Source organism: Pseudomonas entomophila (assembly GCF_018417595.1).
GTDB lineage: Bacteria > Pseudomonadota > Gammaproteobacteria > Pseudomonadales > Pseudomonadaceae > Aquipseudomonas > Aquipseudomonas entomophila_C.
The window spans coordinates 3038264-3153606 of record NZ_CP070982.1; the positions used below are offsets into that span (position 1 = coordinate 3038264).

The 115343-nt window shown below is 65.5% G+C and carries 99 protein-coding genes and 3 pseudogenes (2 of these 102 running past the window's edge); 37 read left to right on the forward strand and 65 right to left on the reverse strand.

Annotation, left to right across the window (positions count from 1 at the left end; all coding sequences use genetic code 11):
- Positions 1-705 carry the 5' portion of a sigma-54-dependent Fis family transcriptional regulator gene (locus JYG34_RS13485; protein ID WP_213656912.1) on the reverse strand. 1209 nt of this gene lie to the left of the window's left edge, so only the first 705 of its 1914 coding nucleotides appear in the window; the start codon lies at positions 703-705; the stop codon falls past the left edge of the window.
- Between the two features lie 617 nt (positions 706-1322).
- On the opposite strand from JYG34_RS13485, the gene JYG34_RS13490 reads away from it, so the two are divergent.
- The 5 genes from JYG34_RS13490 (at position 1323) to alkB (ending at position 7715) form a co-directional block, all read left to right on the forward strand.
- The gene (locus tag JYG34_RS13490; RefSeq protein ID WP_213656913.1) at positions 1323-2669 is read left to right on the forward strand and encodes a hypothetical protein; all 1347 of its coding nucleotides are present in this window, start codon (positions 1323-1325) and stop codon (positions 2667-2669) included.
- 20 nt (positions 2670-2689) lie between these two features.
- On the forward strand, positions 2690-4930 hold the full coding sequence (locus tag JYG34_RS13495) for an Ig-like domain-containing protein (protein ID WP_213661183.1): 2241 nt from the start codon (positions 2690-2692) through the stop codon (positions 4928-4930).
- A 15-nt stretch (positions 4931-4945) separates the two neighbouring features.
- Entirely contained in the window at positions 4946-5416 is a 471-nt protein-coding gene (locus JYG34_RS13500; RefSeq protein ID WP_213656914.1) for a curlin, read from the forward strand.
- A gap of 19 nt (positions 5417-5435) precedes the next feature.
- Entirely contained in the window at positions 5436-6881 is a 1446-nt protein-coding gene (locus JYG34_RS13505; RefSeq protein WP_213656915.1) for a curlin, read from the forward strand.
- Positions 6882-7070: 189 nt separating this feature from the next.
- Positions 7071-7715, forward strand: a complete 645-nt coding sequence (alkB, locus tag JYG34_RS13510) for a DNA oxidative demethylase AlkB (RefSeq protein ID WP_213656916.1) — start codon at positions 7071-7073, stop codon at positions 7713-7715.
- A gap of 59 nt (positions 7716-7774) precedes the next feature.
- On the opposite strand, the gene JYG34_RS13515 is transcribed toward alkB, so the two are convergent.
- The 32 genes and pseudogenes from JYG34_RS13515 to JYG34_RS13670 form a co-directional block, all read right to left on the reverse strand.
- Positions 7775-8740 carry a LysR family transcriptional regulator gene (locus tag JYG34_RS13515; protein WP_213656917.1) on the reverse strand — a complete coding sequence of 322 codons (966 nt, stop codon included), beginning with the start codon at positions 8738-8740 and terminating at the stop codon, positions 7775-7777.
- Positions 8741-8791: 51 nt separating this feature from the next.
- The gene (locus JYG34_RS13520; RefSeq protein WP_213656918.1) at positions 8792-9748 is read right to left on the reverse strand and encodes a peptidylprolyl isomerase; all 957 of its coding nucleotides are present in this window, start codon (positions 9746-9748) and stop codon (positions 8792-8794) included.
- A complete protein-coding gene (locus JYG34_RS13525; RefSeq protein WP_213656919.1) occupies positions 9745-10209 on the reverse strand; it encodes a YbjN domain-containing protein in 465 nt (154 codons plus the stop codon). Before JYG34_RS13525 ends, JYG34_RS13520 begins: the two co-directional genes overlap by 4 nt.
- A 29-nt stretch (positions 10210-10238) precedes the next feature.
- Positions 10239-10886: a DNA repair protein gene (locus JYG34_RS13530; protein WP_434011117.1), complete on the reverse strand. Its 648-nt coding sequence runs from the start codon at positions 10884-10886 to the stop codon at positions 10239-10241.
- A gap of 15 nt (positions 10887-10901) precedes the next feature.
- Positions 10902-12602 carry a putative porin gene (locus JYG34_RS13535; protein WP_213656920.1) on the reverse strand — a complete coding sequence of 567 codons (1701 nt, stop codon included), beginning with the start codon at positions 12600-12602 and terminating at the stop codon, positions 10902-10904.
- A gap of 38 nt (positions 12603-12640) precedes the next feature.
- Complete coding sequence (locus tag JYG34_RS13540; RefSeq protein WP_213656921.1) at positions 12641-13315, reverse strand: energy transducer TonB family protein; 675 nt, start codon at positions 13313-13315, stop codon at positions 12641-12643.
- 8 nt (positions 13316-13323) lie between these two features.
- Entirely contained in the window at positions 13324-13749 is a 426-nt protein-coding gene (locus tag JYG34_RS13545) for an ExbD/TolR family protein (protein WP_011534002.1), read from the reverse strand.
- A 10-nt stretch (positions 13750-13759) separates the two neighbouring features.
- Positions 13760-15565 carry a DUF2341 domain-containing protein gene (locus JYG34_RS13550; protein ID WP_213656922.1) on the reverse strand — a complete coding sequence of 602 codons (1806 nt, stop codon included), beginning with the start codon at positions 15563-15565 and terminating at the stop codon, positions 13760-13762.
- A gap of 32 nt (positions 15566-15597) precedes the next feature.
- Positions 15598-17148 (reverse strand): ShlB/FhaC/HecB family hemolysin secretion/activation protein, encoded by a 1551-nt coding sequence (locus JYG34_RS13555; protein WP_249746164.1) that lies wholly within the window; start codon positions 17146-17148, stop codon positions 15598-15600.
- A gap of 280 nt (positions 17149-17428) precedes the next feature.
- Positions 17429-17528, reverse strand: a pseudogene (locus JYG34_RS26670) (transposase); the annotation flags it as partial.
- Between the two features lie 644 nt (positions 17529-18172).
- On the reverse strand, positions 18173-19015 hold the full coding sequence (locus JYG34_RS13565; RefSeq protein WP_213656924.1) for a CsgG/HfaB family protein: 843 nt from the start codon (positions 19013-19015) through the stop codon (positions 18173-18175).
- 33 nt (positions 19016-19048) lie between these two features.
- Complete coding sequence (locus tag JYG34_RS13570) at positions 19049-19468, reverse strand: curli assembly protein CsgF (RefSeq protein WP_213656925.1); 420 nt, start codon at positions 19466-19468, stop codon at positions 19049-19051.
- Positions 19465-19857 (reverse strand): curli production assembly/transport protein CsgE, encoded by a 393-nt coding sequence (gene csgE / locus JYG34_RS13575; protein WP_213656926.1) that lies wholly within the window; start codon positions 19855-19857, stop codon positions 19465-19467. Before csgE ends, JYG34_RS13570 begins: the two co-directional genes overlap by 4 nt.
- Complete coding sequence (locus tag JYG34_RS13580) at positions 19854-20375, reverse strand: type II secretion system GspH family protein (RefSeq protein WP_213656927.1); 522 nt, start codon at positions 20373-20375, stop codon at positions 19854-19856. Before JYG34_RS13580 ends, csgE begins: the two co-directional genes overlap by 4 nt.
- Positions 20350-20724: a type II secretion system protein gene (locus JYG34_RS13585; protein WP_213656928.1), complete on the reverse strand. Its 375-nt coding sequence runs from the start codon at positions 20722-20724 to the stop codon at positions 20350-20352. The genes JYG34_RS13580 and JYG34_RS13585 overlap by 26 nt, the downstream gene beginning before the upstream one ends.
- 5 nt (positions 20725-20729) lie before the next feature.
- On the reverse strand, positions 20730-21200 hold the full coding sequence (locus JYG34_RS13590) for a type II secretion system protein (RefSeq protein WP_213656929.1): 471 nt from the start codon (positions 21198-21200) through the stop codon (positions 20730-20732).
- The gene (locus tag JYG34_RS13595) at positions 21197-23044 is read right to left on the reverse strand and encodes a secretin N-terminal domain-containing protein (protein ID WP_213656930.1); all 1848 of its coding nucleotides are present in this window, start codon (positions 23042-23044) and stop codon (positions 21197-21199) included. Before JYG34_RS13595 ends, JYG34_RS13590 begins: the two co-directional genes overlap by 4 nt.
- On the reverse strand, positions 23041-23535 hold the full coding sequence (locus tag JYG34_RS13600) for a hypothetical protein (RefSeq protein ID WP_213656931.1): 495 nt from the start codon (positions 23533-23535) through the stop codon (positions 23041-23043). Before JYG34_RS13600 ends, JYG34_RS13595 begins: the two co-directional genes overlap by 4 nt.
- Positions 23535-24086 (reverse strand): type 4a pilus biogenesis protein PilO, encoded by a 552-nt coding sequence (gene pilO / locus JYG34_RS13605; protein WP_213656932.1) that lies wholly within the window; start codon positions 24084-24086, stop codon positions 23535-23537. The genes JYG34_RS13600 and pilO overlap by 1 nt, the downstream gene beginning before the upstream one ends.
- Positions 24073-24615, reverse strand: a complete 543-nt coding sequence (locus JYG34_RS13610; RefSeq protein ID WP_213656933.1) for a PilN domain-containing protein — start codon at positions 24613-24615, stop codon at positions 24073-24075. Before JYG34_RS13610 ends, pilO begins: the two co-directional genes overlap by 14 nt.
- Position 24616: 1 nt before the next feature.
- Positions 24617-25399, reverse strand: a complete 783-nt coding sequence (locus JYG34_RS13615) for a hypothetical protein (protein WP_213656934.1) — start codon at positions 25397-25399, stop codon at positions 24617-24619.
- Complete coding sequence (locus JYG34_RS13620; protein ID WP_213656935.1) at positions 25380-27065, reverse strand: GspE/PulE family protein; 1686 nt, start codon at positions 27063-27065, stop codon at positions 25380-25382. Before JYG34_RS13620 ends, JYG34_RS13615 begins: the two co-directional genes overlap by 20 nt.
- Before the next feature lie 57 nt (positions 27066-27122).
- Entirely contained in the window at positions 27123-27656 is a 534-nt protein-coding gene (locus tag JYG34_RS13625; protein ID WP_213656936.1) for a response regulator, read from the reverse strand.
- Between the two features lie 239 nt (positions 27657-27895).
- Positions 27896-28537 carry a SurA N-terminal domain-containing protein gene (locus JYG34_RS13630; protein WP_213656937.1) on the reverse strand — a complete coding sequence of 214 codons (642 nt, stop codon included), beginning with the start codon at positions 28535-28537 and terminating at the stop codon, positions 27896-27898.
- 120 nt (positions 28538-28657) lie between these two features.
- Positions 28658-30148, reverse strand: a complete 1491-nt coding sequence (locus tag JYG34_RS13635; protein WP_249746165.1) for an ABC transporter substrate-binding protein — start codon at positions 30146-30148, stop codon at positions 28658-28660.
- Positions 30149-30231: 83 nt separating this feature from the next.
- Positions 30232-30888, reverse strand: coding sequence for an SCO family protein (locus tag JYG34_RS13640; RefSeq protein ID WP_213656938.1), 657 nt, complete (start codon positions 30886-30888; stop codon positions 30232-30234).
- A complete protein-coding gene (locus JYG34_RS13645; RefSeq protein WP_213656939.1) occupies positions 30885-31538 on the reverse strand; it encodes an SCO family protein in 654 nt (217 codons plus the stop codon). The genes JYG34_RS13640 and JYG34_RS13645 overlap by 4 nt, the downstream gene beginning before the upstream one ends.
- Entirely contained in the window at positions 31535-33514 is a 1980-nt protein-coding gene (locus tag JYG34_RS13650) for a cytochrome D1 domain-containing protein (RefSeq protein WP_213656940.1), read from the reverse strand. Before JYG34_RS13650 ends, JYG34_RS13645 begins: the two co-directional genes overlap by 4 nt.
- 440 nt (positions 33515-33954) lie before the next feature.
- The gene (locus JYG34_RS13655; protein WP_213656941.1) at positions 33955-34218 is read right to left on the reverse strand and encodes a DUF3077 domain-containing protein; all 264 of its coding nucleotides are present in this window, start codon (positions 34216-34218) and stop codon (positions 33955-33957) included.
- Between the two features lie 31 nt (positions 34219-34249).
- Positions 34250-34468, reverse strand: a complete 219-nt coding sequence (locus tag JYG34_RS13660) for a hypothetical protein (protein ID WP_213656942.1) — start codon at positions 34466-34468, stop codon at positions 34250-34252.
- Positions 34469-35153: 685 nt separating this feature from the next.
- The gene (gene mnxG / locus JYG34_RS13665) at positions 35154-40994 is read right to left on the reverse strand and encodes a manganese-oxidizing multicopper oxidase MnxG (RefSeq protein ID WP_213656943.1); all 5841 of its coding nucleotides are present in this window, start codon (positions 40992-40994) and stop codon (positions 35154-35156) included.
- A gap of 148 nt (positions 40995-41142) precedes the next feature.
- On the reverse strand, positions 41143-43233 hold the full coding sequence (locus JYG34_RS13670) for a putative bifunctional diguanylate cyclase/phosphodiesterase (RefSeq protein WP_213656944.1): 2091 nt from the start codon (positions 43231-43233) through the stop codon (positions 41143-41145).
- Between the two features lie 310 nt (positions 43234-43543).
- Between JYG34_RS13670 and JYG34_RS13675 the strand changes: the two genes are divergently transcribed.
- The 4 genes and pseudogenes from JYG34_RS13675 to JYG34_RS13690 all read left to right on the forward strand — a co-directional run bounded on the left by JYG34_RS13675 (position 43544) and on the right by JYG34_RS13690 (position 46288).
- Positions 43544-44011: a hypothetical protein gene (locus tag JYG34_RS13675; protein WP_213656945.1), complete on the forward strand. Its 468-nt coding sequence runs from the start codon at positions 43544-43546 to the stop codon at positions 44009-44011.
- 514 nt (positions 44012-44525) lie between these two features.
- Complete coding sequence (locus JYG34_RS13680; RefSeq protein WP_213656946.1) at positions 44526-44681, forward strand: hypothetical protein; 156 nt, start codon at positions 44526-44528, stop codon at positions 44679-44681.
- Between the two features lie 141 nt (positions 44682-44822).
- Positions 44823-45101, forward strand: a pseudogene (locus JYG34_RS13685) (transposase); the annotation flags it as partial.
- Positions 45102-45790: 689 nt separating this feature from the next.
- A complete protein-coding gene (locus tag JYG34_RS13690) occupies positions 45791-46288 on the forward strand; it encodes a hypothetical protein (RefSeq protein WP_213656947.1) in 498 nt (165 codons plus the stop codon).
- 365 nt (positions 46289-46653) lie between these two features.
- Here the strand turns inward: JYG34_RS13690 and JYG34_RS13695 are convergent, their stop codons facing one another.
- Positions 46654-49146 (reverse strand): hypothetical protein, encoded by a 2493-nt coding sequence (locus tag JYG34_RS13695; protein ID WP_213656948.1) that lies wholly within the window; start codon positions 49144-49146, stop codon positions 46654-46656.
- A gap of 162 nt (positions 49147-49308) precedes the next feature.
- A complete protein-coding gene (locus JYG34_RS13700; protein WP_213656949.1) occupies positions 49309-50178 on the reverse strand; it encodes a LysR family transcriptional regulator in 870 nt (289 codons plus the stop codon).
- A 249-nt stretch (positions 50179-50427) separates the two neighbouring features.
- Here JYG34_RS13700 and JYG34_RS13705 point away from each other — a divergent pair, with 249 nt between their 5' ends.
- The gene (locus JYG34_RS13705) at positions 50428-51420 is read left to right on the forward strand and encodes an NAD(P)H-quinone oxidoreductase (protein WP_213661187.1); all 993 of its coding nucleotides are present in this window, start codon (positions 50428-50430) and stop codon (positions 51418-51420) included.
- 5 nt (positions 51421-51425) lie between these two features.
- Here JYG34_RS13705 and JYG34_RS13710 read toward each other — a convergent pair whose 3' ends face one another.
- The 10 genes from JYG34_RS13710 to JYG34_RS13755 form a co-directional block, all read right to left on the reverse strand.
- The gene (locus JYG34_RS13710) at positions 51426-52133 is read right to left on the reverse strand and encodes a PA1136 family autoinducer-binding transcriptional regulator (RefSeq protein ID WP_213656950.1); all 708 of its coding nucleotides are present in this window, start codon (positions 52131-52133) and stop codon (positions 51426-51428) included.
- Positions 52134-52138: 5 nt separating this feature from the next.
- Entirely contained in the window at positions 52139-52993 is an 855-nt protein-coding gene (hchA, locus tag JYG34_RS13715) for a glyoxalase III HchA (protein ID WP_213656951.1), read from the reverse strand.
- A gap of 195 nt (positions 52994-53188) precedes the next feature.
- Positions 53189-53764 (reverse strand): nucleotidyltransferase family protein, encoded by a 576-nt coding sequence (locus tag JYG34_RS13720; RefSeq protein WP_213656952.1) that lies wholly within the window; start codon positions 53762-53764, stop codon positions 53189-53191.
- Positions 53761-54732, reverse strand: a complete 972-nt coding sequence (locus tag JYG34_RS13725; protein ID WP_213656953.1) for an XdhC family protein — start codon at positions 54730-54732, stop codon at positions 53761-53763. Before JYG34_RS13725 ends, JYG34_RS13720 begins: the two co-directional genes overlap by 4 nt.
- A gap of 3 nt (positions 54733-54735) precedes the next feature.
- Positions 54736-55947: a c-type cytochrome gene (locus JYG34_RS13730; RefSeq protein ID WP_213656954.1), complete on the reverse strand. Its 1212-nt coding sequence runs from the start codon at positions 55945-55947 to the stop codon at positions 54736-54738.
- A 2-nt stretch (positions 55948-55949) separates the two neighbouring features.
- Positions 55950-56489 (reverse strand): (2Fe-2S)-binding protein, encoded by a 540-nt coding sequence (locus tag JYG34_RS13735; RefSeq protein WP_213656955.1) that lies wholly within the window; start codon positions 56487-56489, stop codon positions 55950-55952.
- Positions 56482-59313, reverse strand: a complete 2832-nt coding sequence (locus JYG34_RS13740) for a xanthine dehydrogenase family protein molybdopterin-binding subunit (protein ID WP_213656956.1) — start codon at positions 59311-59313, stop codon at positions 56482-56484. The genes JYG34_RS13735 and JYG34_RS13740 overlap by 8 nt, the downstream gene beginning before the upstream one ends.
- A 1077-nt stretch (positions 59314-60390) precedes the next feature.
- Positions 60391-61527, reverse strand: a complete 1137-nt coding sequence (locus JYG34_RS13745; protein WP_213656957.1) for a glycerate kinase — start codon at positions 61525-61527, stop codon at positions 60391-60393.
- A 138-nt stretch (positions 61528-61665) separates the two neighbouring features.
- A complete protein-coding gene (locus JYG34_RS13750; protein ID WP_213656958.1) occupies positions 61666-63486 on the reverse strand; it encodes a di-heme-cytochrome C peroxidase in 1821 nt (606 codons plus the stop codon).
- A 135-nt stretch (positions 63487-63621) separates the two neighbouring features.
- On the reverse strand, positions 63622-64716 hold the full coding sequence (locus JYG34_RS13755) for a sugar diacid recognition domain-containing protein (RefSeq protein WP_213656959.1): 1095 nt from the start codon (positions 64714-64716) through the stop codon (positions 63622-63624).
- Between the two features lie 162 nt (positions 64717-64878).
- On the opposite strand from JYG34_RS13755, the gene JYG34_RS13760 reads away from it, so the two are divergent.
- On the forward strand, positions 64879-66207 hold the full coding sequence (locus JYG34_RS13760; protein ID WP_213656960.1) for an MFS transporter: 1329 nt from the start codon (positions 64879-64881) through the stop codon (positions 66205-66207).
- Positions 66208-66341: 134 nt separating this feature from the next.
- Here the strand turns inward: JYG34_RS13760 and JYG34_RS13765 are convergent, their stop codons facing one another.
- Both JYG34_RS13765 and JYG34_RS13770 read right to left on the reverse strand, forming a co-directional pair.
- Positions 66342-67448: a P1 family peptidase gene (locus tag JYG34_RS13765; protein WP_213656961.1), complete on the reverse strand. Its 1107-nt coding sequence runs from the start codon at positions 67446-67448 to the stop codon at positions 66342-66344.
- A gap of 17 nt (positions 67449-67465) precedes the next feature.
- A complete protein-coding gene (locus JYG34_RS13770; protein WP_213656962.1) occupies positions 67466-68830 on the reverse strand; it encodes an APC family permease in 1365 nt (454 codons plus the stop codon).
- A 297-nt stretch (positions 68831-69127) separates the two neighbouring features.
- Between JYG34_RS13770 and JYG34_RS13775 the strand changes: the two genes are divergently transcribed.
- Positions 69128-69919 carry a helix-turn-helix transcriptional regulator gene (locus JYG34_RS13775; RefSeq protein WP_213661188.1) on the forward strand — a complete coding sequence of 264 codons (792 nt, stop codon included), beginning with the start codon at positions 69128-69130 and terminating at the stop codon, positions 69917-69919.
- A gap of 193 nt (positions 69920-70112) precedes the next feature.
- On the opposite strand, the gene JYG34_RS13780 is transcribed toward JYG34_RS13775, so the two are convergent.
- The 3 genes from JYG34_RS13780 to JYG34_RS13790 all read right to left on the reverse strand — a co-directional run bounded on the left by JYG34_RS13780 (position 70113) and on the right by JYG34_RS13790 (position 73925).
- Positions 70113-71495, reverse strand: coding sequence for an aspartate aminotransferase family protein (locus JYG34_RS13780; protein WP_213656963.1), 1383 nt, complete (start codon positions 71493-71495; stop codon positions 70113-70115).
- A gap of 22 nt (positions 71496-71517) precedes the next feature.
- Positions 71518-73008 (reverse strand): aldehyde dehydrogenase, encoded by a 1491-nt coding sequence (locus JYG34_RS13785; protein WP_213656964.1) that lies wholly within the window; start codon positions 73006-73008, stop codon positions 71518-71520.
- Between the two features lie 68 nt (positions 73009-73076).
- Positions 73077-73925 (reverse strand): helix-turn-helix transcriptional regulator, encoded by an 849-nt coding sequence (locus tag JYG34_RS13790; RefSeq protein ID WP_213656965.1) that lies wholly within the window; start codon positions 73923-73925, stop codon positions 73077-73079.
- 419 nt (positions 73926-74344) lie between these two features.
- Between JYG34_RS13790 and JYG34_RS13795 the strand changes: the two genes are divergently transcribed.
- The 3 genes from JYG34_RS13795 (at position 74345) to JYG34_RS13805 (ending at position 77633) form a co-directional block, all read left to right on the forward strand.
- The gene (locus JYG34_RS13795) at positions 74345-75415 is read left to right on the forward strand and encodes an enoyl-CoA hydratase/isomerase family protein (protein WP_213656966.1); all 1071 of its coding nucleotides are present in this window, start codon (positions 74345-74347) and stop codon (positions 75413-75415) included.
- Between the two features lie 16 nt (positions 75416-75431).
- A complete protein-coding gene (locus JYG34_RS13800) occupies positions 75432-76583 on the forward strand; it encodes an acyl-CoA dehydrogenase family protein (protein ID WP_213656967.1) in 1152 nt (383 codons plus the stop codon).
- Positions 76584-76742: 159 nt separating this feature from the next.
- Positions 76743-77633, forward strand: a complete 891-nt coding sequence (locus tag JYG34_RS13805; RefSeq protein ID WP_213656968.1) for a universal stress protein — start codon at positions 76743-76745, stop codon at positions 77631-77633.
- A 59-nt stretch (positions 77634-77692) separates the two neighbouring features.
- Here JYG34_RS13805 and JYG34_RS13810 read toward each other — a convergent pair whose 3' ends face one another.
- The 4 genes from JYG34_RS13810 to ptrR all read right to left on the reverse strand — a co-directional run bounded on the left by JYG34_RS13810 (position 77693) and on the right by ptrR (position 80690).
- Positions 77693-78214 carry an acyloxyacyl hydrolase gene (locus JYG34_RS13810; protein ID WP_213656969.1) on the reverse strand — a complete coding sequence of 174 codons (522 nt, stop codon included), beginning with the start codon at positions 78212-78214 and terminating at the stop codon, positions 77693-77695.
- Positions 78215-78423: 209 nt separating this feature from the next.
- Positions 78424-79170, reverse strand: a complete 747-nt coding sequence (locus JYG34_RS13815) for a phytanoyl-CoA dioxygenase family protein (RefSeq protein ID WP_213656970.1) — start codon at positions 79168-79170, stop codon at positions 78424-78426.
- A gap of 80 nt (positions 79171-79250) precedes the next feature.
- Positions 79251-79694, reverse strand: coding sequence for a carboxypeptidase regulatory-like domain-containing protein (locus tag JYG34_RS13820; RefSeq protein ID WP_213656971.1), 444 nt, complete (start codon positions 79692-79694; stop codon positions 79251-79253).
- Positions 79695-79817: 123 nt separating this feature from the next.
- Positions 79818-80690 (reverse strand): putrescine utilization regulator PtrR, encoded by an 873-nt coding sequence (gene ptrR, locus JYG34_RS13825; RefSeq protein WP_213661189.1) that lies wholly within the window; start codon positions 80688-80690, stop codon positions 79818-79820.
- Positions 80691-80795: 105 nt separating this feature from the next.
- Between ptrR and JYG34_RS13830 the strand changes: the two genes are divergently transcribed.
- Both JYG34_RS13830 and panB read left to right on the forward strand, forming a co-directional pair.
- Positions 80796-82181 (forward strand): aldehyde dehydrogenase family protein, encoded by a 1386-nt coding sequence (locus JYG34_RS13830; protein WP_213656972.1) that lies wholly within the window; start codon positions 80796-80798, stop codon positions 82179-82181.
- A gap of 172 nt (positions 82182-82353) precedes the next feature.
- Positions 82354-83163, forward strand: coding sequence for a 3-methyl-2-oxobutanoate hydroxymethyltransferase (panB, locus tag JYG34_RS13835; protein WP_213656973.1), 810 nt, complete (start codon positions 82354-82356; stop codon positions 83161-83163).
- Here the strand turns inward: panB and JYG34_RS13840 are convergent.
- Positions 83151-84545, reverse strand: coding sequence for a PLP-dependent aminotransferase family protein (locus JYG34_RS13840; protein ID WP_213656974.1), 1395 nt, complete (start codon positions 84543-84545; stop codon positions 83151-83153). The two genes, panB and JYG34_RS13840, sit on opposite strands and share 13 nt — an antisense overlap.
- 58 nt (positions 84546-84603) lie before the next feature.
- Positions 84604-85503, reverse strand: coding sequence for a helix-turn-helix domain-containing protein (locus JYG34_RS13845; RefSeq protein WP_213656975.1), 900 nt, complete (start codon positions 85501-85503; stop codon positions 84604-84606).
- 150 nt (positions 85504-85653) lie between these two features.
- Between JYG34_RS13845 and JYG34_RS13850 the strand changes: the two genes are divergently transcribed.
- The 3 genes from JYG34_RS13850 to JYG34_RS13860 all read left to right on the forward strand — a co-directional run bounded on the left by JYG34_RS13850 (position 85654) and on the right by JYG34_RS13860 (position 89575).
- Positions 85654-87012, forward strand: coding sequence for a glutamine synthetase family protein (locus JYG34_RS13850; protein ID WP_011534065.1), 1359 nt, complete (start codon positions 85654-85656; stop codon positions 87010-87012).
- Between the two features lie 165 nt (positions 87013-87177).
- Positions 87178-88266, forward strand: a complete 1089-nt coding sequence (locus JYG34_RS13855; protein WP_213656976.1) for a polyamine ABC transporter substrate-binding protein — start codon at positions 87178-87180, stop codon at positions 88264-88266.
- 13 nt (positions 88267-88279) lie between these two features.
- Positions 88280-89575 carry an NAD(P)/FAD-dependent oxidoreductase gene (locus JYG34_RS13860; protein WP_213656977.1) on the forward strand — a complete coding sequence of 432 codons (1296 nt, stop codon included), beginning with the start codon at positions 88280-88282 and terminating at the stop codon, positions 89573-89575.
- A gap of 4 nt (positions 89576-89579) precedes the next feature.
- Here the strand turns inward: JYG34_RS13860 and JYG34_RS13865 are convergent, their stop codons facing one another.
- Both JYG34_RS13865 and JYG34_RS13870 read right to left on the reverse strand, forming a co-directional pair.
- Positions 89580-89885 (reverse strand): helix-turn-helix domain-containing protein, encoded by a 306-nt coding sequence (locus JYG34_RS13865; protein WP_213656978.1) that lies wholly within the window; start codon positions 89883-89885, stop codon positions 89580-89582.
- Complete coding sequence (locus tag JYG34_RS13870; protein ID WP_213656979.1) at positions 89866-90249, reverse strand: type II toxin-antitoxin system RelE/ParE family toxin; 384 nt, start codon at positions 90247-90249, stop codon at positions 89866-89868. The genes JYG34_RS13865 and JYG34_RS13870 overlap by 20 nt, the downstream gene beginning before the upstream one ends.
- 178 nt (positions 90250-90427) lie before the next feature.
- On the opposite strand from JYG34_RS13870, the gene JYG34_RS13875 reads away from it, so the two are divergent.
- The 6 genes from JYG34_RS13875 (at position 90428) to JYG34_RS13900 (ending at position 95180) form a co-directional block, all read left to right on the forward strand.
- Positions 90428-91105: a DUF3313 domain-containing protein gene (locus JYG34_RS13875; protein WP_213656980.1), complete on the forward strand. Its 678-nt coding sequence runs from the start codon at positions 90428-90430 to the stop codon at positions 91103-91105.
- A gap of 262 nt (positions 91106-91367) precedes the next feature.
- Positions 91368-91961 carry a DUF1842 domain-containing protein gene (locus tag JYG34_RS13880; RefSeq protein WP_213656981.1) on the forward strand — a complete coding sequence of 198 codons (594 nt, stop codon included), beginning with the start codon at positions 91368-91370 and terminating at the stop codon, positions 91959-91961.
- Positions 91962-91980: 19 nt separating this feature from the next.
- Positions 91981-92430 carry a DUF1842 domain-containing protein gene (locus JYG34_RS13885; RefSeq protein ID WP_213656982.1) on the forward strand — a complete coding sequence of 150 codons (450 nt, stop codon included), beginning with the start codon at positions 91981-91983 and terminating at the stop codon, positions 92428-92430.
- Between the two features lie 151 nt (positions 92431-92581).
- The gene (locus tag JYG34_RS13890; protein ID WP_213656983.1) at positions 92582-93499 is read left to right on the forward strand and encodes an AEC family transporter; all 918 of its coding nucleotides are present in this window, start codon (positions 92582-92584) and stop codon (positions 93497-93499) included.
- Positions 93500-93547: 48 nt separating this feature from the next.
- Entirely contained in the window at positions 93548-94159 is a 612-nt protein-coding gene (locus JYG34_RS13895; RefSeq protein WP_213656984.1) for a cell wall hydrolase, read from the forward strand.
- Positions 94160-94325: 166 nt separating this feature from the next.
- Positions 94326-95180, forward strand: a complete 855-nt coding sequence (locus JYG34_RS13900) for a CAP domain-containing protein (RefSeq protein ID WP_213656985.1) — start codon at positions 94326-94328, stop codon at positions 95178-95180.
- Positions 95181-95256: 76 nt separating this feature from the next.
- Here the strand turns inward: JYG34_RS13900 and JYG34_RS13905 are convergent, their stop codons facing one another.
- Positions 95257-96222, reverse strand: a complete 966-nt coding sequence (locus JYG34_RS13905) for a GlxA family transcriptional regulator (RefSeq protein WP_213656986.1) — start codon at positions 96220-96222, stop codon at positions 95257-95259.
- Between the two features lie 99 nt (positions 96223-96321).
- On the opposite strand from JYG34_RS13905, the gene JYG34_RS13910 reads away from it, so the two are divergent.
- Positions 96322-96933 (forward strand): LysE family translocator, encoded by a 612-nt coding sequence (locus JYG34_RS13910; RefSeq protein ID WP_213656987.1) that lies wholly within the window; start codon positions 96322-96324, stop codon positions 96931-96933.
- Here JYG34_RS13910 and JYG34_RS13915 read toward each other — a convergent pair whose 3' ends face one another.
- Together JYG34_RS13915 and JYG34_RS13920 are read right to left on the reverse strand one after the other, a co-directional pair.
- The gene (locus tag JYG34_RS13915) at positions 96934-98133 is read right to left on the reverse strand and encodes an MFS transporter (protein WP_213656988.1); all 1200 of its coding nucleotides are present in this window, start codon (positions 98131-98133) and stop codon (positions 96934-96936) included. It lies immediately after the preceding gene.
- 305 nt (positions 98134-98438) lie between these two features.
- The gene (locus JYG34_RS13920; protein WP_213656989.1) at positions 98439-99359 is read right to left on the reverse strand and encodes a LysR family transcriptional regulator; all 921 of its coding nucleotides are present in this window, start codon (positions 99357-99359) and stop codon (positions 98439-98441) included.
- Positions 99360-99434: 75 nt separating this feature from the next.
- Between JYG34_RS13920 and JYG34_RS13925 the strand changes: the two genes are divergently transcribed.
- Positions 99435-99764: a cupin domain-containing protein gene (locus JYG34_RS13925; RefSeq protein ID WP_213656990.1), complete on the forward strand. Its 330-nt coding sequence runs from the start codon at positions 99435-99437 to the stop codon at positions 99762-99764.
- Here JYG34_RS13925 and JYG34_RS13930 read toward each other — a convergent pair.
- The gene (locus tag JYG34_RS13930; protein ID WP_213656991.1) at positions 99741-101123 is read right to left on the reverse strand and encodes an MATE family efflux transporter; all 1383 of its coding nucleotides are present in this window, start codon (positions 101121-101123) and stop codon (positions 99741-99743) included. The genes JYG34_RS13925 and JYG34_RS13930 overlap by 24 nt on opposite strands.
- Positions 101124-101227: 104 nt before the next feature.
- Between JYG34_RS13930 and JYG34_RS13935 the strand changes: the two genes are divergently transcribed.
- From JYG34_RS13935 to JYG34_RS13950, 4 genes are all read left to right on the forward strand, one after another.
- On the forward strand, positions 101228-101821 hold the full coding sequence (locus JYG34_RS13935; RefSeq protein WP_213656992.1) for a TetR/AcrR family transcriptional regulator: 594 nt from the start codon (positions 101228-101230) through the stop codon (positions 101819-101821).
- Between the two features lie 380 nt (positions 101822-102201).
- Entirely contained in the window at positions 102202-104607 is a 2406-nt protein-coding gene (locus tag JYG34_RS13940; protein ID WP_213656993.1) for a glucose/quinate/shikimate family membrane-bound PQQ-dependent dehydrogenase, read from the forward strand.
- Between the two features lie 75 nt (positions 104608-104682).
- Complete coding sequence (locus JYG34_RS13945) at positions 104683-105948, forward strand: carbohydrate porin (RefSeq protein WP_213656994.1); 1266 nt, start codon at positions 104683-104685, stop codon at positions 105946-105948.
- A 203-nt stretch (positions 105949-106151) separates the two neighbouring features.
- Positions 106152-107543, forward strand: a complete 1392-nt coding sequence (locus JYG34_RS13950; protein ID WP_213656995.1) for an APC family permease — start codon at positions 106152-106154, stop codon at positions 107541-107543.
- Between the two features lie 4 nt (positions 107544-107547).
- Here JYG34_RS13950 and JYG34_RS13955 read toward each other — a convergent pair whose 3' ends face one another.
- Complete coding sequence (locus JYG34_RS13955; protein WP_213656996.1) at positions 107548-108300, reverse strand: methyltransferase domain-containing protein; 753 nt, start codon at positions 108298-108300, stop codon at positions 107548-107550.
- 105 nt (positions 108301-108405) lie between these two features.
- On the opposite strand from JYG34_RS13955, the gene JYG34_RS13960 reads away from it, so the two are divergent.
- Complete coding sequence (locus JYG34_RS13960) at positions 108406-109077, forward strand: class I SAM-dependent methyltransferase (RefSeq protein WP_213656997.1); 672 nt, start codon at positions 108406-108408, stop codon at positions 109075-109077.
- A gap of 58 nt (positions 109078-109135) precedes the next feature.
- On the opposite strand, the gene JYG34_RS13965 is transcribed toward JYG34_RS13960, so the two are convergent.
- Positions 109136-110044, reverse strand: coding sequence for a hypothetical protein (locus JYG34_RS13965; protein WP_213656998.1), 909 nt, complete (start codon positions 110042-110044; stop codon positions 109136-109138).
- Between the two features lie 1474 nt (positions 110045-111518).
- On the opposite strand from JYG34_RS13965, the gene JYG34_RS13970 reads away from it, so the two are divergent.
- Positions 111519-113171 (forward strand): RHS repeat-associated core domain-containing protein, encoded by a 1653-nt coding sequence (locus JYG34_RS13970; RefSeq protein WP_213656999.1) that lies wholly within the window; start codon positions 111519-111521, stop codon positions 113169-113171.
- 93 nt (positions 113172-113264) lie between these two features.
- Here the strand turns inward: JYG34_RS13970 and JYG34_RS13975 are convergent.
- Positions 113265-113358: pseudogene (locus tag JYG34_RS13975) on the reverse strand (IS5/IS1182 family transposase); the annotation flags it as partial.
- Positions 113359-113509: 151 nt separating this feature from the next.
- Between JYG34_RS13975 and JYG34_RS13980 the strand changes: the two are divergent.
- From JYG34_RS13980 to JYG34_RS13990, 3 genes are all read left to right on the forward strand, one after another.
- A complete protein-coding gene (locus JYG34_RS13980; protein WP_011534088.1) occupies positions 113510-114346 on the forward strand; it encodes a bifunctional allantoicase/(S)-ureidoglycine aminohydrolase in 837 nt (278 codons plus the stop codon).
- 123 nt (positions 114347-114469) lie between these two features.
- Entirely contained in the window at positions 114470-115069 is a 600-nt protein-coding gene (locus JYG34_RS13985; protein ID WP_213657000.1) for an START domain-containing protein, read from the forward strand.
- 207 nt (positions 115070-115276) lie between these two features.
- Positions 115277-115343, forward strand: the 5' end (the start) of a protein-coding gene (locus JYG34_RS13990) for an MFS transporter (RefSeq protein ID WP_213657001.1). The gene runs 1103 nt beyond the window's last position; only the first 67 of its 1170 coding nucleotides appear in the window; the start codon lies at positions 115277-115279; the stop codon falls past the right edge of the window.

Here is a 115343-nt window from a genome sequence, read left to right on the forward strand (position 1 = left end):
CAGGTACTGGGGGCGGCAATGGAAGGCCAGCACCAGGTGTTCGGGGTGACACAGCCCGAACAGCCGGCTCTCGATATTGCCGGCGGCCAGCAGCAAGGTGGACAGGTTGTCCTGGGGTTGCGCCATCACCCCTTCACGGGTCACGTCGAGCACGCCGATCACCTCGCCGTGCGGGTCGCGCAGCGGCACCGAGGTGCAGGAAAACGGGCTGAGGCGGTCGAGGTAGTGCTCGCCGCAGTTGATCAGGGTCGGCTGGCCTTCGACCACTGCCGTGCCGATGGCGTTGGTGCCGCGCAGTGCCTCGCTCCAGCAACTGCCGGGGTGCAGGTCGCGCAGGCCCTCGCGCTGCAGCACGTGTTTCTGCCCCTCGATGGCCAGCACGTTGGCCTGGGCGTCGCCGAGGATGACGATGCCGCTCTTGCCCTGGCGCTTGACCAGGTAGTCCAGTTCGGGGGTGACCGCGTCGATCAGCAGGCGGTTGTGTTCGAGCAGCGCGCCCAGGTCCAGGCCATGGCGAATGCCCAGGCCCACCTGCTCGCCCTGCAGGCAGTCCAGGCCATGGCCCAGGCTGCGGCGCCAGGAGGCGTCGATTTCGTCGCGCAGCACGCCCGAGGGCAATTCGCCCTCGCTGGCCAGCCGCAGGCGGGCCAGGCGGGATTCGTGCAGCGGGTCATGGGCGGTTGTTATTGGTGTTTGTCGCGCCATTGCGTGCTCCAGTTGTGCCCTGGTCAGGCAGGGCAACGGGCATCGGATTTTTTGGCAGTGTGCGTCAGAAATGGTCGAGAGTCATCAGGTGCATGCCGAGAGAGATGCAGCGCCTATCAGACCGAGCGCCGCCCGCGCGGCGCATCGCGGATGAATCCGCTCCTACATTTGTTGCAACGTGGCCATGACCGATAGGCCATGGTTGTTCGCCTTGTTGGTTCGACGCGGTCTTTCGGCTGGCGCTACCGACTCCCCACCTGACTCACGCCTTGCGCCAGGGCTGACAACCATGGCCTCACAGGTGCGGTACGTTGCAACCGATGTAGGAGCGGATTCATCCGCGATGCGCCGCGCGGGCGGCGCTCGATCTCACAGCCGCAAAAAATCTATCGACGGACCCTTGCCGCCATCACGCAATCTCCCCAAGTACGCCTGGCACCATTCCCCAATCCTGGGTCTACTTGCCCACCTGCAATACCTTGCCGGGCGATCCAGCACAACGCTGAAACCATTGCCCCAGAGCCTCGAAACCGCCCCCAAGAAAACCTGGCACAACTGTTGCCGACTCCTCCCCAGACGCCCCATCCCCTGGGCCCGTTCGCAGGAGGAAGCGAGTCATGCATCGACCCAAACCCCATCCGCTGGCCGTGGCGATCTTCGCCGGCCTGCTCCAGCTCCCGGCCCAGGCTGCGCTGTACGCGGTCGACAGCGGGCCCTACACCCTGCCCAACGGCAAGTTCCCGGCCTGGTTCCAGGACAGCCATGGCCGCACCCTCGACCTGTGCCTGTCCAAGGCCGTGAGCTCACGGGTGGCCGGTGCCCCCGGCGCGCCGTCGTACATGTGCACGCTGCTGCCCACCCCCGGGGTGTTCGACGACACCCAGCCCATCGTCTTCCCCAGCAACTTCCCCGACGAAGCGTTCTGGTTCACCGCCGACGCCGCGCTCGTCGACGCCGCCCGCGGCATCGACCTGGGCTACGTCTCGGCCATCGAGGCGGCGTTCAGCGCCGAGGAGCCGGTGGATGGCGACCAGGTCAGCTTCGCCCGGGTGCGCATCCGCGTCGATGTGCCGGTGGCCGGCACCTACGTGATCACCCACCCCTATGGCGTGGAGGTGTTCGACGTGCAAACCCCGGGGCGCCGGGCAATCAACATGACCCGCGATATCGGCATTGGCTCGCCGGGTGACCATACCGGTGCGCTCAAAGGCGATATCGGGCCGTTCCTGCGCAGCGTCAACGGCCCCTACACCGAGACCAACCCCAGCAACGGCGCCAGCGAGCGCTTCGTCGGCGACCCGAACCTGTCGGAGCCGGTCACCGGCAGCCCGTTCAACACCAACTTCGTGCGCATCGAAGGCCCCAACGGCCTCGACCTGCGCACCGAGCTGTTCGCAGTGTCCGGCAAGCTGTCCACGGTCACCCGCCCCACCCCGTTGATCCCGCAGCGCAGCACCTATTCGCGGCACACCGAGAACGGCGACCTGCGCGCCCAGCAGGACGTGTTCGTGATGGCGCCCCCCGCGCCGGCCACGGTGACGCTGTCCAGCCAGAACCCGGCGCTGCCACTCGGTGAAGCCAACGGCACCGGCGCCTGGTACGGCCAGTCAGTGCTCAACCCGACCCTGCCGCTGACCCTGCAGGTGACCGCCGACAACAGCCTGGCCATCGCCAGCAGCACACCGACCACCACGCCGATGCCGCTGACCGACCTGGTGGTGATCAGCCGTGCCGAATACAGCCTGGCCAGCGGCCAGCTGACCCTGGTGGCCAGCAGCAGCGACGAGACCAGCCCGCCCGCGCTCACCGCCCGCACCGGCAACGGCACGCTGATCGGCAGCCTGAGCGGCAACGGCGCGGTGAAGACCCTGACCACCGGGCTGTCGCCCATCCCGCCGGCCAAGGTGCAGGTCACCAGCGCCAGCGGCGGCAGCGACAGCGAAGACGTGGTGCTGGTGCCATGAACAGATTCCTGGGAGGCAGCATGAACATCTGGTCACGCCGGGCGCTGTGCGCCGCCGGTTTCACCCTCACCGTCAGTGGCGCGGCCTGGGCCGCGCTGACCGAGGTCGACCCGGGCCCCTATACCTTCGCCACCGGGGGCTACCCCATGTGGTACAAGGATGCCACCAACCTGTCGCTGGAACTGTGCCAGTCGCGCGCCACCAGCACCCGTGCCCCGGGCGCGCCCGGGGCGCCGGCCTACCTGTGCACCCTGTTGCCCGAGCCCGGCGTCTACGACGATGCCCTGCCGCTGGTGTTCCCCGACAACTGGCCGCCGGAGATGTTCTGGTTCCTCGCCGAGACCGCGATCCCGGCGGTGGGCAACAGCGGTTACGAGCTGGAGGTCTATGTCGCCGGGCTGGAAGCGGCCTTCGCCGCCGAGAACCCGGTCGATGGCGACCAGCAGAGCTTCGCCCGCATCCGCATCCGCGCCTCGGTGCCACAAGCCGGCACCTACACCGTCACCCACCCCTACGGCGTCGAGACCGTCACCGTGGCGGCCAACCAGGTCGGCCGCCGCGCGATCAACATCACCCGCGATATCGGCATCGGTGCCCCCGGCAACTTCAGCGGCGCGCTCAATGGCAACCTCGGCCCGTTCCTGCGCGGGGTCGGTGGCCCCTACACTGCGGTCAACCCCGACACCGGTGCCACCGAGACCTTCATCGGCGACCCGAACATCACCGAGGCGGTGACCGGCAGCCCGAACAACACCAACTTCGTGCGCATCCAGGGGCCGGCCGGGACCATCCAGACCAACGTCTTCACGGTCTCCGGCAAGGTCCTCGACGCCCGCCAGCAGACCCCGGTGCAACTCGAACGCGCCACCTACCAACGCAATGGCGCCGGTACCCGCGTCGAGGTGTTCGCCAAGGCCCCGAACAACGCCAGCCTGTGCCTGCGCAATGGTCTGGCGCTGGTCGGCTCGCCGCCTTCGCCGTGCCAGTTCAGCCTGCTCGCCGACAACAACGGGTTGTTCTTCAGCCAGCAACTGAGCCAGGCGGTACCGCCGTCGGTGGTGGTGGTCACCGCCAGCGACCCCACCGGCACCACGCGGCCGACTGCACTGTCGAGCAAACTCAGCGATGTCGTGCGGGTGACCAACGCACGCTACGACTGGGCCAACAAACGGTTGCTGATCGAGGCCCGCTCCAGCGACGAAGTGCTGGTGCCTGACCTGCTGGTGCAGGGCTTCGGCCGCATGTCCAAGTCCGGCGTGCAGCAGAGCCTGACGGTCAACGACCTGGCCCAGCCGCCGGCCAGCATCACCGTCAAGTCCGCCCACGGCGGCATGGACGTCGAACCGGTGGTCGTGGTTGGCAACGCCCCGGTGCAGGCTGCCAACCAGCCGCCCGTAGCCCAGGCCGACAGCGGCGCCACCAGTGTCGGTGTGCCCATCACCCTCAACCTGCTGGCCAACGACAGTGATCCCGACGGCAACGTGCCGCTGAGCATCAGCGACCTCACCCAGCCCGGTACCGGCCTGGGTGGCGTAGTGATGAACGGCACCACTGCGGTGACCTACACCCCACCGGCGGGGGCCACCTCGCCGCTGGTGGCCACCTTCAGCTACCGCGCCATGGACGCCAAGGGCCTGAAGTCGACCCCGGCCACGGTGACCGTCAACGTGGCGCCCAACCAGCCGCCGACGGCGGTGGCCGACAGCGCCGCCACCCTCGGCGTGCCACTGACCATCAACGCCCTGGCCAACGACACCGACCCGGAAGGCAACCTGCCGCTGGCCATCGCCAGCGTCACCCAGCCGACCCCGGCCGGCCGCGGCACGGTCAGCACCGACGGCAGCGTGATCACCTACACGCCACCGGCCACGGTCACCGCGGCATTCACCACCAGCTTCAGCTACGTCGCCCGGGATGCCCTCGGTGCGTTGTCCAGCCCCGGCACGGTCACCGTGCAGGTGTCGCCAAGGCCCGCCCAGGAGACCTTCGCGGTCACCGCGGCCACGGTCACGGCGCGCTCGAACAACCGTTACAACTGGGACATCAGCGGCACCTCGTCGGTGACCACCGGCAACACCATCACGGTGCGGGTGACCACCACCACCGGCGTGCAGACCCTGGGCACCACCACCGTGCCGGTGACCGGCCGTTGGCGCCTGGCAGTGAGCAACAGCACCACGGCGATCCCGACCGCCAATCCGACGGCGACGGTGACCACCAGCCAGGGCACCACGCGCACCGTCAACGTGACCGTGCAATAGGCCAGGGAGAACGCCATGCCACGCCTGCCCACCCTGCTGCTGTGCCTGGCCCTGCTCGGTCAGGCACAGGCCGACGACCTAATGGACAACGCCGACCTTGCGGCCGGCAACGACCTCGGCGAACCACTGCTGGTGCGCCTGCTGCCGGTGGGTAGCGGCCAGGCGGCAGTGATCGAGCAGCAGGGCAACGGCAACCGCGCCGCCCTCGACCAGAACGGCCAGGCCCTGCTCGGTCGCATCGTCCAGGCCGGGGGCGCGCAGGAAGCCTACATCCTGCAGGAAGGCAGCGACCTGATGGCCACGATCAGCCAGCAGGGCTACGGCAACAGCGCGACGATCCGCCAGAGCGGCAGCGGCAACAGCGCCGCCATCGAGCAGATCGGCAACCTCAACAGCGCCACCATCGACCAGCGCGGCACGGGGCTGAACAGCAGCGTGACCCAGGCCGGCAATGGCCAGCACATCCATATCACCCAATACCGTTAGCAGACCTGGAGGCACCACCATGAACAAGCTCGCCCCCCTGAGCGCCGCCATTGTCCTGGCCCTGGCCGGCCAGGCCATGGCCGCCGACAGCAGCTCGACCCAGAACCAGCAGGGCAACAAGCACATCGCCGAAGTGAAACAGACCCTGGCGCCGTTCGCCTCGGCCACCCAGGACCAGACCGGCCACGACCACAACCACATGGCGGTGCAGGACAGCAGCACCAGCCACATCCAGCAGGGTGCCAGCGGCGCGTTCAACGCCGGCTACGCCGAGCAGTTGTTCGAGAACGGCAGCCAGATCACCCAGCAGGCCGGCGGCACCCTCAACGATGCCTTCGCCAGCCAATCGGTGGGCGAGAACAACCAGGCCCTGCAGGTGCAGGACGGCACGGGCAATCATTCGATCATCTGGCAGGACACCCAGCTGGGCAGCCAGGCCACCACCCTGCAGTCGGGCCAGCGCAACGATGCCACGGTCGAGCAGTTGTTCGGCGGCAGCAACAACAAGAGCCTGGTCATGCAGGCCGGCAGCGATAACCAGGCGGCCGCCGAGCACCTGACCCACAACAACGGCGATATCGCCATCTACCAGGACGGCAAGCAGAACTGGGCCTACGGCGACCAGCGCGACGGCCTGGGCGGCACCATTGGTATCAGCCAGTACGGCACCGGGCACTCGGTGGAGGTCTGGCAGGACAACCAGGCCGCCAGCCAGGCCAATGTCTACCAGACCGGGCAGCTCAACGAGGGCTACATCGACCAGAGCTTCGGCCAGGGCAACAGTGCCAGCCTGAGCCAGAACGGGCGGGCCAACGCCAGCTGGTCGGACCAGTTCGAGAGCAACCAGTCGGTGACCAGCATCAGCCAGACCGGTAACAACAACCTGCACTTCACCTACCAGACCGGCGACAACCACAGCCTGAGCATCAATACGACGGGCAACGGCAACAAGATCATGGCCAGCAACTGGAAGGGCGACAAGTCCGGCGGGCAGTTCGGCGACAGCCAGCGGGCGGTGGTCAACCAGGCCGGCAACGGCAACAGCGTCAACTTCGAACAGAAAGGCAGCAGCCAGCTGGCCCGGTTGAACCAGAACGGCAACCGCAACCAGATGGAGACCAAACAGGCCGACAGCAACAACGAGCTGTACTTCGAGCAGAACGGCAGCGACAACCTGCTGATCGCCGACCAACGTGGCAACGGCAACTACGCCGAGGGCGTGGCGGCCGGCAATGGCGGCAGCGTGACCCTGGATCAATCGGGCAGTGGCAACCAGAGCTTCACCTACCAGCTTTATGGCAGTGGCAACCAGGCTACCGTCAAGCAAGCCGATGGGGTCAATGTCGCCTATGTGACCCAGGGAGGTAACGGCAACCAGGCGTTTATCGACCAGAGCGGGGCCAGTCAGACGGCGACCATTACCCAGTTCGGCAATACCAACATGGCGACTGTTACGCAGCAGTGATCCTCTCCCCCTTGGACCGCGGTGTCAGGGTTTCCTGGTGCTGCGGTTCCTTCTTTATAGGATTTGTCGGGAGAGTTGCAGCGGCTTGGAGATCGAGCGCCGCCGCGCGGCGCATCGCGGATGAATCCGCTCCTACAGGTTTTCAGCCACCCACTATACAATCGTCCAACCCAGCCCAATTCCCTGACCATGATCCAGTCCGACCTCGACCTGTTCGGTCATCAGCCACAGCATCTGGCCAGCCGGACCGTGCTGCTGCCTGGCTTCGCCCTGAACGACATCGAGCCCCTGCTGGACGCCCTGCGCCCGATTCTGCGCGCCGCACCGTTTCGCCACATGCGCACACCCGGCGGCCAGCGCATGGCAGTCGCGCTGACCAATTGCGGTGCGTTGGGCTGGGTCAGCGACGAACGCGGCTACCGCTACACCCCCACCGACCCGAAAAGCGGCCAGCCGTGGCCCGCCCTTCCCCCAGTCTTGCTGAATCTGGCCCGCCAGGCAGCGGCGGTCGCGGGTTTCGAGGGCTTCGTGCCCGACGCCTGCCTGGTCAACCACTACGTGCCCGGAACACGCCTGAGCCTGCATCAGGACCGCGACGAGCAAGACTATGGGCACCCGATCGTATCGATCTCACTGGGGTTGCCGGCCGTGTTCCTGTTGGGTGGCCTTCAACGCAGTGATCGCACCCAGCGCATACCCCTGAACCACGGTGACGTACTGGTGTGGGGCGGCGAAGACCGCCTGCGCTTTCACGGGGTATTGCCGATCAAACCCGGTGTGCATCCCCGCCTGGGCGAACGGCGCATCAACCTGACCCTGCGCAAGGCCGGATAACCACACCGCCCCCTTGTAGGAGCCAGCTTGCTGGCGAAGGTTCGCCAGCAAGCTGGCTCCTACAAGAGTATGGCGGCATCCTTGAACCACTCCCGGCGCTCATCGAACGCCGCCCGGATCACCCCCACCATCACCTGCACCAGCGGATCGCCCTCGGTGTCGGTATTGACCGCCAACCACACACGTCGCCGCATCGGTTCATGGAACAAACCCGGCAATGCCAGCAAGCCACGGTCCAGATGCCCCGCGTAGTGCGGCAACAGGCCCACGCTGGCACTGCACTTGATCAACTGGCAGTACATTTCATAGCCCTGGATGCACGTCACCCCCGCAGACCTGCCTGCAAGCAGGGCCTGCCACTGGGCAAGCGCGGCCACGCCCTCCTCTCCCTGCCATTGCACCAGCATGTAGTCCTGCAGGTCCGCCAGGCTGCTTGGACGATTCGCTTCGCGCACATAGCGCTTGGCAATGTGCGGCAGGTATTCGAGGGTAGCCAGGGCCTCGGCAGACACACCAAACGGATCGGCTGCGCGTAGGTCCCCCAACCATAACGCCACGTCGACTTCCTGGTCCGGCCCCCGGCGCCCATCGAGGGTGACCACTTCAAGGCGCATGCCCGCGTGTTGGCGCACCAGGTTGATCAAGCCGCGGCCTAATAGGTCCTGCAGCAGCGGCTCGGCCACCGCCAGCCTCACCGGCGTGGTCTGCACGCGCGCCAGCGCCGGCTCATCGGGCTCACGCGCCTGCAAGGCCAGCAGCAACCGCTCACCTTGCTGGCTGAGTACTGGCGTGTTGTTGCGATTGATGAACAGGCCATAGCCCAGACGTGCTTCCAGCACGGCCAAACGCTTGCGCAGCGCCACCGGCTTGAGGTTCAACCGCCGGGCCGCCTGCATGAAGCAGCCGCAACGGGCGGTGATGACAAAACAGTCCAGGGTCTGTTCGTCCAGGGCCAGCGGCACCTGGGGGCGAACGACGGGCACGGCGGTTTCCGGGGTTTGGCCCCGGGACAGGTCGATCGGCATCCCTTGCCTCCCACGGGCCCGATGCCCGGGCCCGGCTCTTCCGTGATGGGTCTAGTGGCTGCTCTCCAGCACCTGGTTCAACGCCGCGCCATCGATGCTCAGGGTGGCGCTGTCGAACATGCCTTCGACGTAAGCCTTGGCCACCTGCTCCTGGCGCTGGGCACGCAGCAACTGGCGCAGCCGCGGCGCGACCTCGTCGAACGTCGCCGCGCGGGCCGGTTGCTGCTCGGCCAGCTTGACGATGTGGTAGCCCGCCGCGCTTTGCACCGGTTCGCTGACCGTGCCTACCTTCAGCCTGGACACCACGCCGCGCACCTCCGGCAACAGCTGGGCCAAGGCTTGCAAGCCGGTGTCACCGCCGTTGGCAGCCGTGCCGGCATCCTGCGAGTGCTCCCGGGCCAACGCGGCGAAATCGGCATCGCTGGCCTGGGCCTGCTTGGCCAGCACCTGGGCCTGCTTGCGCACGGTCTCGTCGTCCCTGGGGTTCTCCACCCGCAGGAAGATCTGGCTCAGGCGGTAGCGCGCCGGCAACTGCAAGCCGGCCTTGCCGGCCTCGTAGGCCTGCTTGAGTTCTGCCTCGCTGGGGTAGTCGTCGGGCACCTTGCTCACCGATTCGAGGTAGTCGCGCAGCACGATCTGCTCGGTGGCGGCACGGGTCTGGGCCTGGATGTCCGGGCGTTGCAGCCAACCCTGGGCTTCGGCCTGCTGGTACAGCGCCTTTTCCGCCAGCCGCGCGCGGATCCAGGCCTCCAGTGCCGGCCGGTCGCCGCGCAGGCTGGCGCGGGCGTCCTCGGGCAATTGGGCGAACAGTGCCTTGAGCTCGCCGCTACCGACCTGCTGCTCCCCCAGCCGGGCCAGGGTCGGGCCATTGTCGACCGCTGCCTGGATGACCGACGCCGCCGGGCGCGCCGCAGCCACCGGCTGCTCGCCCGGGCGCAAGGCCAGGGCGACCGCCACCGCGACCAGGGCCAGCGCACCAGCGCCGGCCCAGAGCGCACGCGCCGTCATGAGGCGCTCACCGCTGCGCTACCGGTCTGCTCGGCGACATTACGGCTGTAATCACGCAGGTAGACGATGAACTCCTGCAGCAGCCGGTCCCACAGCAGCAAGCTGCCCAGCAGGTGCTTCTCGCTGACGCCGTCGGCGACCACCACATCCTTCTCCATCACCAGGAATTCGCCCTGCACCGACAGGCGGGCGAAGCGTCGCGAGGCGTTCCAGCGTTCGGCCAGGCCTGCTGGCAACTCGCCCTGGATGCGCAACGCGCAGCTGAAGGTGAAATCGAGGAATTCGCCCTCCTGCCCCTGCGCACGATTGCCGAAACGTACGGCATAGCCCACGCCCTGGCTGGCACTGAGCAACTGCACCACGGCATTCTGCTCGCTGCGGTTGACCCGGCAGCCGGCGTCCTGCAACAGCTTGGTGAGGGAGTCGGCGCTCACGGTTTCGATCAGGGTGACTTCGGTCATGTGTTGCCTTCCTTGTGGTGGTTGAATCGTCACGGCTTGACGCCCTTGGGGGCATCGAACTGGCTTTCATAGAGTCGATCACCGTAGGCCTGGGCGAGCTCCTCGAAACGTACCCGGGCTCCGCCGGCGAAGGGCTGGCGCATCTTCACGACATCGGCGATATCGACCTTCTCGTAGGCGGCCAGCATCTCCTTGGCCACCCCGTACATCTGTTGGTTACGCGCCTGGCACTGGCTCACCTGGCCGTCACGCTCGGCCAGCTGTGCCAGCAGCGCGGCGCGCTCGCCTTCCTTGCCCCGGGCCATGCCCAGCAGCTCTTCATAGGCTTGCTTGTATTTGTGCAGTTGCTCGCTGCTGCTGGCCACCAGCGCCTGGGCCTGGCTGTGCATGGCTTGCTGCTGGCCGGCCAGTTGCTCGGTCTGGCCGCGTGCCTTGGCCAACTGCGCGGTCAGCTCGCGCACCTGCGCCTGGGCGGCGTCGCGCTGTTGCTCGGCGGCCTGGCGGGCGGCGCTGGCCTGGGCCTGCTCGCTCTGCAGGGCCTGCAATTGCTGGGTGGTGCTGCGCAGTTGGGCGCGCAGGCGTTCCTCGAGGGTGTCGGCCGACACCGAGGCCGCCAGGCTCGCGCCCAGGGCCAGCATCAGCCAGGTGCAACGACGGCGATAGGCTCCCTTGTTCATGCCCATGCTCCTTCCCTAGAACCGCGTGTTGACTTCAAGTTGTAGCACATCGATATCAAACGGCGCGCCGTAGACTGCTTCGCTGCTCAACCAACGGGCGGTCGCGTAGACGTTGTCGGCCAGGCCGTAGTTGCCACCGAGGAAGTAGCCCTTGGCGTTGGTGCCGCCCAGGTGGAAGCTAGAATCGTTGAAACCGTCCGGCAGCGCGTCGGGCTCGATGCGCTTGTAGCCGGCGAACAGGTTCCAGTCGCCCGCCTTGCGCATGTCCAGGGCATTGCCCAGGGTGAACTGGAACATCCAGGCATCGCTGCCGCTCTTGATGTTGCCGTTCTCGTCGACGTTGTTGGCCAGCTGGCCGGCCGCGCGCTTGCGCATGTCGCCCTCGTCGTAGGCCAGGTTGTGGATGTAGTTGGCCTGGCTGCGCAGCTTGAAATCGTGGGGCAGGTCGGCGTCCCACACCAGGTTCAGGTCGAGCAGGTCGAACTCCGAGGCGATCCCCACGAACTGCGGCTGCGGCGTGGCGGCCGGGTTGGCCGGGTTCGGCGTGATGTCGCGCAGCAGGAACAGGGTGTTGCCCTTTTGCATGAAGGTCGGCCGGGTCTCGTCGCTGTCGCAGCCCGGCTGGCCGTTCCAAGGCGCGCAGGGGCTGGAGCGCTGGCCTGCGATATCGTCGAAGCGGTAGTAGGCCATGGCGCCCTTGAGCCGGTGGTGGTCGTTGATCGCCCACTTGGCGCCGAACTGGGCGCCGTACAGCCACTTGTTCTCGCTGTCCTCCTTGTCGAAGCCGTTGCTGCTGGCGCTGTCGTCGCTGTACTGCACCGGAAACGCGCCGACGGTGCCGAACAGGCTGAGGTCGCGGTTCAGCGGCTGATCGAAGATCGCCGCCAGGCCGTCGAAGTTGAGGTCGTGGGAGTACAGGATGTCGGTGGACATGAACGGGTTGGCGATACGTCCGCCGGTCAGGGTCAGCCGCTCGCTGGGGCTCCAGCTCACATAGCCCTGGTCGAGCCACAGGTCCTTCTTGCCGAAGCCACCGCCCAGGTTCTGGGTGGTCGACACCGGGTTGTTGTTCGAGCCGGTGGCGATGCGGATGCCCGCCACCCAGTTTTCCGCCAACTGCGCTTTCAGGCCGAAGCGCGCGCGCAGGCGCAGGATGCTGTCACGGTCCTCGCGGGTATTGAGCAGCGGCGGCAGGCTGGAGCTGCTGTTGGGGTTGACGTCGTACGGCCCCTTCTCGTTGAGCTTGGCGAAGTCGACGATCTCATTGCTGTTGCCGTCGGCGTAGTAACGCGACTCGCCGCGCAGGCGCAGGTCGCCATCGAAACTGATGCGCGAAGCCCAGTCGGGAAAGCTGTTGGGCGCAGCCCAGTTTTCCTGCTTGGCGGTGTTCAGCACCTCGGCCTTGATCTCGTCGCGGATCTGCTGGCGGACGATGGCCGGCACGTACTGCACGCGCACCTCGCCATTGGCCGCCGGGGCCTGGGCGACGATCGGCGCGGCGCTGGTGGCGGCGCGGGCCTGCTGGGCCTCGCGCTCGGCCTGGGCGATCAGCGCGTCGGCCTTGTCCTGCTTGAGCACGCCCTGCTCCACCAGCAGGCGGATCAGGTTGACGGTCGCGTTCTCCGACGGCGCGGCGTGGGCGACGGCCGGACCGACCGCGGTGGCGGCGGCCAGCAGGCCGAGCGCCAGGGTCAATCGGTTCACTGGGCACTTCATGGGTTTGCAACTCCTGTGGGTCAGTCGTGCTTCGTTGTTCATGGCCGGCGCCCCTGCAGGGCGATCTTCACCGGCAACGTCAGGCTGGCGGGTGGGCGTTGGTCGAGGGCCGGCGCCGAACGCAAGGCGGCGATCACCTGGGCGTCCACCTCGGATTCGCCGCTGCCGCGCAGCAGCTCGACGCGGGTAATCTCGCCGGCGGCGCTGAGCCAGATCTCGGCCTGCAGGTTGAACACCAGGTTGCGCAGCTCGGGGTTGTCGCGCAGCAGGCGCTGGAAGGCGTAGGCCAGGTACTGGCTGTAGGTGCCGTTGCCCAAGCCCCCACCGCCGCCACCGGCCATGCCACCGCCCTTGCCGGCGCCGACGTTGAAACTGTCGCCGCCGGTCTGCGCATCGCCGTCCATCTGCATCGGCTCGGCCAGGTCCTGGGCCGGGTCCGGCGCGTCCTCGGCCGGCTTGACCTCCTCGGCCTCAGGCACCGGTTGCGGCTCGACGATCTTCTCCTCGACCGGTGGCTCCGGTTCCTTTGGCGGCTCCGGCGGCGGTGGCGGTAGGGGCGGCGGCAGCGGGATGATCGCCGGCACCTTGGGCGCCTCGCGGCGCACCCCGGCCATGTCGTTGGCCCACTGCCACAGCAGCCAGGCCAGGCCCGCGCCCGCTACGGCGAGCACGGCCCAGGTCAGCAGGCGACGGGGGTTGGCTGTACGTTCCATGCCTGCCCTCACCCCTGGTTCGGCTTGCCGGTGACCAGCCCGACCTGGGCCAGTTCGAGACGGCGCAGCAGGTCGAGCACCTCGACCACCTTCTGGTACTGCACGCCGGCGTCACCGCGCACGATCAGCGGGAAGTCCGGGTTGCGCGCCTTCTCGCTGCGCAGGCGGTCCTCCAGCTCCTGCAAGGTCACCGGGTAGGCGTCGAGAAACACCTGGCCGGCGTCGTTGATCGAGATCGCCTTGGTCTTGGGCTGGGCCAGCGACACCGAGGCGCTGGCCTTGGGCAACTGCACCTGGATGCCCGACACCTGGGCGGTGGCAGTGAGGATGAACATCACCAGCACCACCATCAGCACGTCCACCAGTGGGGTGATGTTGATGCTGTCCACTGCGGCGTCGGCGTCGTCGTCATGGGCGTTGTTCACGGATGCCATGGCTGCCTCCTCACGCCGGGACCGATGGGCTGACCGCGCGGCCCTGGGGGCGCTGCGCCGCTTCGCCGGCCTGCCCTTCGCCATGCAGCTCGGCCAGGCGGGTGATGAACTCGTCGACGAACACCCGCATGTCGGCGCCGACTTCGCGGTTACGGGTGGTCAGGCGGTTGTAGCCGAACAGCGCGGGGATCGCGACGAACAGGCCCATGGCGGTGGCCAGCAGCGCCGCGGCCATGCCCGGGGCGATGGCGTTGATGTTCACATCGCCGGCCATGGCCGTGCCGAGGAACACCACCATGATCCCCAGCACGGTGCCCAGCAGGCCGATGTAGGGGCCACCGGCAATGGCGTTGGACAGGGTCGACAGCTTGGACGACAGGGCCTGGTTCTCGCGGGTGCGCACACCGTCCATGGAGCAGCGGATCGCCTCGATGGTGGCGGCGGACACCAAGGTGGTGTCGGCACCTTGGGCGCGGCGGGTGCGCAGCTCCTGCACCGCCACCAGGTACAGGCGCCAAAGCGACGAACCCCGCAACCGCTCGTGCAGGTCTTGATCGTCGGCGAACTGCTCGAGGTGCGTACCCACCGTGGCGAAGTGTTCGCGGAACTGCGCATTGGCGGCGGTGATCCGGCTCAGGGCGCGCTGCTTGCGCAGCATGATCACCCACGACTGCACCATCATCAGTACCAGCACGGCGATGATCACCCAGGCATCGACCGGCACTGCCTTGAGCAGAAAGCCCAGGCTGCCGAAGCCGAAGCCCGACTGTTCCTCATCGACGCCATAGGCCACCAGGCGCGACTCGGCGCCCTGGGCCAGCACATCCGCTTGCAGGCTGGCCTGGCTGCGGGCCACGCGGGAGATGCGCAGTTCATCCAGCGCGCCGACGAAGGGGGCGAAGCCGCTGGCAGGCGTGCCTTCGCTGGCCGGCAAGTCGCCGCCGATGCCCACCGCGCCAGTGAACGCGGCCAGGCTGACGGCCAGTCGGGCCACCGGCTGGCCATCGACCAGCACGCTCAGGCTGCCGCCCTCGCCCACCAAAGCCAGGTGTTGCCACTGGCCAGCCGTCAGCGCCTGGTTGGCGCTGGCGCGCTGGCCATCCACCTCGACGAAGGCCACGCCCTGGGCCAGGCCCAGCAGCAGGCTGTGCCCCGCCTCGCGGCGGGCCAGCAGCAGCTGTTCGCCCACCGCCTGGTCCTGGCGTAGCCAGGTGCTGAAGGTGAAGGCCGCGCCGGCAGGCAATTGCAGCGAAGCACTGGCCGGCAGTTGCAGGGCCTGGCCACCCAGCTGGATGGCCCGGCCGATCACGCCGTCGACCGCCACGGCCTGGCCTTGCAGTTGATTGCCATACGGGCTGGCATCGCGCGGGCCGGCGCCGTCGAAGTGGTACAGCGCGGTGTAGTCGGCGTCGAAGCTGGGCTGGCCGTTGGCGGGCTGGACCTTGGGGTTGCCGTAGTACATCCAGATGTCCTGGCGCTGGCCGGGCTCGATGCGCGGCACGTCGACCCAGATCAGGGCCATGCCCATCAGCGGGTCGAACTGCTCGATATGGTGGTTGAGCACGGTCTTGTCGTCGGCGCCGACGAAGCGGATATCCGCGCCGGTCTCGCTGACACCATCGAAGGTGAAGTTGCCGGTGTGCAGGCGCACCAGCAACGCAGTACGGCCCAGCGCCTGGGTCAGGCCGGCGCCTTGCGGGGTGGTGTCCACGGCAATTTGCTTGCGGTACAGCCAGTCGTCCTGCCACCAGGCGCTGGCGCTGCCCGGCAGGGCGAAGCCCAGGCACAGCAGCAGGGTCAATATCAGGCGTTGCATGAGGGCTCTCCAGGGCGATGCCGGTCGGTGATTCAGAAAGTTGCCTGCACGCTGAAGTGCACGCGCGAGTCGTTCTTGTCGGTGTTGGGGGCGTCCTTCAAGGGCACGGCCCAGTCGAGGCTGCCGGACAACCAGTCGTTGAGCGTGGCGCGGGTACCCACGCCGACGCTGGCCAGGCTGTAGCGGTCGTCCTGCTCGGGCAGGGCATCCTGCAGGCGCAGCTGGGCGCCTTCGGCGAACAGGTAGAAGCGCCAGTCGCTGATGTAGCTGCCGACATAGCGGCCCAGGGAGGGGGTGCGCAGCTCCTGGGACAGCAGCACGCCGTCGTCGCCGGTGCGCTCGGCGGCCAGGTAGCCGCGCACCGAGGTGGCGCCGCCGGCGGCGAACTGCTCGTTCGACACCAGTGGCCCGGAGGCCAGCTGGAAGGCCAGCTTCGAGGCGCTCTGCCATTGCCCGGCGAAGTCGAAGGTGTAGCTGGCGTCGCCCTTGAGCGCGGCGAAGCTCGAATTGGCGCGGTAGCGCTTGTAGTCGAACGCCTGGTCGTCACTGTTGTACCCCAGCAGCCCACGGGTTCCGGCCACCAGGCTCAGGCCCAGGCTCAGCTGGTCGCGCTCGGTGAAGCGATAGCCGTTGTAGCCCAGGGTGATGGGCGAGTACTTGAGCGGGACCTTGTCGTTGTTGCCGCCCAGGGCGACCTTCTCGTCGAAGTCCTTGAAGTCGATGCCGATCGACAGCGCGTTGGCCCAGGCGCCGACGCCCGGCAGGTTGTAGATGGCGGACACACCGTAGGAGTGGCCCTTGCCCAATACGTTGGTGCCGCCCACAGTGGCCACGTTGCTGTCGGAGTGGTAACCGGAAAATTGCAGCGTCCAGCGCTCGTTCAGCGGCGCGGCGTAGGCGCCGGACCAGACCTGGGCGTTGTCGCGGTCTTCGGGGGCGGTGAACCAGGTCAGCGACACGCTGTGCCCGGCCTGCCACAGGTTGTTGTAGCCAAGGCTGACGACGCTGCGCAGCTTCTCGGTGTCGGCGCTGTGGTCGTTGTTCAACCCCAGGCTCAGGTTCCAGGGCTGCTTGTCCTCGACCTGCAGGTCGACGTCCATCGTGCCCGGCCGTTGGCCCTCGCGCACCAGCGGCAGCACCTGGCGGCCCGGCGTTCGGTTGAGGGTGGCCAGCTCGTTCTGCACCTGGGCGAAATCGGGCACCTTGCCCTCCTTCAGCGCCGGCACCTGCTCGCGGATCTCCACCGGCGAATAGTGCTTGGCCCCGACCACGCGCACCCGGCCGACCTTGGTCTCGGTGACCTGCAGGTAGACCACGCCGCCCTCGACCTTCTGCTCCGGCAGCTCGACGAACACAGACTGGTAGCCCCGGGCCTGGTAGCTTTTCTGCAGCGCCTCACGGGCGCCCTCGAGGTCGGCCAGGGTTCGGTCCGGGCCGAGGTACGGGTACACCGCCTCCTCGATGGCCTGGGCGTCGAGCACGGTGTTGCCGCGCACCACGTACTCGTTGATCTCGACCCGGCGTTCAGGCTCGTTGGCAAGCGCCGTGGCGGACAGCAGGCACAGCAGTGCCCCTGCGCCCATGCCGCATCGTTTGAAGAAAAAATGCTCCACACCGCCCCCTTGAGCGCCAGGAATTCGTTGGGTTTCTAGTGGTTGTGATCGGGCGCGCCCGGACCGTGGTGACGGGCCAGCCAGCTGTGCAGCAAGGCCAGGTTGAGGCTGAACTCCGGCAGCGCCTGCAGGCTGGCGCCGAGCACTTCATCGACCATGCGCTGCAACAGCGACACCGCCATGGCGCTGCCCAGCAACAGCCCCAGGTCGTGGCTGAACAGGTTGAAGTTCCACACCCGTGACTTGAGTTCGAGGCCGGCGAACCAGCGGAACAGCAGGTTGTAGTTGAGCTGTTCGTAGAGCTGCTTCTCGCTGGGCACCGAATACAGCAGCTGCAACAGCAGCACGTGCATCAGCGTGTGCGGGGCGATGGTCATGCCCTGCTGCTCGGCCAGCAGGGCCAGCGGCGCCTGGTACTCGCCCAGCAGCGTGTCGATGCGCGGCTTGAGCAGGGCCAGCGAATGCCCTGGCGGCACGCAACTGGCCACCTCGCGCAGGGCGCCCTGCCAGTCCTCCTGGGAGACGATCCATACCCACGGCGCGCCGTAGCGGTACACCGAGACCGGCTGCTTGCGCGCCGCTTCGACGATCTTCGCCAGGCGCTGGTCGAGCTCCTGCATCCCCACTTTGGTGTAGCGTTCCATAGTTCCCATCGCCCCACTCCCCGCCCGCTCCTACGGTGCGCCCGGCCTGCCGGCCAGACGCGTCGTCCGTGTCCATGGCTTTGACGGAGATGGCGCTTTGCTACCGAACTTTTGTCATGAAAGGTTCATCAGTGAGAGTGTTTGGCGGGAGTGTTGTGGCGACCATGAGATCGAGCGCCGCGCGGGCGGCGCTCGATCTCAAGGGCCAAGCAAGACCATCGCCGAGCACCTGGCCGCCATTACGCGATCAACAGCCCCACCTTGTCGGGGCCGGGTCTCCAGGTGCCACCGGTGGTGGCCGCTTCGCCAGCAAAGCTGGCCCCTACAGGCAGGCGGCAACCCCCGACCACCTACGGCTGCTGATACTGGCTCAGGTACTTGTCCAGCACCGCCTTGTCCCCCACCCCGTCCGCCGCCACCTGCCACAACCGCCGTTCGATGCCCTGGGCCAGCAGGTGCCCCACCGCCGCCTCGATGGCCGACAACACACATAACTGCGCCGGTTCGTTGGTGGTGTAGCCCACTTCGGCTTCGAGCAGCTTCTTGAACTCGATGAACTTGAACACCCCGGCGCTGCGCCCAACCGAATAGATGGTCTTGCTGGTCATCACATTGGCCAGCACCTGCCCGGTACGCACGTCCACCGCGCGCAGGTTCACGGTCACCTGGTCGACCCGGTACTCGCGGGAGATGTCGATACCCAGGTAGCGCGCGCCCTCGCCGCCGCTGCGCACGTTGGTGTCGTAGGCGATGATGCCGCCTTCGAGCATCAGGTTGGCGGCCTGCAACGGCGGCAGCTCGCCCTGGATGTTCTCGGCCACGTCGGGCTTTTTCTGCGAGGCGCGGATGATCTTGCGCTCGGTCAGCAGGTTCTGCAGGCCCTCGCGTTCGAGCACCACGAACCAGCCGCTGGCGTTGAGCGCGTCCATCAGCATGCTCGCCGCGCCCTGGGTGACGCTGGTGGAGAACGAGCTGGCCGGGGTCGGCTTGTACTGCCCGGTCTGGTCGCGGAAACCGTACACCACCGCCATCAGCCGCCCGCGCGGCCGAGGCATGTTGATCAGGTCGTAGTAGGTCGAGGCCCGTGGCGTCAGGGTCGGGGTCTCGGCATCCTGTTCGGCGGGCATCGGCTCGCGCAGGCCGCAGCCTTGCAGGGCGGCGAGGATCAGCAACGTGCTCAGCAGGCGTTTCATGGTGTTCTCTCCCCGGTAATGATCCTGCCCCTCTCAGGGGTTCAGGCCGCTCACGTCGATGATCGAGACTTCCCCCGTGGCCCGGTCGGTGACCCGGATGCTCAGGGCTCCCGAGTCGTCGAGCACATCGATGAGGAAGGCGTCGGTGGCCATGCTGCCGCCCTTGCCGTTGCCGATGTTGTCCAGCAACTGCCCCAGCAACCGCGACTCGAGCTGGTTGCTGAAGCGCTCCAGGGCGCTGGTGCCGCTGAACGCCGAGGCGCGGTCCTTGAGGTCCGGGTCGTCGTGGTCGTTCTGCGCCTGGGCGTTGTTGAGCAGCCAGGTGCCGTTCAGCGGGTTGCCGCCGAACGCCGGGTTCACCGGCGTGTACACCAGCTCCGTGGCCAGGGCCTGGCCGGCGAGGCTGGCAGCCAGCAGGCAGGCGGCGATACGCAGGGGGGTGTGGGTGCTCATAGCTCGTCCCTCTCCAGGTCGGTTGTGTCCTGCAGCAGCCGTTGCAGCTTGCGCTGGACGATCTGCTGGCGGACCAGGTCCGCGGCCTCGATGGCCTCGTCGTTCAGTTGCGTGGTGTTCGGCGGCAGGAAGCGCCGGTACACCACCTCGCGTTCGTACTCCACCGTCACCAGGCTGCCCCAGCGGGCATCCGGGCGCTCGCGCACCACGAGGTTGAAGTCCAGCCGGCTGGTGGCGCGCAGCCGGTCGCTGAAGGCGTAGTAGAAGTCGTGGCCGATGTGCGAGATGGTGTTGTCGACGATGAAGCCCATCATCTCGTCCTCGTCGCCGGCACTTGCCTGGCCCGGCAACACCAGGCACAGGCACAGGGCGATGGCCAGGCGGTTCATGGCGCGTCTCCCGGGCCGTTGTGCCGGCGCGCGCCACCGGCGCCTTCGGCGAAGGCCTGCTCGGCAACGAACTGCCAGTCGCTGTAGTGCTCAAGCCCCTCGAAGCCGCTCCACTGGGCATCGAAGCCGCTGCGCTTGAGCGGCAGCGCAGCGGAACGGCTGTGCACACCGGTGATGCGGCCATCGACCGCGCGCAGCAGGCCCCAGTCGTCGCTGCCGGTCAGCGGGTCGGGGTACAGCCTGCGGATATGCCGGCGTGGCGTGGGGAAGCGGTTGTCCTCGACCAGCTCGCCCAGGTCCTGCGGGTACTGGGCCAGCCCCGGCGAAGCGCGGTAGTAGCTGCGCAGGGCCTGGGCGTACTGGCCACCCACCCACAGCAGTTGGCGCTCGTGCTCGCGCTGGGCGCTGGTGGCCCACAGCATGCCGGTGGCGGCCAGGGCCACGCTGCTGACCGCGATCAGCAGCAGCACGCCCAGGTAGGTGAAGCCGGCTTCACCATTCGGCATAGAGGCTGCCATCGCGCGCCCTCCCGCTGGCTCCGCTCTTGATGTCGGCCACGCCGCCCGCCACGCCCTCGGGTGGCGGCAGCAGTCGCCAGCCATCGCGGCGTTCGCTGATCGGGTCGACCGGGGTGTTGCGCAGGTAGCGCTGTTCCACCAGTTGCTCGAGGGAATCGGGGTAATGCCCGGTGTCGCCGTAGTAGTGGTCCAGGGCCTCGCGCAGCACCGCCAGGCTCTGGCGCAAGGTGGCCTCGCGGGATGCCTCGAGGCTGTTGAAGTAGCGCGGCAAGGCGATGGTCATCAGGGTCGCGATGATCGCCATCACCACCAGCAGCTCGATCAGGGTGAAACCTTGGCTGCGTTTCATCACTGTCACCATTGCCCGTAGGGGATGCCGTTCAGGCCTTTGCCCGTGGCCGTGGAATACACGTCGAACACGTCCTCGCCTTCGCGCGGGTTGTCGGCGCTGCTGTCGTAGGCGCGCAGCCCCCAGCCGCCCTGGTCGTCGGCCTTGGCCGGGCGCAGCGGGTCGCGGGGGATGCGGCGCAGGAAGTAGAACCGGGCGCCCTTGGCGCTGCGCACGTCGCGCACGCCCTCGACCAGCACCTGCAGGCTCGGCGGGTAGCCGCTGGCATTCAGGCGCTTCTCGATGTAGCCGGCGTCGAAGGCGCGCTTGTAGGCGTCGATGGCGTCGCGGATCTGGTACAGGGCCTCGCGCAGCTGTTGTTCCTTGCCACGGCGCACCACCGTCTCGGTCAGTGGCGCGGCCATGCTGGCGAGCAGGCCCAGCAGCGCCAGGGTGAGCACCACCTCGATCAGGCTGAAGCCTCGTTGGCGGTTCATGGCCGCGGTACCACGGCCATCTGGCCCTCGACCATGGGCACGCTACCCGGCTGTTCGTCGCCATCGCTCGCGGGCAACGGCCGAGCCATCTGCCGGACCTGCATGCTCGACTCGGTGCCGGTGCCGAACTCCATGTCCGACGGGCTCTGGTACGGCAGGTTGCGCACGATGCGCGGGGTGATCGCCAGCACCAGCTCGGACTTGCTCATGTCATCCTTGTTGCTGCCGAACAGCCGGCCCAAGCCGGGAATGTCCCCCAGCCCCGGGATCTTGTTGCCGCTGGCGTTGTGGTCGTTGCGCACCAGCCCGGCCAGCACCTGGGTTTCGCCATCGTGCAGGCGCAGGCTGGTCTGGGCGTTGCGGGTGTCGACCTGGACCGGGATGGTGCCCTGGCGGGTCGCCTCCAGCGGCGTGGCATTGCTCACCTCCAGCGCCACCTTGATCGCCACTTCGTTATTCAGGTGCACCGTCGGCTGCACCTCAAGCTTCAGGCCGACGTCGAGGTAGGTGACGCTTTCGGTGATCACCGGCCCTTGGGTGGAAGGCACCGAGGTGGCGCTGATGATCGGCACCCGCTGGCCGATATGGATGCGCGCCTGCTCGCGGTTGCTGACCCGGATCACAGGACTTGCCAGTGTGTTGATATCCTTGTCCTGGGCGTTGATCTTGGCTTGTGGCGCGGGCGAGATGCTGATGCGGCTGGAGTCGATGCCGCGCAGCTGGTCGAGCACGCTGACCGACTTGCCGTCGCTGGTCAGCACACCGAAGGTGTTGGGCCATTGCAGGCCGAGGTCGAGGATGCGCGAGGTGGCCACCTCCATCACCTCCACCTCCAGCACCACCTCGGGGTTGGACTGGTCCTGGGACTGCAGCAGCTTCTCGGCCATGCGCACCGCGTCGGGGGTGTCGCGCATGGTCAGGGTGTTGAGGCGCTCGTCGACGAACACGTCGCGGGTCTTGAGCATGGTCTTGAGCATGTTCATCGCGGTGTTGGCGTCGATGCTGGTCAGGTAGAAGGTGCGCATGACCAGTTCCTGGTAGTCCTTGGTCTTCTGCGGCGAGTCCGGGTAGACCAGCAGGGTGTTGTCGTTGACGATCTTCTGGCGCAGCTGGTTCTGCTCCAGCAGCAGCGCCACGGCGTCCTCGATACGCACCTCGCGCACGAAGATGGTGGCTTTCATGTCCGGGCGCAGGTCGCGGTCGAAGATGAAGTTGATCCCGGCGACCTGGGCCAGCACCTCGAAGATGGTCTTCAGGTTGGCGTCGCGAAACTCCAGGGTGACCGGACGCTCCAGCTTGCTGCGCAACTGCGGGAACGGCTGGGCGGTGCGCGCCTGGACGTTCTCGATGTCGCTGCGCAGCATGATCCCCTTCTGGTTCTGCGGGTCCAGGCGCAGCACTTCGCGCATGTAGCGCTCGGCACCGAACAGGTCGCCCTGGCGCAGCGCCGCCTGGCCCAGGGCGACACGCTCGTCGAGGGTGCGGATCAGCTCCAGCTGGCGGATGCCCTCTTGCGCGCGGCGGTTGTTCGGCTCGAGGGTCAGCACCCGGCCGTAACCCATGCGCGCACCGGCAAAGTCATGGCGGATACGGTCGCTGTCAGCCTGGCCCAACAGCGCCTCGACCGCCGCCTGGCGGCCATGGGCCAGGGCGATGTTCAGCTCGGTGTCGCGCGGGTCGTCGCGCAGGGCCTCTTCCAGCCGGGCGATGCCGGCTTCGTACTGGCCCTCCTTCATCAGGTCCGCGCTATCCTTGCGCACCGCGCTGGAGCCGCATCCGGCGATGGCCACGCACAGGGCCAGCAGCAGGAACGGCGCAGGTTTGCACGACTTCGAAGGCTTCATGGTGCGCTCCCTACAGACAAGGTCTGTGGCTGGTGCAGTGGCAGGTAGACCAGGCTCAGCTCGCTGGCCGAGACCCGGTCGAGGCGGTAGGTGTCTTCGATCACGTCGCCTTGGCGCACGACGTAGAGCTTTTCGCCGTTCTGCAGGAACACCTGCAGGTCGTCACGGTCACCCAGGCGGCCGACGAACTGGAACGGCAGCGCCGGCGCCGTGGGCGCGGCCACCACCGGGGCGGTGACCACGGGTTGTTCGGTGACGGTGGCCAGGGTTTGCGGAGGGGTCCATTGCTGGGCCGGGAACAGGTCTTTGGAAGCCTGTGCCGGCCCTTTCGCGGCTGAAGCCGCTCCTACAGGTTTCGTGCCTGTAGGAGCGGCTTCAGCCGCGATTGAAGCCAACTCGTCTTCCTGGTCGAACCAGTGCCCCGGCGCCCAAGCCAATGCCGCGCTCAAGCCGAGAAACCCACCCCACAGCACCACGCGCTGAATGTTCATCACGACCTCGACAGGTAAAGGGTCATGCGTACCCGGCCGGTGAGTTCACGCTCGCCGATCCGCTTGCGTTGCAGTTCCAGGTCTTCCAGCACCAGGGTCGGCAACTGGCCCAGCAGCGCCTTGAGAAACCCGCGGATCTGCGGGTAGCTGCCGCGCACCGGCAGGACGATCTGGTAACGCGCCAGCTGGGTCTTGGGATCGACGCCCAAGGCGTACTCGCCACGGGCCAGGCTGATGCGCTCGGCCTCGGCCAGCCGGTACAGGCGTTCGATCAGCTCGCTGGCCTGGGGCTGGCCAGGCAGTTGCTGGCGCAGATCGTCCAGCGCCTGTTGCTCAGGCTGCACCTGGACCTTCAGCTCGCCACGCGCCAGGCGCTGCACCTGGACACTGGCGTCCGCCTCACTGGCGCGCAGCTCACGCACCTGCTGCCACAGCGGCAGCACCCCGGCCAGGGCCACCGCCACCACCAACAGGGCCATCAGGATCGCGGCCAACCCCACGCGCCCCAGGCGCTGGACAGCCTCATGCAGGATCAGGCTAGGGACGCGCATGGCCGGTCTCCCAGGTGGCGGTGAGGTTGAAACGCACCGGATGCTCGGCCTGCCCAGCGACGATCTCGTGGTTGAGCAGCGACACATCCGACAGCTCTTCGCTGCGTTCCAGGCGCTGGTGGTACTGCAACATGGCCTCCAGGTCGCGGGCCTCGGCGGTGATGCGCACCTGCCCCTTGCGCGCATCGGGGGTGAGGCTGAGCAGCGCCACATCCTCCTGGGGCATGGCCTCGAGCATGGCGAACAGCTGCTGCCAGGGCCGTTGCAACTGCTGCGACACGCTGCGCATCTGCGCCAGGCGCTCGGCCTGTTCGCGGACCACCGCGCTGCTTTGTGGCGCGGCGTTGGCCGGGCGGCGGCCGAGTTGCAGTTCTAGCTGGTGCACACGGGCTTCCAGGCCCGTCTGCTCGCTCACCAGCTGTTGCTGGGCCAGCACCAGTACCGCCAGCGCGGCGCCCCCCAGGGCCAGCAGCGCCCAGGCCAGCGAGCCGTTGCGCCGGGGTTGGAATTCCAGGTCGAGGCGGCGCATGTCAGGCCACCGCCCGCCACATGGCGCACAGTGGATCGGCCTCGGCGGCCGGCGGGCACAGCTGCACCGCACCGATATCCGCGGCTGCCTGGCGCCCTGGCGCATGCAGATAGACCCGTGGCGGCTGCCCGCCGTACAACTCGCAAGTACGCGCGATCAACGCCCGCAGGGCCTGGTCGGTGTCGGCGCAGCCCTGGGCCAGCACCTGTTGCCAGGCGCCGTCGGCGGCCAGCAGCAGTACGCTGCGGCGTGGCTCGGCGAGCACGAAGAGGAAATCCCCCTGGGCCATCTGCGCCGCGCAACGGTTGTAGGCGGCCATCAGGTAGGGCTGTACCGAACGCAGGCTCAGGCGGCGTTCCCGGCCCAGTTCGCGCAAGCCCAGCAACAGCGCCTCAGGCAGTGCCGTGGCGATCCGTGCGGCCCCGGCAGGCTCCGGCGACAGCACGATGCGCCAGTCATCCAGCGGTTGCCCGTAGAGCTGTTCGAAACAAGCCCGGGCATAGGTTTCCAGCTCACGTGGCGTGGCGATGGCAGCGCTCCAGGGCACCAGGCAGAAGCGGCTGAAGCGCGCCGACAGCAACACCCGCAGTTGCCCACCTTTAACCGGATGCGCGGCGAGCAGTTGGTCGAGGGCGGCCAGCGCCGCGCCCCAGGCCGGTTGCGCGGCCTGGCAGTCGAACGGGCGGCTGCCCAGCCAGTGATGGTGACGACCGTGCCAGCCGCCCAGGCCGACACCCTCGGCGCCGAGCACGGCGCAATAGTGATCAGGCAATGAATGTGACACGGTTGATCTCCTCCAGTGTGGTGCGGCCCGCACGGACCAGGTCCAGGGCCGAGGCCCGCAGCAGGCGCAGGCCGCGCTGGCAGGCCAGCTGGCGGATCTGCGCCAGGGGCCGGCGTTCGACGATCATCTGCCGCAGGTCGTCGTCCAGGTGCAGCAGTTCAGCGATCGCGCTGCGCCCGCGGTAACCGCTGCCGCGGCACTGGCCGCAGCCCTGGGCGCGCATGAACCGCCAGCCCTCCACACCGTCACGGTTCAACCCCGAGGCCGCGAGCAGTTCGTCGTCCGGCACGCAGGCCGCCGCGCAGTGCGGGCAGGCCAGGCGCACCAGGCGCTGGGCCAGCACCGCGTTGAGCGCCGAGACGAAGCTGTAGGGGTCGACCTGCATCTGGCTGAAGCGGCCGATCACGTCGAACACGTTGTTGGCGTGGAGGGTGGTGAACACCAGGTGCCCGGTGAGCGCCGACTGCACGGCGATTTGCGCGGTGTCCGGGTCGCGGATCTCGCCGACCAGGATCTTGTCCGGGTCGTGGCGCAGGATCGAGCGCAGGCCGCGGGCAAAGGTCAGGCCCTTCTTCTCGTTGACCGGGATCTGCAACACCCCGGGCAGCTGATACTCGACCGGGTCTTCGATGGTGATGATCTTGTCGACGCCGTGGTTGATCTCGCTGAGCATGGCGTACAGCGTGGTGGTCTTGCCGCTGCCGGTGGGGCCGGTGACCAGGATCATGCCGTAGGGCTCGCTGGCCAGGCGGCGCAGGGCGCGCAAGGTGTGCTCCTCGAAGCCCAGGGCCTGCAACTGCACGCCGCTGACCTTGTCCGACAGGTCCTGCTTGTCGAGCACCCGCAGCACCGCGTCCTCGCCGAAGATGCTCGGCATGATCGACACACGGAAGTCGATCTGGCGCTCGCCGATGGCCACCTTGAAGCGGCCGTCCTGGGGGATGCGCTTCTCGCCGATGTCCAGCTCGGCCATCACCTTGATCCGCGAGATCACCTGCTCGGCGAAGGCGCCGCCACTGGCCTTGCCGGCGCTGTTGAGCACGCCGTCGATACGGTACTTGATGGTCAGCCCCTGGCCGGTCATGCTCAGGTGGATGTCGCTGGCATGCTGCTTGAGGGCGTCGTAGAGGGTGGCGTTGACCAGCTTGACCACCTGGCTCTGGTCTTCGCTGATGCTGGTCAGCGACAGACGTTGCAGCGGGTCGGCATCAGCGCCGGCCTCAGCGTTGCTGTCGAGGGTATCGACGGCATGGAAGCTCTCTTCGTGACGCGCCAGGAACGCCGCCAGGTCGGCGGCGTGGGCCAGGTACAGCGGCGCGCCCTGCAGGCAGTCGTCGATCCAGGCCAGGCGAGCGCTGTCGAAGGGGTCGGCGAATACACCGACCAACTGACCGCCGTGTTCGACCAGGACGAACTCGCGTTTCAGGCACTGGGCCAGGTTGACCCGGTCGAAGGCTGGCTTGCTGGCGAACAAGGCCTGGGTGTCGAGCACCGGGTAATGCAGGGTGGCGGCCAGGCGTTGGGTGAAGGTGGCGGGCGGTTCGCCGGCGAGGCGCTCGAGGTGGGTCAGCAGGCGGGCTTCACCTGCCTGGACGCGGGCCTGGTTCAGGAGATCGCGGGAGTAGCCCTGCGCTTGCTGTGCGTCTGTATCGAATGCCTGGGACATGGCCTGCGACTCCGCTCAGGGGCGCGTCGCAGGCTGGGGAAGTGGCCGCGGGCGCCGCTATTCCCCGGTGAGCAGTTGGTCGTCGTCAGGTTCGGGGGGCTGGCCACCGTTGCGTCGGCGGTCGGCCAGGACCCAGCTGCCATCGTACAACTGCAAGGGGAACGACTCGTTCCGGTTCTGGCGTCGCTCGACGAAACCCTCGGCCGGACGGTCCGTGGCCCTGCGCTGGCGCTCGATGCCCATCAGGTCGAAGATCGCGCGGGCCAGTTCCATCAGCGGGAACGGCTTGAACAGGACGTGGCTCACACCCAGCTCGGCGGCCCGCTCACGCACCTCGACGGTCGGGTGGGCGGTGATCAGCACGAAATGGCACGGCCTGTTCCTGCGCACGGTCTCCAGGACCTGAAACCCCTCCATGTCGGGCAAGCGATAGTCCAGCACGATCACATCCGGTGCCAGGGCTTCAGCCTCGCTGATACCGCTGGCGCCATCGTGGGCGACGTGGACTTCCAGGCCTTGCGCTTGCAGATACGCCTGCAGGTTCTGCGCAAGGGTCTGTTCGTCGTCGACTACCAATACTCTGTTCACCAAGGTCCACTCCCATGAACTGCCCGGTCTCCCGGTCTGCGAAGTGCGGCCTTGTAGAGGCTTGAGCAGGCTTCGTGCCAGGCATGAAGGGTCATTGCGCACCACATTCAACTAACTGTTTCTTATCGAAATTTTTATATCGCCAAGGGCTCGCGGGCGCGCACTCCCCCATAACCGGGGAAGTGATGGCATTTGGCCAAACCCGCTTTCCCCACAGTTGGGGAAACGCTTTGTCGCACCGCTCAGTCAGCGCGCTCCACTGTAGCGGATTCGCGCAAACGTTGGCGCACGGCCTGGCGGGCCTGGGCCTGCAACTGCGCGACCAGCGCGTCCCTGGCCAGGCGCTGGTCCGGTTCCGGTAAGACAGAAGTGTTATCACTTTGGTTCTGCGTCCCTTGCAGTCTTTGCCGATTGGCGTGTTGGAAGGCCGCGATTTCGGCGGCGCTGGGCTCGTCGACCACGGTCAGCCGCGCGAACGCTTCCTGGGCGGCCATCTCATGTCGAGTGTAGTCAGCGAAGCTGTCGCGATCGAAGCCTGCGTCTTCCAGGCGGCGGGCGAACACGGCTGGGCTGCCGAAAGCAGTCTCGACTTCGGCGATCTGTGCCCTCACCTGCGCGTCGTCGATGACGATGCCTAGCCGGCGTGCTTCCTGCCACAACAGTTCCTTGTCGATCAGCTCGTCCAGGGCCTGGTCGCGCAGGCGCTGGTACAGGTTGGGGTTGCGGATGCTCGCCAGCGCCCGCCCCTGGGCTTGCAGGTACTCGGTGAAGTAGCGCTCCAGGCGCAGCGCGCCGATCTCCACGCCGTTGACCCGGGCCACAGGGACGTCGGCGAGAATGGCCGGGGGGACGCCCAACAGCAGGCACAGCAGCAGGATACGCATGGCAGCCTCCTCTCAACATCTGTACGGCCCTTGTAGGAGCGGCTTCAGCCGCGATCACCCGCGCAGCGGGTGCCCTGCATCGTGTTGGCTTCATCGCGGCTGAAGCCGCTCCTACAGTATTCATGGTGCCTGTGGCACGGCGCGATACGGCGCAACCTCGGTGAACCCAGGCCCCGGCAAGCTCACCGCCACCACATGGGCACCGGCCATGCCCTGACGCCGCCCCGGGCCAAAGCCCAGGGGGGGCGTGAGGCCGGTTTCGACCGTGTGCAATTGCTCCAGGGCGGCGTTCAATTGCTCACGGCTGGCGTCCCGTCCGATCCGCTTCAACGCTTCGGTCATCAACCGCCAGGCACACAGAGTGCCGACCTGCAACGATGCCTGCCTGGCGTCCAGCCCTTGGCGTTGCCGAACGCCGGCCAGCATCGCCCGGCCAGTGTCGGTCCAATCACCCGGGACGAACGGATACGCCAGCAACAGGTGCTGCGACCATTGCGCCGAAAGCGTCGGCACAACGCTGGCCACCTGGCTGGAAGCGGCGAACAAGTACGGTGTTCGCCCCTGCTTTTGCAATGCCTCGGCCAGTTCGGCAAAAGCCGGCGCGCGACCGAGGAAAACAATGCCCTCACCGCTCGGTGCCTGGCCGTTGAATACCTGCGCCTCAGGCACGGCAAAGCCCAGGCTGCGCAAGCGGACCTGCAACGCAGTGGCAGCGGCGGCCTGGTCCTCACCGGCATAGATCACCTGCAAGGCATCGGTGGGCATGCCGAGCCCATCACGGGCATGCACCGCCAGGCTGAGCAACTGCTCGGGCAGCGAAGGCAGCGGGTCGAACACCTGCGCGCCACCGCCGTCACGTGGCGTGCCGCCCACCAGGGGCACGCCTTCCCGGGCCAGCGTGGCACTGTCGAGCTGAGGTGCCAGTGGCGCGATCAAGGCGAACACCTGCTTCTGGCGCAACAGCGTGTCCAAGGCTTGCCCGGTGCTGGCCGGATCGGACCCGGGGTCCAGCGCAACCAGCTGCAAGCGCCGCCCATGCACACCGCCCTGCTGGTTGATCTGGGCCACACCGTCTTCCAGCACCGCCCGTACCACCCGCCCGGCCTCGGCCAGGGCGCCGCTTTCCGGCAGTAGCGTGCCCAAGCGCAAGACACCCTCCTCCACGCCAGGATCGCGCTCCTCACCCAGGCGTTTGAGATACGCGGTGAGGTTACGCTGGTCGGCCAGGCTCAGGTCGAAGCGCGGCATGGCCGGGTCCAGGCGGTTGCCGGCGGGGTCGATGCCACTGTGGATGACCCGTGCCAGGCTGGCCTCGGTGTAGGCCGGGTAGCGCCGGTTGTTGGTTTCACGCACGCTCGGCCCGAGGACCAGGCGCTGCCAGTCCAGGCTCGGGGGTCGCACCCCGCCTTCGCTGCGGCCACGCCCGTCGTTGCCGTGGCAGCTGGCACAGGGCAGCACGCTGGCGGGCACCGTCATGTCACTGGCTCCCACCCGGGCCAGCAGTTGGGCGTCGCTGCTGGACAGCCCTTCACGGTACAGACGTTTACCCGATAGCTCCTGGGCCGTCAGGTCGAGGGCGTGCGTGGTGCTGCACAGAATCAGGATCAGCATCAGGCAAAGAGACTGCCCATATCTGACACTTGCCCCGCTCCCACAGGAGCTGTGTCGCCCAATTGTCCGGCGACTCATGATGCTCACCGCCCTGCCAGGGGCTGTGCCAGCAACTGCATGCGCTGGGCAATGGCCGCAGGCGGCGCGTCGGGGCGGATCTTGCTCCAGCGCTTGCCTGCCACATCCCCGGCGATCAACTGCGTCGAGTGCTGCTCGGGGCTGGGCAGGAACTGCCCGAGGCGCCCCAGCACAAGGTCCACGCTGGCCTTGTCGCCGGTCAGGAACACCCAGTTGGGCCCGTCCACGCCCTGCTTCACGGCAAAGGCCTTGAGCGCCTCGGGGGTGTCGTTGAGCGGGTCGCTGCTCACCGAGACGAAGGTCACCTGCGCCGCCAGCTCCGCGCCCATGGCCTCGCGCACTTCGCGCAGCTTGCGGGTGATCAGCGGGCAGGCATCGTTGCAGTGGGTGAACATGACATTGAGCATCACCACCTTGTCCTTGAGCACGTCGCTGTAGAAGCGCAGTTCGCGGCCGTTCTGGTCCTTGAGCACGGTGTCGGTGAACCAGGTCTGCGCATCACGCGTACCGCCGCCGCTGACCATGGCCTGGGGCGCGGGTTGCGGCGGCGGAGCGTGGCCTTCGTGGGCATAGGCCACCGAGGCGAGAATCCACAGGCAGGCCACCAGCACCACCCAGTCGAAGCTGCGCATGCCCGCAGGGCGTGGGCTCAGGCTGCTCATGGCTGCACCTCCTGGCCAGCGATGGCCGTGGTCTTTGCGTGCACGCGCCGCGCACTGAGGCGGTTGAGCTCGGCGATCAGCACGTTGGGGTCGGTGAAACCGTAATAGCGCGTCCAGTGTCCGGTGCGGCCGTCGCCCACCAGGATCAGCGGCGGGTGCTCGCTGAGGTTGGCGCTGAAGCTGCCCAACCCCTTGAGCGTCTCGCTGATCGCGTAGGGCGAGCCGGTCAGCCAGCTCCAGCCCGGCCCGTGCTGGAAGGCCCGGGCATAGCTGGCCAGGCGCTTGGCGTCGTCGCGCTGCGGGTCGACGCTGATCGACACCAGGCGAATTTCCTCGCCCACCCGCCCGCCCAGTTGCTGCTGGACCTTGCCCATGATCGACGACACCACCGGGCACACCGTGGTGCAACTGGTGTAGATGAAGCCCATCACCACCAGGCGGTCACCCACCAGGTCCTGCTCCAGGCGCACCGGCATGCCGTCCTGGTCGAGCAGCGACACGTCGGCGAAGCGCACGCTGGCCTTTTCCTGATGGGCCGGCGGCGGTGGCGCGGGCGGCCCGCCATGGTCGTGGCCGCCATGGGCCAGGGCCAGGTGGCTGGCCAGCAGCAGGCTCAGGGCGATCAGCTGACGAGGATGGTTGGCGTTCATCGCACACTCCTGGGTTCCCCTTGGGAAGCGGTAGGCGCCGCGGCGGCCGGCAGGACCCGCAGGCTGGTGTAGTTTTCTTCGGCGAATTTGCGCCCCAGGCTCGGCGACTGCACATGCAGGTACCAGGCGCCGGCTTCAGGCAATGTCAACGCGGCCTGATACTCGCCCTCGCCCACTTCGTCGAGCGGCAGGTTGCGCGGCAGCGACGACGGCGCCAGGAAGTAGCGCAGGCTCAGGTCACCGAGCCCGGTGCGTGGCTTGCCGTCCTCACCGAGGATGCGCACCCGCGCCATGAACCGGCTGTGCTGCAACAGCGGCCGGTCGATTCCGATGAACTCGGCGCGCACGGCCTTGTGCCCGCTGGCCTGGGGCAGCGCCGCTACCACGGTGCTGAAGCAATGGATGATCTGCGGCTGGTTGAGCAGGAACGCCACGTCGAAGGTGCCAGCCGCCGGCAGCCTCACCGTCGAGCCATACACCCCGGGCGCCACCTCGCGCAGGCTGCGGTCGATGACGATCGCCGCGCGGGCCTGGTGGCCACGGTTGTTGTAGCCGGACATCGGCGCGTTCATGCCTTCGGCATAGAAGTAGGTGGTGTTGTCCACCGGGTTGACCACGAACACCGCGTTGTCGTCGCGGGACACGCTCAGCCCCTGGGCCAGCGGCAGGTCGCCGGCCTGGCGCGGCGCGGCGGGGCCGGCCTCGAAGCCCTGGACGATCGGCGTGCGGCCCTGGCCGAGGCTGGCCAGGTTGATCATGCTCACCTTTGGCGAAGCCAGGCCGCGCACATAGGCGTAGGCCTTGGTGAAGGTCAGCTGGTACGGCTCGGCGGCCACGGGGATGCGATGGATCAACTGGTCGGTGCTGGCATCAATCACCAATGCTTGGTTCTCCAGGGTGTTGAGCACCACGCCAAAGCGCCCGTCGCTGCTGAAACGCATCGGCCCCAGGCCCTGCTCGGCCTTGACCGTGTGCCGAGGCTGGTGGCTGCGGGCGTCGATCACCCGCACCGTGCCTTCCTGGCCATCGACCACGTACACCGCCTGGGACAATGGCGAGTAGGTCACTGACAGGGGCTGCGGGCCGACCTCCAAGGTCTTGGCCAGGCGCATCTCGGTGATGTCGATCACGCTCAGGGTGCCGGCGTCGCGATTGCTGACGAAGGCATAGCGCGAGTCGGCGCTGAAGGCGATCTCGTGGTGCCCGGAGCCGGTGCTGAACGACTTCAGCGTGGTGCGGCTGGGCACATCGATCACTGTCACCCCGCCTTTGGCCGGGTCATCGCTGTTGTTGCCCACCCACAGCAGGCGCTGGTCGGGCTGCAGCGCCACCCGCAGCGGCTGCGCGCCGGCCTCGAGGATGGCCACGCGGCGGAAGGTCTCGGTGTCGATCAGCGCCACCTGGCCGCGCTCGGGCATCGACACGAACACCTGCTTGTCGTCGCCGGTGGCCACCCAGTCCATGGGCCGGCCCGGCAGGTCGATGCGCGCCAGGGTGCTGGTGACCCCGCCCACCGACACCGTCGGGTCGATCACCGTGAGGCTGGCGTCCTTGTTCAGCACCAGCAGAAAGTAGCTGTTCAGGTCCAGCAGCGGCCGCGCGCCGATGCTGCTTTTGAGGAACAGCGCCACCCGTGCCTTGCAGCTGCTGTCGCGATCGCCGGGCGGCGCCGATTGCGCTGGGTCCAGCCAGGCGCCGGGGGCCATGCCCGACAGCGGCTGGCCGCTGCTCTGGTCGCTGACCTTGAAGCGGATGTTGGCAAAGTCGCCCTCGCGCAACTCACTGCCGGCCAGGGGGCTGGCCTCGAACTCCACGGTCACGCCGTCGCGGCTGAGGCGGCGTTCGGCCAAAGGGTCGGCGGTTTCCTGCAAGAGCTCGCGGGGGTCGCACCAGAGTTTTTCGTAAGCTACCCCCAGGCTGATCAGCGCCAGGCCGATCAGCAGCCCCAGGTAGGCCGGGCGCACCTTGCCGCTCATGTTGGCGCGCCTCGGTGGTGAGGGGTTGGATGCGGCGCGCACGGGGCGGCGCCTTTGAGCGGGATGACCATGCTGCACCTCCACGGGGCCTAGGGTTCTGTGGAGGAAGTAGCAAGCGTTGTGCCACTGAAGAAGTGCTTTTGGATCAGTGGGTTGGAGAAGCAATGCGAGAAAGTTGGGGAGCAGTACCCAGGGGCATTCCCCGAAGACGGGGGCAAGCCTCAAGCCTTGCGCGATTTCTGTGGGAGCGGCCTTGTGTCGCGAAAGGGCTGCGCAGCAGCCCCAGGATTTCGGTGATGGCGCAGATCGCCGGGGCCGCTTTGCGGCCCTTTACGCGACACAAGGCCGCTCCCACAGGGCAAGGGGTAAATCCCGATCACTGCGCAAGGCAGGTGCTCCTGCGGGTCAACCCGCGTAGGGCCGCTGTGCGGCCCGAAGGTTCAGTGCGCCATGCCCAGCTCGGCATCATCCATCAGCGCCTTGGCCAAGGCACTCAGGTAGTGGGCCGCCCAGACCATGCGTTGGTCGTTCTCCATCACCCCGATCAGGGTCAGGTGGCGCACGCAGTCCATTAGCTCGGAGGATTGTTCGCGGGCGTGCCGGCATGGGATGCCGGGCTCGATGCAGAACAGCGGTTGGGTGTTGTTTTCACCCTGGTAGAAGCGGGTCTGGCCGACGGTGGTGTTGGGGTCTTCCGGTGTCATGGGGATCTCCTTGAAGTGGGTATTTCAACCATCAGTGCAGGGTCGCCTGCACTTGGGCCAGCGCCGTATCCAGCAGGGCCTTCACCGTTTCCATTTCGTGCAAAGCAGCCAGCACGAGCATCGAGCCGGGGGATCTGGAAATGAGCGGGATGGATTGCTGGGCGACGGCCAGGGCGCAGTGGACGTGTTCGGCGGTTTGGACGAGGGTGTCTTCAAGGATGGTGGGGGGATCGGGGACAATTTTTAGCACGTTCAATTCCTCAGTCGGGCTGTCCCCAGTCTGCTGTCAAACAGGTGGGTGGCAGCTGTACGTAGGTTGACAGACCGGCGGAATTGACAAGTTCCGGCGCACGCGAGCGTGCCCTACGCACAGCCGCCATAGAACGCGCAGCCACGCAGTCAAAACCGTCGCGGCCTGTCAAAGCCGCGTCGCTGATGTGCCGCGACCCGGCGAGACTAGAGGGCGAAAATGACCACCGCAACGGAAAAACGGCGCGCGGATTATCTTTGGGAAAGGGACTACAAGAAAGCGGTTAAATCTGATGGTTCGGGGCGGGAAAGACCGCGTTGGGGCAGACAGGTGCTTGGCATCAGCCTTGTAGCGCTCTTGAGATCGAGCGCCGCCCGCGCGGCGCATCGCGGATGAATCCGCTCCTACGTTTGTTTCGGGCCAGTTATGCCTGAAAGAGCACCTGGACCGCCTTGTTTGTACGGCGTGGTTTTTCGGCTGGCGCTGCCGCCGCCCCGCCCGGCTCACGTCATGCGCCAAGGCTGGCAACCATGGCCTTGCAGGTGCGGCATGTTGCAACAACTGTAGGAGCGGATTCATCCGCGATGCGCCGCGCAGGCGGCGCTCAATCTCATCGGCGCTGCATCTCTTTCGACTAATACCTGGCGGCCTCCCCCATCCCCGCCAAGTCACCAGGCGCCCTCTTTCACTGCGCCGGCGCCACCGCCGGCGGCGCCTCATTGGTCACCCGCAGGATCCCCCACAACCCCGAGGTATTGCCATACGCCGCATAGTCGCGGAACAGGTAATCCCCCGGCACCGCATTGGCCCCACCCGCACTGGGCAGCATGAAGCTGAAGTGCGCCGCCGGCAGCACGCTCTCCTGGGCGCCGATGTACATCGCCATCGGGTTGTAGCCGAAGCGCACCGACCCAATGCCCGGCAACCCCATGGGGTAACCGTCCACATCGCTCTTCTCGGCCTGGTAGTTGTGCAACGGCCAAACATGCCCATCCAGCTGGTAGGTCATGCCACGGCTGCCACCGCTGGGCATCACGATATGGTTGCGCACCGGCTGCCCCGGCTTGGCATACAGCACCGGCGTCTGCGGATCGCCACCAACCAACGCGTTGCTGTAGGCCATGTGCACGTTGGGTATATCCGCGAACCCAAGCCCGTCGGCACGCCCGAACGGCGCGTCCGGCGCTACCCCAAAGCGCAGCCACAGCGGCTCGGTCTTGTAGTTCACCGCCATGTTGCCGTTGTCCTGCGGATCACCCGCCGCGCCATTGCCCTCGGTATTGATGCCCGCCACCGGACGGCCATCGGCCCAACGCATGTTCAGCGCCCGCTGCCAGACCGTGACGAAATCGCGGTAGTCCGGCTGGCCGCTGACCTTCACCGTGGCCTGGGCGCGGCTGGCCGTGTCCTCGGTCCAGGTGGCGGTCTGCGGCAGGATGCTCATGCCACCCACCAGGCCCTTCTGCGGCTGCTTGATAACATCCGCCGGGGTGAGGTTGAGGCCACCGAACTCGATGGCGGTGGTGTTGATGTTGTCCACCGTGCGCCCCAGTTGCAGGGTCGGCTTGCCTTCGCGCTCCAGGTGCCCGGCGTAGTACTGGTACACCTTGGTCGGCCAGGCGCCGCTGCCGCCACTGCGCGGTGGCACGGTCTGCACCGGGTTGAGGCCGACGTTGACGCCGTCCGACTTGGTGATGTCGTAGGCCAGCAGTTGGGCGTGCAGGCCCACATGGCTGGACGGGCGCATCAGGTTGTTGGCAAAAGCAGTGGCACCCTCGCTGTCGAAACGATCGCGCTTGACCACGTTGTGCATCACCGCGGTGCTGGGCAGGTCCGGCATCACCAGCGGCAGGCGGTTCTCCAGGGTGATGCTGATGCAGTCGCCGGCATTGGCGCGCAGGATCAGCGGCTCCACCGGCACCCCGGCCTTGAGCTTGCCGGTGCTGGCGTCGAGGTCGGCCTTGCGCACATACAGGATGGCGGTCGGGTCATGCAGCGGCGCACTGTGGCCGCCGATGGTGAAGGTCTCGCCATCCTCCGGGTCGACACCACTGACCAGCGGGATACTGGTACGCCGGCTGTTGAACACCAGTGTGCCGCCGTTGGCCTTGAGCGGGCCGCCGACATGCTGGCCGATCCCGGCCGGGTCGCCGATGCTCACCCCCTGGCGGTTCTCGAGGATGTCGTTGGCCAGCGCCGCCACCACTTCATAGCTGCGCTTGACCGTCGGCCGGGTACCGACGCCGGTGGGGTTGGCCGTGGTTTTCGGGCAGATGCCGTCGAAGTTCACGGTGTTGCGCATGGCCACCGGCTGCGGGTTGTTGGGCAGCGGGAACAGGTCGGCACGCTGGGCGGTGTAGTTGCGCATGATGCCCCAGATGCCGTTCCAGTAGCCCTCCAGGGCCGCATCCAGCGAGTACAGGTAGTCGCCGTTGGTGGCGGCGGAGCTGGAGATCATCGACACCGGCGCCATGAAGCCCAGCTGCTCGGAGATGCCGATCATCTGCGACGACTTCCACCCCGAGTTGGAGCTGTTGCCGAAGCCCGAGCCGTTCTGCAGCCACTTCACGCCGTGCAGGGTGACGTTGTGCTCCTCTTCATGGCCGCCAGCGTGCATGCGCAGGCGCACGTTGTCGCCGGAATAGGTGCGCAACATCGGCGTGAACGGGTCGCCCGGCTCGCTGCCAGCCTTGTTGATGTGCGGCGGGAACAGCGTGGTGCCGCCTGTCGGGCCGACCGCCTGGGTGATCGCCGAAGGCGCCAGGTTCATCGCCGGGATGGCGCGGTCGGTGCGGGTCTGCAGGGCGTAGGCCAGGTCGCCGCCCAGGCCGTCGGCCTGCATGCCGCGCTTGCCGTCGGGGCCGACCTTGTTGGGGTCGAACACGCGCAAGGCCAGGGGCTCATTGCGGTAGTTGACGACGAACATGCCTGGGTCATCCACCGAGATCGCCTGCGGGCAAGGCCGGCTCGGGCAGCCGGGGTTGAGGCCACCACGGGTCTCGACGATGGCCTCCAGCAGGTTCGAGGCCTTGCCGCGCACCGGCGGGTTGATGGCGTAGCGGAAGCTGTCGGCGGTGGCCGGGTAGCTCTGGCCGTCGGGGATGCCGTTGGGGCCGGCGCCCACGTACACACCGGCTTCATAGGCATGCTGGAAGTCGCTGTACTCGAGGAAGAACTCGCGGTAGCTGTCGTTCTTGCCGTCGCCATCGTGGTCGCCGGTCTGGATCACCGCCTGCCACGAGGTCGGCCCGCCGTCCTGGCGGGTGGCCGGGTTGTACAGCTGCTCGCCGGTCTCGGCGTGGTACCAGGTGGAGCCGGCCGGTTCGGCCAGCACGGTGGCGTACAGACCCAACTGCTGGTGGGTCGATGGCCCGAGGTGGTCATGGGTGAAGATGGTGCCCAGGCCACGGTCGACGTTATGCACATTCACCAAGGGGTCGGCGAACCAGCGTTGCATGGCGCTGCGCGCCCCCAGCCAGTCGGCCCGGCCGAAGCGCCCGAAGTACGGGTGCTGCTTGGCTTTCGGGCAGGCGGCGGTGCCGTCCCGGGCATCGCCATCGCTGCAGTTGTTGTAGGCGCGGATGGCGTGCACCCGCTCCACCACGCTGCCGGGCGAGAGAATCCCGTCTTCGTAGTTCCAGCCGTTGGCCGAGCCGTCGGCGGCGGTCAGGTCCCACTTGGGCAGGTGGATATGCTGGCCGATCACATCAGTCGGGGTGCGCACCTGGTAGTCGTCCATCTCGTAGAACGACGGGATCAGGTTGGTGTGCACGTACTGGGTGCAGTCGAAGGTGTTCATGCGCAGCACCATCGGCTCCGGCGGGCGCTGCTTGGTGATCACCGGCCAGGCATCCTCCCACAGCGCCAGGATACGCGCCTGCGGGAAGTGGTAGCCGACCTTGTTGTACACCGCGTCGAACTGGATGTTGGCGGCCTTGTAGATGCGCGGCCGGTCGGCGGTGAAGGTGGACGAGCCACGCAAGCTCATGCCCGTGAGGTTCTCGCCGCTGAAGAACTCGCCCACCCCCGAGGACTGGGTCAGGCGCTTGCCACGGTCATCCATGCACGGCTCGTAGTACGGCGCGCCCGCCGTGGGCAAGGCGCCATTGGTGCGGAACGCCTTGGCCACCGGCGCGCTGCCGGGGATCAGGGCGAAGCTGGGGTGCTCGGCCTTGGCGTGGAACTGCATGGCCGCCTGCTCGACCTCGGTGCCCTCCTCGGGCAGGTAGATCGGCTTGGCCTTGTGCACCACCTTGGAGAAATCCAGCTTGGTGGTGGTGGACACCGCCTCGCCGCCCGCCGATACGCCATCCAGCGTGTGGCGACCGAGGCCACCGTCCCAGCCATCGACCTGGTTGGGGTCGAGGTTGGCCCACAGCGCCTTGCCACTGTCCTTGAGCTGGCGCGCCAGGGCCGGGTCGAGCATGTCCAGCGGCGGGGTCGGCGGGCGCTGGCCGACGCTGCTTTCCATGCCGCCGATCCAGAACGGGTAGCCGGGGTTCTTCAGCGAGCCGTCGGCGTTGCGGTTGGTCTCGCTGCGGTCGACCAGGGCCAGGGAGCCGACGGCGCGTGGCGTGGCAGGCTCATCAGGGTGGTCATCGCCCTCCTCGTCATCGTCATGCTCGGCCACCAGGGTTTCCGACAGTTTCGGCACCACGGTCACTTTGCCCGGCATCGGCGCCATGGCCTTGCCAGGTAGCGGCACGATGGCCGGGATCGGCGTGCCGGCGACGATCTCGCCGTCCGGCAGTGCCCGGGCGCCCGTCGCAGGCTTGCCGTTACGCAAGGCGAACGGCGTGCTGTGGTAACCATTGGCGCCCTCGCCGCTGACCTCCAGGCGAGTACCCGGCTCGAACACGTCGTGCACCCGCCACATGGCCCACATGCCCTGGGCGAAGTGCGGGTAGAAGTGGCAGTGGTAGATGGCATCGCCTGCCACGCGGTTGCGGTTGCCCGAGCCGCCGTTGGCGATTTCGTAGGTGTAACCCACGCCCGGCCCGATACCCTGGGCATCGATGTAGTCGGAGTTGTCGTCGTTGGGGTTGAACAGCCACTGGTGGCCATGCAGGTGGAAGATGTGCTGCTCGTGGCCATTGTGGGTGTTGCGGAACTTGGTGAAGTCGCCGATGTAGCTGTGGTGCACGTTGGCCGGCTCGGCCGGGTACAGGGCCATGGTCGCCTTCACGCCCGTCGCGCTGGCCGGTGGCACCTCACCCGGGCGAATGTGCTCGAGCCCGACGTTGGCCGGGATGTCCACCAGCGTGCCGATGTCACCCACGGTATGGGCACTGAGGAAGAACTCTTCATAGGCGCACGACAGGCAGTCGTGCATCGGCCCCACCCCCAGCCGGTTGGCCACCACTTCGGCGCCCATGCCGCCGGCGGCGTAGTTGATCATGAACGAGTCGCGGGCCGGCTCCAGCACATGGCCCATCACCGGGTCCGCCCAGTAACCGGGGAAGGCCTGGGTGCCGGCCACTTCGTCGGCGAACTGCGCGGCGAAATCACGGAACGCCTCCAGCCGGTTGGGCAGCGCCGGGTTGCGCTTGCCCACGCTTTCCAGCGGGTAGGTGGCTTTGGGGAAGCTGCCGTCGGGGTTGGGGCCCATGACGATGGCGTCGGTCTCGCTGTTGAGGATCTCGTTGCCGTCGACCATGGCGATGATCGGCTTGCCGGCCTTGCCTTCGGCGATCCACGGCTCGGCCTGCGGGTAGCGCGCCTCGTAGTCGATCACCGGCTGGCCGGTGGCCGTGCGCCCGGTGGTGGCCAGGCGCATTTCCTCTTCGGTGAGGGTGTTGCGGTAGGTGCGCCCGCCTTTGGGTATCACCACCACCTGGCCGAACAGGCCATTGGCGACGTTGCCGGCGTTGCCCTCGCCGCCGAACGGCGCGCCACGGCTGGACACGGCGAAAGCGCCTTCGCGCTCGGCGTACAGCGTATAGCTGCGGGTGCTGCCCGGGGCGACCAGGAAGTTGCCGTTGCGCCCAGTGTTGGCGGCGATGTCGGCGATGCTGTTGACCGCCTGCATGCCGTTGACCTGGAAGCCGGTGTGGCGGTCGGTGACCTGCTGGTCGGCGACGAAGTTCTCGTCATCCTCAACCTGCGGCACTTCGGCCTCCTCCCCCTCTTCGCCTTCGGGTGCCTCGGGGTGAATGCCGTGCTTGTTGGGGTTGGCCTGGTAGGCCAGCAGGTTGCTCAGGTTGACCGTCAGGCAGTCGCCCGCGGCCACCCGCAGCACGATCGGCCGCGGGCGTTTGTCCGGGCGCAGGGTGACCTTGCCCGGTACCGCCGCGCCGCCCTTGTTCAAGGGCACCTGGTGCTCGTCCACCACGTCCTGGCGCAGGGCGAACATCATGCCGTTGGCGTTCTGCGCGCCAAGGCGGTTGAACATCAGCGGCTGGTCCAGGGCCACCACGTTGGCCGTGAGCGTGCGCTGGCACTGCACGGCGGCCTCGCCGCTGGCCTGCCAGCCCAGCAAGGCCAACAGCAATGTGGACAGGACAGGGCCTTTGCGCGGGGTCGACATGGGGCACCTCCGGAGGGCACAGGGACTCTGGAGGGGGCGGAGCAAGTCCTATGCCATGAAAATAAACGTGTATTTTCAATGGCCTGAAACGACAAAGGCAGCGAACTGGGGCCTATCCCCCAGTCGCTGCCCCTGAAACGGGTGAAGCTCAGCTGACGGTGTGCCCGGCTTTCTTGCCGGCCTGCTCCAGGCGTTGCATGAACTGCTCGGGCGGCACCGGTTGTCCCAGCAAGTACCCCTGCAACGAATCGCACCCCAGGCGGGTAAGGAAGTCCTGCTGGCGATCAGTCTCCACGCCTTCGGCAACGATGCGCAGACCCAGTGCCTGGCCCAGGGCGACGATGGCCGAGACGATCGCCGCGTCGTCGCTGTCCTGCTCCAGGTCGCGGACGAAGCCTCGGTCGATCTTCAGCTCGTTGGCCGGCAGGCGCTTGAGGTACATCAGGCTGGAGTAGCCGGTGCCGAAGTCGTCGATGGACAGGTCGACGCCCATGTCGGACAGGCGCTGCAGCACCGTCAGGCTGGCGTCGGCATCGCGCATGGCGGTGGTTTCGGTGATTTCCAGGGTCAGGCGGTTGGCCGGCAGGCCATTGTCGTTCAAGGCCCGGGCCACGCTGTCCACCAGCCCCGCGTGGCAGAACTGGATCGCCGACAGGTTGACCGCGATGCGCCAGTCGTCGTGGCCCTGGTCCATCCACTGGCGCATCTGCCGGCAGGCTTCGCCCAGCACCCATTCGCCGATGGGGATGATCAGGCCGGTCTTCTCGGCCAGGCCGATGAAGCGGTCCGGCAGCATCAAACCATGCTGCGGGTGCTCCCAGCGCAGCAGCGCCTCGGCACCGATGGGCTGGCGCGCGGCGGCGTCGAACTTGGGCTGGTAGTGCAGGCGGAACTGGCCCTGCTCCAGTGCCGTGCGCAGGTCCTGCAGCAGTTGCAGCTGCTGGCGTGCGTTGGTGTTCATCGAGGCGTCGAAGAAACTGTAGCCGTTCTTGCCGGCGCTCTTGGCGTGGTACATGGCGGCGTCGGCGTTGCGCAGCAGTTCGTGCTGGTCGGCGCCGTTGCCCGGGTACAGCACGATGCCGACGCTGGCCGTCAGCTGCAGGTCGTGCTCGGCCACGCGGAACGGCCGCGACACCAGGTTGACCTGCTTGACCGCCACGCCCATGGCGTCGTCCGGCTCGCCCAGCTCCACCAGCAGCACGAACTCGTCGCCACCGATCCGCGCCAGGGTGTCCTGGCTGTGCAGGTGCCCGCGCAGGCGCGCCGCCACGGCCTTGAGCAGCAGATCGCCGACATGGTGGCCGAAGGCGTCGTTGACCGGCTTGAAGCCGTCCAGGTCGATGAACATGAGGGCGAAGCAACCGCCCTGCTCCGCCACCCGGCCAATGGCCTGGTCGATGCGGTCGGCCAGCAGGGTACGGTTGGGCAGGCCGGTCAGGGTGTCGTGCAGGGCCAGTTGGGTGAGTTCCTGGTTGGCCAGGGTCAACGAGCGCGCCAGCTCCGCCGTGCGCGCCTCCAGGCGGGCATCGAGCACCGAGGTCAGCAGCGCCACCGCCAGCACCGCGAGGGTGGTGATCAGCACCAGGTAGTCCAGGCCATCGCCGGCCAGGCCGTCGACCAGCGCGCCGCAGTAGCTGCCCGTGGGGAAGTTGGCCGCGGCCATGCCGGTGTAGTGCATGCCCACGATGGCGATACCCATCACCACCGCCGCCAGCCCGCGGAACTGCCGCACGTAGGGTGTGTGCTGGCGCAGGCGGAAGGCGATCCACAAGGCTGCAGCCGAAGCGCCGACCGCGATGCCCAGCGAGGCGCCGAACAGAGTCGGGTCGTAGTCGATGCCCGGCTGCATGCGCAGCGCGGCCATGCCGGTGTAGTGCATGCAGGCGATGCCACTGCCCATGATCAGCGCGCCAAAGCCCAGTTGCTGCCACGGCAGCCTCGGCTGGCTCACCAGCCACAGGGCGAAGCCCGAGGACGCCACCGCGATCAGCAGCGACAGCGCCGTCAGCGTGGTGTCGTAACCCAGGTTGATCGGCAGGCTGAACGCCAGCATGCCGATGAAGTGCATCGACCAGATGCCGATGCCCATGGCGAAAGCACCGCCCAGCATCCACAGGTGCACCGCGCGGCCCTTGGCGGTGGCGATGCGCCCGGTGAGGTCCAGGGCCGTATAGGAGGCGAGAATGGCCACGCACAGCGAGATCAACACCAGCGAGGAGGAGTAGCTACCGATCAGCATTTGCACTTCCAGGAACAGGCCGAGGGAAGGCCCTGAAAAAGCCGATGATTGTACTCAAGCTTTGGCGAAACGCACGGGGTTTTCATGCGGTGGAACGGATCCAATCGTGGGGTTTTCGCCGGGCAAGATCAGGTATATGCAGCGTTCCGGGTGGGCCTATCCCTACCACTATGGCGTCTGTCGGCAAGCGCGCGGCGCCAGCAGGTTCGACCTGTTATTTTTGCCAGTTGTCGTAGGCGCCAGTGTTGCGCATGCTCATTTCACCCGCTTTGCAAAGGAAGGCTTAAAGTTATAGCGGCGGCGTTGGCAAATGCCGATTGATCGTTATCAATATTTGTTGGCTGCGGAGCTTAATATGAGTGAAAAACCTTATGCAGACGAAAGCGCAATAGGGGCAGACCAATATATGGGTCGTGTTACTGCCCCCAGACATCACCCACATATTCAGCGGGGCGCTTTTTTCCCGAACTACTTATCCGAAGATTTTGTGGGCGATAAAAATAGCACTACACTGCGAGCATACGGCAAATTCTATAAGCATTTTTCCGATAACCCAAACTATTATATGTACGACACCTACATGCAATACATCAGCATCAAAGTTCCAGCAGAGCTGTGGGAGGCAGCAAGACTGGCAGCAAACTTACTTGCCATCAGTGAATACTCTTCAATATTCTATTTGACTCACGAGAGAGAGCAAGTTTACAGTGTTAATGAAATATCCATCGGAACGATTCCGCCTTTCGCTCCTAAACCTGTACAGGTAGCAAACCCTTGAAGCACCAGGAGCTCTCCGACCAAGTCAGCACAGGTCAGGCAGCCTGTGTTGACTTGTTCAGCGTTTTCCCAAACGGCCAACCTAAGCAAAGTGATCATAGAGCTGTCTGCGGCTGGGCAATTGATCACAGTGAGGTGGCTAATCTCATATCCTGGGGGTTTTGCGCATTCTTTCGGGCCGTTACCCTGTAATCGGCACCAATGCGATCTGGCTGACCACCGAGCCGATGGACTTGTGCGCCGGTACCAAAACGACACTGCCTCAGGCGCTTCCCATGTTCGGTGCAGCGACGCCGCACTGCGCTTACCTGTTCGCCAATCGCCCGCGCCACGCGCATGAAAAACCTGGTACATGGCAGTGTCGTTATCTGGCTGGCAACTTGACCAGATGCCCCCCGGAAGCGCTTCTCGCCCGGGCCGAACACACCCTGCGGCAGCGCTCCCAAGTCGATGCCATGGGCAAGAAAACCCATCGTCTTGAGACGAGTAACGAATAGCTCGCCTTCGATATCGCCATGCTCAAACGGCATAAGTTCGCCAAGTGCAGCGAGCAACTGAGTCCTTATCAAGGCCGTCTGCTCGACGAGCTGCTCGATACCAACATGGCCACAGTCGAAACCGAACTCCAGGTGGTCAACCCATCTGCCGTACCAGCCGAACTTCGTCAGTAGCCTAAATATGCACCCTCGCCACCACGGTTTGCCCGCAACGTGTCCACCTGCTCGCTGTCGCTGGGCACAGCTCCATCGTCCAGCTAGCGCATCGCTGGCACTTTGTCGATACGCCGGCGTTGGCGGCCGCCGGTGCATTGAGTGTTTCGCCCCGTTGACGCAACCTCGACTCAAACGACCAGGGAATGCACGGTAGGGTCAAGCCTTAGGTACTATTTCGGCATGAAGGCCCATATCGGCGACGATGCTGAGTCGGGTCTGGTGCGTTACGTTCACGGCACTGCGGCGAACGTGGCCGACGTGACGGAAGTTGCACATCTACTGCACGGCACAGAAAACGTCATCTGTGCCGATGCGGGCTATACCGGCGTTGAGAAAAGAGCGGAGCATCAGGGGCGGCCAGTGATCAGGCGATTCGCACAGCATACAGCCGCTGAAGGGCTCAGCCCTTCAAGCCATTGCCCTGGCCAGATGAAGCGAGGGAACTGGGTGTATCGACATCGTGCAATACCCACTGTCCTCCACGTCAAGCACGACGACGCAATCACGATGCCGCTGCAGCAGCGAACGTGCCCCTTCAGCCCTTCCCAGTCGGGTCAGCTCGGTCCGGAATCTCCAACCAAACAGCAGTAGGGTTCGCCGAGCAAGATCAGGCCTCTGCGGCGAGCGCCTGTACCAAATGGTCGATCACCACGCGCTCGCGGGCGGTGTGGCACAGGTTTTGGTGGGCCACCGTCCGTACCTCACAGGGTCTGTCGGCAAGGGTACAGCCCAGCAAGTTCGAACTGTTATTTTTGCTAGTTGTCGCAGGCGACGATGGCGCGCATGCTCATTCCAACCGTTTTACAACGGGAGACGTAAAGCTCAAGGGCAGCCAGGCGAAACAACTTCGACATATAGATGTAGGGTTTAAAGGTGCGCCATGCCTATGAGTGCTAGGGTCTGTACGAAAAGTCTTGAGACGAAGGTCAGGCAAGGCGAAAACAGCCGAGGAAGCGGAGTTTACGGGTTGTAAATGAGCATTCCGAGGCTGTTTTCAACGCAGCATCACCGAGTATCAAGGCTTTTCGTACAGAGCCTAACAACACTTACCACTTAAGGAGCCAGACATGAACAACAGTCCTCGTGAAGCCGAAGACCAGGGTAAAACAGCAGAAAACCCTATTTTTAATGACGTCCCCTTTCCACGGGACGACATATACATTAAACCACACACCCTTATTCCGTGCTATTTATCCGTGGATAGCACTACCGAAAAAGACATGACACTGAGCGCACAGGGCAAGTTGTATTACAACAACGCACACGACCAGGACAACTTCATATACAAGGTCTCACTTGAAAACATCAGAATCAAAGTCCCAGAGCGTCTAGTGGAAGATGCAAGATTAGCAGTAAACATGATCGTCAACGGCATAAGAAACTCCTCTGTTTTCCATATGAGTTTAATTGAGGGTCGCATTTACCTTGCTACATTCATTAGTACTGGGACCATCCCAGATATCCGCCCTTTAAATTTGACGTGCCCTGAACCACTCGCAAAAAACCTAGCACTCCGCATGGCTACTTTTGAATGTTCTAGGTGCAACCAGATGCCCCTATCTTAAACCCCCTCAGCGGAAAACCGTAAAAAGTCGATAAATCTCAAAATAAAAAGTGCGCCCTTCCTCAGGGAAGCGCTTCTTTACGGAAGCACTTTTCCCGCCGCAGCCAATCGATGCCTGCGCACCCTCCACAAACGCCAAAGCGCAAACCCTGTGAGCAGACTTGCGTATTACCTGCTCACGGGAGCGGGCCTTCATACAGCCGAACACGCGCCCTCACCTGGGTGCAGCAGAGCGACTCGGATCATTCAACTCTTGGCAGTGCGGCACCACGTTTTCCTCCACCCTGCCCTTTTCGACCTGTTTAAGCAACATCGATTCAAGGGACCAGGCTATCCACGAGCACCACAACACATAGTCAAGCCAGATCAATCCTTCGCTTTATCAGGCCTGGTAACCACCGTTGACATTGACGCCAAGGGCGATTCCATTTTCAACGCTACGCTGAACTCAACCGAATCCACCTTCGTGTACATCGTCCAGCCCAGTCCAGAGGAGGAGGTCAACGACCTAGCACAATCATAGCCAGGGAGCACATTCACTCGCGACTCTACTTTGAGCATGCTGCATTGGTAGGCTTTACCAGCCAAAGGACTTCCGACCTTCGGAAGCACTCGAAAAAAATGAGTCTTTGGTGTGATACGCAGCAGAGGGCCGGCGACCGGAACATGATCAAAATACAGGTTCAATTCATCCTGCAGTTGCTCAGAGATCAGCATCACTTCCGGTATTTCCACTGATTTTTTGAAGCCCTCCACCTCAACCCCCAAGGCAAAGGTACCGCTTTGGGTATTACCTTTGCTCCGCGTCCAGCTGAGGAGGCCAGCAGTGTTCATCGATTCTGCGTAATCATAGGGCGGTTCTACTGGCACCTGGTCCTTGGCCAGGCTATCCGGTATGAAGATCAGTGCCCCCTTCAATGCGGTTTTCCCCAACGGGCTGTGAATATCGTCCCTGGGCTCCAGTGTGATCGTGCTGATGTTCTGCCGATACATGACTATCAAGGTGCTGCCCACCTCTTTGTCATCGATGCATACACGCGCCTCATCACTTAGCACACTCGACATCAAGAATGCCTGCTCCAGCTTCAGCGGGGTCGAGAAGTCCGTCACCTCCACCCTCAAGCCGAACTGGCCACGGGCCTTGGCGGGGTCGATCGTCCAGGTGACATCGGTTTCTGGAGCCAGGTCGCATCCTTTATCGTAGGGCGGGTCGGCAGGCAAGGATGCTTGCTTCAGGTTCGCTTCAAGCTCAACGAACTTCAGCGTGGCAGAGAGCCCCGCCAGCAGCAGCGGGCTGCCAGCCTTGGGCTTGAGGCTAACCCGCTTTGACTCGCCGATCCAGAAGTACGGCGACAGCGGGGTTCCGTCGTTGGCGTTGACCAGATCAGCTTCGTCTGCCAGGTTTTGCGAAAGCAGGATCACGTGCGCCAACTTCAACGTGGTGTCGAAGGTCGACACATGGACATCCAGGGTGCAGGTGCCGCTGAACGCCAGTCCTTTCAGCTCCCAGCTCTGACCGCCCGCCTCCAGCGGCTGTTCTTCTTTGAACTTGGGCTCGGCTTCCACGCTGCCCGGCTCCAGCGTGCCCTTGGTGAAGGTCATCCAGCACTTGTATTCCGTCTCTGCCAGCGGGCTGCCCGTCTTGGGTTTGAGCGTGATCATGCGAGGGTTATTGCGCCGCAAGATAACTGGAGAAAGTACCTCCTGCTCGTCAATCAGTACGTCAACCTCATCCACCAGGTTGGCCGACATCTGCGCCCCCTCCAGCACAAACGGAAGGTCTATGCTCGGTGTTCTCGCGAACAAGGCAAAACGCCCGCTTACCATACCGCCGGTGATATCCCAACTGAGCCCTTCCTCAGGCATCGGTCGCTCGTAATCGGGATCGTCGGGACCGGGAGTGAAGACAATCCCCAACTGGCTTTCATCTGGCCACGCCAGGCTGACCGCTTTGCCGATGAAATAGCTGTCCGCTTTGGGCTTCAGGGTTAGCTTGTGCTTAACCTTGCGAGTCAATCTCATCGCCAGCGCCGTGGGAGGGATGAGCGACCCACGCTCATCACGAAGCTCCACCTCCAGTTGATCAGGCCAAGGATTCGTGGCGAAGACAGGTACTTCCTGGCTTAACTCGTTGCTGCACTCATCCAGCTCATCTATGCAGTAGGCGCTGAAGGTCACGCTGTGGGCAGCACCAAAATCCTCTGGCTTGGGTGCGTACACCAACGTCGCCGTCCCATTCGCCGCGGTCGTGGCTTCTGCGTAAACGTTGCCATTGAGTGTGAACATCACTTTCTTCCCTGACAGGAGGCGGCTACGGTCGAAAAGGCTCTCTACCGTCGCAGTCAAGGTTGTCTTGGTGAGCGGGTCGACAATCGGTACCACTCTGTCCCATTCAAGTTTGGCAACTTCATAATGGAAATCGCCCACCTGCGCCAAGAACTCATATTTCCTGGCCTGCCAGTAACTGCCCAGCCCCAGCTTAATCTCACCCGATACCTCCTCGACCCCAGCCTTTGCCGTCAGCGTCCATTTGGCTCCATCTACGGACAAGACCTGGTATTGACCCTCATCATCCACGCCAGCTTCGGATTTCAGGGGAGGCGCCATGTGCGAGAAAAATGTGCCTGCGTCTGCCGAGTTGCCCGCCATCCACAGCACACAAAGCTTCTGCCCAGCCCAGGTACTGCCTTCAGGCGCCTTGATTTCCAGGCGATGCGGGGCACCACGGCACAGCTTGAACGGCAGCGTGTCCTGGACGATTTCCTTTTTCGGCGATACCACGATCAGTCGCCCGGGCGACGTGACAGGCTTGGAGGCTGAAGAGGTACTGGCGTCTTCTGGGGTTTCACATTTGGACATGACGGTCTCCGGCGTGTGTATACACGGCTTTCCGAAGACTGTATCGAGCGGGGCAGCCGCTAGAAACTGGCAAAAATATCAGGTGATTAGCGCAGCATACAGCCCTTCACGTCATTGCCTTGGCCAGATGAAGCGAGGGAGCTGGGTATATCGACATCAAGATCAGGCCTCTGCGGCGAACGCCTGTACCAGATGGTCGATCACCACGCGCACCCGGGCGGTATGGCGCAGGTCCTGGTGGGTCACCATCCACACTTCGTAGGGTTTTGCCCGTGCGCACTCCGGCCAGATCCGCTGCAGGCCATCAAGCGAGCCAAGCTCCACGGGAATCTCGCCGATGCCCAGGCCCTGGCCGATCGCCCGGCGCAGCATGAGGCTGGCATTGGCCGCCAGTACCACCCGGCCCTCGCCGATGGGCACGTCTACCAGGGTGGGCTGGGCCTGGCCGCGCCAGTACGGCTCGTACACCACCAGTTCGTGGCCCTCGAAACTGCCGACGGCCGGCATGCCCCGGCGCTGCACATAGTCCGCCGAGGCGAACAACCCCATGGTCCAACTGGCCAGCTTGCGCAGGATCAGGTCGGGGTTGTCCGGGCGCTGGTTGCGGATGGCGATGTCGGTTTCGCGCTGGGACAGGTTGACGATCCGCGAGCTGCCGCTGAGCACCACGCGGATATCGGGGTGCTCGCGGTGAAGTTGGGCCAGGGCGGGAATGACGAAATCCTGGGCCAGCGAGTCGGTGGTGGCGATGCGCACTTCGCCGGCCAGTTCGTTGTCGGCACCGCCGATGCGGCGGGTCAGTTCGAGGGCGGCCTGCTCCATTTTCAGCGCCATTTCCACCGCCACTTCGCCGATGGCGGTCAGCTGGTAGCCGGCCGGAGTGCGCAGGAACAAGGTCGAGCCCAGGTCCGCTTCCAGCGCCGCCACCCGCCGGCCCACGGTGGCCTGGTCGACCCGCAGCACCCGCGCGGCGCGGCGCAGGGTCTGTTCGCGGCTCAGGGCCAGGAGCATGCGGGCGTCGTCCCAGTTCAAATGATTGACTCCTGTCTGTAGGAGCGGGTTTACCCGCGAATGCGTCGGTGAGTCCACCATTGTAATCGCGGGTAAACCCGCTCCCATAGGATCATGTACCCAGCCTGCCTGAAGAGATTTCGCAGCGCGGCGCCGCAAAATCGCCGCGCGACCGCCTCGTGGTTGTTCCCTACCCTGTCATCCAACGGGCCACCCAGGCCCTTGTTCAGCATGATAGAGGTTCCCATGCGTCACATCATCCCATCCCGAATGATCGCCATCGACATCCCCCACCCCGGTGGCCCGGAGGTCCTGCAACCCACCCCCCGTGACACGCCCCGCCCCGGTCCACGGGAAGTGCTGGTCCAGGTCCATGCCGCCGGCGTCAACGGCCCGGACCTGCTGCAACGCAAGGGCCTGTACGCGCCGCCACCCGGCGCTTCGGACATTCCGGGCCTGGAGATCGCCGGCAGGGTCGTCGCCCTCGGTGAACAGGTCAGTCGCTTTGTCATCGGCGACGCGGTCATCGCCCTCGTGCCGGGCGGCGGCTACGCAGAGTACGCGGTGGCCGACGAACGCACCACCGCGCCGCTGCCGGCCAACCTCACCATGGTCGAGGGCGCGGCCCTGCCGGAAACCTTCATGACCGTCTGGGTCAACCTGTTCCAGCGCGGTGGTTTCAAGGCCGGTGAGTCGGTACTGGTTCACGGCGGTGCCTCGGGCATCGGCACCACCGCCACGCAGTTGGCCAAGGCCTTCGGCGCTTCCAAGATCTTCACCACGGTCAAAGATGCCGCGCAACAGGCCGCAAGCCTCGAACTGGGTGCCGACCTTGCCATCGACTACACCCGCGAAGACTTCGTCGAACAGGTGATGCGGCATACCGACGGCCAGGGCGTGGACGTGATCGTCGACATCATTGCCGGTGACTACGTCGCCCGGAACTTCAAGGCCGCAGCCATGGACGGGCGCATCGTGCAGATCGGCGTGGTCAAGGGCCCGGCCACCGAGGTCGATCTGTTCCCCTTGCTGGTCAAGCGCTTGACCCATATCGGCTCGACCCTGCGTGCGCGCAGTATCGACGACAAGGCGGCGATCCTCGCCGAATTGCAGGCCAAGGCCTGGCCCCATGTACATAGCGGTGCGGTGAAGCCGCTGATCCACGCGACCTTCCCGCTGACTGCCGCGCGTCAGGCCCATGAGCTGATGGAGTCTGGCCGGCATATCGGCAAAGTGATGCTGAACGTGGCGCACCAGGGCTGAAGCGTTCAGCCCAGCACACCACTACCCAGGGCAACCTTGATCGCCTGGGCGGTGGTGGCGACACCCAACCGGCGACGGGCGGCACGCAGGTGGTTCTCCACGGTGCGCACCGACAACCCCAGGGCCGCGGCGATGTCGGCCTGGCGCTGGCCGGCGGCGGTCCAGGCCAGTACCTGCCGTTCGCGCTCGGTCAACATGCCGCCCTCCTGGCCGACCGGTGCCTCCAGCAGGCGCCGGGCATTGTGGAACGCCGCATTGGCCAGCAGCGTCAGGCACAACCGCGCAGCCAGCGAGGCGTCGATGCGCAGGCCGCCAAGACTCATGGCCCCTTCCAGGCCGGCCGGGCCGAACACCGGCACCTGCAGGCCATGGATCCCCGGCCCTGTTGGTGTGCGTACCACGCGGTAGCGCTCGCCCTCCTCGCCTTCGCGTTTGCTCCAGAAGAATGGCGCACGCGCCGCCAACAGGTGCCGCGTCACTGGACAGTGACGCACGTAGGTCTGCGCATCGACCCGTTGCCCGTCGCCGAACCAGTCGCCCTCCACCCAGTGGATACGCTCGACCACCTCGTCCCGCGCGGCACTGGCGCTGAACAGCACGAAGCGGTCGTAGCCCAGCGGCCGTGCGACGCCGCGCACGGCCGACTGGATGACCGCTAGCGTAGTGGCCTGTTCGATCTGCCGGATCGCCGGCACCACCTTGTCGAAAGACATGCCGCTCACCCGCCGTTGACCGCCTTGAGCAAGGCCGCCGCCGCCAACTTGCCCAACGCGTTGCCGGCCAGCGGGCTGTCGCCGGTGAGCAGCTTGCGGTCCTGGTGGACGGCGCCGGAAATGCCCTGGTTGATGATCTCGACCCCCTGGGCTTGCAGGCGTTCGCCGAACTTCCAGGTCAGATGGCCGGGCATGTAGCCGATCTCGGGGGTCTTGGCATCCAGCTCATCGGGGAAGGCGCAAATCTTGTAGCCGTCATGGAGCCTGCCGCCGGCCAGCAGCGCTGCCGGGCCATGGCACAGGGTGATGACGAACTTGTCGTTGTCCGCCGCCCATTGCAGCACATGCCCGACCTCCTCGCTTTCCGGCAGGCCGATCAGGGCGCCGTGGCCACCGGGGATGAACACCCCCAGGTAGTCGGAGCCCTCACCCAGGGCGCTTGCAAGCACATCCGCAAGCTTGCGCGGCTGCCTGAACGCCTGGCGGTAGCGGTCGAACAGGCCCAGCACCTCGGTGTCTTCGCCGGGCATGGCCCAGTACTCGAACTTGACCGGGTTGCCCGACAGGGTCGCCACATCGAAGGCGAAGCCGGCCTTGTCCAGGTGGTACATGGGCAGCAGGGTTTCCACCGGGTGGTTGCCGGTGGAGAACAGCGTGCCGTTGTCGGTGAGCAGGTAGCGCTCGTCGGCGCCGATCAGCAGGATTTTCCAGCGGCCGCCCTTGTAAGCATCGGGATAGTCGGCGCCGCTGAGGTCGGACTTGCTGGAGGTGAACTGGCTGAGGGAATACGGCGAGGGAAAGAAGGCATTGTCCTCGGCCGGGTCGGGGGTGGTGCGTTTGTCGTCGTTGGCGTTGGCCATGGTTGTGCTCCTGTGCCTGGGTGGTTGACCGAATCCATGCTAGGAGGCCACCGGATGAGCGGCAATGAGGGTTTTCCCTCAATGGTGGGTCGCGCTGTCCCTGTAGGAGCGGCTTTAGCCGCGATCACCCGCGAAGCGGGTGCCAGGCACAGCGTCGCCTGCATCGCGGCTAAAGCCGCTCCTACAGAAGTCCCTTTACAACGATCGTGCAGTTAGGGCGGCAGGCGTATCGACGTCGCGCAATACCCCAGTATCGTCCACCTCGACCACCCGCAGTTGCTGCCGATGCCGTTGCAGCATCGAACGTGCGCCCTCGTCACCGGCCAACCGGGTCAGCTCAGGCCAGTAAGTGCGCCCGAACAGCACAGGATGCCCGTTCTGCTCTCGATGACGTGGCACCACAATGGCCGTTGGACTGACCGCCTCGATCAGGCGACAGAAGGTCCGCGCCTGAATCCAGGGCATGTCGCCCAGCACGATGGCCACGGCTTCGGCGGCGCAATCGTCGAGCGATGCTACGCCGGCCGCCAAGCTATGCCCCATGCCGCGTCCCGCCTCAGGGCTGACCACGATGCGACAACCCGTCGGCAGCCCCAAGTCCTCGGCCTGCTCGCCAGCCCGCAGCACCACGCGCACCTCATCGAACACCGCCAACGCGCGTTCGACACTGTGCTGCAACAGGCTACGGCCATCGGCCAGCAACGCACGACGCTTGTCGCCACCGAAGCGCGACCCCTGCCCCGCCGCCAATACCAGCGCGACGACGCTCACAACGCCTCGCGGGCAACGCCGCTGCGGGTACGCAGGATATCGGCCAGCACCGCCAAGGCGATCTCCGCCGGGGTCTTGCTGCCCAGGTTGAGGCCAATGGGCGCGTGGATGCGCGCCATCTGCGCGTCGCTCAGCCCGCCGATACGGCGCAGGCGTTCACGGCGCTTCTCGGAGGTCGCGCGCGAGCCCATCACGCCTATATAGAAAGCTTCGGTCTGTACGGCTTCGAGCATGGCCAGGTCATCGATCTTCGGGTCGTGGGTGAGCGCCACCACTGCGGTGTCGCGATGGCAGCCGCCATTGGCGATGAACACCGACGGTAGCTCGCGACGGAGTTCTATCCCGTCGAGCACCACGTTGTCCATCACCTCGTCCCGTGGATCGCACAGTACCACCTCGAACCCCAGGCCCTTGCCGAACTCGGCGCAGAAGTGCGCGACGCTGGAGTAACCTGCCAGCAGCAACCGTTGGGCGGCACCGACACGAAGGCGTACATGGCCTTCGCCCAGCTCCACTCGCGGCCCCTGGCTGTGGTCGTCACATACATGACGTTCGCCTGTAAGCAGGTCGACCTCGCGCAGCAGGCGACGGCGCCCGAGCAGCGCCGCCTGCAGCTCGCCGAGGTGGGCCTGGGTGGCGCAGTCGCCGGGCAGGTTCTCCACCAGCACGTCGAGGATGCCGCCACAGGGCAAGCGGATGTTCGAGCGGCTGTCGCTGCCATCGCCATAGCGCACCACCGCCACCGCCTCGACGAACTCACCAGCGGCGACGCGTTCGAGGAAGTCCTCCTCGACGCAGCCACCGGACAGCGAACCGACCCAGTGCCCATGATCGTTGACCGCCAACAGCGAGCCCGGCGCACGTGGCGCCGAGCCGTAGGTACAAAGCACCGTGCACAACCAGACGCGCAAGCCATCACGCGACCACTGCGCCGCCTGTTGCACCACCTGCAGGTCGAGATGCTGCACGGGTCAGTCCGCCTTCAGCTGGGCCAGCTGCTGAGTGGTCAGGTCGCCCGGCAGGCCGCCCCAGGCTTCGCGCAGGTAATTGACCATGTCGGTCAACTGCTGGTCGTCGAGCTTGTCGGCGAAGCCCGGCATCGGCTGCATGCGCTCGAAGCCGGTGAACTGCTGCTCGCGGATACCGTCGACGATGGCCTTGACCAGGTTGCGCGAATCGGCCTGGCGCAGGATGGTGTTGCCCTGCATGGCCACGGCGATGTGCGGCTTGCCCTCGCCTTCGCCGCCATGGCAGCCGGCGCAGACGTTGAGGTACTGCTGGCGGCCTCGCTTGGCGCTTTCACCCATCGTCTCATGCGCGACGGCTTGCACCACCTTGGCCGCCGGCGGCTGATCACCCAGCAGGTAGGTGGCCATGGCCGACAGGTCGCTGTCCTCCAGGTGCTGGGTGCTGTGGTGCACCACCGGGTACATCTCGTTGAACATGCTGCCCTGGGCGCTCATGCCATGCTTGAGGAAGGTGGCCAGGTCGGCGTGGTTCCAGCCGCGATCAGCCAGGTCCTGGGCCAGCAAGCTGGGCGCCAGGTAGCCCTGCAGCAGGCCACCGGTCAGGCGCTTGTCCTGTTGCAATGCACCGATGGGGTTACGCGGGGTGTGGCACTCGCCGCAATGGCCGAGCACCTCGACCATGTACTGGCCGCGCTTCCACGCCTCGCTGTTGCCCTTGCCTTCCTCCAACTGCACGCTCTTGCCGTACAGCATGTTCCAGCCCATCAGGCCCAGGCGCACGTTGAACGGGAAGCTCAGGTTGGTCTCCGGCGCCGGGCGGTTGATCGGCGCCACGGTCTTGAGGTAGGCGTGGATGGCATCGGCGTCCTCGCGCGGGATCAGGTGGTACGAGGTGTAGGGCATGGCCGGGTACAGGTTGGCGCCGTCCTTGCGCTTGCCTGCGGTGAGGGCGGCGAAGAACTCGTCGTCGCTGTAGTTGCCGATGCCGTACTGTTTGTCCGGGGTGATGTTGGTGCCGTAGATGGTGCCGAACGGCGAATGGATCGGCAGGCCGCCGGCATAGGGCGCGCCAGCTTCGGCGGTGTGGCAGGCCATGCAGTCGGCGGCGCGGGCGAGGTACTCGCCGCGCTTGACCTGCGCCTGGTCATCGGCCTGGGCGCTGAGCGCCAATACCGCGCCGATGGCCATCGCCAGGCCACTCAGAACTTGCTTCATGCTCAACCCTCCTTGACCAGGCCGAGGTCGCCCAGCACTTCGCGGGTGGCCTCGTAGTAACGCACGTAGCCGGTGCAGCGGCACACGTGATGGCCAAGGCTGGCCTCGATGGCGTCCTCCAGCTCGCTCTTTTTCAGCGGCTTGCGCTGGGCCTTTTCCACCAACACCGTGGCGGCGTTGACGAAGCCCGGTGCGCAATAGCTGCACTGGAAGGCAAAACGGTCGACGAACTTCTGCTGGATCGGGTTCAGCTCACCAAGGTTGCCGGCTTCGTCGAGCTTGGCGTGGCCTTCGATGGTACGGACCTTCTTGCCCTCGAAGTAATGCGCGCCGGTGATGCAGGTGCGCACTTCCTCGCTGGTGCCGTCGGGGTTGTCGACGATCACCACGCAGGCGTGGCAGATGCCCTGGCCGCAGCCCAGGCGCGAGCCTGTGAGGTTCTGGTATTCGTGCAGGTAGTCGATCATCGCCAGGTCATCGGGGACCACTTCGGTGACGACAGGTTGACCGTTGAGGGTCAGTTGCAGCTTGCGGTCAGCCATTGAGGGCCTCCTTGACTCGGGCGGGGGTGATGGGCAGGTCGCGCACGCGCTTGCCGATGGCGTGGGCCACGGCATTGCCAATGGCGCCGACCACCGGGATCATCACCACTTCGGCGATGCCTTTGGACGGGTCGGTGGGTGACAGCGGCGGCAGGATCTCCGACGTCTGCTTCCACACCGCCACATGTTTGGCCATCGGCAGGCGGTAGCGGTTGAAGTTCCAGTCGCCCTCGCCCGGGCCGCCCTCGTACAGCGGCATTTCTTCCAGCAGCGCGTGGCCAATGCCCATGGCGATACCGCCTTCGAGCTGGCCCTTGACCAACTCCGGCACCAGCACCCGGCCGCACTCGACCCAGCTGTGGTGGTTGAGCACCGTCACTTCGCCGCTGCCCTTGTTCACCTTGACCTCGACGATGGTCGCCACCGGGCTGTAGTAGGTAACCATGGCGTTGTTCAGCTGGGTGGCCGGGTACTCGGCGTTCTGCCGGTCCAGCAGGTGGAAGCCGTTGCTGTTCATCTGCGCTTTCTTGGCGTTCACCGCGCCGTCGCCGTATTTGACCGCCAGGGCATCGAGCGGCAGGCGCTCGCGCACGCCGTCAATGACGAAGTCGGCCTCGGCCCAGCTCCAGCGGTTGAAACCGTGCACGCTGGCGCCAGTGACCAGGCCCATTTCGTGGGCCTTCTTGGCAAGCTCGGCGAACGGGATCGGCGCCAGGCCGTTGCCGGTCAGCACACCGTTGACCCACACCGCGTTCTCGCGACGCACCACCAGCGGGTTGGCCTGGCCGCCATACGGACCTTGGCTCCAAATCGCCATGGCCGCCGGCCACAGGCCATGGTTGAACAGCACGCGGGCCGCTTCGCGGGTGGCGTGGCTGAAGTAGAACGCCGAGTTGGTCGCCGATGACGGCGAGGCCAGCTTGCCGACCCAGCGCGGGTCGCGCAGCGCGGTGTCCTGCTCGGCCTGGCTGATCAGGTACGGGTTGCCGCTGGTGCTCAGTTGCAGCTCGGGCCACTCGGTCTGGGCGGTCTTCACTTCGTCGGCGACGCGGCCGAGGAAGTCGCTGACCACCAGGGCCTGGGAGGTCGACATGCCAGTGCCCAGCTCGGTACCGATATGGCGCAGGGTGATGCGGCCATCAGCGGTGAACTCGACAGCCGCCATCGGTGCTTCAGAGCCGGTGCCGAAATCCTTCTGGGTGATGGCGAAGCCCACCCCATACCAGTTGTCATGGTCCTTGGCGTCCTCAGCTTGCTTGCGCGCCTGGCGGTTCTTCCACCACTCATGCTCGGCGGCCTTGTCGAGGATTTCGTGCAGGCGCAGGGCGCCGGCGGGCACCGCGCCCTGGGTGTTCTTCATGCCCGACTTGAGCGCGTTCTTGCGGCGCAGCTCGATGGCATCCACACCCAGTCGGTCGGCGATCTCGTCGACCATCATCTCGGTGGCGGCCATGCTCTGCAGGGTGCCATAGCCGCGCATGGAGCCGGCCTCGACGCCACGGGAGTGGTAGGCGGTCACCGACAGGTCGTTCTGCGGCATGTAGTAGATCGACTGCGCCGCGGTCGCGCCCACGGCGGCCACCGACGGGCTGTAGTTGATGCGCCCGCCGCCGTCGACGGTCATGTCGGCGCGGAAGATCTTGAAGCTCATGTCCCGCTTGTCGACGGCCAGCTGGTAGCGAATGTCGAACGGATGGCGCTTGATGCCGCTCTGGAACTGCTCGTAGCGGTCGTTGGCCAGGCGGATCGGCACGCCGGCGCCGTACAGGGCAGCAACGGCGGCGTAGAACACGAAGATATTGTTGTCCTTGGAGCCGTAGCCGACGGTGTAGCCGGGGTGCATGTTCAGGTGCTTCAAGGCGAAGCGCGACGGCTTGATCATGTGCACGCATTCCTGCGCCACTTCGAACGGGCACTGGGTGGCCACGACGAAATGCAGGGTGCCGGTGGCCGGGTCGTACCAGCCGTTGCCGTTGTCCGGCTCAAGGGCCGCAGGCTCGATCGACGGGGTCTTGTAGCGCTCGTCGAACAGCAGCCAGTCTTCGGGCGGCTGCTTGAGCTGCTCGTCGATGCGCTGGGCGTAGAACATGCCCTGCTCGGTGAGGGTGCCGTGCTGCTTGGGCTCGGCGGTCCATACCGGTTTACGGGCGAGGATGGTGGGGAACAGCATGGTGTTCTTCAGGCTCGAGTACTCGTCCTCGTCGAACGGTGTCTTGCCGCCCACGCGCACGAAACGGAAGCTGCCGTAGGGGTCGCGCTGGTACAGCGGGGCCTGGGCGCCGTAGCGGATCGCCTTGTCGTTGAACTGCAGCTTGAGCTTGGCTTTGCGGAAGCGTTCGAAGTCGTTCCAGATCAGGATCGCCACCGGATGGCCGATGAACATCGGCACCTGGCCTGGTGGCAGCAGCGGGTCTGGCGAATGAGCTTCGGGCCAGGCGATGCCGTCTTTCTTCAGGTCGTCGGCGGTGACGATGCGGTCGGGCTGCAGGTCGGCGCCGAGCAGCGACAGGTCGTAGCCTGCGTAGATGCGGTCGGCCTTGGTGGCCTTGAGCAGCATGGCGTGGCCTTGCTGCTGCGGCCAGCCGGGCATGTCCTTGGCGCGGATGTCGCGGGCGAAGACTTTGTTGCCGCAGACCTTGGACAGCGCGTCGTTACGGAAGCGTGCCTTGCCGTCGTGGTTCATCCACTTTTGCGGCGAGGTGGTGACCTTGTTTTCCATCAGGGCGGCGAAGGCCTGGCTGCCCAGCGGGGCCAGGGTCACGCCGACACCGGCGATCAGCCCGCCTTGCAGGAACGAGCGCCGGGAAATATCACGGTTGGACATGGTTGATCCTCTGGGCGGTCGGGCGCCGCCCATGCTTTGTTCTGGTGCTGTGAGACACGGAGGGCGCGCAATTTCACAAAAACTGACCTTTAAGTCAAGATGCATGACTTGTTGCATGTGATTTAGTCAAGCAGACAACTTGTCGCGGGCTGGGGGGATTTGCCGGTGGCTTCGGCTTCGGCTTTCAGAGTTTGGGTTTCGGCTTTTGTAAGCATATCCATTGGCGATGGAGACGCTGATTCACCTTTCCGCCCTTACGGCGGCCTACTTTTTTCCTGGAAAATGTAGGCAAAACCGCTCGCTCCATCATCCGTCCCGCTCACAGCGGGATCCCCTCATGCCTTTGTTGCTCCCGTGGGTACCGCGCTGAACGCCCCATCCTGGGGCGCAGCGCTCGACGGCCATCCATGGCCGTCGCCCCACTACGCAAGAACTCCGCTCGGCCTCCTGAAGTCGCAATGGGCGGCGCCTGAACTACCGCGCATAAAGATCAAAAGCCGGGCGAGGCGCTGCGCGCTCGCAGAAGCAAAGAGCAAAGAGCAAAGAGCAAAGAGCAAAGAGCAAAGAGCAAAGAGCAAAGAGCAGAAATTTTGATAGCTATGCAGATCTTTCATTGGTGGATTGTTTGTGCCATTGGTTCGCCGGCAAAGCCGGCGAATGCGTATTACAGGCCAAGATTAAGCAACTAGCGATAGCTGCGCCTGCTCAGGCGCCGCCCGTAACTTCGCGACTTCAGGAGGCTGAGCGCAGGCGTCTGGAGGGCCAGGTGCGCAGCACCCTTCGGCGTTAGCCGAAGGCGCGAGATGTAGACTTGCGCAGCAAGTCGTAGGCCGCGCGGGCCCGGAAGGCGCCGGAGCGAAGGGACCCGGAGCGTAGCGTAGGGCCGTATGATGGAGCGAGCGGTTTTTGGTTACTTTTGGCCAAGACCAAAAGTAACCCGCCGTAAGGGCGGAAAGGTGAATCAGCGTCTACATGGCAAACGGATATGCCAACAAACTGAAGAACCAACAACAACAACAATCATGAAGCCCATACATAGGAGCGGGCTTTGCCGGGCATCGCCAGCAAGGCTGGCTCCTACGGGCGGGCCACCTGCCACAACCGCGCCACATCCCCTGCCCGCGCCTTGAGCAGCGCCCCGGCCTCGGCGCACGCCTGCTCCAGGGTCATCGGCCCACTGGCCAGGGCGAACGCGGCATCGATGCCATGGGCATACAGCTGCTCGTAACCTGCACCGAGGGTCCCGGCCAGCACGACTACCGGTACACCATGCTGCTTGGCCACCCGCGCCACGCCCAGCGGTGTCTTGCCGCGCAACGTCTGCGCATCGAAACGGCCCTCGCCGGTGATCACCAGGTCGGCGCCCTGCACCAGGGCATCCAGCCCGGCCAGCTCGGCGACGACCTCCACGCCAGGGCGAAAGCGCGCGCCCATGAAGGCCTTGGCCGCAAACCCCATGCCGCCGGCCGCGCCGCTGCCCGGCTCTTCACGTACATCCTTGCCCAGCAAGCGGGCGCAGTGATCGGCAAAATGCGCCAGGGCTTGGTCCAGCGCCTGCACCTGCTCAGGGCTGGCGCCCTTCTGCGGGCCGAAGATCGCCGAGGCGCCATTGGGGCCGCACAGCGGGTTATCGACATCCGCGGCAACCTCCACCTGCACTTCGGCCAAGCGCGGATCGAGATCGTTGGCGTCTATCCGCGCCAACTGCGCCAGGGCCAGGCCGCCCTCGGCCAATGGCTGGCCGTCGGCATCCAACAGACGCAGACCCAGCGCACGCAACATGCCGCTACCACCGTCGTTGGTGGCGCTGCCACCGATGGCCAGGACGATCCGCCGTGCGCCAGCGGCCAAGGCCGCAGCGATCAGCTCACCGGTGCCCCAGGTGCTGCTGCGGCAGGCATCGCGTTGGGCGCTGGGCAGCAACTGGATACCGCTGGCCTGGGCCATTTCGATCACCGCCGTGCGACTGTCGGGCAGCCAGCCCCAACCGGCCTCGACGCGCTCACCCAACGGGCCACGCACCTGAAGGTGACGCAGCTCGCCATGGCTGGCGGTGACAATCGCCGCCATGGTGCCTTCGCCACCGTCTGCCATGGGGCATTCGAGCAGCTCGGCCTCGGGCCAGACCTCGGCCAGGCCGCAGGCAATGGCTTGGGCGACACCGGTGGCGTCGAGGCTGTCCTTGAACGAGTCGGGGGCGATGACGATCTTCATGGGATTCTCCTGTCCTGATGGCCGCATGCTGACAGGTACGACTTACCTGCGCTTTGGTCGGATGCACAAAACAGGAAGTGGCGTGTTTGGGCGTTTCCAACACACCGGGGCCGAGCAGTCCGCCCGGCCCCGCGCGCCTCACAGTGTTTTCAGGTATTCGAGCAAGGCCATGCGCTCCTCGGGCTTGAGTGCACCGACACCATAATCATGGCCCGCGTTGCTGTTGCCACGCAGCGTGGTGTCGAAACGAAAACGGTTGCCCTGCCCCTCGGTGGCGACGAAACCGACGTTCTTCGGGTCGAACTCGGTCGTGCCGGTGTAGAACACCTTCATGCGCTGCTCCGGCGGCAACAGCAGTTCATTCAGGCTGGCGACAGAGCCGTTGTGCAGATAGGGGGCGGTCGCCCAGATGCCCGTGAGCGGCCGTGCCTTGTAGGCCAGGGTCGGCACACTGGCCGCAGCGTTGTAGCAATTGATTTCGCGCAGGTCCTGCTCGTCCTTGGCTGTGAACAGCGCGCGGTTACGGAAACCTGGCACGCGCTCAGGTTTCACCGGGACACCCAGGAAGCCCCCGGCGACCAACTCGGCGACATCGTCGCGCTGGCCCAGCAACGTTTGCTTGACCGTTACCGCCAGCATGTTGGCGACCCGATCATAGGGCTGGACAGGCTGCGATTTCTCGCCCTTGAAACCCGGTGCCGACATGCCTGCCAGCACGCCGGCATCGGACTTGTACTGATAGGCGTTGCAGGCCATCCCCGGGTCGGTGCCGATGCGTTCGGGGGACTGGGTTTCCTGGCTGGCGATCGTCACCATGTGGGCCTTGATCGGTGTGCGCAGGTCGGTTCGGTCGAGCTTGACATGGCAACTGTCGCACTTGAGGTTGCCGTACAATCTGGCGCCGGTGGCCACCAGCGCCGGGTCGGGCACGCCCAGTACCGCATCGGGCCAACGCGGTGGCTTGAGCGTACGCAAGGCCTCCTCGAGCACTTCCAGGTTCTTCACCTTCACGCTGGAGACGAAACCGTGCAGCCATTTAGGGTCCTTCACGGGCACCACATCGGCGAACACGCCGATCACCTCACCGACATTGCGCCCCAGGGCACCCACATCGATGCTCTGGTGCTTGAGCACGGTCAGGCGCTGGTTCTGCACCATGCCGTTCCACTGCACCTTGTCATGCTGCGGCACGTTCCACAGGAACGGATAGCTGACCGGTGCGTCGGCGGGGTTGGCCTGCGGGTTGGGCGCGCCGCTGATCTGGCTGACTTTGTTGAGAATATGGCCAACCGCATCGAGTCGCCCGGGGCCGTATTCGACGGCATTGCCGTTGAGTTCGCGATTGCGGGCATAGAACGCGTTGAGCCGCGCCAGAGACTGCATCAGCTGCTGGCGGTTACCTCGGGTGTCCTGGTCACCCAGCACGGCCTGGGCAAAGCGCGCGAACTTGGCGGCGTCGCGTTCGGTTTCCCGCATGGCGCGCTCCATGTCGTTGAAGAACGCCTGGAAGTCCGCATTGGTCGGCCCGCCCTGGACCACCATGGCCTGCCCGTTGTAGCGCACGGTGCTGGTGTGGCAGGCCGAGCAGTTCATGCCTAGCCAGGCCTCCCGGTCACCCTGGCCGGCGTACCAGCGCAAGCGGGTGTAGGACAGGTGGCGGTCATTGTTGTCGTCTGGGACGAAGCCGGCCGGCAAGAGCAACGCCCGCCCCTGATACTGCGCCTGATAGGCCGTGTAACCGTAGCTGGTCAGGTTGCGCTCGGTGATGAAACGGCTTTGCTGCCCCGGAGCCTCCAGCGCTTCGGCCCAGGACAGCGGTACGTAACGCGACCCTTGCGATAGCTGCTGCCAGTTGCCGAGCGTCTTCCCATCCCAACCTTGGTCCAAGTCGACAGCATGCACGGTCGTTGCCAGTGCAAACAGCCCCCACAGCAGCGTCACCTTCCCCGATTTGCGCATCGCGGCAACTCCTTTGCTCGTCCAGATCAGCGCAATGTAGTCCAGCAAATGCGGGACACCAGGGTAATGGCATTACAATGGCGGCATTAGCAGATCGTAGCGCTAGCAAGAATCAGAGGTGCCTGCGACGCGCTCTCATGCCGAGATCAGTTGCAACCCCAGGTAAAGACTGAGCATCCCCTCCATCCGCAACGGATCCACCTCGCTCACTTCGGCAATCCGCTCCAGGCGGTAACGCAAGCTGTTGCGGTGGATCCCCAGGGCATCGGCACAGGCCTGGCTCTGCCCGTCATGGGCACACCAGGCGCGCAGGGTGGCGAGCAGCTGGCCGCTGCTGTCCTTGGCACGAATGCGCTGCAACGGCTCGAGCAACTCGTCCAGGGCATCGTCATTGCGGTGCCGCCAGAGCAGCGCGGGCAGGCGGTAGCGCGCCAGCGAGAGCAGGCACTCGCGGGGCAGCACTTCACGGCCATAGGCCAGCAGGTCGCGTACGCGCCGATAACCTCGGCGCAATTGCTCCAGGCTCTGTGCCGGGCTACCCAAGGCCAGGCGCTCAACCTCCCAACCATGACGCCGTAGCCGTTCGATCAGCCGCGCTTCATCCAGCGCCACGCCCGCTGGGCGGCACCACAGCAGTGATTGCCTCGCCGGGCTCACGCACCAGCTGTCCGGGTAACGACTCATCAGCCACGCCGACAACGCCTCGGCGGGCGGCCCCGATTGCAGCTCGAACAGGCAGGGAATGCGTGGCAGGTTGGGCTTGAGCCCCAGTTGCTGGGCTTCATCGACCAGCCGCGGCGAATCGCCGCTGCCGCCCAGGAGCAAGGCCAGCAGGTCGTCGCAACGCTGGCGCCGCCACTGCTGCTCCACCTGCAGGTGACGCTGGGCCAAGAGCATTTCGGCGGTCATGCGCACCAGCTCGCCATAGGTGCGCAATTGCTGTGGATCGCCGGTCAAGCCCAGCACGCCGATCAGTCGGCCATCGAGCATCAACGGCAGGTTCACGCCGGGCTGCACGCCCTTGAGGCACTTGGCGGCCTCCACGTCGAGCTCGACGATCCGGCCGTTGGCCAACACCAGCTGGGCGCCTTCGTGACGGGTGTTGATGCGCTCGGGCTCGCCACTGCCGAGGATCAGCCCCTGGCTGTCCATCACGTTGACGTTGCACGGCAGGATGGCCATCGCCCGGTCGACGATGTCCTGGGCCAGGTCGTGGTCCAGCTCGAACATGCAGGGTTCCTTGCAGTGGCGGGTTTTGGTCGGCGGCACAGCAGCCCGCGCCCCAGGCTGTGCGAAAGCACAAAGACAGCCGCGCTACACTCCCCGAGACTCTTCGAGGCGAGCGCCGGAACAGGCGACGCGGCGACAACCATAACAAAAGAGAACCCGATCATGGCACACAGCCCCGCCCTTGACCAAGGCACCGAGATCACCCGCGACGCGCTGTACCGGCGTGTCACCCTGCGGCTGATCCCGTTCATTTTCATCTGCTACCTGTTCAACTACCTGGACCGCGTCAACGTCGGCTTCGCCAAGCTGCAGATGCTCGACGCCCTGAAGTTCAGCGAAACGGTGTACGGCCTGGGGGCCGGCATCTTCTTCATCGGCTACGTGCTCTGCGGCCTGCCCAGCAACCTGGCGCTGAACCGCTTCGGGCCGCGGCGCTGGATCGCGCTGATGATGATCGCCTGGGGCAGCCTGTCCACCTGCCTGCTGTTCGTCACCACCCCCACCGAGTTCTACACCCTGCGCCTGCTCACCGGCGCCGCCGAGGCCGGCTTCTTCCCTGGCGTTGTGCTGTACCTTTCGCGCTGGTTTCCGGCTGATCGCCGTGGCCGGATCATGGCCCTGTTCATGTCGGCGATCCCGGTGTCCGGGCTGCTGGGCGGGCCGTTCTCCGGCTGGATCCTCGACCACTTCGCCGCAGGCCAGCACGGCCTGGCCGGCTGGCAGTGGATGTTCCTGATCCAGGGCCTGCCCACCGTGGTGCTGGGTGCGCTGGCGATCGTGCTGCTCAGCGACGGCTACCAGAACGCCGCCTGGCTGAGCCCGGCCGAGCGCCGGATGATCGAGGCCGACCTCAAGGCCGACGCCGCAAGCAAGCCCGCCACCACCGGCGACAGCGTGCTTGCGGTGCTGACCAACCCGCTGATCTGGACCTTCGGTTTCGTCTACTTCTGCATTCAGAGCGGCGTCTACGCGATCAACTTCTGGTTGCCGTCGATCATCAAGAACATGGGCTTCGACAACCCGTTGCTGATCGGCTGGCTGAGCGCTATTCCGTACCTGCTGGCCGGTGTCTTCATGATCATCGTCGGCCGCTCGGCGGACCTGCGCAACGAGCGGCGCTGGCACCTTGTGGTGCCGATGCTGATGGGTGCCCTGGGCCTGCTGATTGCGGTGAATTTCGCGGCCAACCCGACCATCGCCATTCTGGGGCTGTCGATCGCCACCATGGGCGCGCTGACCGGCCTGCCGATGTTCTGGCCGATGCCCACCGCGCTGCTCAGCGCCGGTACCGCTGTGGCGGGCCTGGCGATCATCAACTCGGTGGGGCAGATGGCGGGCTTCCTCAGCCCCTATCTGGTGGGGTTCATCAAGGACCAGACCGGCTCCACCGATGCGGCACTGTATGCGCTGGCGGGGTTGATCGTGCTGGGTAGCCTGGTGGCCCTGCGGGTTTCGCGTGCGGGTCGCCCCGCCTTGGCCCGCGCCGACTGAGTTCGCCGCCCTCTCCCTGTGGGAGCGGGTTTGCCTGCGAATGCGCCAGTGAATCCACCGACGTATTCGCGGGTAAACCCGCTCCCACAGGAGTCGCGTCAAACCCGAGCCTGGCGACAAACCCGCTGCAGATCTCAGTCTTGCTCGTGAGGCTTCCACCCGGCTTCATGCAGCGCCGTCAGCAGGGTGTCGCCCTCCAGCGCCGGCACCACCACGCCCGCCTTGGCCAGCATCGTGCGCCCTGCCAGCAAGGCATTGACGATGGCCTCCTCCACCGCCTCCGCCGCCGCCAGGAACACCGCCGAAATGTGGTCGTTGTTGAGCATGCGCACCTGCGAGCACTGCGCCAGTTCCCGGCGTGCGTAATCGGCTGGCGGCAGTTCCTGGTTGCCGGTGGAGAACGCCAGGAAGATATCGCCACTGGAATCCTCGGTACCACCGCCGGTGCGGGCGATCCCGATCGACGCCCGCTGGGCCAGGCGCTGGCACTGGTGCGGCAGCAGCGGCGCGTCGGTGGCGATCACCACCACGATCGAGCCCATGCCCGGCGTGCCGGTGCGCTGCTCGGCAAACGGCGAGGGCAAATGCTCCAGCTGGCGCCCGACCGGATAGCCATCCACTCTCAATTCCCGGCGCTGGCCATGGTTGGCCTGAACCAGGGCGCCAACGGTCCAGCCGGCCTCCAGGCGCCTCGAGGCGGTACCGATGCCCCCCTTGAACTCATGGCAGATCATCCCCGTGCCACCGCCCACCGGCCCTTCCGCCACCGGCCCCGAGGTGGCGGCGTCCAGCGCCTGGCGCACCTGTGCCGGCGTCACGTGCTGGCCCCAGATGTCGTTGAGCACGCCATCGAAGGTCTCCATCACCACCGGCATGCACCAGTACACGGCATCATCCGGCAAACGTTCGCGCTCGGCGGCGATCAGCGCGTCGCGCACCACGCCGACGCTGTGGGTGTTGGTGATGGCGATCGGCGTGGTCAGCAGGCCGGCCTCGCGGATCCACTCCAGCCCCGTGGCGTCGCCATTGCCGTTGAGTACATGGCAGCCGGCGAAGCACGGCTGCAGGCGCGCCGCGCCGGCGCGGGGTTCGATGAGGGTCACCCCGGTGCGGATCGGCGCCGGGCGTTGTTCGTCGATCAGGGTGCTGTGGCCGACCCGTACCCCCGGTACATCGGTAATGGCATTGAACGGGCCCGGGGTGCCGTGGCCGAGGGTGATGCCCAGTTGACGCGCACGCATGTCTGCTCCTTGGATGTTCACAATTTCTGGAAGGTCGGGCTCAGCCGACCGTGGGTGCTGTAGAGGGTGACCGACACCGCCAGCAACCCGAGGATGATCAACAGGTCACGCCAGGACGCCTCGCCCAGCAGCGTTACCAGCAACCAGCCGGCGCCGCTGACCGCCAGCAACGCCGGCAGTGGCCACAGTGGCATGCGGTACGGGTGTTCGCGGTCGCGGCGCAGCACCCGGCTGCACAGGGCGCAGGCGGCGACCACCAGGTAGATCAGCAACAGCAGCAGCACGGTGAACGTGGTCAGTTCCTCGAGGCTGCCAGACAGGCTCAGCAACGCCGAGGGGACCGCCAGGAACAGCGTAGCCAGCCAGGGCGACTCCCAGCGAGGGTGGATCACGGTGAAGGCGCGGTTCAGGCCCGGTGTCCAGATCGCGTCGCGGCCGCTGCTGTACACCACCCGCCCGACCTGGATGACGATGGCAACGATGGCGTTGAACACCGAGAGGAAGATCCCGGCGCTCACCAGGCGCGCCAGGGTGGCGTTGCCGTGGGCGGTGAGCAGGTAGCCGATCGGGTCGCCACTGGCCAGCATCGCTTGCAGCGACGGTGCGCCGATCAGCAAGGCCGCCAGCGGGATCACTTCGATCGCCACCACCACGACAAGCGACCACAGCACCGCGCGGTGCACGGTTCGCCCTCGATCCTTCATGTCCTCGGCCAACAGCACCGCGCCGCCATAGCCGTTGAAGGCGAACAAGGCCATGCCCACCGCGCCGAGCACCAGCGCCCAGGGGGCAGCCACCAGTGCGCCCTGCTCCAGCACCTGCGGCTGCAGCAGGCTGGCGGCGGGCTGGCTGGCGTTGCCGAAGCCCAGCACCACGATCACCAGCAGCGCGGCGACCTCGCAGACCAGGAACAATCCGGTGATCCAGGCATTGAGGCGAATGTTGAGGATCCCCAGCGCGTAGCTGCCCACCACGATCACCAGCGCCACGGTCTGGGTGTCGAAACGGGTGCCCAGGGCGTTGTTCAGGTAGGTTGCAGCGCCTGCGGCCAGCACGGGTGGAATGAACAGCAACGAGGCCAGCACGGTAAGGAACGTGGCGTAGCCGGCCAAGCCGCCGAACACGCGCTTGGCATAGACGTACTCGCCGCCCGCGGTGCTGTGGGCACGCCCCAGCTCGGCGTAGCACCAGGCGAACATCAACGCCAGGGCCGCGGCCATGATGAAGGACAGGAAAGCACCGCTGCCGGCCTGCTGGATGGCGAACGGGGCGATGACGAACACGGAGCTGGCCGGGGTCACCCCCGATACGGTGATGGCGACCACGTCGAACACGCCCAGGCGCGGCTTGAGCGCGCTGGCGGGAGCTTCGCTGGAGCTCATGGCGTTTTTCCTCTGAATTGTTATTGGTGGTGAGGGGAAAACCCGGTCGCGCGGCCGCTGGACCTGGGCTGGACTGTAGGCCGAGGTGGCACTGGGGCCAATTACCCAAAGGGGGTACGCCCCTTGACGGAAGACCAGAAACATCCCAAGACTGGGCATGGCCACTGTAGGAGCGGCTTCAGCCGCGAAGCGGGCAGTACGGTGATGGCTCCGGCTTCGCCGGTGTTCGCGGCTGAAGCCGCTCCCACAGGCGTGTGCCATGTCGACATAGACCGCGAATATCAGCAACGGGGCCGCATGCACAACCTGTTCACCGAAACCAGCGCCCACGCGGGCTTGGCCCGCACCATCGAGCAGATCGGCCAGCCACGCTTCTGGCGCCAGCTGATCCTGCTGGTGCAGCAGTGGCTGCCGTTCGACAACGCCCTGGCGATGCTCTACCCCCGCGAAGGGCTCCCCAGGGCGTTGGAAATCCACGATGCCCGGGGCGAAGGCAACCCCGAGGCCATGGCCCTGTACCTGAGCGGGCTTTACCAGCTCGACCCGTTCTACCAGGCGTGCCAGGAGCGCATCGGCGATGGCCTGCACCGCCTTGAAGAGGTGGCGCCCGACCAGTTCCGCCAGAGCGAGTACTACCTCAAGTATTTCCACGACCATGTGCTGGAGGATGAGGTGCAGTTCATCCTGCAACTGGGCGACGCCGGCGCGCTGTCACTGTCGCTGGGAGCCCGCGAACGGTTCGACACGGCGCGCCAGGGGCTGTTGGCGATGATCTGCCCCTGGGTGCTGGCATTGATGGGACAGCACTGGCAGGTTCAGGGCCAACGCCCTGCCCCGGCCATGGCCAGCCAGGTGCGCGATGCCATGAGCCTGTTCGGGGCGAAGGTGTTGTCGGAGCGCGAGCTGGAGATTGCCCGGCTGGTCCTGCGGGGGTATTCGTCGAAGGCCATGGCCGAGCGGCTGGCGATTTCGCCGGAGACGGTCAAGGTTCACAGGCGGCACTTGTATGCCAAGCTGGATATCTCATCGCAGCCGGAGCTGTTTTCGCTGTTCCTGCAATCGTTGGGGCACGACCCGGGAGATCCTTGAGCGCCCTTCGCGGGTAAACCCGCTCCCACAGGTACACCGCCGAGCTCATGAACGGCGGTGTGCCCACGCGGTGTTGTGTCGGCTGCGCTGGCCCATTCGCCGGCAAGGCCGGCGCCTACAGGTGCGGCGCTGATCTTGAGGTTGGCGCGGCCACTGTGGGAGCAGGTTTACCCGTGAAGGGCGCAACCTGTTTTCAATCTCGGCCCACCAACCGTGCCGTCCGGTCCACGGCAATCCGGGTCTTCTCCACCAGTTCGTCCAGCTCCGCACGGCTGGCCACCAGTGCCGGCGCCATGATCATCCGCCCCAGGGTCGAGCGAATGATCACCCCTTCCTCGAAGCCAAACGTGCGGCACTGCCAGGCCAGGTCGTTCTCATTGGCGAAGCGCTTGCGCGTGGCCTTGTCCTCGGCGAACTGCAAGGCCGCCACCAGCCCGGTCCCCTGCACCTCGCCGATCAGCGGGTGATCACTGAACACCTCACGCAGGATGCGCTGCAGGTACGGCCCGGTATCGTCCTTGACCTGGCGCACGATCCCCTCGTCTCGCAACGCCTTGAGGTTGGCGATGGCCACCGCCGCCGCCACCGGGTGGCCGGAATAGGTCAGGCCATGGGCGAACACCCCGCCACGCTCCACCAGCGCCTCGGCGATGCGCTTGCTCAGCACCAGGCCGCCCATGGGCACGTAGCCGCTGGTCAGGCCCTTGGCGATGGACAGGGTGTCCGGCTCGAAGCCGAAATGCTGGTGGGCGAACCACTCGCCGGTGCGCCCGAAGCCGCCGATCACCTCGTCGGCGCACAGCAGCACATCGTACTGGCGGCAGATGCGCTGGATCTCGGGCCAGTAGCTTTGCGGCGGGAAGATCATGCCACCGGCGCCCTGGAACGGCTCGGCGATGAAACCGGCAACGTTCTCGGCGCCCAGCTCGAGGATCTTCTCTTCCAGTTGCAAGGCGCAACGACGGCCGAATTCAGCAGGCGTCAGCTCACCACCCTCGGCGAACCAGTACGGCTCATCGATATGCGCGACATCCGGAATCAGCCCGCCCATCTCGTGCATGAACTTCATGCCGCCCAGCGCCGTGGCCGCCAGGGTCGAGCCGTGGTAACCGTTCCAACGGCCGATCATGACTTTCTTGCGCGGCTGCCCGACCACCTGCCAGTAGCGGCGCACGGTGCGTATCAGCACTTCGTTGGCCTCGGAACCGGAGTTGGTGTAGATCGCATGGCTGTAGTGCCCCGGCAGCAGGCTGAACAGCAGCTCGGACAATTCGATCACCGCCGGGTGGGTGGTGTGGAAGAACATGTTGTAGTAGGCGAGCTGGTCCATCTGCGCGGCGGCGGCAGCGGTCAGGTCCTTGCGACCGTAGCCGAGCTGGGTGCACCACAGGCCGGACATGCCGTCCAGGTAGCGGCGGCCATCGTTATCCCACAGATAAAGGCCTTCACCACGGGTGATGACCCTTGGTCCCTCGGCATTGAGTGCCTTCTGGTCGAGGAAAGCATGGATGTGGTGGGCCGCATCGCTGGCCTGGTAGTCGCGGGTGTCGCGCTTGGGCGAGAAAGGTGCGTTCATTGTTGTTCTCCTCAGGTGAATGTCAGCGCAGCTGGATCCAGGTGGTCTTGAGCTGGGTGTACTTGTCGAACGAATGCAGCGAGAGATCGCGGCCGAAACCGGATTGGCGGCCGCCACCGAAGGGCACGGTGACGTCCAGGGCGTCGACGGTATTGACCGACACGGTGCCGGCCTTCAGGCGCCGGGCCACACGGTGGGCGCGGTTGAGGTCGTCGCTCCACACCGACGCGGCCAGGCCATAGAGGCTGTCGTTGGCCAGGGCGATGGCCTGTTCCTCGTCATCGAAGGTGCTGACCGCCAGTACCGGACCGAACACTTCTTCGCGGGCCAGGACCATGTCCTGGCGCACGTCGGTGAAGATCGTCGGCATGATGAAGTTCTGCGAGCCGTTCACGCTCAGGCGCTCACCGCCGTACCGCAGGCGTGCGCCCTGCTCCCGGGCCTGACCGATGGCTGCCTCGATACGTGCGGCCTGCGCGGCATCGACGATGGCGCCTGCGCGGCTGGCCGGGTCGAGCGGGTCGCCCGGCAGCCACTCGCGAGCTTTGAGCACAAGGCGCTCGACGAACTCGTCATGGATCGAACGGTGCACATACAGCCGCGAGTTGGCCGAGCACACCTCACCCTGGTTGAAGAAGATGCCGAACGCGGCCTTCTGCGCCGCCAGGTCGAGGTCCCGGCAGTCGTCGAACACCAGGTTCGGGCTCTTGCCGCCGCACTCCAGCCACACCTGCTTGAGGTTCGACTGCGCCGCGTACTGCATGAAGTACTTGCCCACCTGGGTGGAACCGGTGAACACCAGGCAATCCACGTCCGGGTGCAGGCCCAGGGCACGTCCAGCCGTTTCCCCTAGGCCAGGCACCACGTTGAACACGCCTTCCGGCAGCCCGGCCTGCAGCGCCAGCTCGGCCAGGCGCAAGGCCGAAAACGGCGACTGTTCGGCCGGCTTGAGCACCACGCTGTTACCGGCAGCCAGCGCCGGGGCAACCTTCCAGGCGGCCATGTCCAGCGGGAAATTCCACGGTACCACCGCGCCGATCACCCCCAGCGGTTCGCGAGTGATCATCGCCACGGCGCTGCTGGCGGTCGGCGCGACCTGGTCGTAGAGCTTGTCCAGCGCCTCGCCGTACCAGGCGAACACCTGGGCCGCGCCGGGCACATCGATGCTGTAGGCATCCATCACCGGCTTGCCCATGTTCAGCGAGTCGAGCAGCGCCAATTCCTCGCGGTGGGCCAGCATCAGTTCGGCCAGGCGCACCAGCACGCGCTTGCGCTCACCCGGCGCCATCCGGGCCCAGGGCCCTTGCTCGAACGCACGCCGGGCTGAGCGCACTGCCAGGTCGACTTCGTGGTCGGCGCAGGCGGCAACGTCGGCCAGGCACTGGTTGGTCGCCGGGTTGATGGCCGCGAAGGTGGCGCCGTCGCGGGCCGCGACCGGGCGCCCGTCGATCAACGCGGTGGTGATGAAGCGTTGCCGTGCAGCGCGCTGCTGCCAATCGCTTTTCGTATGCACGCAGGTCTCCCCTCCGGCCACACGCGGGGCCGGTGATTGTCGTTGTCTGGATGAGGTGAAGCGGTGGTTCAGCGCCGTCGCAGGTAGCTTTCCAGTGGGTCCTTGCTCAGGCCTTCCTGGGCCTGTGCGAGCGAGGCGATGAACAGTGAGAACAGCTCGGCCTGGGTGGCGATGTCGAGCTTGGCGTAGAGGTTCTTGCGGTGGGTCTTGACGGTGTCTTCGCTGATGCCCAGGCGCTCGGCCAGCGAGCGCGTGGAATGGCCGCGCAGCAGGTACTGGGCGATATGGCATTCGCGCTCGGTGAGCAGTGAAGAACCGAAATTGTTCAGCGCCGCGCTGATCTGCCGCCCCAGCGCACTCTCGAAACGCCCGCCCTGAGTCTCGGCGTCCAGGTGCCCCCAGTGCCGGCGCACCACCGCCACCACCCAGGCGGCGATGCACTTGAGCTCGGCCACCTGGCGGCTGCCCAGGCGCCGGGTGCTGCCCAGGGCCACGGCGATGGACAACTGCTCATCCAGCGGCACCAGGTAGTTGAGTTCGTCTTCCAGATGAGCGTGGCGATAGAACGCGGTGTAGTACTCGCTGCGTGTGAAGTGGTCGGGGGCGACATCGCTCAGGCGATAGCAGCCGGCGGCCACGCCGTCCATGCAGGCGCGGTAGAACGGGCACAGCAGGTAATAGCCCTCCAGGTACTTCTGCACATTGCCCTCGGGCAGCCAAGGGCCGTCTTCGTCCTTGGCGAACAGTGCCGAGGGCAGGCCCTTGCGCGGGTAGAGGAACACCGTGATGGCCTGGCACGGTGCCAATTGGTTGAGCGCGGCGAACAGCGCCTCGACGAAACCGGGCGTGCCGATGGCATCGACCACGCGGGCCATCCGGGCGTACCAGTCGGGTGAGTTCAGCTGGGCGTTGCTCATTATTGTCGTCCCCGCCAGGGTGAGTGCTGGGCAGGATTGTTTCATGGGGACGATGGAGCGGCTATCACCCTTCGGGGTGAGCGTTAAGTACGGGTGTCGACATTGCAGCGTCTGCACCATCCCGGTGGGAGCGGCCTTGTGTCGCGAAAGGGCTGCGTAGCAGCCCCAGGATCTCAATGCCGAGCGAAGATCCCCGGGGCCGCTTTGCGGCCCTTTCGCGACACAAGGCCGCTCCCACAGGCAACGCGCTGTTGCTACAGTGCGGCATCGGGCCAGGAACGCGCGAAGCGATAAAAATGCAGGGTGACCCTGCAGATTTGCCAATTGTGCAGGGCAAATTTGCATGACAGGATCCAGCGACCCGCCCGCGCATTCCAGGACTTCACTTGGAAAATCAATAACAAAGCAGGGAGACCGCGATGACCGCGCACGCTCAACCCTCGGCAACGGATCATGTACTGGCCGAGGTCCGCAATCACATCGGCCACCTCACCCTAAACCGCCCCGCCGGCCTCAACGCCCTCACCTTGGAGATGGTACGCAGCCTGCAGCGCCACCTTGACCAGTGGGCCCAGGACCCGCAGGTACATGCCGTGATGCTTCGTGGCGAAGGCCCCAAAGGCTTTTGTGCCGGGGGCGATATCCGCTCGCTGCACGACAGTTTCAAGGCCGGCGATACGCTTCACGAAGACTTCTTTGTCGAAGAATATGCCCTCGACCTGTGCATCCATCGTTACCGCAAGCCGGTGCTGGTACTGATGGACGGTTTCACCCTCGGTGGCGGCATGGGCCTGGCCCAGGGTTGCGATCTGCGCATCGTCACCGAGCGTAGCCGTTTGGGCATGCCCGAAGTGGGCATCGGCTACTTCCCGGACGTCGGCGGCAGCTACTTCCTTTCCCGCGTGCCGGGCGAGCTGGGTATCTACCTCGGTGTCAGCGGCAGCCAGGTCAAGGCCGCCGATGCCCTCTACTGCGGCCTGGCCGACTGGTACCTGGACAGTGAAAAGCTCACTGCCCTGGATGACGGGCTCGATCACCTGACCTTCGGCGCCAACCCGCGCAAGGATCTGCAAGGCCTGCTGGCCAGCCTGGGTACCCAGTCGCTGGAAGAAGCGCCGCTGGCGAAACTGCGCCCGGTGATCGACCACTTCTTCGCCCTGCCCGACCTGAACAGCATCCTCGAGCAACTGCGGACCGTGGCCATCGGCGACAGCCGCCAATGGGCGCTGGATACCGCCGACCTGCTGGCAACCCGCTCGCCGTTGGCCATGGCCGTGACCTTGGAACTGCTGCGCCGCGGCCGCCACCTGGCGCTGGAAGACTGCTTCGCCATGGAACTGCACATCGATCGCCAGTGGTTCGAATACGGCGATATCATCGAAGGCGTACGCGCCCTGATCATCGACAAGGACAAGCAGCCGCGCTGGAACCCGCCCACCCTGGCAGGCCTGACGGCACAGCGGGTCGACCAATTCTTCGAAGGCCTGTGAGCCCGGGAGTACACAGATGCAAGACCTTGAACTGAGCGAAGAGCAGATCATGATCCGCGACATGGCCCGGGACTTCGCCCGCGGCGAGATCGCGCCCCATGCCCAGGCCTGGGAGAAGGCCGGCTGGATCGACGACGAGGTGGTGCGCAAGATGGGCGAGCTGGGCCTGCTCGGCATGGTCGCCCCGGAGCAGTTCGGCGGCAGCTACACCGACTACGTGGCCTATGCCCTGGCGGTCGAGGAGATCTCCGCCGGCGACGGCGCCATCGGCGCGCTGATGAGCATCCACAACTCGGTGGGCTGCGGGCCGCTGCTGGCCTATGGCACGCCGGAACAGCAGCAGGCCTGGCTACCCAGGCTGGCCACTGGCGAGGTGATCGGTTGCTTCTGCCTGACCGAGCCCCAGGCCGGCTCCGAAGCACACAACCTGCGCACCCGCGCCGAACTGGTCGATGGCCAGTGGGTGATCAATGGCGCCAAGCAGTTCGTCAGCAATGCGCGCCGGGCCAAGCTTGCCATCGTCTTCGCCGTGACCGACCCGGAGCTGGGCAAGAAAGGCCTGTCGGCGTTCCTCGTACCCACTGACAACCCGGGGTTCAAGGTAGACCGCAGCGAGCACAAGATGGGGATCCGCGCCTCCGACACCTGCGCCGTGACCCTGGACAACTGCCGCATCCCGGCCGCCAACCTGCTCGGTGAGCGTGGCAGGGGCCTGGCCATCGCCCTGTCCAACCTCGAGGGCGGGCGCATCGGTATCGCTGCCCAGGCCCTGGGCATCGCCCGTGCGGCGTTCGAGGCGGCACTGGTCTATTCCCGTGACCGCATCCAGTTCGGCAAGCCGATCAACGAACACCAGAGCATCGCCAACCTGCTGGCCGACATGCAGGTGCAGGTCAATGCCGCGCGGTTGCTGATCCTGCATGCCGCCCGCCTGCGCACGGCGGGCAAGCCATGCCTGTCGGAGGCTTCGCAGGCCAAGCTGTTCGCCTCGGAGATGGCCGAGCGGGTGTGCTCCATGGCCATCCAGGTGCATGGGGGATATGGGTATCTTGAAGACTACCCGGTGGAGAAATACTACCGGGATGCGCGGATCACCCAGATCTACGAAGGGTCCAGCGAGATCCAGCGCATGCTGATCGCGCGGGAGTTGAAGCACTATCCGTTGTGACCCCATTCACCAGCAAGGCGGGTTCCTACCCGGACCGTAGAAGCCTGCCTTGCCCGCTGCACCCGACTAGACTCAATGGACGATACCCCGACCGCAACGCACGGCCAGGGCCAGACAGACCAGGCAAGAACGGGGGGCTGCCACACGTGGAGGTGTGCGATGAGCCAGTTCAAGCGGTTGTTCGTCATGCTCGGCCCGCAGATGCGCTACAGCCCTGCCCTGCAACGGGCCGCGGCGCTGGCCGAATCCAGCGGTGCGCTGCTGGATATCAATATCTTCGTCGACGATGTCGATACCTTCGGCCTGATGGGCGACAGCCGCGAGCGTGAACGCCTGCTCGACGACAACCGTCGGTGGCTTGCGGACGCGGCGGAGCAACTGCGCGACAGCGGGCTGGATGTCTCGACCGAACTGCTGCTGACCCGCGACCCACTGGGCAGTGTCATCGAGCAGATCGAGCGCCTGGGCTGCGACCTGTTGGTCAAGGACGTGCAGCACGAACCCGTGCTCAAGCGCCTGCTGGTCACGCCCCTGGACTGGCAACTGCTCAAGGACAGCCCGGTCGCCGTGCACCTGGTCAGCGATATCCGCCTGCCCCTGCCGCGCCAGGTCGCCGCCGCGGTCGACCTCAACAGCCATGGCGCCGGCGAACACCTGGACGAGCAAGTGATCCACAGCGCCCATGCCCTGGCCCTGCAATGCAATGCCGAGTTGCACTTGCTGCACGTCTGCGACGCCACCAAGACCCATATCGCCGACTTCGGTGCCGGCACCGTGACCATGCCGGGGTTCGACGGCAGCGTGCGCGCGGCCCAACGGGCAGCGTTCAACCGCCTGGGTGATCATCATGAAATTGCATTGGAGCGCCGACATTTTCTCGAAGGGCCTGCGATCAAGGCGATCGCCCACTACATTGCCCAGAGCCGGGTGGATGTGATCGTCATGGGCAACCACCGGCACGATGCGATGCAGACGTTCCTGGGGGGGACCACAGCGCACGTGCTGGAGCACCCGCTGTGCAACGTGCTGGCGATCAAGGCTGTGCGCTGAATCGAAACATGCCCCTGTAGGCGCCAGCAAGGCTGGCGCCTACAGGGGCATGTGCGGGTTCAGAAGCCCTTGCTGTAGAACAGCGAGTACGACTCGATGCCGTCGTTCGGCTGCTTGAGGCCGGCGTTGGAGTAATGCATGGCGCGCAGTCCGATCTTCTGGTCGGCCGGCAGTTTCAGGCCAAAGCCGATACGGTCTTCGAAGTTGACCGACGAACCCAGGCGCTGATCACCCACGTCGGTCTTGGAGAATGCCGCCAGGCCGATACCGGCCTCGATGAACGGGGTGTAGGTGAAGCCACTGAACTCGTAGACGAACACCGGGCTGAGCGACAGCGAATGGGCACCGCTGGCATCGCCCCCTTCCCAGTAGGTGTACGCCGCGTCCCAGTATCCGGTCAGGTGGCCGGTGCTGCTTTCCAACCATTTGGTGTCCCAGTCGAACGACAGGCCGATGCGGTAGGTCATGTCGCCCTGACCAGTGGCCCCCACGGCACCAGACACCTGCGCGGCCTGGGCCAGATTGGCCCCGGCGATGGCCAGCACGGCGGCTGCCAACGAAGCGGCGAGACGGGTTTTCATCAATGACTTCTCCTGATGGTATTCACGAACAGGCCATTGCCTTCCTGGCCTGCGGCAAGCGGGGGCTCGAGCCCCTCGTTGTGCACGTGCGACCCGACGCACCCCACCGGGTCACAAGTGGTAATAATTTTTTGATTATTGTCTGAATAATCTCAAAGTTGAAGTGTTTTGCCACTATCGATGGAGGACAGTCCGTTCCATCTGTGCATTCAGTCGTATTCCGACTCCGCATGTTCGCCCAGCAACCTGCGCTGGCGGGGCGTGGCCGCCGCCAGCACTTCGGGATTGAACTGCCAGTCGAGATAGGGGGAGAACTTCTGCGCCACCATCCGCCGCCCATAGTGCACCTGGAGCATGTCGCGGACTTGCCCGTTGCTGCGGTTGGCGCCACCGGCATGCCAGCAATCGCTGCGAAAGACCAGCGCATCACCGGCCGTGCACAGGATGGGCACGGCGCCCTGCCCTAGCCAGTTGTCCTCGCCCGGCCTGGGCGCACGGCCCGCATGATGACTGCCGGGCACGACCCAAGTCGGCCCCAGTGCCAGGTCGACATCACAGAGATAGAGTTGCGCGGTGAGTATCTGCATGGGCTGGGTGAAGCGTTGCAGGCTGCTCAGCCACTCGGGCAGTTCCATGGGCAGATGGTCCAGGTGCAACCCCGTGCCAGGGTAGCCTGGGTGGCTGCGCCATGCGGTCTGGCCAATCACGTGACAGTCGCTCCCCAGCGCGGCTTCGGCAAGCTCGATCAACGGCGGCAGGTCGAGAAACGGCAACCACAACGGATCGCGGTTGAAGACGCACTTGTAGTGCTCCAACAGCCCCTGGTAGTCCCAGTGCAGCGGTTGCAGATCGTCGATTGCACAGCGAAGCAAGGCAATACGCAAGGGGTCCAGCACAGCGGGAATCATGACGTATCCCTCGTCGCACAGCCCCTGCAAACGCAATTCAGCCTCCATATTGCCCCCCGTAGGAGCCGGCTTGCCGGTGAACCAATCCCCAAGCCGACTCCAAAGAGAACATTTGTACGCCTACCGATTCAATGCCAGTTCAGGTCCACCCTGGCAGGCGTCTTGCCATCCACCGCCACCAGCTGCTGCAAGGTCTGCCCACCCGCCGTGCCCGTCACCCGGTAGTGCCCCGGTGGCAGTTGCACGAAGATCAACGGGCCAACATCCTGCAACGCCAGCACCGATTGCCCCTGTGCCGACTGGATATCCACCGCCGCCCCGCTCTGGAACTGGCCATCGCGGCCAACGGAAAGGGTGATGTGCAAATCGTAGCCTGGAGTACGACGCAGGGCGTTGGCTTCATCCTGGCCGATGCCGCCCTGCAGGTAACGGATGCCGTTCTGTTGCTGGGGTTGCAATTGCACGCCCTGTGGGTCGATCGGGGCATTCAGGTCGGCGGCCGCCGCCAGGGTCCAGGGCATGGCCAGGGCGAGCATCAGTGCCGCGCACAGACCGTAATGATGGGTACGCATGGTGCATTCCTCCCTCTGGGGGATGGTCTACACACATTGGATGATTTCCAGGTGCCGTCGTTCGCAAACCAGCGCGCCGTTAGTCTGTGTACTGTGGTGTCCGCATCGCGGCTGAAGCCGCGCCTACAGGGGCGCGTCGCGACGCTCCTCGAGCAGCTTGATGAACATGCTCAAGCTGCGCGATACCGTTCCACGCCGCCACACCAGCCAAGTCTTGAGATAGCGGAAATCCTCCGCCATCGGCCAAGCGCTCACCGTGCTGCACCCAGGCATGTTGTCGAGCATGCTGCGCGGCATCATGGCCAGCCCCGCGCCGGCACTGACACAGGCGAGCATACCGTGGTAGGACTCCATCTCGTGGATCTTGCCCGGCACGGCCTGGTCATGGACGAACCAGCTTTCGAAATGGTGGCGGTACGAGCAGTTGGCGCGGAAGGCATAGATGCTCGCGCCGTTGACGTCGCGGGCACGGGTCACCGGTGCGTGGTTGAGCGGCGCGATGACCATCATTTCCTCCTCGAACACCGGCATGCCCTCGAGGGTCGGGTGCAGCACCGGGCCATCGACGAAAGCCGCCACCAGGCGCCCGGACAACACCCCTTCGAGCATGGTCCCCGAGGGCCCGGTGGACAGGTCCAGGTCGACCTTGGGGTAGCGCTGGTTATAGGCCGCCAGCAGCGCTGGAATGCGCACCGCCGCCGTGCTTTCCAGCGAACCCAGGGCGAAGGTGCCCTGCGGATCCTCGCCGGCCACCGTCAGGCGCGCCTCGTGCACCAGGTCGAGGATGCGCCGGGTGTATTCCAGGAAATTCCACCCGGCAGGCGACAGCCGCAACCGGCTCTTCTCGCGGATGAACAGCTCGACGCCCAGGTCCTCTTCCAGCTGCTTGATGCGGGTGGTCAGGTTCGACGGCACCCGGTGGATATGCTGGGCGGCAGCGCTGATGCTGCCGTGCTCGGCCACGGCCTTGAACATCTCGAGTTGCACCAGGTCCACAGTCATTCTCCAAACGTGAATGTTTCGCTCAGTATTATTCAGTTTTCAATAAAGCGCGCCACCCCTAGTCTGGGCTCACCCCATCAAAACAATGAGCGTCCAGCCATGAGCCAGATCAGCAGCCTGACCCACGCCATCTCCGTCGACCCCTTCAGCGGCGAACAGATCGGCCACTACGCCTTCGACACCGACGCCGCACTGGAAGCGGCGCTGCAACGCGCCAAGGTCGGCTACGGCCAGTGGCGCAAGGTGTCGCTGGGTCAGCGCAGCGAATACCTGCTCGCCCTGGCGCAGGCCCTGCAAGCCAACGCCGAAGCCTTCGCCCAGATGATCGCCCGCGAGATCGGCAAGCCGATCACCCAGGCCCGTGGTGAAGTGAGCAAGTGCGTCGGCCTGTGCCAGTGGTACGCCGAACATGGCCCGGCGATGCTCGCCCCCGAACCGACCCAGATCGACAAAGCCCGCATCGAGTACCGTCCGCTCGGCCCGATCCTCGCCGTGATGCCGTGGAACTTCCCGATCTGGCAGGTGCTGCGCGGCGCCGTCCCGGCCCTGCTGGCCGGCAACACCTATGTGCTCAAGCATGCCCCCAACGTGATGGGCAGCGCCTACCTGCTGGCCGACCTGTTCAAGCGTGCCGGCCTGCCTGAGGGCGTGTTCGAGGTGCTCAACGTCTCCCCGGAGGGTGTTACCCGCGCCATCAACGACCCGCGCATCGCCGCCATCACCCTGACCGGCAGCGTGCGCGCCGGCATGGCCATCGGCGCCCAGGCGGGTGCCGCGTTGAAGAAATGCGTGCTGGAACTGGGCGGCTCCGACCCGTTCATCGTGCTGGCTGACGCCGACCTCGATGCCGCCGTGAAAGCGGCGGTGATTGGCCGCTTTCAAAACACGGGGCAAGTCTGCGCCGCCGCCAAGCGCCTGATCGTCGAAGAGAGCATCGTCGAGGCGTTCACCGAGAAGTTCGTCGAGGCCACCCGTGCGCTGACCGTCGGCAACCCGCTGGAAGAGGCCACCTACATCGGCCCGATGGCCCGCTACGACCTGCGCGACGAGCTCGACGGCCAGGTCCAGGCTACCCTGGCCGAAGGCGCCACCCTGCTGTTGGGCGGGCACAAGCTTGAAGGCGTGGGCAACTTCTACGCACCGACCGTGTTCGCCAACGTCACCCCTGAGATGACGGCGTTCAAACAGGAGCTGTTCGGCCCGGTGGCGGCGATCATCAGCGCCCGTGACGCCGATCATGCGGTGGAGTTGGCCAACGACAGCGAATTTGGCCTGGCTTCGACGATCTACACCGCCGACTACGCCCTGGCCGAGCGCATGACCGAGGCGCTGGACACCGGTGGCGTGTTCATCAACGGCTACTGCGCCTCGGACCCCCGCGTGGCGTTCGGCGGCGTGAAGAAGAGCGGGTTCGGGCGTGAGCTGTCGCACTTTGGCGTGCGTGAGTTCACCAATGCCCAGACGGTGTGGCTGGATCGTAACTGATCCCTCTACCGCGATGACGGGCACCGGCCTTGCCGGTGTTCGCCAGTAACGCTGGCGCCTCAAGGTGTGCGGTGCGCCCGCTATCTGGGCTGCAATTGCGCCGTGATCTGTGCCTTGAATCCCCTGCCCACACGCTAATAATCGGACACCTCCAAACACGCCGGAGGTACCGATGAGCCCCCTTCACCACCGCCTGACCATCACCGACCTGGCCGCCCTGAAAGGCCGGCAGAAGATCGTCGCCCTGACCGCCTACAGCACCCCCATCGCCCGCCTGATCGACCCGTTGGTGGACTTCATCCTGGTCGGCGACTCGACCGCCATGGTCGCCTATGGCCGCCCTTCCACCCTGGCCATGCGCCTGGACGAAACCATCAGCCATACCCGTGCCGTGGTCGACTGCACCGAACACGCCTGCGTGATCGCCGACATGCCGTTCGGCAGCTACCAGGCGTCCCCCGAGCAAGCGTTTCGCAATTGCGCCCAGGTACTGTCAGAAACCAGCTGCGACGCAGTCAAGCTCGAGAGCAATCGCGCCCTGGCCCCTACGGTCGCGTTCCTGGTCGAACGGGGCATTCCGGTGATGGCCCATGTCGGCCTGATGCCGCAGTTCGTCCATGTCATGGGGGGCTACAAAGCGCAGGGGCTGACCGAAGCCAGTGCCGAAACGATCTTGGAGGATGCCCGCGCCAACCTGGCGGCCGGTGCCTTCAGCTTGTTGCTCGAAGGCGTTGCCGAGCCCTTGGCGCGGCGGATCAGCCAACAGAACCAGCAGCCGTGCATCGGTATCGGCGCCTCGCCGGCCTGCGATGGGCAGATCCTCGTCACCGAGGACCTGCTCGGCCTCGGCGGGCCGCATCAGCCGCGCTTCGTCAAACAGTACGCCGACCTCACAGCGGTGATTGGCGAGGCCTGCGCACGCTATGCCAGCGAAGTGCGCCAGGGTGAGTTCCCGGAGCTTGCGCACTGCTACGGCAGTTGAGGCGCCTGGCGTATCGCTTGGGCCAGTTTGATCAGTGCCCCTTCGATGTCCTGGCGCCAGTCGACGGTGAAGCTCAGACGCAGGCAATCACGCCAATGGCCGGCCTGGCTGAACAACGAGCCCGGGGCAATGACGATCCCAGCCCCCAGCAAATGCTCGCAGACGGTGTCCATGTCCACCGGCCGCGCGGCCTGCAGCCAGAATGCGGGGCCAGCCACCGGCAAGACCAGCCGCAGGCAATCCGCCGCATGGCGTTGCAGCAGGTGCGCCATGCGCGCCTGGCTGGCGGCGAGCTGCCCGGTCAGCAATTGCAGGTGGTGATCCAGACGCCCACTGGACAGCAGTTGTGCAATGGCCCGCTGGCGGTAGGCCGGCAGGCGGAAACCTCGGCCGACCAATGCCTGGGCCAGAATTGTCGTTTGCCGGCACAGCAGGTAGCCAAAGGGCGCCTCGGCGCCGATGCATTTGTCGAAACTGGCAAAGATCAGCAGCCGTTGCGGATCGGCATGGTCCCTGTAGCGAGGCTGCGTGGTACACAGCGCGCCGTAGCTGTCGTTCTCGAACAGCCACACCTGGTGCCTGGCCAGCAGCGCGCACAGGCGCTGTTTGTCCTCTATTGGCATCGCGCCCCCCTGCGGCATGTTGACCGCCGAGGACAACACCGCCACGCGTACCTGCATGTCAGCCAGCACATGCGCCATTGCCTCAAAGTCGAAGCGCCCCTGCCCGTCCAGCGGCGCTTCCACCACATGCAACCCCGCCAGCCGCAGTTGCCGCAGCACCAACCAGGAGCACGGTGATTCGACCAGCGCCACCGACCCGGCCGGTACCAGCGCGCGCAGGGCCAGTTCGAGCATGCTGCGCAGGTCTGCGCCGATGAACACCTGGTCGGCCTGCCAGTGATCCTCCAGGCCGCAGCTGTAGCGGCGTGCCAATGCCTCACGCAGTGCTGGCTCGCCGAAGGGCTGATACGGGGGCGATTCGCTGCGCAGCGTCTGGCGCAGCAATTCGCGCTCGATCATCGCCAGGGGGTGTTCGAGGGCCGCAAGCACGCTCGGCGCATCGCTGCTCAACGCCAGCATCCCCGGTTGCCGGGCGCTGGCGAACACCCGGTCGATCAGGCTGGCCGAAGGCGCCAGCAGCATTGTCGGAGCACGCGGTACGCTGAAGTAGCCGACCTTGGGCCTGGAGAGGATCCGCCCTTGCGCCTCCAGCAAGGCAAATGCCTGCTTGCTGCTCGACAACGAGACCTGCAACCGTCGGCTCACTTCCCGCAAGGACGGCAAACGGTGCACTTGCCCGTGTGGCTGCGCGTCGAGCCAGTCACACAGGTAGCGGTGGACTTTCTGGTAGGTAAAACGCGGTGCCTGTGCGGTATCCATACCCGCCCCTCTGCATGACAGCGGCAGGCACCCTAGCAAGTTTTCGCCGTCAGCGCCGCTACTGCCCGCGTCCGCGCCTGAGGGTTTCGCTCGGCAACTCCCTGAACAGCTGCCGGTAACTGTCGGAAAACCGCCCCAGGTGCCAGAACGACCAGCGCATGGCCACCTCGGCCACGGTCGCGTCACCGGCCCGCAGGTCACGCCGCGCGCCATTGAGCCGGCGCAGCCGCAACCAATGCGCAGGCGGCATGTCGGTAAAGCCTTTGAAGGCCTGCTGCAACTGGCGAACCGATACACCGGCGACCTTGGCCAGTTCCACCAGGTTGAGGGTTTCGTCAGGGCAGTCGGCGGCCCATTCACTGACCCGGCGCATGATCGCCCGCGCTTCGTCGCGCTTGCCCAACGCATCGCCCTGCAGATGCTGGCCAGCATTGTCGAGGATGAACAGGCAGTCCTCCAGCAACTGCTCGGCCAGCGCCCTGCCCTCCAGCGGGCAATCGGCCTGGCCGAGGCGAGTGAGCGTGGTGCTCAGCCAATTGCCGAACAGGGCGTTCTGCTGGCAGGTCAGCGGCACCATGAACAAGCCGCGCAGGCGCTCCACATCCAGGCCATGGCTGGCCAGGAACGGCTGCTCGAACACCACCGCCACCTCCTGGTAGTTCTCGGGCGTGATCCAGATATTGCGGCTGTCTTCGTTGAGCAGGTAGAGGCTGTTCTCGCTGCGGTCGAAACAGAACGCCAGCGCGCCGCTGGGGGCGCGGAAGAACTGTTCGACCCGGGTATTGAGGCGCTCCTCGTAAACCTCCACGCCCTCGAGCCCCAGCCAGCGCAACTGGCCATTGAAATGCCCCGGGGACATCTGCCGGTACTGCTGCTGCCAGCCGGGGGTGGCGCGGGTCTGTTCGGTCACATCGGTGGTACGGAAATCCTGGACCTGCAAGGCGGTTGGCGCTGTCACGCACTGTCCTATTGCACTCTTTTGGTGCATTCAACGGCGAAGAAAGTGGATAGATCGCCCTCGCGGGCAGCGCCCAAGATAGCCCTCAGCGTCACCCGTGGGAAGTGCCCACTGGCGAGCGACGCACAACAACCCAACCAAGAGGTCTGTATGAACGCCCCCTTCGATCAGCTGTCCACCTGGCTGAAAGAACACCGGATCACCGAAGTCGAATGCGTGATCAGCGACCTGACCGGCATCGCCCGCGGCAAGATCGCCCCGACCGCCAAGTTCCTCCACGAACGCGGCATGCGCCTGCCCGAAAGCGTGCTGCTGCAGACCGTCACCGGCGACTACGTCGATGACGACATCTACTACAGCCTGCTCGACGCCGCCGACATCGACATGGTCTGCCGCCCCGACCCCACGGCGGTGTACCAGATCCCCTGGGCCATCGAACCGACCGCGATCGTCATCCACGACACTTTCGACAAACAGGGCAACCCCATCGAGCTGTCGCCGCGCAACGTGTTGAAGAAGGTGCTCAAGCTGTATGCCGACAAGGGCTGGCAGCCGATCGTCGCGCCGGAGATGGAGTTCTACCTCACCCAGCGCTGCGAAGACCCGGACCTGCCACTGCAGGTACCGCTGGGCCGTTCCGGCCGCGCGGAGAGTGGCCGCCAGTCGTTCTCCATCGACGCCGCCAACGAATTCGACCCGCTGTTCGAGGACGTCTACGACTGGTGCGAGATCCAGGGCCTGGACCTGGACACGCTGATCCACGAGGACGGCCCGGCGCAGATGGAGATCAACTTCCGCCACGGCGACGCCCTCGACCTGGCCGACCAGATCACCGTGTTCAAGCGCACCCTGCGCGAGGCGGCGCTCAAGCACAACGTCACCGCCACCTTCATGGCCAAGCCGATCACCGACGAGCCCGGCAGCGCCATGCACCTGCACCAGAGCGTGGTCGACATCGCCACCGGCAAGCCGATCTTCGCCAACGACGACGGCAGCATGAGCGAGCTGTTCCTGCACCACATCGGTGGCCTGCAGAAGTACATCCCCAAGCTGCTGCCGATGTTCGCGCCCAACGTCAACTCGTTCCGCCGCTTCCTGCCCGACACCTCGGCGCCGGTGAATGTCGAGTGGGGCGAGGAGAACCGCACCGCCGGCCTGCGCGTGCCGACCTCCAGCCCTGAAGCGATGCGCGTGGAAAACCGCCTGCCGGGTGCCGACGCCAACCCGTACCTGGCGATCGCCGCAAGCCTGCTGTGCGGCTACATCGGCATGGTCGAGAAGATCGAGCCGAGCGCGCCGGTGCAAGGGCGTGCCTATGAGCGGCGTAACCTGCGCCTGCCGATCACCATCGAGGACGCGCTGCAGCACATGGAGGATTGCGAGGTGGTGCGCGAGTACCTGGGGCAGCAGTTCGTCCAGGGTTATGTCGCGGTCAAGCGCGCCGAGCACGAGAACTTCAAGCGGGTGATCAGCTCGTGGGAGCGGGAGTTCCTGTTGCTGAGCGTGTGATTTGCAACGCCCCCTGTAGGGGCGGCTTCAGCCGCGATCACCCGCGAAGCGGGTGCCTGGCACCGCGGTGCCGGCATCGCGGCTGACGCCGCTCCTACAACGAACGCCGCACCACCGATCCATCGTTAATACCACGACCAAGAAAAAGACCAACGAGGTGTCGACATGCGTCAACTGCAAGCCCTGATCCCCGCAACCTTCGCCCTGCTGTTCGGCGCCGCCGCGCACGCCCAGCCGACGGTGAGCGTGTACAACTGGACCGACTACATCGGTGACACCACCCTGGCCGACTTCCAGGCCAGCAGCGGGATCAAGGTGGTCTATGACGTGTTCGACTCCAACGAAACCCTCGAGGGCAAGCTGCTGGCCGGGCGCACCGGCTACGACGTGGTAGTGCCTTCGAACCATTTCCTCGCCCGCCAGGCCCAGGCCGGCGCGTTCCTGCCGCTGGACCGCAGCAAGCTGCCGAACTGGCAGCACCTGGACGCGAAACTGCTCAAACAGCTCGAGCAGAACGACCCGGGCAACCAGTACGCCGTGCCCTACCTGTGGGGCACCAACGGCATCGGTTACAACGTCGACAAGGTCAAGGCGGTGCTGGGCATCGACAAGATCGACTCCTGGGCCGTGCTGTTCGAGCCCGAGAACCTGAAGAAGCTCAAGCAGTGCGGCGTGGCGTTCATGGACTCGCCCGACGAACTGTACCCGGCCATGCTCAACTACCTGGGCATGAACCCGCGCAGCGAAAAGGCCGATGACTACAGGAAAGCCGAAGCCCGCTTCCTCGAACTGCGCCCGTACATCACCTACTTCCACTCCTCCAAGTACGTCTCCGACCTGGCCAACGGCGACGTCTGCATTGCCTTCGGCTACTCCGGCGACGTGCTGCAGGCCGCGCACCGCGCCGAAGAGGCCGGCAACGGCGTCAAGGTCGCCTACAGCATCCCCAAGGAGGGCAGCAACCTGTGGTTCGACCTGCTGGCCATCCCCAAGGACGCCAAGAACCCCGACGAGGCCCTGGCGTTCATCAACTACCTGCTCGACCCCAAGGTGATCGCCAAGGTCAGCAAGGCCGTCGGTTATGCCAACGCCAACCCCGATGCCCAGGCCGACATGGACCCGGCGCTGGTGAACAACCCCGAGATCTACCCGCCCCAGGAGGTACTGGACAAGCTGTATGTCTCGACCATGCAAAGCCCCGGGATCCTGCGGCAGATGACCCGCTCCTGGAGCAAGATCAAGTCCAACCGCTGAGCCGAGCACACCCATGCCACACATGACTGAACACACCGCTTCCTACTACGCCGCCAGCGCACGCCAGGGTACGCCCTACCCGGTGCTCGACCTGGAGCTGCAAGCTGATGTCTGCGTGGTCGGCGGCGGCCTGACCGGCGTCAACGCCGCCCTGGAGCTGGCCGAGCGCGGCCTGTCGGTGATACTGCTGGAAGCCCGGCGCATCGGCTGGGGCGCCAGCGGCCGGAACGGCGGCCAGCTGATTCGCGGGATCGGCCACGACGTGTCGGGTTTTGCCCGGCATGTCGGCCAGGATGGCGTGCGCTACCTGAAGCAGGCGGGTATCGACTCGGTGGCGCTGGTGGCCCGGCGCATCGAGCAGTACGGCATCGAGTGCGACCTGCGCTGGGGCTTCTGCGAACTGGCCAATACCCCGGCGCAGTTCGCCGCCTTCGAAGAAGAACAGCGCGACCTGTCGGAACTAGGCTACCGCCATCAGACACGCCTGGTCGAACCTGGGCGCATGCGCGAGATCGTCGCCAGTGACCTGTACGCCGGCGGCTTGGTGGACATGGGTTCCGGGCACCTGCACCCACTCGACCTGGTTCAGGGCGAGGCCCGCGCAGCCCATGGCCTGGGCGTGCGGATCTTCGAGCAAAGCCCGGTGCTGCGCATCGAGCACGGCAGCACCGTGACCCTGCACACCGCGCGGGGCAAGGTCCGCGCCCAGAGCCTGGTACTGGGCTGCAACGCCCACCTGGACGAACTGGAGCCGCGCCTGACCGGCAAGGTGCTGCCTGCGGGTAGCTATGTGGTGGCCAGCGAACGGCTGCCCGAATCGCTCGCCCGCACGCTGATTCCCCAAAACATGGCGCTGTGCGACCAGAAAGTCGGCCTGGACTACTACCGCCTGACCGTCGACAACCGCCTGCTGTTCGGCGGTGCCTGCCACTATTCCGGGCGCGACCCGAAAGACATCGGCGCCTATATGCGGCCCAAGGTGCTCAAGGTGTTCCCGCAACTGGCCGACGTGCGCCTGGACTACCAGTGGGGCGGCATGATCGGCATCACCGCCAATCGCTTCCCCCAGGTAGGCCGCCTGGGCCAATACCCCAACGTCTACTATGCCCAGGGCTATTCCGGACATGGCCTGAACGTCACCCACTGGACCGCGAAGCTACTCGCCGAGGCCATCGCCACCGAGCACAGCCATGGCTTCGATGTGTTCAGCGCCGTGCCGCACCTGACCTTCCCCGGCGGCAAGGCCTTGCGCTCGCCGCTGCTGGCATTGGGGATGTTGTGGTATCGGGTGCGCGAGGCGCTGGGCTGAACGCCTAGAGAATCACCTGCAACCCTTTGTCGGCGATAAGGTTGAGTAGTTTAAGGGCAGGACCAGCAGGCCGCGTTTCGCCCTGCTCCCACTTGCGTACCGTGGATGCACTGGTGTGCAGGTGCAGGGCGAACACGGGCTGGCTGAAATTCAGGGCCTCGCGCAAGCGCTTGATGTCCTCGGCACTGAACGCCCTGACCGGCGCCGGGCAGATCGCCTCGAAGTCGCGCAGGGTGATCTTGCCGACCGCGCCTGCCTGTTCCAATGCGCTCAGCTCATCACGCAACGATTCAATAAGTTTGCTGGCCACAGTGGACCTCCATCAACACACCGCAATCCAGCGCCTTGGCCAACGCCTGCGCTGACAGCTCCAGAAAAACCCGGCCAGTGAACTGCAGTGCCTTCTGCTCGCTCGACGTGACATTCGCCACATCGTTCTTGGCAAAACCATGCAAAAACACATATCGACTGGCTACACGTGCAGACAGCAGAGTTCGGTATCCTCCACGCTTCCCGATGCCCCAGCCGGCGACGCGCTTCTTGTACAGAAGCCCACCAAGGCTGGCGTCCACAAGACCGCTTTGCATTTCCGCCACCGCCTTGCACAAGACGTTGTCAGGTACGCACTCCCGTACTTGCCAGCGGGCAAACTCCCTTCGCTTGTAGACATCCATGTGTCAGCACCTCAAACATACCCGTAAAGGGCATATTTTCCAGTGCTGTACGCCAATGGAAAGTCGGCGCATTCAGGTAGTCATGTAGGAATCGGCAATGGCAGCGGGCGAGGTGCTGGCCATCCGCCAAGCACCTGCTAGCGTTGTTCTGGCCACTTCCCTCATGGACCTCGTCATCATGAAGCACCTGCCTCGCACCACCCTGTTGTGCGCCGCCCTGCTGGCCCTGGTCGCCTGTTCCAGCAACCGGGTCGACCCCAAGGACTATTCCGGCTTTCTCAAGGACTACAGCCGCCTGAAGCCCGCCGAAAGCGTTTCCGGCGCGCCGGTGATGCGCTGGGTCGACCCGGACATCAAGGCCCGTCAGTACACCAAGGTGTTCATCGAGCCGAGCCAGTTCTATCCCAAGCCACAGCCGACCAATGTGATTTCGGCGCAAACCCTCCAGGAGATCACCCGCTACTTCAACGAAGCAATGCGCCGGGAACTGGGCAGCGTGCTCACCCTGGTCAAGGAGCCTGGCCCGAACACCATCGTGGTGCGCCCGGCGATCACCGCAGTGTCCACCAGCACCGAAGGCCTCAAGCCCTACGAAGTGATCCCCATCGCCCTGGTGGCGGCGGCGGTCAACACCCCCGCCGGCGGCCGCGACCAGGCCGTGGACATCGCCGTGGAAGCTGCCTTCCTCGACGGTGCCAACCAGAAGGTGCTGGCCCAGGTGGTGCGCAAGGGCAGCGGTAAAGAGCTGGAGAACGACACCACGCAATTGACCCTGAACGATGTCAAGCCGGTGCTCGATGGCTGGGCCAGCGACATGCGCCGCAGCTTTGTGGCGATGCGCGACAAGCAACGCTGAGCCGCTCGTCGGAGATAATGCAAAAAAGCCATCACCGCCTGCCGGGCCTGCTTAACTCAAGCGGGCTGCCAGGCAGGCGGCCCGTATACCACGGATGGGTTGCCCAAGTTGGCTGCCAACAGCCTCTCGCACCCGTCGGCCCGTCTTCATGACGTCGCCCGACGGCCTTTCGAGCGCAAGCCAGCTCGAACTCTCTCCCCTCCTACCGCCTGCGCCAGCTGACATAACCGTTCTTCACTCATTGAATGCAATGGAGGCAATCATGTCTGAATCGCTGCTCGCACCGTCGGAAGGCCTCTTCCCGGTGTCCTACCTGATCGGCAACAACCAGCCAGGGGCACCGCGCCTGCAGCTGGACCTGCTGGTCTACACGCCGGACCGTAGCGTCAACGGCCACGCAACAATCACCCAGGCCACCAACCCACCGCTGGACCTGAACCTGGATGTCTGGGGCACCTACAGCTACCTCACCGTGCAACCGCCAAGCGAAGGCAAGATCCTGCTGACGGTGCGTGGCAACCATGGCGGCCCACACGCCAACTCGCCTGAGCAGTTCGAGCTGCGCGCACTGCTCGATCAGGACTGGCAGAAGGGCGTGGCCAGCTACCGCTACTACAACGGCCAGCGTTGGATCGAAGTGGACAACGTACCGGTCGTGCTCGAGCTCAAGCGTATCCAGACGCTGGCGAACGTCGACCTGGCGACTGAACTGCATAACGCCACCCTGGAGGCCGTTATCGCCACCGGTGACGTCGCCCAGCTCAAGCAACTGGCCAGCGGTGCCGTGGGCAAAGCCCTCGACCAGGCCCTCGCCTCGACCAAGAGCCCGGCCGCCAAGGCCGCCAAGAAAGCCTGAGCAGACAAGGAGAATCAGCATGTCCTTCGGACTCTTTCATACCCGCCTGAATGTCAGCAATGGTCTGCTCGGCGCACCGACCCTGACCCTCGATCTGCTGGTCAATACCGTGCAGAAGAAGGTCACCGGCAGGGCCACCATCATCCAGACCACCCATCCCGTGCAGGTTTTCCACGCCAAGGTATGGGGCGGTTACAGCGAGCTGCCGTTCGCGCCAGTGGGCAGCCCGTCGATCGTCCTGCACCTGGATGGCAGCCCCAGTGGCCCGCTCAGCCAGATCGCCCAGACCTTCCACCTGCAAGGCCTGCTCGACCAGGGCTGGAACTATGGCACTGCCAGCTACCGCTACTTCATCAACGGCCACTGGGTCGACCAGCACGGCCGTGTGCGCAAGGCGCCGGAGATCGTCCACCAACACCAGCCGGCAGAGCGCCTGAAGGCAGCCATCCGCCACCTCGAAAGCGCTTGATCCAGGCTGTGTGACCGTGCGGGAGCCCGTTGGCTCCCGCATCGCCTTCAGTCGATGCAGTTTTTCTCAACACTCACTTCAGAAAACAACGTTTTTTCCAACCCACGCTCCCCGCTAGGCTGTGTCCGTACCCGACCACGGACCCACGCCCATGCTTGCGCTGTTGCTGACCACCCTCGTGCCAATCATCCTGCTCATAGCCCTGGGCACCTGGCTGCGGGTACGTGGCTTTCTCGCCGAAAGTTTCTGGCCCGGCGCCGAGCGCCTGAGCTACTACGTACTGCTCCCTTCGCTGTTCCTCCACGGCCTGGCCACCGCCAACCTCGATGGCGTGCCGGTGCTGGGCATGGTCGGTGTACTGATGCTGTCCACCCTGCTCGGTGCCCTGCTGCTGGTGCTCTACCAGGGGGCGGCGAGCCACGACGGAGCCGACTTCACCTCGGTGTTCCAGGGCGGTGTGCGCTTCAACAACTACATCGGCGCCACCCTGGCCGCCGGCCTCTATGGCAGCGCCGGGATTGCCCTGGCGGCGGTGGCCAACGCCGCCATCGTGCCCCTGGTCAACCTGCTCTGCGTACTGGTGTTCGCCCGTTTCAGTGCCCGCCACAGTTCACCGGCCACGGTGCTTCGGGCGATCTTCGCCAACCCGCTGATCATTGGTTGCGCCGCAGGCCTGCTGCTGCGGGTCAGCGGCCTGGGCCTGCCCGCGGGGCTTGAGCCCACGGTGAAAGCCCTCGGCCAGGCCGCCTTGCCCCTTGGCCTGTTGTGCGTGGGCGCGGCGTTGGGCGGTGCGCGCCTGGGCCAGCAGGCCAAGCCGCTGCTGGCCGCGTCGCTGTTCAAGTTCCTGGTGATGCCGATGACCGCCTGGGGCCTGTGCCGCCTGTTCGGGCTGGGTGGCCAGGCCGCAGTGGTAGCCGTACTGTTCCAGGCACTGCCGACCGCCTCGTCGTCCTATGTGATGGCCCGGCAAATGGGCGGCAACGCGCCCCTGATGGCGACCATCATCGCCCTGCAGACCGTGGCGGCCGCCATGACCCTGCCCGTGGTGCTGAGCCTGACGCTGAATTGAGCGCGCACGGCTAGACTCACAGGCAACCCACCCTGCGAGACCTCGACCATGCGTCACCCTTGGATGCTCTGCGGCCTGCTCCTGGCCCTGCTCGCAGGCCCTCTCGGCGCGGCCGACAGCCAGAAGGCCGCCGTCGCCGAGGACAAGGCGCACAAACTCGAGGAAAAAGTCGTCGAGGACGCGCCGCCCCCTGAACAGCAGGAAAAGATCAGCCCGAGTGAGGTGCAGGCGGTCGATCCGGCCGGCCAGGCACCCATGGATGACAGCATCACGTGCCTGGCACGCACCATTTACTGGGAGGCGAAAGGCGCCGACGCCCAGGACATGAGCGCAGTGGCCAGCGTGGTGCTCAACCGTCTGGGCCACGAAGGTTTCCCAAACACGATCTGCGGGGTGGTCAAGCAAGGGGTGGAGAGCAAGAGCTGCCAGTTCTCCTGGTGGTGCGACGGGCGTTCCGACCAGGTGGAAGAAGAGGAGCGCTACACGGTGGCCAAGGAGATTGCGCGCAAGGCCCTCAACCAGCAGCTGAAAGACCCCACCGATGGCGCACTTTACTTCCATGACCGCAACGTGAATCCCGACTGGGCCAAGACCTATCGCAAGACCACCGAGACCACCCATTTCCTGTTCTACAAACCCAACCAGGCGCTGGCCAGATAGGCCGGACCTGCGAATCCTTATCAAGTGATCGCACTTTTGCCATCATCGACGGTCTATTGCCCCTTTGCCGCACTGCACAGGGCCGGGCCAAAACCCGTGCGCTTGTGTAGGATGAGCAGCGCGGGCGGGCTTGCACCCCGGCGCTGCCAGTCATAGGGAGATCCACATGCGCGTCCTGTCATCCGTTGCCTGCCTCTACGGCCTGTCGCTGCTGGCCTCGACCAGTGCCCTGGCGTTCACTGGCGAGGAAGCGCAACTGATCGATACGATCAATGTCTATCGCAGCCAGGCGCAGCGTTGCGGTGGCGAAGCCTCGCTGGAGCTGCCGCCGCTCAACAGCGACACCCGCCTGGCACTGTCGCCGGAGGGCACCCGCGACCTGCAACAGGCCATGAGCCGCGCCGCCTACCCCATGGTCAACGTCCAGGCCATCAGCCTGTCCGGCCCGCGCGATGCCCAGGCGGCGATGAGGGCCATCGAGGAAAGCTTCTGTCAGGTGGTGCTCGACCCGCAGTTCGTCGATATCGGTGTCAGCCAGGAGGGCCGCGACTGGCGCATCGTCCTGGCCCGGCCGCTGCTCAGTGGCCGCCTGGGCGACTGGCAGGCCGAAGGGCAGAAATTGCTGCAGGCGATCAACGCCGCGCGCAACGTGCCACGCCAGTGCGGTGGCCAGCCCTTCCCCGCCGCCCCGGCGCTGGCCTGGAACAGCACGCTGGCTGGCGTGGCCGCCACCCACACGCGCAGCATGGCCAACCAGAACTTCTTCGACCATATCGACCGCGACGGCCGCACCCCCGGTGATCGCGCCGAACTGGCCGGCTACCTGTACCGGCAGATCGGCGAGAACATCGCCGCCGGGCGCGACACCGCGGGCAAGGTGGTCGAGGGCTGGCTGGCCAGCCCCGGGCATTGCGCGACGCTGATGAACCCGGACTATCGCGAGCTGGGGGCGGCGTATGCGGTCGATCCGAAGAGTGATGCGGGCATCTACTGGACGGGATTGTTCGGTAGCCCGCAGTAGGTGTTGCCCTTTTCGCCAGCAAAGCTGGCTCCTGCAAAAGCAGATCCCATGCAACCTGCAGGAGCCAGCCTTGCCTCTATCGCGCCCTGCGCAGCGCCAACGCCGTGCAACCGAACCGCCGCTTCACCCACTTGCCCAGGTAACTGGCATCCCCCATTCCCACCTCGTCGGCTATCTGCGCCAGGCTGTGGCTCGAGTTGAGCAACCGCCACCGCGCCTGCTGCAAGCGCATTTCCTGCCACCAGGCCTTGGCGCTCATGCCATGGCTGGCCTGAAACTGCCGGTCGAGCTGGCGCCGACTGATGCCCAGCTCCGCTGCAAGCTGTTCGATGGACAGCCGCGCCGCCAAGTGATGGCGCATCAACGCCAAAGCACGCTGCACCTGGCGCCCCTGCCCCGGCCCGGCCTCCAAAGAGCGCAGGGCGTGGCGACTGTCACGGTTTTCGTCCACCAGCATGTCCGCCAACCCTTTCAGCGCCCTGGCCCGGCCACAGGACCGCGCGATCAGCTCCACCGCGAGGTCGATGGCCGCAGTGCCGCCCGCACAGGTGATACGTGGGCCGTCGATGCAGTACAACTGCTCGGTCAACACCCGCACTCGCGCAAAGCTGGCCCGAAACTCGGCCTCATGACGCCAGTGCACCACCACCTCGAACCCATCCAGCAAACCGCAAGCCGCTACCAGGAAGACGGCATTGTCGACACAGACCAATTTGACCCCAGCCTTCGCCGCCCGCCTCAGCAATGCCCGATACACAGGGGCCAGCTCCGCCGTTGCACTGGCGTTGCGCCCGCCGAACAACACCAGGTAGTCAAACTCGCGCCACTCGACCTGTTCCGGCGTCACGTCCACCTGCAGCACCGCGCCGCTGCTCGACGCCACCGGCTGCCCGTCCAGCCCCAGTAAGCGCCAGTGGCAGTAGCGCTGGCGGCTGTAGTCTTCGTCATCGGCGGAAAAACGCAGCTTGTCGAGGAACGCGCCCAGGGGCAGCAGGGCGAACTCAGGCAAAGGCAAGATCAGCAGGCGCAAGTCGGGGGTCATGCAGAGTGTCCAGATATCACCATGGAATGACCAGATCATACGCTGTATCGGCATCGACCTGTTTCATACTGGTCTCCTGAAAACACCCAAGGCACCTCCATGGCTCTCGATACCTGGCTCATTTACCTGCTTGCCTGCATCGGCTTGTCGCTGACTCCAGGCCCCAACAGTTTGCTGGCGCTCACCCATGGCGCACTCTATGGCGCCCGGCGCACGCTGTTCACGATCATCGGTGGTGGCGTCGGCTTCACAGCCCTGATCGCCCTCACCCTGTTTGGCCTGAGCGCACTGCTGCTGGCCTCGGCGTCGTTGCTGACAGTGATGAAGTGGGTGGGCGGTGCCTACCTGGTATGGCTGGGCATCCAGCTATGGCGCACGCCTGCATTGCATCTGCAACCGCTCGAAGCCAATACCGGGCTGAGCAATGCCGGCCTGTTCCGCCAAGGCCTGCTGTCTGCCGTGGCCAATCCGAAAGTCCTGCTCTTCTATGGCGCCTTCCTGCCCCAGTTCATCGACCCGAACCGAGGCTTGGCGATGCAGTTCGTGGTGCTGGCGGCGACCTTCGCCTGCGTGGAGTGCCTGGTCGAGTGGCTGCTGGCGCGCCTGGCGTTTCGTATCCGCCCCTGGCTGGCCAAGGGCGGCAGGGGCTTCAATCGTTGCTGTGGCAGTCTGTTCGCCCTGATTGGCGTGGCGCTGCCTTTGGGGCGCTGATCAGCCCTTGGGCGAGATCACCAGAAACACCAGCAACGCCAGGGCGGGCAGCGCGGCGCCCGCCAGTGCCACGCCGCTCCAGCCAAACTGCGCGTAGACACCGCTGGCCACCGCCGAGCCCACGGCACCGCCCAGGAAGATGCTGGTCATGTACAGCGCGTTGAGCCGGCCACGGCTGGCCGGATCGAGCGCGTACACCTCGCGTTGGCCGATCACCATGTTCATCTGCACCGCGAAATCCAGCAACACGCCCGTCAACCCCAGGCCGATCACGCTCATGCCTGGCGCGCTCAAGCCCATCAGAAGCGCCATGGGTGCCAGGGCCATCGCCAGCAACGAGCCACGCCGTGCGTGCCCCGCGTCGGCCAGGCGCCCGGCCAGCGGTGCCGCCACCGCCCCCACTGCGCCCACCAGGGCGAACAACGCGATCTGGCTCTGCGACAGACCATGCTCGCCTGCCAGGGCCAGCGGCACCGCCGTCCAGTACAGGCTGAACGCACCGAACATAAGCGCCTGGTACAGCGCACGCTGGCGCAGCAGCGGGTAGCGACGCAGCAAACCGACCAGCGACCACATCAACCCGGGGTAGCTGGCCTTGTGCTCGGGCACCCGACGCGGCAGGGTCAGCGCCAGCAGCAGGATGATTGCCAGCATCACCCCGGCCGCGCCGATGAACACTGCTCGCCAGCCGAAGTGGTCGGCCACCAGGCTCGACAGTGGCCGCGCCAGCAGGATACCCAGCAGCAACCCACCCATGATGTTGCCCACCACCCGACCGCGTTGCTGCTCCGGCGCCAGGTGGGCGGCCAGCGGGATGAGCATCTGCACCGCCACCGAACTGAAACCGATCAGCAATGCAAAGCCAAGAAACAACTGGCCCTGACCATGGCCGCTGGTGCCCGCCAGCAACAGGCTGACGGTGGCCAGCACCGCCGTGGCGATCATCAACCTGCGGTTTTCCAGCAGGTCGGCCAACGGCACCAGCAGCAGCAGGCCCAGGGCATAGCCAAGCTGGGTCAGCGACACGATGAGGCTGGCTTTTTCGGTGGACAGCCCCAGGTCCGGGGCGATCAGGCTGACGATCGGCTGGGCGTAGTAGATGTTGGCGACGATGGCGCCACAGCAGAACGCCAGCAGTGTGACCAGCGCCCGGCTCAGGCCCGGGGCCGACGGCTGGGCGACAGCGAGGGTGGGATTCATGGGAGGTTGCCTCGGGAAACGACGGAAGGTGGGTGCATGGTGCCGTGCATCGCCGTTGCAGGGAATCCGGTGCCAGCGCAACGGGCCTTTGCGCCACACGCAACGCTCTCGACGCAGGCGTTGCAGCGCCTATGAGATCGGGTGCCGCACCTGTGAGGCCATGGTTGTTAGCGGGAAACTCGCGTCGTGCAAACAAAGCGAACAACCATGGTCTGTCAGGCATAGGCACGTTGCAACCGATGTAGGAGCGGATTCATCCGCGATGCGCCGCGCGGGCGGCGCTCGGTCTCCAGAGCTCTACAAGGTTACCGCCAAGCCCCCTCTCCTCCCCCCGCCAGCAGCGCCTCGCAGAAACCGACAAAAGCCATCACCCGCCTCGACCCCCGATGATTGGGCAAGTACAGCGCATTGATGCTGGTGCTGGCCGCCCCCGGGCTCGCCTGCCAGTCACTGAATAGCCGCTGCAAGCGACCAGCCTCGACATCCTCGCGCACCAGCCAGTCGGCGAGCAGGGCGACACCGCTGCCAGCCATGGCCGCTTCGCGCAGCAGGTCGGCATTGGCGCTGCGCAGCGGGCCGGCGACATCCAGCTCCAGCGCCTGCTCACCACGCCTCAAGCGCCAGGGCCTGGCCGACTGGCCATAGCGAAAGCGCAGGCAGGCGCAGTCAGTCAACTGTCGGGGGTGCTCCAGGGGCGGGCGCTGTGCCAGGTAGGCCGGGCTGGCCACCAACCAGCGCTCGAAGCGCCCCAGCGGGCGACACACCAGCTCATCGCTGGGCGCCGGCTCCCCCAGGCGAATGGTCATGTCGTAGCGGCCATCGAGCAGGTCATCGAAGCGGTCGCTGAGGTCGATGTCCAGCTCCATCCCTGGGTGACGTGCCAGGAATGCGCCCAGGTGCGGTGCGATCACCCGCCGACCAAACTCCACCGGCAGGCACAGGCGCAGCACACCGACAGGCTCCTCGCCGCGGTCGGCCACGCGGGCATCGGCCTCGGCCAGCGCCTCGAGGATGTCCCGCGCACGCTGGTAGTAACCTGCCCCCGCCTCGGTCAGACTGACCTGGCGCGTCGAACGATTGAGCAAGGAAGCGCCCAACTCGTTCTCCAGCGCGTCGACCAGACGAGTCACCGAGGAAGTCGCCACCCCAAGCTTGCGCGCGGCGGCGGAGAACCCCTGGGCCTCGACCGTGGCCATGAACACCTTGATCGCCAGCAGCTTGTCCATTGCGATTATCCCTGGGGCAAAAACCCGGAACCTTCCTACAATCACCGGCGGTAATCAACCACGCACGAGACCACCATGCCCGACAATCTGTTCACCGCCCTGCCCGCCCTCGACCCACAGGCTGCCGAGCAATTCGACGACCTGCTGCGCCGCCCGGGGCTGCGCATCGAGCGCATCGTCTCCAGCGGCCAAGCCAGCCCAGCGGGCTTTTGGTACGACCAGGCCGAAGGCGAGTGGATCGTTCTGCTCAGCGGCAGCGCCGGGCTGCGCCTGGAGCACGAACCCGAAACCCGTGTCTTGCACCCCGGCGACTATCTGGACATCCCGCCCCACTGCCGCCACCGGGTGGAATGGACCGAGGCCGGCGTGGCCACGGTGTGGCTAGCGGTGTTCTATGGCGCCTGAACCAGTGCCTGCCCAGGCCGGCCGAGCCTGCAGCCAGTAGAAGCGCCAGGGCAGCAGCAATGCCGCCACGGCCAGGCCGCAGGCAAAACCGACCCACACACCGACTGCGCCCAGCGCGGAATGGAACGCCAGCCAGTAACTCAATGGCAGCGCCAGCAGCCAGTAACTGACCATGGTCACCCCCACCGGCCAGCGATAGTCCTGCAAACCACGCAAGGCACCCAGCGCAGTGGACTGCAAGCCATCGGCCACCTGCATCGCCGCCACCACCACGAACATCGGCACCGCGATGGCGACGACCTGCGGGTCGTCACTCATGGCCTCGGCGATCCGGCGACCGAATACGGCCAGCAGCACCGTGGCAACGACCATCCAGGCGGTCACGCTGATGAAGGTGGCGCTGCCGATGGCATGCACCCGGGCCTGCTCGCCACGGCCCTGGGCCTGGCTGATGCGAATGCTCACCGCCGCGGCCATGCCCAGCGGCAGCATGTACAGCAACGCGCCGATCGACTGCACCACCTGGTTGGCCGCCAGCGCCGCATTGCCAAGCCAGCCCAGCATCCAGGCAGCAATCACCACCGCGCCGGCTTCGGCCAGGTAGCCCAGGCCCAACGGCCATCCTTCGCCCAGCAGTGTCCGCCAATGCAGGGGTTGCCCACGGGCAGCCTGGCGATAGTGTGCCAACGACGGCGCCAGACGCCAGTACGCAAGGGCCAGCAGCACGGCCAGTGACTCGGCGATCACCCCGGCGATGCCAGCACCCACCAGCCCCAGCGCGGGCAGGCCGAAATGGCCGTGGATCAGGCCGTAGCTCAGCGGAATGTTGAACAGCACTGCGCTCATCACCAGCAGCACCGCCACCCATGGACGGCCGATGGCCTCCAGCACATCCTTGAACACCACCGCCAGGCAGTACGGAATCAGGAACACCGCCATGGCTTGCCAGTAGGGGGCCAGCAGCGCCACATCGGGCAACGGCACCCCCAGCCACTGCAGCACCGGCAGGCTGGCGAGCATTGCCAGGCAGCCGAGGACACCGACCAACAGCCCATAGCCCAGGCCGGCACGCAAGGTCCGCGCCACGGCGCCCGGATCGTCGGCACCAAAAGCCAGGCCGGCACGCACGCTGAGCGTGGCGAGCATCCCGTAGAGCCCGGCGTGGAAAATCAGGCCGGCGCTGGCAGTCAGCGACACACACGCCAGCACCAAAGTGCCGAGCGATGCCAGCAGTACGGTGTCGGTCAGGCTGATCAACTCGGCAGCCGACAGGCCCAACACCAGCGGCAAAGCCAGGCGCAAAAGCCCGGGCAGTTCACCCAACCAGGCGTTTTTCGGGCGCAAGACAGGAGCAGTCACGGTGAAAACCTCCATTTGACATACGCTGCGTATGCTAATGCCATTTATTGACATACGCAACGTATGCTAATTTGCAGCCACCGCCTTTTCTCCTGGAGAACCTTATGCCCGCCCCCCGCCGCAGCCGCGCCGCCATGAGCGCCGACACCACCGAGCGGCTGATCGCCGTGGCCCGCCGTCAGTTCAGCGAGAAAGGCTTCGCCGCCGTGGTCATGGACGATCTGTGCGCCGAGGCCGACCTCACCCGTGGCGCGCTGCATCACCACTTCGGCGGCAAGGCCGGGCTGTTCACCGCCGTGGTGCAAAGCCTGCTGGAGAACATCAATCGGTTGCTGGACGAACGCTTCGCCCTGCATGACGACCCCTGGGAGGGCTATATCGACACCTGCCTGTACTACTACGACCTGCTGCACGACCAGGCCTTGCGCCGCATCCTCCTGCAGGACGCCCCCGCGGTGCTGGGCACCCGTCTGCGCGAGCTTGAGGAAGCAAGCTACATCGGGCCCATGGCCCAGGGGCTGGTGGAGTTGCAGAAGGCCGGCAGGTTGCGGGCGTTCGACGCCGTGGCCATGGCCCATCTGATCAACGGCGCGATGGGCGACAGTGGCATGTGGGTGATCGCCCAGCAGGATCCGCAGGCGGCCGCCGAACGGGTGAAAGCGGCGTTGCGCTGTTTGTTGGAGGGGTTGCAGGCCTGAAATAAAAATGAAATGGCTACCCCGCCTCACCCTGTAGGAGCGGATTCATCCGCGATGCGCCGCGCGAGCGGCGCTCGGTCTTGAGAGCGCAGCAAGACCTCCACCCAGCATCTGCTGCCTGCATGCGATCATGGGCCTGGCCCTTGCCGCCCTGATGCAGCCTCTCCCTGTTCGGGCAGTTCGCCTCCACGACAGGAGATGGTGGAGGCTTCAGGCGCATGGCGCGAAGATTGGCAGTGCCTGCAACACCGAGCGCCGCCCGCGCGGCGCATCGCGGATGAATCCGCTCCTACAGATCAGGGAAAGCAAAATGTACTAACTTGTTAATTAGCTTGCTAAGGGCTTACACTGCGCCGCATTCCACCTGCGAGATCCCTGGCATGAAAGACACACCGCGCGCGTCAAGCGCCTCAACCCTGATCCTGGTCGGCCTGGGCGTGGTCATCGCCCTGCTCGGCCTCCTCCTGGCCGCCGGCGGCGTCAAGCTGGCCGGCCTCGGCGGCTCCTGGTACTTCCTCATTGGCGGCTTGGCGATGGCTATCGCCGGCCTGCTCATCGCCCGCCGCAAGCCGGCCGGCGCCTGGCTGTACGCTGTGTTCCTCGCCGGCACGGCCCTGTGGGCGCTGATCGACGCCGGCCTGGTGTTCTGGCCGCTGTTCTCTCGTCTGTTCATGTTCGCCGCGATCGGTTTGGTGGTGGCGCTGGCCTACCCGCAACTGGTGCGGCGCAAGGCCCGTGGCGCCTATGGCGTGGCCGGCGTGCTGGCCGTGGCGCTGGCGATCGCCGTTGGCAACATGTTCGTCGCCCACCCCAGCGTCGCCCCCACCGGCAAGGGCCCGGGCCTGACCCCGGTCGAGGCCGGCCACCAGCAGAAAGACTGGGCCCACTACGGCAATACCGAAGGTGGCAGCCGCTTCGCCGCGCTGGACCAGATCAACCGCAGCAACGTCGATAAGCTCAAGGTGGCCTGGACCTACCACACCGGCGACGTGGCCATCAGCGATGGCAACGGCGCGGAAGACCAGCTGACCCCGCTGCAAGTCGGCGACAAGGTGTTCATCTGCACCCCGCACAACAACCTGATCGCCCTCGATGCCGACACCGGCAAGGAACTGTGGAAGAACACGATCAACGCCCAGTCCAAGGTCTGGCAGCGCTGCCGTGGCATGGCCTATTTCGACGCCACCGCACCCATCGCCCAACCGACCCAGCCGAACAGCTCACCGATCACCGTGGTCAGCGTTGCGGCCGGCACTAACTGCCAGCGCCGCCTGCTGACCAACACCATCGACGGCCGCCTGATCGCCGTCGACGCCGACACCGGCGCGTTCTGCCAGGGCTTCGGCAACAACGGCCAGGTCGACCTCAAGGCGGGTCTGGGTGACGTGCCCGACTCGTACTACCAACTGTCCTCGGCGCCGCTGATGGCCGGCACTACTGTGGTGGTCGGCGGCCGCGTGGCGGACAACGTGCAGACCGACATGCCGGGTGGCGTGATCCGCGGCTTCGACGTGATCACCGGTGCAATGCGCTGGGCCTTCGACCCGGGCAACCCACAGGACCGCAACATCCCGGCCGAAGGTAAGAGCTACGTACGCAGCACCCCCAACAGCTGGGCGCCGATGTCCTACGACCCGGCGATGAACACCCTGTTCCTGCCGATGGGCTCCTCGTCCACCGACATCTACGGCGTCGAGCGCAGCCAGCTGGATCACACCTACGGCGCCTCGGTGCTGGCCCTGGACGCCACCACTGGCAACGAAAAGTGGGTGTACCAGACGGTGCACAACGACCTGTGGGACTTCGACCTGCCGATGCAGCCGAGCCTGATCGACTTCACCCGAGACGACGGCAAGACCGTGCCCGCCGTGGTCATCGGCACCAAGGCCGGGCAGATCTACGTGCTCGACCGCGCCACCGGCAAGCCGCTGACGCAAGTCGATGAAGTGCCGGTCAAACCCAGCAATATTCCCAACGAGCCGTACTCCCCGACCCAGCCGAAATCCGTTGGCATGCCGCAGATCGGCGCACAAACGCTGACCGAGTCGGACATGTGGGGCGCCACCCCCTACGACCAGTTGCTGTGCCGCATCGACTTCAAGAAGATGCGCTACGACGGCCTGTACACCGCGCCCGGCACCGACCTGTCGCTGAGCTTCCCGGGCTCGCTGGGGGGCATGAACTGGGGCAGCATTTCCACCGACCCGGTGCACGGTTTCATCTTCGTCAACGACATGCGCCTTGGCCTGTGGATCCAGATGATCCCGTCGCAGAACCAGGGCTCGGCGGCCTCCGGTGGCGAGGCGCTGAACACCGGCATGGGCGCGGTGCCGCTCAAAGGCACCCCTTACGCGGTGAACAAGAACCGCTTCCTCTCGGTGGCTGGCATCCCTTGCCAGGCACCACCGTTCGGCACCCTGACCGCCATCGACATGAACACCCGGCAGATCGCCTGGCAGGTGCCAGTCGGCACCGTCGAGGACACCGGCCCACTGGGGATCCGCATGCACCTGCCGATCAAGATCGGCCTACCCACGCTAGGCGGCACCCTGGCGACCCAAGGCGGCCTGGTGTTCATCGCCGGCACCCAGGACTTCTACCTGCGCGCCTACGACAGCGGTAACGGCAACGAGATCTGGAAGGCCCGGCTGCCGGTCGGCAGCCAGGGCGGCCCGATGACCTATGTGTCGCCCAAGTCCGGCAAACAGTACGTGGTGGTCACCGCTGGCGGCGCGCGCCAGTCGACCGACCGCGGCGACTATGTGATGGCCTACGCACTGCCATAGACCGCGTCGTCCCCGTTCGCCGGCATGCCGGCGAACCACCTCCGCAGCCATCCGCATTATCCAGGACTTCCCGCAATGCCCCGTGCAATCCCCATCACCCCCGCCCTGCTGCTGGCCCTGGCCAGCAGCACCGCCCTCGCCGACGCCAACCTGCTCGCTCGCGACACCCTGACCGGCGACTGGGGCGGCCTGCGTCATCAGCTCGAAGCAGACGGTGTCAAGTTCACCGGCGACTACAGCGGTGAAACCGCCTACAACACCCGCGGCGGCCTGCACCGTTCGGCGCGCTACTCGCAGAACCTCAAGCTTGGGGTGCAGTTGGACCTGTCGAAGCTCTACGGCCTGGGCAACGGCGGCAAAGTCCAGCTGACCGTCAACGACCGCCGTGGCAACAGTGCCTCGCAAGACCTGGTGGGCAACCGCCTGCCGATCCAGGAGAACTATGGCGGTCTCTACACCCGCCTCACCGAACTCAGCTACGAGCGTAATCTCACCCCCACACTCAACGTGAAGCTCGGCTACATGGCCATGGGCAACGACGTTGGTGGGCTGGACAGCGGCATCCTGTGCAACTTCATGAACGCCGGTTTCTGCGGCCACCCACTGAACATGTCCGGCGGCAGCGGCTGGACCAACTACCCCAACGCGCACCTCGGCGCACGGGTGAAATACGACCTGTCTCCCGCCTGGCAACTGCGCGTCGCGGCGTTCAACGTCGACCCCGAAAGCAACGGCAACTCAAGCCGTGCCTGGCATCTGGGGCCGAAACACACCACCGGCACCGTGGTGCCCGTGGAGCTGGTGTACAAACTTCAGGGTGACCTGCCGGGCGAATACAAGCTGGGGTACTACTACGACAGCTCGAACGTGAAACGCATCGGCAGCACCCAGGAAGTCGCCGGGCGTGGCGGGCATTACCTGCTGGTCGACCAGGCCGTGTGGAACGACCCGGCGTCGCCAGGGCGCAGCCTGCATGCCTTCGGCCAGTACTCGGCATCGAGCAAGGCCGCCTCGCCGTTCACCCAGTGGTATGGCGCGGGCGTGGTGCTGTACAAGCCATGCGAAAGCAGGCCGCGCGACACCTTGGCGCTAGGTTATGGCCGCGCCGTGCCCAATCCGCGTAGTCGTGATGTGCTGGAAGCAACCGCGTTCGATGCCGGGCAGGACGTCCCCAACCTGGACAGTGCCGAACAGTTGATAGAACTGAGCTACGGCTACCAGGCCACGCCCTGGCTGAACCTGCGCCCGGATGTGCAGTACATCGTCGAGCCGGGGGCGTTTTCCGGCAAGGATATCGACAATGCCCTCGTGGTGGGGCTGCAGGTCAAGGCCATCTTCTGACGCCCTGTAGGCGCCAGCTTTGCTGGCGAATGGCATTGTGCGATTTCGCTACAGGTGCTCTCCCCGGTTCGCCAGCAAGGCTGGCGCCTACAGCCTTGCACCAGCTTTTTGCTCTGCACCGACCACATTTTTACTAATTTCCCCACCCCTGCCCCTGTTCCACTATCTGACGCAACTACAACAACAACGAACGGGGAACTCTCATGAGTGCAAGTACATCCGTGCCTGCCAGCGTGCAGCACGATCAAGCCGGCTTTCGCCGGGTCCTGGGGCTCGGATCGCTGCTGGCGGTGGCAGTCGGCCTGGTCGTGTCGCAAGGGGTGATGGTGATGATGCTCCAGGGCGTCGGTGCCGCCGGCCTGGGCTTCATCGTACCGCTGGGGCTGGCCTACCTGCTGGCCCTGAGCTACGCCTGTTCGTTCTCCGAGCTGGCCCTGCTGGTGCCGCGCGCTGGCAGCCTGTCGAGCTACACCGAGGTCGCCCTCGGGCACTTCCCGGCCATCCTCGCCACCTTCTCCGGCTACGTGGTGGTGGCGATGTTCGCCCTCTCGGCCGAACTTCTGCTCCTGGACCTCATCATCGGCAAGGTCTACCCCGGCGTTTTTCCCCAGTACAGCGTGGCATTTGGCGTACTGGCCGTGTTCACCCTGCTCAACCTCATGGGTATCGACATCTTCGCCAAGTTGCAGAGCGCCATGGCGGTGGTGATGGTCGTGGTGCTGCTGATTCTCGGTGTCGCCGCGATCAGTGAAGGCCACGCCGAGGGCGCCACCACCACCCTGCTGCAAGGTGACTGGAACCCCATGGGCGCCGGCGTGCTGGCCTTGACCGCCATGGCCGTGTGGGGGTTCGTCGGCGCCGAGTTCGTCTGCTCGCTGGTGGAAGAAACCCGCAAGCCCGAACGCAATATCCCGCGCTCGATGATGATCGGCCTGACCGTGATCTTCGCCACCATCGGCCTGTACGGCCTGGGCGCGCTGTTCCTGGTGCCACGCGAGGCATTGGCCAGCGATGCGCTGCCGCATTACCTGTTCGCCACCACCGTGTTCGGCAAGACCGGCGAAGTATTCCTGGTGATCGCCGCGGTGACCGCCACCTGCAGCACCCTGAACACCTCCCTGGCCGCCATCCCGCGGATGCTCTACGGCATGGCCTGCAATGGCCAGGCCTTCCCGCAGTTCAAACGGCTCAGCCCGCGTGCGCGCACACCGTGGGTGGCGGTACTGTTCGTCGCGGCGATCACCGGTCTGCCGATCCTGCTGATGGGCCAGGACGCTGCGGCGATCAACCTGTTGCTGCTGTCGGCCGCCCTGGCCTGGCTGCTGGCCTACATCATCGTCCACCTGGATGTGATCGCCCTGCGCCAGCGCTACCCGCACCTGGCGCGCCCGTTCCGCACGCCGTTCTATCCGCTGCCGCAGTTGTTCGGCATCGGCGGCATGCTGTATGCGATCTGGAATGCCTCGCCCAGCCCGGACATGAGCCTGAAGATCTTCGGCACGGCGGGCGTGGTGCTGGCGGTGGTGTCGCTGATTGCGGTGGTGTGGATCAAGGTGGTGATGAAGAAACCACTGCTGCGACCTGAACCGCTGTAGAGCGTCAACGCTTGCGTCCGATCACGCCGAACGCCACGTCACCGATATAAATGGCCGACGTCGCCTGGCGCTCGGCATCCAGACGGGCCTGCAACGTCTCGATGCCGACCTGCCTGGCCGTCGCCACGCCCAGGGCGACGATCCGTGGCAGGCAGGCGCGGACGATATCGCCCAAGGCGTAGGGTTGATCGGGTGCCTGTACCAGCAACTCGGCGCGCAGGTCCTCGACGGCAAGCCCCGCCTCACTGAACAGGCGCTGCAGGTTGAAACCGATGTGCAGGTCCGCCCCTTCGAGCGCGAGCATGCGTTGCAGCCATTGTTGAGCCTTGCGGTGCAGCGGGAACGGTTCGAGGCAGACAGGTGCCAGCGTTGCATCGTGTTCCTGGAACACCATCACCCCGCCCGGCAGCAGATGCCGGGCCAATGCACGCAAGGCCCTCACCCCCTCCGCCTGGTACATCAGTACCCGACGACCAACAATGGCGTCGAACAACCCGAGGCTATCCGGCAGCGCGTACAGATCACACGTGATGAACATCGGTGTCGCAGCGCCTGCGGGCGCTTCGCGCTGGCTGGCACAGGCGAGCGCCTCGACCTGCTGGTCGACCCCGACCACCGCGCCGTCTCGCCCCACGAGCCTGGCCAGCAGCCAGGTCACATCGCCCTTGCCACAGCCCACATCGAGTACCCGCATGCCTGGGCCGATCTCGGCATCGAGCAGCAGCCGGGTGGTGAAATCCGTTGTCGAAAGTGCCATGCGCCGCTCCTTCGCGAAGGAGCGCCAGTGTGCCGAGCAAAGGCTCACAGGCACAAGGGCGAATCTGCTCTATCCTCAACCCACCCCAACCTGGCGGCCCCGACTATGACCACCTCCGACAACACCCTGCTACCCAGCTGGCGGCTCAATGCAGCCGCCTGGATCGATGCCGTGCGCTCCGGCGCCATCGAATCACGCCGGCAGGTCACCGACCAGGCAATCCTCGTTGCGCTGCTCGCACGTCAGCCGGGCCGTGTCCTCGACCTGGGCTGCGGCGAAGGCTGGCTGCTGCGGGCCCTGGCTGATCGCGGGGTGGAAGCTGTCGGGGTGGATGGCGCAGCGACACTCGTCGACGCCGCCCGGGTGGCGGGTTCGCCAAGCGTGCACCTGGCCAGCTATGCGCAATTGGCCAAGGGCGAAGTTGACATTGGCCGCGACTATGACCTGATCTGCGCCAACTTCGCCCTGCTGCAGCAAGACATCATTCCCCTGCTCACGGCGCTGCATGGCTTGCTCAAGCCCGGTGGCAGCCTGCTGATCCAGACCCTTCACCCCTGGGCCGTGGCAGGCGACGATTACCAGGATGGCTGGCGGGAGGAGTCATTCACTGGCCTTGCAGGTGATTGGGAACCGATGCCCTGGTATTTCCGCACGTTGTCCAGCTGGTTGAAGGCACTGGAAATGGCAGGGTTCAGCCTGGTCGAGCTGCAGGAGCCACAGCACCCACAAAGCCCGGTGCCGCAGTCCCTGCTACTGGTGGCCCAGCACCTGCCTTGAGCGCGCCACCTGCCCCTGTAGAAGCCAGCCTTGCTGGCGAACCGCCCGACCGCAAGGCTCAGGCCTCTGGCTCACCGTTGCCACTTTCAACCTCGGCCGTGTTTTGCGAAACGGATGGACTCAATCGCAACACACGATCACGCCCCCCCTCGGCCAGCAAGTAGCCACCTTGTCCGTCGGGCACGATGGCCTGGGGCGCCTTCAGGTAGCTCAACACCACATGCCGCGAACCATCACTATCGATGCGTAGCAGCCGCGCACGGTGGGTGGAGTCCTCGCTGATCCACAGACCTCTCTGGTCACACAGCAGGAAGGTGGGGTTGCGCAAACCCTCGACCACCACCGGGTCGTTTCCGTCCGCGCTGAGCGCACGGATCTTGCCGGTGGCCTTCTCGGTGTACAGCAGGCGCCCGTCGGCGCAGCGTGTCAGGCCTTCGGTCTCGGTCAGGCCGGCGCGCAGCACATCAAGCTGGCCGCTGCGCCAGTCGTAGCGCATCAACCGCCCGTCACCCTTGCGGTCTTCGATGGCATAGAGGTAATCGCCATCGTTGAACAGGCCCTGGACATTGTTACCGTCGAACAGTGTCGAGACCTGGCCATTGCGCGACAGGCTGACCGGCGCCCCACCCACTTCCTGGCTGAACGCCCAGCCGCCGTCAACCGCCACCATGCCATCCGGCTTGGACAGGCCCTCGAGAACCACCACGCGCTCACCGGTGGCGCTGATCTGCAGGATGCTGCCCTTGCCGCCATTGAGCTCACGGCTGACCAGCAGGCTACCGTCGGCCAGGGGTAACAACGAGGCGGCGCGCGTCACCGAGTTGTGCAGCACCTGCACCTCCCAGCCGTTGGCGGCCTGTACCGGGTAGAAACTCTGCCAGGCAAAGAAGCCCAAGGTACTGGCCACCAGGCCAGCCGTGGTGGCCAGGGCCAGGCGGACAGCTCGCCTGCGCAGGATTTGCGTCATCGAATCGACTCCTTCGAAGAGCTGGTGATCCTAGCAAGGTGATGTGAAAAATTTGTCGAAGAGACTGGGTGTCATGACCCGGCATTAATGGACAACCTTGTTCGTTGGCAGGTCGGCTCTTGCAGGGGGATGTATCGACTAACCTTATAGGTCTGCCGCCATCACAGCGGCAGGAGCAAGGAGACCAGGATGAAAACCCCAGATCACTCACTGCATCACAGAACACCAACGGTGGCAGTTCGCGACAACCGCGGCCTGGCCGTGCGCCAGGTCGTCTACCAGCGCCATCCGTATACCCCCGCTGACATCGATGAGCGCATCACCCGCCACCGGTTCGATGCGTTCGGCCATCCCGTCGAAAGCATCGACCCTCGCCTGCCCGCCCCCAACTTCACCTATCAGCTGTCCTTGGCCGGTGAAATGCTGTGCACTGACACTGTCGACGCTGGCCGCGCCCTCGCGCTGAACGATATCGCCGGACGCCCGCTGATGCACCTCAGCGCCAATGACGTCATTCGCTATCACCACTACGAACCGGCGCCACTCGCGGGGCGGCCGTTGACAGTCACTGAAGGCCCACTCGCCGAAACACCTCGCGTCGCCGAGCGCTTCGTCTGGGCCGGCACCGACCAGGCCAGCAAGAACCATAACCTGGCGGGCCTGCCTGTCCGTCATTACGATACCGCCGGCCGTCTTGGCACCGACAGCGTCGCTCTGACCGGCCTGCCGCTGGCATCGACACGCCAGTTGCTCGCCACCGACGACGAAGCCGATTGGCAAGGGGCGGACGAAACGGCATGGGAACGGCTGCTGGCACCGGAGGCCTACACCACTCAGGGCCGCTTCGACGCCAACGGCACCTTGCTCGAACAGACCGACGCCCGCGGGCACCGGCAGCGTCTGGCCTACGATATCGCCGGGCAACTGACCGGCAGTTGGCTCACCGTCAACGGTGGCACCGAGCAAGCCATTCTCGTGTCCATCGAGTACTCGGCCGCTGGCCAGAAACTGCGCGAAGAACATGGCAACGGCGTGGTCACCACGTTCACCTACGAACCCCGCACCCAGCGCCTCGTCCACATCCTGGCGGTGCGGCCAACCGATGCCAAGCGCCTGCAAGACCTGCGCTACGCCTACGACCCGGTGGGCAATGTGATCCACCTGCACAATGACGCGGAGGCGACACGCTTCTACCGCAACCAGAAAGTCGACCCCGAGCACCACTACACCTACGACACCCTGTACCAACTGGCCAGCGCCACTGGCCGCGAACTGCGCGACATTGCCAAGCAACACCAGAAAAATCGCCCGATCACCCTCCCGCCCATCTCCACCGACGGCACCCTCGTCAACTATGTGCGCCACTACCACTATGACCGTGGCGGCAACCTGACCCACCTCAAGCACAACCCACAAGACCCGCCCAACGGATATACGATCGAACTGACGGGTCTCCGACCGCAGCAACCGCGCCGTGGCCAAGGAGGTGACGGAAGACCCGGCACAGGTCGATGCGTACTTCGACGCGGCGGGCAATCAATGCCAGTTGCAGGCGGCCCAGCTGCTGGAGTGGACCAGCCGGGGCGAGTTGGCGCGGGCCGTGCTGATCGCCCGTAACAGCCTGGCGGCCGATGAAGAGACCTACCGCTACGATGCCCGCAGCCAGCGAGTCGTCAAGCGTCGCACGGACCTGACCTCCGCAACCGTGCGCCACAGCCACGTGCTCTACCTGCCGGGGCTGGAACTACGCACCCAATACAGCGGCACGACCAAGGAATCGTCGCGGCACGAAATCATCGTCGGTGCCGCTGGCAGCGCCCAGGTGCGAGTGCTGCACTGGGAAACCGGCCTGCCCCCCGGCATGGGCAACGATTCGATCCGCTACAGCTATACCGACCTGATCGGCAGCGTCGGGCTGGAGCTGGACAAAGACGCAAACCTCATCAGCCAGGAGGAGTACTACCCCTACGGCGAGACGGCGGTGTGGCTGCCGCACAACACTGTGGAAGCGAAGTACAAGACCGTGCGCTATTCCGGCAAGGAGCGGGATGCGACGGGGCTGTATTACTACGGGTATCGCTATTACCAGCCTTGGTTGGGGCGTTGGTTGAGTGCGGACCCGGCAGGGACGGTGGACGGGCTGAATCTATACCGCATGGTCGGAAACAACCCAATAACATCCAAGGACTTGCTTGGGCTGGCAGACGACAAGGAATCGGATGAAAAAGCCCTGCAACTCCGCGCCATGGACAAATTGATGCGCACCACTCGGTTAGCAGCAAGCAGAGAGGACGTAATGAATGTATTCAATGCCATTGTGGGGGCACGAAACATTATCCAAAACGCCGAGTACGAGCTGAATGACTTCATCCGCTCCAAGCGTAAGCATATCGCCTTCGGCATTATTGAAAACGCGGCCACAGCCGCAGTCTCGTCCATCTTGTCTTTTTTGGTTTCGGTGCCGGCTCTAATAATTGGGGGCGTGCCTGCTGCTGTGACAGCACGCACAGTCACTGGCTTGGCCGTTAACGTCGCCATACCGCCCCCTGCAATAACCCCGGACCTGAACACTGCAGAAAACATACAAACCAAATCGAAGGGCTTCAGAGCGCTAATCGGAACCAAGGTGGAAAGTTTCATCACCAAGGAAAATATCGCAGACATAGGAGCAGATTACATGACAAACAGGGCTATGGACCTTGTCGTACAAGTGGCTGACCAGGCTGTACCGGCTCCCGCCATATCAATAAGCACTCTAAAAAATATCGCTCTCGATGCCAGCAAAGCAGGAGCGCTTACGAAAGAGGACCTCCTTGAGCAGGCGAGAAAAAGCTTGGATAAAACAAGAAATGTACTGGAGAGCATCAACGATGAATTTACAACCGCATTCGAAAACCTCGGAAAACCAGTGACCAAAATTAACGGGACGTGGGAGGTGGTCAGCGCGGACGGCCCTGAGCATGCGTCAGACATAGGCATTGAAACAACCAAGCGCCTGATGCCATATATTCTTACACGTTCAGAATATACAGACCAATTCAACCGGACCATGGCACGCTTGGGCGAATTAGGAAAAACGCTCAATCGCCTTGAGCAACGCCAGTTGAATAGCCACAAAAAGCACTAGTGTCCTGTCTCGGAAATACGTTCTCTTTTGGCGAGTGGCTTGGGTGTTCGGCCAAGGCGCCGCCGAAAGTGAACAGCTTATTTCCGAGACAAGGTAATGACGTAGACACCGCCGCCAGCAAGCCAGAGCGGCCATCGCCCGAAGCTTGCAGTAGCGTGCCCAGGCGGCGGTGCTCCTTCAGCCCACCCGGTTCAGAAATTCAAAAATCAAATACCGGGTATTTCAACATTTAATTTGTAGATGCCACGAGCGGGCTCTTATGCTGTCCACGCCTCCCCTGCACGCACCGGCCGGTGTGGAGAAAGGCATGGGGAGAGAACAACAAGTCGAGACCGTTCATGTCGAAACCTTCCTACTTCGCCCCCCACGGTGGGCACCCGGCTCAAACCGAGCTGCTGACTGACCGTGCCATGTTCACCGAAGCCTATGCCGTCATCCCCAAGGGCGTGATGCGTGACATCGTCACCAGCCACCTGCCGTTCTGGGACAAGATGCGCATGTGGGTCATCGCCCGCCCGCTGACCGGTTTCGCCGAAACCTTCTCCCAGTACATCGTCGAAGTCGCTCCCGAAGGCGGCAGCGAGCGCCCTGAGCTGGACCCGAACGCCGAAGCGGTGCTGTTCGTGGTCGAAGGCCAGATCGACATCACCGTCGAAGGCAAGCACCACACCCTGGTACCGGGCGGCTACGCCTTCCTCGCCCCCGGCGCCGACTGGAGCCTGCGCAACAACAGCAAGGCCAACGTCACCTTCCATTGGCTGCGCAAGCACTACCAGAAAGTCGAAGGCTTGCCGGTACCCGAGTCGTTCGTCACCCACCGCGACAACGCCACTGTCATCGAAATGCCAGGCACCGAGGGCCGCTGGGTCACCACCCGTTTCGTCGACATGGCCGACATGCGCCACGACATGCACGTCAATATCGTGACCTTCCAGCCAGGCGGCGTGATTCCGTTCGCCGAAACCCACGTCATGGAGCACGGCCTTTATGTTCTGGAAGGCAAGGCGGTGTACCGCCTGAACCAGGACTGGGTCGAGGTCGAGGCCGGTGACTTCATGTGGCTGCGCGCCTTCTGCCCGCAGGCCTGCTACTCCGGTGGCCCGGGCCCGTTCAGCTACCTGCTGTACAAGGACGTCAACCGCCACGTGCACCTGACGCTCAACCCGCAGCGCTGATCCTCTTCGCCGGCAAGCCGTCTCCCGCAGGAGCCGGCTTGCCGGCGAGCCTCTCCCCGTGGCAACCCACCCACTTGCCGCGCATACTGGCCACTCATCCCCTCCCCCCGCGCGGTACCGGCCATGAACCGCTCCCCCCTGCTCGCCGCCTTGCTGCTGTCAGCCACCGCCCTGGCCGCCGATACCTGGAACCTGGCCTACGACCGTGAAGGCATCCGTGTCTACCTGAGTGCCGTCGCCGCATCGCCCTACCAGCAGTTCCGGGGTGTCAGTACCATGAAGGCCAGCATACGCACCCTCACCGACCTGCAGGAGAACCTGCGGGTGGCCTGCAAATGGCTGTATGCCTGCGACCAGATGCGCCTGCTCGATGTCGAAGGTGACAGCACCTGGGTCTACCTGACCACCAACCTACCGTGGCCGACCCTGCCACGGGACATCGTGCTGAAAGTGCGCACCGAGCGCCTGGACAACGGTTCGCTGGTACGCCATCTGAGCGCCGAGCCTGGCAGGCTGCCCGAACAACCGGGCCTGATCCGCGTGCGTCATCTGCGGGGCGAATGGGTCATGAAGCCTCTGGGTGAACGCCTGACCGAGGTGACCTACGAACTGCAGGCCGACCCGGCGGGTGATGTCCCGGGCTGGCTGGCCAATCGGTTCGTGGTCGACGCCCCGGTCGTCACGCTCAGAACGCTCAGGGCCGTTGCCGAACGGCAGCCCTGACATCTCGGGGCAGTCCATTCTGTAGAAGCGGCTTCAGCCGTGAATCAGGCGACCTGGTGCCTGGCACCGGCTGCACTGGTGTTCGCCAGCAAGGCTGGCTCCTGCAGGGCGCGGATGTTACACGGGTTATTCGTTAGCCTGCTTCCTTTTTCTCTACGCAGCGGCCATCATGGCGCCACGCCCCACCGCCTGCCCGCGAACGAGCCCATGACCGCGCAACAGCCCACCTCCGGCATCACGCTGCAGATTCTCGCCATCGTCTTCTATACCTTCA

Excerpts from the sequence above, each read along its gene's own strand:
- JYG34_RS13490 (WP_213656913.1), top strand. The coding sequence starts at position 1,323 with ATGCATCGACCCAAACCCCATCCGCTGGCCGTGGCGATCTTCGCCGGC.
- JYG34_RS13495 (WP_213661183.1), top strand. The coding sequence starts at position 2,690 with ATGAACATCTGGTCACGCCGGGCGCTGTGCGCCGCCGGTTTCACCCTC.
- JYG34_RS13500 (WP_213656914.1), top strand. The coding sequence starts at position 4,946 with ATGCCACGCCTGCCCACCCTGCTGCTGTGCCTGGCCCTGCTCGGTCAG.
- JYG34_RS13505 (WP_213656915.1), top strand. The coding sequence starts at position 5,436 with ATGAACAAGCTCGCCCCCCTGAGCGCCGCCATTGTCCTGGCCCTGGCC.
- alkB (WP_213656916.1), top strand. The coding sequence starts at position 7,071 with ATGATCCAGTCCGACCTCGACCTGTTCGGTCATCAGCCACAGCATCTG.
- JYG34_RS13515 (WP_213656917.1), bottom strand. The coding sequence starts at position 8,740 with ATGCCGATCGACCTGTCCCGGGGCCAAACCCCGGAAACCGCCGTGCCC.
- JYG34_RS13520 (WP_213656918.1), bottom strand. The coding sequence starts at position 9,748 with ATGACGGCGCGTGCGCTCTGGGCCGGCGCTGGTGCGCTGGCCCTGGTC.
- JYG34_RS13525 (WP_213656919.1), bottom strand. The coding sequence starts at position 10,209 with ATGACCGAAGTCACCCTGATCGAAACCGTGAGCGCCGACTCCCTCACC.
- JYG34_RS13530 (WP_434011117.1), bottom strand. The coding sequence starts at position 10,886 with ATGAACAAGGGAGCCTATCGCCGTCGTTGCACCTGGCTGATGCTGGCC.
- JYG34_RS13535 (WP_213656920.1), bottom strand. The coding sequence starts at position 12,602 with ATGAAGTGCCCAGTGAACCGATTGACCCTGGCGCTCGGCCTGCTGGCC.
- JYG34_RS13540 (WP_213656921.1), bottom strand. The coding sequence starts at position 13,315 with ATGGAACGTACAGCCAACCCCCGTCGCCTGCTGACCTGGGCCGTGCTC.
- JYG34_RS13545 (WP_011534002.1), bottom strand. The coding sequence starts at position 13,749 with ATGGCATCCGTGAACAACGCCCATGACGACGACGCCGACGCCGCAGTG.
- JYG34_RS13550 (WP_213656922.1), bottom strand. The coding sequence starts at position 15,565 with ATGCAACGCCTGATATTGACCCTGCTGCTGTGCCTGGGCTTCGCCCTG.
- JYG34_RS13555 (WP_249746164.1), bottom strand. The coding sequence starts at position 17,148 with ATGGGCGCAGGGGCACTGCTGTGCCTGCTGTCCGCCACGGCGCTTGCC.
- JYG34_RS13565 (WP_213656924.1), bottom strand. The coding sequence starts at position 19,015 with ATGAAACGCCTGCTGAGCACGTTGCTGATCCTCGCCGCCCTGCAAGGC.
- JYG34_RS13570 (WP_213656925.1), bottom strand. The coding sequence starts at position 19,468 with ATGAGCACCCACACCCCCCTGCGTATCGCCGCCTGCCTGCTGGCTGCC.
- csgE (WP_213656926.1), bottom strand. The coding sequence starts at position 19,857 with ATGAACCGCCTGGCCATCGCCCTGTGCCTGTGCCTGGTGTTGCCGGGC.
- JYG34_RS13580 (WP_213656927.1), bottom strand. The coding sequence starts at position 20,375 with ATGGCAGCCTCTATGCCGAATGGTGAAGCCGGCTTCACCTACCTGGGC.
- JYG34_RS13585 (WP_213656928.1), bottom strand. The coding sequence starts at position 20,724 with ATGAAACGCAGCCAAGGTTTCACCCTGATCGAGCTGCTGGTGGTGATG.
- JYG34_RS13590 (WP_213656929.1), bottom strand. The coding sequence starts at position 21,200 with ATGAACCGCCAACGAGGCTTCAGCCTGATCGAGGTGGTGCTCACCCTG.
- JYG34_RS13595 (WP_213656930.1), bottom strand. The coding sequence starts at position 23,044 with ATGAAGCCTTCGAAGTCGTGCAAACCTGCGCCGTTCCTGCTGCTGGCC.
- JYG34_RS13600 (WP_213656931.1), bottom strand. The coding sequence starts at position 23,535 with ATGAACATTCAGCGCGTGGTGCTGTGGGGTGGGTTTCTCGGCTTGAGC.
- pilO (WP_213656932.1), bottom strand. The coding sequence starts at position 24,086 with ATGCGCGTCCCTAGCCTGATCCTGCATGAGGCTGTCCAGCGCCTGGGG.
- JYG34_RS13610 (WP_213656933.1), bottom strand. The coding sequence starts at position 24,615 with ATGCGCCGCCTCGACCTGGAATTCCAACCCCGGCGCAACGGCTCGCTG.
- JYG34_RS13620 (WP_213656935.1), bottom strand. The coding sequence starts at position 27,065 with ATGTCCCAGGCATTCGATACAGACGCACAGCAAGCGCAGGGCTACTCC.
- JYG34_RS13630 (WP_213656937.1), bottom strand. The coding sequence starts at position 28,537 with ATGCGTATCCTGCTGCTGTGCCTGCTGTTGGGCGTCCCCCCGGCCATT.
- JYG34_RS13635 (WP_249746165.1), bottom strand. The coding sequence starts at position 30,148 with ATGCTGATCCTGATTCTGTGCAGCACCACGCACGCCCTCGACCTGACG.
- JYG34_RS13640 (WP_213656938.1), bottom strand. The coding sequence starts at position 30,888 with ATGAGCAGCCTGAGCCCACGCCCTGCGGGCATGCGCAGCTTCGACTGG.
- JYG34_RS13645 (WP_213656939.1), bottom strand. The coding sequence starts at position 31,538 with ATGAACGCCAACCATCCTCGTCAGCTGATCGCCCTGAGCCTGCTGCTG.
- JYG34_RS13650 (WP_213656940.1), bottom strand. The coding sequence starts at position 33,514 with ATGAGCGGCAAGGTGCGCCCGGCCTACCTGGGGCTGCTGATCGGCCTG.
- JYG34_RS13655 (WP_213656941.1), bottom strand. The coding sequence starts at position 34,218 with ATGACACCGGAAGACCCCAACACCACCGTCGGCCAGACCCGCTTCTAC.
- mnxG (WP_213656943.1), bottom strand. The coding sequence starts at position 40,994 with ATGTCGACCCCGCGCAAAGGCCCTGTCCTGTCCACATTGCTGTTGGCC.
- JYG34_RS13670 (WP_213656944.1), bottom strand. The coding sequence starts at position 43,233 with ATGCTGATCGGTAGCTACTCCTCCTCGCTGGTGTTGATCTCGCTGTGC.
- JYG34_RS13675 (WP_213656945.1), top strand. The coding sequence starts at position 43,544 with ATGCCGATTGATCGTTATCAATATTTGTTGGCTGCGGAGCTTAATATG.
- JYG34_RS13680 (WP_213656946.1), top strand. The coding sequence starts at position 44,526 with ATGCTCAAACGGCATAAGTTCGCCAAGTGCAGCGAGCAACTGAGTCCT.
- JYG34_RS13690 (WP_213656947.1), top strand. The coding sequence starts at position 45,791 with ATGAACAACAGTCCTCGTGAAGCCGAAGACCAGGGTAAAACAGCAGAA.
- JYG34_RS13695 (WP_213656948.1), bottom strand. The coding sequence starts at position 49,146 with ATGTCCAAATGTGAAACCCCAGAAGACGCCAGTACCTCTTCAGCCTCC.
- JYG34_RS13705 (WP_213661187.1), top strand. The coding sequence starts at position 50,428 with ATGATCGCCATCGACATCCCCCACCCCGGTGGCCCGGAGGTCCTGCAA.
- JYG34_RS13710 (WP_213656950.1), bottom strand. The coding sequence starts at position 52,133 with ATGTCTTTCGACAAGGTGGTGCCGGCGATCCGGCAGATCGAACAGGCC.
- hchA (WP_213656951.1), bottom strand. The coding sequence starts at position 52,993 with ATGGCCAACGCCAACGACGACAAACGCACCACCCCCGACCCGGCCGAG.
- JYG34_RS13730 (WP_213656954.1), bottom strand. The coding sequence starts at position 55,947 with ATGAAGCAAGTTCTGAGTGGCCTGGCGATGGCCATCGGCGCGGTATTG.
- JYG34_RS13735 (WP_213656955.1), bottom strand. The coding sequence starts at position 56,489 with ATGGCTGACCGCAAGCTGCAACTGACCCTCAACGGTCAACCTGTCGTC.
- JYG34_RS13740 (WP_213656956.1), bottom strand. The coding sequence starts at position 59,313 with ATGTCCAACCGTGATATTTCCCGGCGCTCGTTCCTGCAAGGCGGGCTG.
- JYG34_RS13745 (WP_213656957.1), bottom strand. The coding sequence starts at position 61,527 with ATGAAGATCGTCATCGCCCCCGACTCGTTCAAGGACAGCCTCGACGCC.
- JYG34_RS13750 (WP_213656958.1), bottom strand. The coding sequence starts at position 63,486 with ATGCGCAAATCGGGGAAGGTGACGCTGCTGTGGGGGCTGTTTGCACTG.
- JYG34_RS13755 (WP_213656959.1), bottom strand. The coding sequence starts at position 64,716 with ATGTTCGAGCTGGACCACGACCTGGCCCAGGACATCGTCGACCGGGCG.
- JYG34_RS13760 (WP_213656960.1), top strand. The coding sequence starts at position 64,879 with ATGGCACACAGCCCCGCCCTTGACCAAGGCACCGAGATCACCCGCGAC.
- JYG34_RS13765 (WP_213656961.1), bottom strand. The coding sequence starts at position 67,448 with ATGCGTGCGCGTCAACTGGGCATCACCCTCGGCCACGGCACCCCGGGC.
- JYG34_RS13770 (WP_213656962.1), bottom strand. The coding sequence starts at position 68,830 with ATGAGCTCCAGCGAAGCTCCCGCCAGCGCGCTCAAGCCGCGCCTGGGC.
- JYG34_RS13775 (WP_213661188.1), top strand. The coding sequence starts at position 69,128 with ATGCACAACCTGTTCACCGAAACCAGCGCCCACGCGGGCTTGGCCCGC.
- JYG34_RS13780 (WP_213656963.1), bottom strand. The coding sequence starts at position 71,495 with ATGAACGCACCTTTCTCGCCCAAGCGCGACACCCGCGACTACCAGGCC.
- JYG34_RS13790 (WP_213656965.1), bottom strand. The coding sequence starts at position 73,925 with ATGAGCAACGCCCAGCTGAACTCACCCGACTGGTACGCCCGGATGGCC.
- JYG34_RS13795 (WP_213656966.1), top strand. The coding sequence starts at position 74,345 with ATGACCGCGCACGCTCAACCCTCGGCAACGGATCATGTACTGGCCGAG.
- JYG34_RS13800 (WP_213656967.1), top strand. The coding sequence starts at position 75,432 with ATGCAAGACCTTGAACTGAGCGAAGAGCAGATCATGATCCGCGACATG.
- JYG34_RS13805 (WP_213656968.1), top strand. The coding sequence starts at position 76,743 with ATGAGCCAGTTCAAGCGGTTGTTCGTCATGCTCGGCCCGCAGATGCGC.
- JYG34_RS13810 (WP_213656969.1), bottom strand. The coding sequence starts at position 78,214 with ATGAAAACCCGTCTCGCCGCTTCGTTGGCAGCCGCCGTGCTGGCCATC.
- JYG34_RS13815 (WP_213656970.1), bottom strand. The coding sequence starts at position 79,170 with ATGGAGGCTGAATTGCGTTTGCAGGGGCTGTGCGACGAGGGATACGTC.
- JYG34_RS13820 (WP_213656971.1), bottom strand. The coding sequence starts at position 79,694 with ATGCGTACCCATCATTACGGTCTGTGCGCGGCACTGATGCTCGCCCTG.
- JYG34_RS13830 (WP_213656972.1), top strand. The coding sequence starts at position 80,796 with ATGAGCCAGATCAGCAGCCTGACCCACGCCATCTCCGTCGACCCCTTC.
- panB (WP_213656973.1), top strand. The coding sequence starts at position 82,354 with ATGAGCCCCCTTCACCACCGCCTGACCATCACCGACCTGGCCGCCCTG.
- JYG34_RS13840 (WP_213656974.1), bottom strand. The coding sequence starts at position 84,545 with ATGGATACCGCACAGGCACCGCGTTTTACCTACCAGAAAGTCCACCGC.
- JYG34_RS13850 (WP_011534065.1), top strand. The coding sequence starts at position 85,654 with ATGAACGCCCCCTTCGATCAGCTGTCCACCTGGCTGAAAGAACACCGG.
- JYG34_RS13855 (WP_213656976.1), top strand. The coding sequence starts at position 87,178 with ATGCGTCAACTGCAAGCCCTGATCCCCGCAACCTTCGCCCTGCTGTTC.
- JYG34_RS13860 (WP_213656977.1), top strand. The coding sequence starts at position 88,280 with ATGCCACACATGACTGAACACACCGCTTCCTACTACGCCGCCAGCGCA.
- JYG34_RS13870 (WP_213656979.1), bottom strand. The coding sequence starts at position 90,249 with ATGGATGTCTACAAGCGAAGGGAGTTTGCCCGCTGGCAAGTACGGGAG.
- JYG34_RS13875 (WP_213656980.1), top strand. The coding sequence starts at position 90,428 with ATGAAGCACCTGCCTCGCACCACCCTGTTGTGCGCCGCCCTGCTGGCC.
- JYG34_RS13880 (WP_213656981.1), top strand. The coding sequence starts at position 91,368 with ATGTCTGAATCGCTGCTCGCACCGTCGGAAGGCCTCTTCCCGGTGTCC.
- JYG34_RS13885 (WP_213656982.1), top strand. The coding sequence starts at position 91,981 with ATGTCCTTCGGACTCTTTCATACCCGCCTGAATGTCAGCAATGGTCTG.
- JYG34_RS13890 (WP_213656983.1), top strand. The coding sequence starts at position 92,582 with ATGCTTGCGCTGTTGCTGACCACCCTCGTGCCAATCATCCTGCTCATA.
- JYG34_RS13895 (WP_213656984.1), top strand. The coding sequence starts at position 93,548 with ATGCGTCACCCTTGGATGCTCTGCGGCCTGCTCCTGGCCCTGCTCGCA.
- JYG34_RS13900 (WP_213656985.1), top strand. The coding sequence starts at position 94,326 with ATGCGCGTCCTGTCATCCGTTGCCTGCCTCTACGGCCTGTCGCTGCTG.
- JYG34_RS13905 (WP_213656986.1), bottom strand. The coding sequence starts at position 96,222 with ATGACCCCCGACTTGCGCCTGCTGATCTTGCCTTTGCCTGAGTTCGCC.
- JYG34_RS13910 (WP_213656987.1), top strand. The coding sequence starts at position 96,322 with ATGGCTCTCGATACCTGGCTCATTTACCTGCTTGCCTGCATCGGCTTG.
- JYG34_RS13915 (WP_213656988.1), bottom strand. The coding sequence starts at position 98,133 with ATGAATCCCACCCTCGCTGTCGCCCAGCCGTCGGCCCCGGGCCTGAGC.
- JYG34_RS13920 (WP_213656989.1), bottom strand. The coding sequence starts at position 99,359 with ATGGACAAGCTGCTGGCGATCAAGGTGTTCATGGCCACGGTCGAGGCC.
- JYG34_RS13925 (WP_213656990.1), top strand. The coding sequence starts at position 99,435 with ATGCCCGACAATCTGTTCACCGCCCTGCCCGCCCTCGACCCACAGGCT.
- JYG34_RS13935 (WP_213656992.1), top strand. The coding sequence starts at position 101,228 with ATGCCCGCCCCCCGCCGCAGCCGCGCCGCCATGAGCGCCGACACCACC.
- JYG34_RS13940 (WP_213656993.1), top strand. The coding sequence starts at position 102,202 with ATGAAAGACACACCGCGCGCGTCAAGCGCCTCAACCCTGATCCTGGTC.
- JYG34_RS13945 (WP_213656994.1), top strand. The coding sequence starts at position 104,683 with ATGCCCCGTGCAATCCCCATCACCCCCGCCCTGCTGCTGGCCCTGGCC.
- JYG34_RS13950 (WP_213656995.1), top strand. The coding sequence starts at position 106,152 with ATGAGTGCAAGTACATCCGTGCCTGCCAGCGTGCAGCACGATCAAGCC.
- JYG34_RS13955 (WP_213656996.1), bottom strand. The coding sequence starts at position 108,300 with ATGGCACTTTCGACAACGGATTTCACCACCCGGCTGCTGCTCGATGCC.
- JYG34_RS13960 (WP_213656997.1), top strand. The coding sequence starts at position 108,406 with ATGACCACCTCCGACAACACCCTGCTACCCAGCTGGCGGCTCAATGCA.
- JYG34_RS13965 (WP_213656998.1), bottom strand. The coding sequence starts at position 110,044 with ATGACGCAAATCCTGCGCAGGCGAGCTGTCCGCCTGGCCCTGGCCACC.
- JYG34_RS13980 (WP_011534088.1), top strand. The coding sequence starts at position 113,510 with ATGTCGAAACCTTCCTACTTCGCCCCCCACGGTGGGCACCCGGCTCAA.
- JYG34_RS13985 (WP_213657000.1), top strand. The coding sequence starts at position 114,470 with ATGAACCGCTCCCCCCTGCTCGCCGCCTTGCTGCTGTCAGCCACCGCC.